Source organism: Xanthobacter sediminis, from assembly GCF_043195015.1.
Lineage (GTDB): Bacteria > Pseudomonadota > Alphaproteobacteria > Rhizobiales > Xanthobacteraceae > Xanthobacter.
Window position 1 is genome coordinate 113643 of the sequence record NZ_JBAFWH010000001.1, and the last position, 115343, is coordinate 228985.

General features: G+C 67.8%; 94 protein-coding genes and 1 pseudogene (2 of these 95 cut by a window edge). 37 read left to right on the forward strand and 58 right to left on the reverse strand.

The features are described 5' to 3' along the window. The 3 genes from V5F61_RS00460 to V5F61_RS00470 form a co-directional block, all read right to left on the reverse strand. A protein-coding gene (locus V5F61_RS00460) for an SDR family NAD(P)-dependent oxidoreductase (protein ID WP_393986908.1) crosses the window boundary here: on the reverse strand, positions 1-1568 show its beginning. 5710 nt of this gene lie to the left of the window's left edge; the window shows 1568 of its 7278 coding nt (coding positions 1-1568); it begins with the start codon at positions 1566-1568; the stop codon falls past the left edge of the window. A 249-nt stretch (positions 1569-1817) separates the two neighbouring features. Further along, a complete protein-coding gene (locus V5F61_RS00465; protein WP_393986909.1) occupies positions 1818-3074 on the reverse strand; it encodes a glycosyltransferase family 4 protein in 1257 nt (418 codons plus the stop codon). Further along, positions 3071-4828, reverse strand: coding sequence for a glycosyltransferase family 2 protein (locus tag V5F61_RS00470; RefSeq protein ID WP_393986910.1), 1758 nt, complete (start codon positions 4826-4828; stop codon positions 3071-3073). The genes V5F61_RS00465 and V5F61_RS00470 overlap by 4 nt, the downstream gene beginning before the upstream one ends. Before the next feature lie 830 nt (positions 4829-5658). On the opposite strand from V5F61_RS00470, the gene V5F61_RS00475 reads away from it, so the two are divergent. The 3 genes from V5F61_RS00475 (at position 5659) to V5F61_RS00485 (ending at position 10489) form a co-directional block, all read left to right on the forward strand. Continuing rightward, a complete protein-coding gene (locus V5F61_RS00475) occupies positions 5659-6528 on the forward strand; it encodes an alpha/beta fold hydrolase (protein ID WP_393986911.1) in 870 nt (289 codons plus the stop codon). Positions 6529-7076: 548 nt separating this feature from the next. Next, complete coding sequence (locus V5F61_RS00480; RefSeq protein ID WP_393986912.1) at positions 7077-9155, forward strand: hypothetical protein; 2079 nt, start codon at positions 7077-7079, stop codon at positions 9153-9155. Positions 9156-9325: 170 nt separating this feature from the next. Continuing rightward, positions 9326-10489, forward strand: a complete 1164-nt coding sequence (locus V5F61_RS00485; protein WP_393986913.1) for an acyltransferase family protein — start codon at positions 9326-9328, stop codon at positions 10487-10489. 39 nt (positions 10490-10528) lie between these two features. Here the strand turns inward: V5F61_RS00485 and V5F61_RS00490 are convergent, their stop codons facing one another. The 8 genes from V5F61_RS00490 to V5F61_RS00525 form a co-directional block, all read right to left on the reverse strand. Continuing rightward, entirely contained in the window at positions 10529-11278 is a 750-nt protein-coding gene (locus V5F61_RS00490; protein ID WP_393986914.1) for a TonB family protein, read from the reverse strand. After that, the gene (locus V5F61_RS00495) at positions 11275-11691 is read right to left on the reverse strand and encodes an ExbD/TolR family protein (protein ID WP_393986915.1); all 417 of its coding nucleotides are present in this window, start codon (positions 11689-11691) and stop codon (positions 11275-11277) included. The genes V5F61_RS00490 and V5F61_RS00495 overlap by 4 nt, the downstream gene beginning before the upstream one ends. Further along, a complete protein-coding gene (exbB, locus tag V5F61_RS00500) occupies positions 11675-12139 on the reverse strand; it encodes a TonB-system energizer ExbB (protein ID WP_393986916.1) in 465 nt (154 codons plus the stop codon). Before exbB ends, V5F61_RS00495 begins: the two co-directional genes overlap by 17 nt. 14 nt (positions 12140-12153) lie before the next feature. Further along, complete coding sequence (locus V5F61_RS00505) at positions 12154-13893, reverse strand: ShlB/FhaC/HecB family hemolysin secretion/activation protein (RefSeq protein WP_393986917.1); 1740 nt, start codon at positions 13891-13893, stop codon at positions 12154-12156. Between the two features lie 68 nt (positions 13894-13961). Then, positions 13962-14534: an invasion associated locus B family protein gene (locus V5F61_RS00510; RefSeq protein ID WP_393986918.1), complete on the reverse strand. Its 573-nt coding sequence runs from the start codon at positions 14532-14534 to the stop codon at positions 13962-13964. A 175-nt stretch (positions 14535-14709) separates the two neighbouring features. Further along, the gene (locus V5F61_RS00515; RefSeq protein ID WP_393986919.1) at positions 14710-21417 is read right to left on the reverse strand and encodes a two-partner secretion domain-containing protein; all 6708 of its coding nucleotides are present in this window, start codon (positions 21415-21417) and stop codon (positions 14710-14712) included. Positions 21418-21794: 377 nt separating this feature from the next. Continuing rightward, positions 21795-22394, reverse strand: a complete 600-nt coding sequence (locus V5F61_RS00520; RefSeq protein ID WP_393986920.1) for a Crp/Fnr family transcriptional regulator — start codon at positions 22392-22394, stop codon at positions 21795-21797. 257 nt (positions 22395-22651) lie between these two features. Then, on the reverse strand, positions 22652-24043 hold the full coding sequence (locus tag V5F61_RS00525; protein ID WP_393986921.1) for an aminotransferase-like domain-containing protein: 1392 nt from the start codon (positions 24041-24043) through the stop codon (positions 22652-22654). A 137-nt stretch (positions 24044-24180) separates the two neighbouring features. On the opposite strand from V5F61_RS00525, the gene V5F61_RS00530 reads away from it, so the two are divergent. Both V5F61_RS00530 and V5F61_RS00535 read left to right on the forward strand, forming a co-directional pair. Then, positions 24181-25038 (forward strand): DMT family transporter, encoded by an 858-nt coding sequence (locus tag V5F61_RS00530; RefSeq protein ID WP_393986922.1) that lies wholly within the window; start codon positions 24181-24183, stop codon positions 25036-25038. A gap of 142 nt (positions 25039-25180) precedes the next feature. Next, entirely contained in the window at positions 25181-25624 is a 444-nt protein-coding gene (locus V5F61_RS00535; protein WP_393986923.1) for a hypothetical protein, read from the forward strand. Positions 25625-25814: 190 nt separating this feature from the next. On the opposite strand, the pseudogene V5F61_RS00540 reads toward V5F61_RS00535, so the two are convergent. Both V5F61_RS00540 and V5F61_RS00545 read right to left on the reverse strand, forming a co-directional pair. Then, positions 25815-26105 (reverse strand): annotated as a pseudogene (locus V5F61_RS00540) (DUF167 family protein); the annotation flags it as partial. A gap of 4 nt (positions 26106-26109) precedes the next feature. Next, positions 26110-26400 carry a YggT family protein gene (locus tag V5F61_RS00545; RefSeq protein WP_393986924.1) on the reverse strand — a complete coding sequence of 97 codons (291 nt, stop codon included), beginning with the start codon at positions 26398-26400 and terminating at the stop codon, positions 26110-26112. 212 nt (positions 26401-26612) lie between these two features. On the opposite strand from V5F61_RS00545, the gene V5F61_RS00550 reads away from it, so the two are divergent. The 4 genes from V5F61_RS00550 (at position 26613) to V5F61_RS00565 (ending at position 30074) form a co-directional block, all read left to right on the forward strand. Next, complete coding sequence (locus V5F61_RS00550) at positions 26613-27563, forward strand: acetyl-CoA carboxylase carboxyltransferase subunit alpha (protein ID WP_393986925.1); 951 nt, start codon at positions 26613-26615, stop codon at positions 27561-27563. A gap of 177 nt (positions 27564-27740) precedes the next feature. Next, positions 27741-29012, forward strand: coding sequence for a hypothetical protein (locus V5F61_RS00555; RefSeq protein WP_393986926.1), 1272 nt, complete (start codon positions 27741-27743; stop codon positions 29010-29012). A gap of 484 nt (positions 29013-29496) precedes the next feature. Next, positions 29497-29934 carry a hypothetical protein gene (locus V5F61_RS00560; RefSeq protein ID WP_393986927.1) on the forward strand — a complete coding sequence of 146 codons (438 nt, stop codon included), beginning with the start codon at positions 29497-29499 and terminating at the stop codon, positions 29932-29934. Beyond that, the gene (locus V5F61_RS00565; protein ID WP_393986928.1) at positions 29910-30074 is read left to right on the forward strand and encodes a hypothetical protein; all 165 of its coding nucleotides are present in this window, start codon (positions 29910-29912) and stop codon (positions 30072-30074) included. Before V5F61_RS00560 ends, V5F61_RS00565 begins: the two co-directional genes overlap by 25 nt. A 719-nt stretch (positions 30075-30793) precedes the next feature. On the opposite strand, the gene secA is transcribed toward V5F61_RS00565, so the two are convergent. Beyond that, on the reverse strand, positions 30794-33571 hold the full coding sequence (gene secA / locus V5F61_RS00570) for a preprotein translocase subunit SecA (protein ID WP_393986929.1): 2778 nt from the start codon (positions 33569-33571) through the stop codon (positions 30794-30796). 417 nt (positions 33572-33988) lie between these two features. On the opposite strand from secA, the gene V5F61_RS00575 reads away from it, so the two are divergent. The 5 genes from V5F61_RS00575 to V5F61_RS00595 all read left to right on the forward strand — a co-directional run bounded on the left by V5F61_RS00575 (position 33989) and on the right by V5F61_RS00595 (position 45623). Next, a complete protein-coding gene (locus V5F61_RS00575; RefSeq protein ID WP_393986930.1) occupies positions 33989-35260 on the forward strand; it encodes an efflux RND transporter periplasmic adaptor subunit in 1272 nt (423 codons plus the stop codon). A 31-nt stretch (positions 35261-35291) separates the two neighbouring features. Further along, positions 35292-38483, forward strand: a complete 3192-nt coding sequence (locus tag V5F61_RS00580) for an efflux RND transporter permease subunit (protein ID WP_393986931.1) — start codon at positions 35292-35294, stop codon at positions 38481-38483. Positions 38484-38637: 154 nt separating this feature from the next. Further along, the gene (locus V5F61_RS00585; RefSeq protein WP_393986932.1) at positions 38638-42012 is read left to right on the forward strand and encodes a transglutaminase family protein; all 3375 of its coding nucleotides are present in this window, start codon (positions 38638-38640) and stop codon (positions 42010-42012) included. A gap of 212 nt (positions 42013-42224) precedes the next feature. Next, entirely contained in the window at positions 42225-44729 is a 2505-nt protein-coding gene (locus V5F61_RS00590) for a circularly permuted type 2 ATP-grasp protein (RefSeq protein ID WP_393986933.1), read from the forward strand. Positions 44730-44738: 9 nt separating this feature from the next. Next, positions 44739-45623 (forward strand): transglutaminase family protein, encoded by an 885-nt coding sequence (locus V5F61_RS00595; protein ID WP_393986934.1) that lies wholly within the window; start codon positions 44739-44741, stop codon positions 45621-45623. A 128-nt stretch (positions 45624-45751) separates the two neighbouring features. On the opposite strand, the gene V5F61_RS00600 is transcribed toward V5F61_RS00595, so the two are convergent. Together V5F61_RS00600 and V5F61_RS00605 are read right to left on the reverse strand one after the other, a co-directional pair. Further along, positions 45752-47380: a methyl-accepting chemotaxis protein gene (locus V5F61_RS00600; RefSeq protein ID WP_393986935.1), complete on the reverse strand. Its 1629-nt coding sequence runs from the start codon at positions 47378-47380 to the stop codon at positions 45752-45754. 155 nt (positions 47381-47535) lie between these two features. After that, entirely contained in the window at positions 47536-48588 is a 1053-nt protein-coding gene (locus V5F61_RS00605; RefSeq protein ID WP_393986936.1) for an NAD(P)-dependent alcohol dehydrogenase, read from the reverse strand. A gap of 224 nt (positions 48589-48812) precedes the next feature. Here V5F61_RS00605 and V5F61_RS00610 point away from each other — a divergent pair, with 224 nt between their 5' ends. After that, a complete protein-coding gene (locus V5F61_RS00610; protein ID WP_393986937.1) occupies positions 48813-49694 on the forward strand; it encodes an AraC family transcriptional regulator in 882 nt (293 codons plus the stop codon). Positions 49695-49817: 123 nt separating this feature from the next. Here V5F61_RS00610 and V5F61_RS00615 read toward each other — a convergent pair whose 3' ends face one another. The 11 genes from V5F61_RS00615 to V5F61_RS00665 form a co-directional block, all read right to left on the reverse strand. Next, positions 49818-50972 (reverse strand): iron-containing alcohol dehydrogenase, encoded by a 1155-nt coding sequence (locus tag V5F61_RS00615; protein WP_393986938.1) that lies wholly within the window; start codon positions 50970-50972, stop codon positions 49818-49820. 51 nt (positions 50973-51023) lie between these two features. Next, positions 51024-52490 carry an NAD-dependent succinate-semialdehyde dehydrogenase gene (locus V5F61_RS00620; RefSeq protein ID WP_393986939.1) on the reverse strand — a complete coding sequence of 489 codons (1467 nt, stop codon included), beginning with the start codon at positions 52488-52490 and terminating at the stop codon, positions 51024-51026. Between the two features lie 138 nt (positions 52491-52628). Next, positions 52629-53786 (reverse strand): iron-containing alcohol dehydrogenase, encoded by a 1158-nt coding sequence (locus V5F61_RS00625; RefSeq protein ID WP_393986940.1) that lies wholly within the window; start codon positions 53784-53786, stop codon positions 52629-52631. Positions 53787-53821: 35 nt separating this feature from the next. Beyond that, entirely contained in the window at positions 53822-54466 is a 645-nt protein-coding gene (locus tag V5F61_RS00630; RefSeq protein WP_393986941.1) for a branched-chain amino acid ABC transporter ATP-binding protein, read from the reverse strand. After that, entirely contained in the window at positions 54463-55248 is a 786-nt protein-coding gene (locus tag V5F61_RS00635) for an ABC transporter ATP-binding protein (RefSeq protein WP_393986942.1), read from the reverse strand. The genes V5F61_RS00630 and V5F61_RS00635 overlap by 4 nt, the downstream gene beginning before the upstream one ends. Further along, the gene (locus V5F61_RS00640) at positions 55245-56240 is read right to left on the reverse strand and encodes a branched-chain amino acid ABC transporter permease (RefSeq protein ID WP_393986943.1); all 996 of its coding nucleotides are present in this window, start codon (positions 56238-56240) and stop codon (positions 55245-55247) included. The genes V5F61_RS00635 and V5F61_RS00640 overlap by 4 nt, the downstream gene beginning before the upstream one ends. A gap of 3 nt (positions 56241-56243) precedes the next feature. After that, entirely contained in the window at positions 56244-57143 is a 900-nt protein-coding gene (locus V5F61_RS00645; protein WP_393986944.1) for a branched-chain amino acid ABC transporter permease, read from the reverse strand. Positions 57144-57292: 149 nt separating this feature from the next. Beyond that, positions 57293-58621 carry an ABC transporter substrate-binding protein gene (locus tag V5F61_RS00650; RefSeq protein WP_393986945.1) on the reverse strand — a complete coding sequence of 443 codons (1329 nt, stop codon included), beginning with the start codon at positions 58619-58621 and terminating at the stop codon, positions 57293-57295. A gap of 29 nt (positions 58622-58650) precedes the next feature. Further along, positions 58651-60000, reverse strand: coding sequence for an ABC transporter substrate-binding protein (locus tag V5F61_RS00655; protein ID WP_393986946.1), 1350 nt, complete (start codon positions 59998-60000; stop codon positions 58651-58653). 307 nt (positions 60001-60307) lie between these two features. Further along, on the reverse strand, positions 60308-61678 hold the full coding sequence (locus V5F61_RS00660) for a sigma-54-dependent transcriptional regulator (protein WP_393986947.1): 1371 nt from the start codon (positions 61676-61678) through the stop codon (positions 60308-60310). A gap of 18 nt (positions 61679-61696) precedes the next feature. Further along, positions 61697-63496, reverse strand: coding sequence for a sensor histidine kinase (locus V5F61_RS00665; protein WP_393986948.1), 1800 nt, complete (start codon positions 63494-63496; stop codon positions 61697-61699). A 203-nt stretch (positions 63497-63699) separates the two neighbouring features. Between V5F61_RS00665 and V5F61_RS00670 the strand changes: the two genes are divergently transcribed. Then, positions 63700-64413 (forward strand): SIMPL domain-containing protein, encoded by a 714-nt coding sequence (locus V5F61_RS00670; RefSeq protein WP_393986949.1) that lies wholly within the window; start codon positions 63700-63702, stop codon positions 64411-64413. A 121-nt stretch (positions 64414-64534) separates the two neighbouring features. Beyond that, entirely contained in the window at positions 64535-66010 is a 1476-nt protein-coding gene (locus V5F61_RS00675) for an NUDIX hydrolase (protein ID WP_393986950.1), read from the forward strand. Between the two features lie 130 nt (positions 66011-66140). On the opposite strand, the gene V5F61_RS00680 is transcribed toward V5F61_RS00675, so the two are convergent. The 31 genes from V5F61_RS00680 to motA all read right to left on the reverse strand — a co-directional run bounded on the left by V5F61_RS00680 (position 66141) and on the right by motA (position 96518). Next, positions 66141-66938: a DUF2189 domain-containing protein gene (locus V5F61_RS00680; RefSeq protein ID WP_393986951.1), complete on the reverse strand. Its 798-nt coding sequence runs from the start codon at positions 66936-66938 to the stop codon at positions 66141-66143. 89 nt (positions 66939-67027) lie between these two features. Continuing rightward, positions 67028-68839 carry a glutaminase A gene (glsA, locus tag V5F61_RS00685; RefSeq protein WP_393986952.1) on the reverse strand — a complete coding sequence of 604 codons (1812 nt, stop codon included), beginning with the start codon at positions 68837-68839 and terminating at the stop codon, positions 67028-67030. Between the two features lie 75 nt (positions 68840-68914). Next, positions 68915-69469: a response regulator transcription factor gene (locus V5F61_RS00690; RefSeq protein ID WP_393986953.1), complete on the reverse strand. Its 555-nt coding sequence runs from the start codon at positions 69467-69469 to the stop codon at positions 68915-68917. Further along, positions 69459-70793, reverse strand: coding sequence for an ATP-binding protein (locus V5F61_RS00695; protein ID WP_393986954.1), 1335 nt, complete (start codon positions 70791-70793; stop codon positions 69459-69461). Before V5F61_RS00695 ends, V5F61_RS00690 begins: the two co-directional genes overlap by 11 nt. A gap of 253 nt (positions 70794-71046) precedes the next feature. Further along, the gene (gene cydX / locus V5F61_RS00700; protein ID WP_393986955.1) at positions 71047-71169 is read right to left on the reverse strand and encodes a cytochrome bd-I oxidase subunit CydX; all 123 of its coding nucleotides are present in this window, start codon (positions 71167-71169) and stop codon (positions 71047-71049) included. 92 nt (positions 71170-71261) lie between these two features. Continuing rightward, positions 71262-72419 carry a cytochrome d ubiquinol oxidase subunit II gene (gene cydB / locus V5F61_RS00705; protein ID WP_393986956.1) on the reverse strand — a complete coding sequence of 386 codons (1158 nt, stop codon included), beginning with the start codon at positions 72417-72419 and terminating at the stop codon, positions 71262-71264. A gap of 4 nt (positions 72420-72423) precedes the next feature. Then, on the reverse strand, positions 72424-74001 hold the full coding sequence (locus V5F61_RS00710) for a cytochrome ubiquinol oxidase subunit I (protein WP_393986957.1): 1578 nt from the start codon (positions 73999-74001) through the stop codon (positions 72424-72426). Between the two features lie 633 nt (positions 74002-74634). Further along, on the reverse strand, positions 74635-75549 hold the full coding sequence (locus V5F61_RS00715) for a lytic transglycosylase domain-containing protein (protein ID WP_393986958.1): 915 nt from the start codon (positions 75547-75549) through the stop codon (positions 74635-74637). Beyond that, the gene (locus V5F61_RS00720; RefSeq protein ID WP_393986959.1) at positions 75497-77155 is read right to left on the reverse strand and encodes a flagellar hook-length control protein FliK; all 1659 of its coding nucleotides are present in this window, start codon (positions 77153-77155) and stop codon (positions 75497-75499) included. Before V5F61_RS00720 ends, V5F61_RS00715 begins: the two co-directional genes overlap by 53 nt. After that, entirely contained in the window at positions 77152-78243 is a 1092-nt protein-coding gene (locus tag V5F61_RS00725) for a chemotaxis protein MotC (RefSeq protein WP_393986960.1), read from the reverse strand. The genes V5F61_RS00720 and V5F61_RS00725 overlap by 4 nt, the downstream gene beginning before the upstream one ends. Before the next feature lie 1064 nt (positions 78244-79307). Further along, on the reverse strand, positions 79308-80450 hold the full coding sequence (locus tag V5F61_RS00730; RefSeq protein ID WP_393986961.1) for a flagellar motor protein MotB: 1143 nt from the start codon (positions 80448-80450) through the stop codon (positions 79308-79310). Next, positions 80443-81159 (reverse strand): hypothetical protein, encoded by a 717-nt coding sequence (locus V5F61_RS00735; protein WP_393986962.1) that lies wholly within the window; start codon positions 81157-81159, stop codon positions 80443-80445. Before V5F61_RS00735 ends, V5F61_RS00730 begins: the two co-directional genes overlap by 8 nt. A gap of 2 nt (positions 81160-81161) precedes the next feature. Continuing rightward, positions 81162-82847, reverse strand: a complete 1686-nt coding sequence (fliF, locus tag V5F61_RS00740; RefSeq protein ID WP_393986963.1) for a flagellar basal-body MS-ring/collar protein FliF — start codon at positions 82845-82847, stop codon at positions 81162-81164. 401 nt (positions 82848-83248) lie between these two features. Continuing rightward, complete coding sequence (locus tag V5F61_RS00745) at positions 83249-84328, reverse strand: flagellin (protein ID WP_393986964.1); 1080 nt, start codon at positions 84326-84328, stop codon at positions 83249-83251. Between the two features lie 256 nt (positions 84329-84584). After that, positions 84585-85376 (reverse strand): flagellar type III secretion system pore protein FliP, encoded by a 792-nt coding sequence (gene fliP, locus V5F61_RS00750; RefSeq protein WP_393987122.1) that lies wholly within the window; start codon positions 85374-85376, stop codon positions 84585-84587. Between the two features lie 62 nt (positions 85377-85438). Beyond that, positions 85439-85933 (reverse strand): flagellar basal body-associated FliL family protein, encoded by a 495-nt coding sequence (locus V5F61_RS00755; protein ID WP_393986965.1) that lies wholly within the window; start codon positions 85931-85933, stop codon positions 85439-85441. 12 nt (positions 85934-85945) lie between these two features. Then, a complete protein-coding gene (locus tag V5F61_RS00760) occupies positions 85946-86665 on the reverse strand; it encodes a flagellar basal body L-ring protein FlgH (RefSeq protein ID WP_393986966.1) in 720 nt (239 codons plus the stop codon). Beyond that, positions 86662-87165 (reverse strand): MotE family protein, encoded by a 504-nt coding sequence (locus V5F61_RS00765; RefSeq protein WP_393986967.1) that lies wholly within the window; start codon positions 87163-87165, stop codon positions 86662-86664. Before V5F61_RS00765 ends, V5F61_RS00760 begins: the two co-directional genes overlap by 4 nt. Before the next feature lie 278 nt (positions 87166-87443). After that, positions 87444-88556: a flagellar basal body P-ring protein FlgI gene (gene flgI / locus V5F61_RS00770; protein WP_393986968.1), complete on the reverse strand. Its 1113-nt coding sequence runs from the start codon at positions 88554-88556 to the stop codon at positions 87444-87446. Further along, a complete protein-coding gene (gene flgA, locus V5F61_RS00775) occupies positions 88553-89128 on the reverse strand; it encodes a flagellar basal body P-ring formation chaperone FlgA (protein ID WP_393986969.1) in 576 nt (191 codons plus the stop codon). The genes flgI and flgA overlap by 4 nt, the downstream gene beginning before the upstream one ends. Further along, positions 89128-89916 carry a flagellar basal-body rod protein FlgG gene (gene flgG / locus V5F61_RS00780; protein WP_393986970.1) on the reverse strand — a complete coding sequence of 263 codons (789 nt, stop codon included), beginning with the start codon at positions 89914-89916 and terminating at the stop codon, positions 89128-89130. Before flgG ends, flgA begins: the two co-directional genes overlap by 1 nt. A gap of 18 nt (positions 89917-89934) precedes the next feature. After that, positions 89935-90276: a flagellar hook-basal body complex protein FliE gene (locus tag V5F61_RS00785; RefSeq protein ID WP_393986971.1), complete on the reverse strand. Its 342-nt coding sequence runs from the start codon at positions 90274-90276 to the stop codon at positions 89935-89937. Then, entirely contained in the window at positions 90276-90701 is a 426-nt protein-coding gene (gene flgC, locus V5F61_RS00790) for a flagellar basal body rod protein FlgC (RefSeq protein ID WP_393986972.1), read from the reverse strand. Before flgC ends, V5F61_RS00785 begins: the two co-directional genes overlap by 1 nt. After that, complete coding sequence (flgB, locus tag V5F61_RS00795; protein ID WP_393986973.1) at positions 90698-91075, reverse strand: flagellar basal body rod protein FlgB; 378 nt, start codon at positions 91073-91075, stop codon at positions 90698-90700. Before flgB ends, flgC begins: the two co-directional genes overlap by 4 nt. A gap of 133 nt (positions 91076-91208) precedes the next feature. Further along, positions 91209-91664: a hypothetical protein gene (locus tag V5F61_RS00800; protein WP_393986974.1), complete on the reverse strand. Its 456-nt coding sequence runs from the start codon at positions 91662-91664 to the stop codon at positions 91209-91211. Beyond that, positions 91651-92727 (reverse strand): flagellar biosynthesis protein FlhB, encoded by a 1077-nt coding sequence (flhB, locus tag V5F61_RS00805; protein WP_393986975.1) that lies wholly within the window; start codon positions 92725-92727, stop codon positions 91651-91653. The genes V5F61_RS00800 and flhB overlap by 14 nt, the downstream gene beginning before the upstream one ends. Before the next feature lie 253 nt (positions 92728-92980). Continuing rightward, positions 92981-94003, reverse strand: coding sequence for a flagellar motor switch protein FliG (locus V5F61_RS00810; protein ID WP_393986976.1), 1023 nt, complete (start codon positions 94001-94003; stop codon positions 92981-92983). A gap of 23 nt (positions 94004-94026) precedes the next feature. Continuing rightward, positions 94027-94386, reverse strand: a complete 360-nt coding sequence (fliN, locus tag V5F61_RS00815; protein ID WP_393986977.1) for a flagellar motor switch protein FliN — start codon at positions 94384-94386, stop codon at positions 94027-94029. A gap of 30 nt (positions 94387-94416) precedes the next feature. Beyond that, positions 94417-94716 (reverse strand): hypothetical protein, encoded by a 300-nt coding sequence (locus tag V5F61_RS00820; RefSeq protein ID WP_393986978.1) that lies wholly within the window; start codon positions 94714-94716, stop codon positions 94417-94419. Continuing rightward, on the reverse strand, positions 94697-95623 hold the full coding sequence (locus tag V5F61_RS00825) for a flagellar motor switch protein FliM (RefSeq protein WP_393986979.1): 927 nt from the start codon (positions 95621-95623) through the stop codon (positions 94697-94699). Before V5F61_RS00825 ends, V5F61_RS00820 begins: the two co-directional genes overlap by 20 nt. Positions 95624-95627: 4 nt before the next feature. Continuing rightward, a complete protein-coding gene (gene motA, locus V5F61_RS00830; protein ID WP_393986980.1) occupies positions 95628-96518 on the reverse strand; it encodes a flagellar motor stator protein MotA in 891 nt (296 codons plus the stop codon). Between the two features lie 198 nt (positions 96519-96716). Here motA and flgF point away from each other — a divergent pair, with 198 nt between their 5' ends. The 20 genes from flgF to V5F61_RS00930 form a co-directional block, all read left to right on the forward strand. Then, positions 96717-97442, forward strand: coding sequence for a flagellar basal-body rod protein FlgF (flgF, locus tag V5F61_RS00835; protein ID WP_393986981.1), 726 nt, complete (start codon positions 96717-96719; stop codon positions 97440-97442). 33 nt (positions 97443-97475) lie between these two features. Then, on the forward strand, positions 97476-98798 hold the full coding sequence (gene fliI / locus V5F61_RS00840) for a flagellar protein export ATPase FliI (RefSeq protein ID WP_393986982.1): 1323 nt from the start codon (positions 97476-97478) through the stop codon (positions 98796-98798). Between the two features lie 87 nt (positions 98799-98885). Beyond that, positions 98886-100082, forward strand: coding sequence for a flagellar hook protein FlgE (locus V5F61_RS00845; protein WP_393986983.1), 1197 nt, complete (start codon positions 98886-98888; stop codon positions 100080-100082). 25 nt (positions 100083-100107) lie between these two features. Further along, a complete protein-coding gene (flgK, locus tag V5F61_RS00850; protein ID WP_393986984.1) occupies positions 100108-101562 on the forward strand; it encodes a flagellar hook-associated protein FlgK in 1455 nt (484 codons plus the stop codon). 5 nt (positions 101563-101567) lie between these two features. After that, positions 101568-102617 carry a flagellar hook-associated family protein gene (locus tag V5F61_RS00855; RefSeq protein WP_393986985.1) on the forward strand — a complete coding sequence of 350 codons (1050 nt, stop codon included), beginning with the start codon at positions 101568-101570 and terminating at the stop codon, positions 102615-102617. A 20-nt stretch (positions 102618-102637) separates the two neighbouring features. Continuing rightward, complete coding sequence (gene flaF, locus V5F61_RS00860; RefSeq protein ID WP_393986986.1) at positions 102638-102985, forward strand: flagellar biosynthesis regulator FlaF; 348 nt, start codon at positions 102638-102640, stop codon at positions 102983-102985. Positions 102986-102993: 8 nt separating this feature from the next. Beyond that, on the forward strand, positions 102994-103401 hold the full coding sequence (gene flbT / locus V5F61_RS00865; RefSeq protein WP_393987123.1) for a flagellar biosynthesis repressor FlbT: 408 nt from the start codon (positions 102994-102996) through the stop codon (positions 103399-103401). A 54-nt stretch (positions 103402-103455) separates the two neighbouring features. Beyond that, positions 103456-103869 carry a flagellar hook assembly protein FlgD gene (flgD, locus tag V5F61_RS00870; RefSeq protein ID WP_393986987.1) on the forward strand — a complete coding sequence of 138 codons (414 nt, stop codon included), beginning with the start codon at positions 103456-103458 and terminating at the stop codon, positions 103867-103869. Further along, positions 103866-104132: a flagellar biosynthesis protein FliQ gene (fliQ, locus tag V5F61_RS00875; RefSeq protein ID WP_393986988.1), complete on the forward strand. Its 267-nt coding sequence runs from the start codon at positions 103866-103868 to the stop codon at positions 104130-104132. Before flgD ends, fliQ begins: the two co-directional genes overlap by 4 nt. A gap of 130 nt (positions 104133-104262) precedes the next feature. Continuing rightward, positions 104263-106347, forward strand: coding sequence for a flagellar biosynthesis protein FlhA (gene flhA, locus V5F61_RS00880; protein ID WP_393986989.1), 2085 nt, complete (start codon positions 104263-104265; stop codon positions 106345-106347). Beyond that, the gene (locus V5F61_RS00885; protein WP_393986990.1) at positions 106344-107099 is read left to right on the forward strand and encodes a flagellar biosynthetic protein FliR; all 756 of its coding nucleotides are present in this window, start codon (positions 106344-106346) and stop codon (positions 107097-107099) included. The genes flhA and V5F61_RS00885 overlap by 4 nt, the downstream gene beginning before the upstream one ends. Before the next feature lie 7 nt (positions 107100-107106). Continuing rightward, the gene (locus tag V5F61_RS00890) at positions 107107-107505 is read left to right on the forward strand and encodes a hypothetical protein (protein WP_393986991.1); all 399 of its coding nucleotides are present in this window, start codon (positions 107107-107109) and stop codon (positions 107503-107505) included. 50 nt (positions 107506-107555) lie between these two features. Beyond that, on the forward strand, positions 107556-108131 hold the full coding sequence (locus V5F61_RS00895) for a rod-binding protein (protein ID WP_393986992.1): 576 nt from the start codon (positions 107556-107558) through the stop codon (positions 108129-108131). Beyond that, on the forward strand, positions 108128-108511 hold the full coding sequence (locus V5F61_RS00900) for a hypothetical protein (RefSeq protein WP_393986993.1): 384 nt from the start codon (positions 108128-108130) through the stop codon (positions 108509-108511). The genes V5F61_RS00895 and V5F61_RS00900 overlap by 4 nt, the downstream gene beginning before the upstream one ends. Next, positions 108508-109002: a hypothetical protein gene (locus tag V5F61_RS00905; protein WP_393986994.1), complete on the forward strand. Its 495-nt coding sequence runs from the start codon at positions 108508-108510 to the stop codon at positions 109000-109002. The genes V5F61_RS00900 and V5F61_RS00905 overlap by 4 nt, the downstream gene beginning before the upstream one ends. 33 nt (positions 109003-109035) lie before the next feature. Then, entirely contained in the window at positions 109036-110712 is a 1677-nt protein-coding gene (locus tag V5F61_RS00910) for a methyl-accepting chemotaxis protein (protein WP_393986995.1), read from the forward strand. A 99-nt stretch (positions 110713-110811) separates the two neighbouring features. Beyond that, positions 110812-113790 carry a hybrid sensor histidine kinase/response regulator gene (locus V5F61_RS00915; protein ID WP_393986996.1) on the forward strand — a complete coding sequence of 993 codons (2979 nt, stop codon included), beginning with the start codon at positions 110812-110814 and terminating at the stop codon, positions 113788-113790. Further along, complete coding sequence (locus tag V5F61_RS00920) at positions 113787-114278, forward strand: chemotaxis protein CheW (protein ID WP_393986997.1); 492 nt, start codon at positions 113787-113789, stop codon at positions 114276-114278. The genes V5F61_RS00915 and V5F61_RS00920 overlap by 4 nt, the downstream gene beginning before the upstream one ends. 178 nt (positions 114279-114456) lie before the next feature. Then, positions 114457-114837, forward strand: a complete 381-nt coding sequence (locus V5F61_RS00925; protein ID WP_393986998.1) for a response regulator — start codon at positions 114457-114459, stop codon at positions 114835-114837. 53 nt (positions 114838-114890) lie between these two features. Continuing rightward, positions 114891-115343: the 5' portion of a protein-glutamate methylesterase/protein-glutamine glutaminase gene (locus V5F61_RS00930; RefSeq protein ID WP_393987124.1), read on the forward strand. It continues 690 nt past the right edge of the window; 453 of the gene's 1143 nt are visible here — the first part of the coding sequence; it begins with the start codon at positions 114891-114893; its stop codon lies off the right edge, out of view.

A 115343-nucleotide genomic window follows, 5' to 3' on the forward strand; every position in this document is an offset into this window, starting at 1 on the left:
GCGGCGACGCCGGCATCGTCCTTTTCTCCGGCCGCGAAGCGGCGCAGGGCGGCGGCCGCAGCGGTGGTGTCCTCCAGCGGCACGGCGAGGCGCTGGTCGAGCAGGTCGCGCTGGTGGCGCACCGCGGCGGCAGTTTCGGCGGGAACGTTCGCGCTGTTCTCGATGCGCTCCGCATGGAGGCCGGCAAGGGCGCGCAGCGCCTCCTGGGAGCGGGCCGAGAGCACGAGCAGCCGGGCCGTCGCGCTCGGGGAGGGCGCCGCCGGCGCCGGCTCCACCGCCCGCAGCACCACATGGGCGTTGGTGCCGCCGAAGCCGTAGTTGCAGATGCCGGCGAACGGGGTGCGCGCGCGGTCGAAGGCCACGTCGGCGATGGCGGGCGCGAGGTTCAGCGCCGCGAAATCCACGCGGGGGTTGAGGCTGTCGAGGTGGATGGTGCGCGGATAGACTTGGTGCTGGAGCGCCAGCGTCGCCTTCATGAGGCCGGCGAGGCCTGACACGCACTCCAGGTGGCCGATGTTGGACTTCACCGAGCCGATGGGCAGCGCGGTGGCGCGCGCCCGACCGAGCGCGGTGCCGATGGCCTCGGCCTCGATGGGATCGCCCACCGGCGTGCCGGTGCCGTGCGCCTCGACGAAGGCGAGGTCGTCCGGGCTGAGACCGAGCGCGCCGTAGGTGTCCTCGATCAGCCGGCGCTGTCCCTCCACGGAAGGCAGCGCGATGCCGGAAGTGCGCCCATCGGAATTGACGCCCGCGCCCGCCACCACGGCGTGGATGCGGTTGCGCGCGGCGAGCGCATCCTCCCGCCGGCGCAGCACCAGCGCGATGGCGCCTTCCGAGCGCACATAGCCGTCGGCCGCGCCGGAAAAGGGACGGCAGCGGCCGGTGGGCGAGAGCATGGACGCGCGCGAGAAGCCCACGAATGGCGCGGGCGAGAGCAGCAGGTTGACGCCAGCCACCACCGCAGTGTCGATCTCCCCCGCCTCCAGCGCGCGCGCCGCCTGCGCCAGCGCGACGAAGGACGACGAGCAGGCGGAATCCACCGTGAAGCTGGGGCCGACCCAGTCGAAGACGTAGGAGAGCCGGTTCGAGATGATGGCCAGGGCGTTCCCGGTCATGAAGTGGCTCTCGACCGACGCGGGATCGCCCGAGGCACTGGACTGGTAGTCCACGTTCGAGGCGCCCACGTAGACGCCGACCGACTGGCGCGCGGTGGCCGAAGCAGGAATGCCGGCATCCTCCAGCGCCCGCCAGACCACCTCGAGCAGAACGCGCTGCTGGGGATCGATCTGCTGTGCTTCGCGCGGCGAGATGCCGAAGGCGACCGGATCGAACGCGAACGGATCCTCAATGTAGCCGCCAGCGAAGGTGTAGGCGAAGCCAGGCTCGGTGCGACGGGGGTGGAGCGCGCGGTCGATCGCCCATCGGCCCTCGGGCAAGTCCCGGACGGCCGAGCGCCCTTCCAGCATCAGGCGCCACAGGGAGGCCGTATTGTCCGCCCCCGGGAGGCGGCATGCGTGGCCAATGATCGCAAGGTCACAAGCAGCAAAAGAAATCAATGTCATGCCCATTTACTGGTGTGAACCAGCGTTATTCAGCCCTTGATATTCCGCGCGGTCGGATATTTTTATTATTTATGTCACTACCGCAGGTTGTCTTCTGCGGTTTCAACATTGCCATCCCTAAAATTCATGTACCGCAACGTCTCCCGACGGTCGAGCCAAAACGTGTTGCAGCGCATTTACGCTGAAAATGAAGGTTCGCCCGCCATCCAGCTCTGCGGAATGATCCGCGCGTCAGGACGCCGATTCGGCGAAGGCTCAGCCGGAGGCCCATTCAAGGTACCGTGTTGCCGCAACTTCCACGGGTATCGGTTCCCTGAGGTTCTGGTGCAGGCGTGCCCAGTCTTCCGGATCGGCCGCAGCGGCCAGGAGCGTCTCGCCCCAGTCGGCCGTATTGCCGACGCCCACGTGCCGGCCGTCGACGCCATCGCGCACGTGCTCGGCCATGCCGCCGATGTTGGAGCACAGCACCGGCCGGCCGTAGCGGAAGGCTTCCTGGATGACCACCGGCGAGTTCTCCCACCAGAGGGAGGGCACCACCACCCAGTCGATGCGCGCCATGCGCCGGGCGAGGTCCTCGCGGTGGTAGGCGCCGGGCCAATGCAGCACGCCTTCTTCCATGAGAGGGCGTCGCAGCGCCTCGATGCGCGTACGGAAGGCTTCCTCCTGCTGGTCGAGATTGGCGCCGTGGATCTCCAGGTGGATCTTCGCGCGCCGGGCCCTGGGCAGGCCCGCCACCGCCGCGAGCAGCACGTCCACCCCCTTGAACGGCGTGACCTGGCCGAAGAAGGCGAAGCGGTTGCGCTGCCCGCCGGTCGGCAGCGCGCGCGGGGGAAGGCGGCCGCCGGCCGGCTGGCCGTTCTCGATGACGGCGATGCGCTCGGCCGGAAGGCCCCATTCCACATAGCGCCGGCGCAGAAAGTCCGAGGGCGCCACGAAGCGGTCCACCACATCGAAATGGCGCCGGATGAAGTGCCGACGCAGCCAGAAATCCTCTTCGCTGCGTTCGGGAAAGCAGGCGACGCAGGCTTGAGGACTTGATCCGAAACACAGCTCGCGCGAGGCGCGCTTCACCATCTGCCCGTCATTGGCGCAGATGGCCTGGAACTCGTGGAGGGTCAGCACGATGCGCGCATCCGGGAGGGTGCGGCGGATCTCGCGCAGCAGCTCCAGTCCCATGTGGGCATAATGATGGACGAACACGATGTCCGGCTTCAGCCGGGCGAGGAAGGCGCGGAACGGCCCCGTCACCGCCTCGCCCCCGGCGGACTGGAACTTGAACCAGTCGCCCATGTCCGTGCGCCACAGATATTCGTCTTCCCGCAACAGGGCGACGAGGCCCGAGCGCGGGCCGCGGTCATAACGGGCAAGCAGCGTCACCCGCCCGGCCGTGCCCGAGCGGCGCAGGGCGCGGAAGAGCTGGTCGGCCGCCACTTCGGCGCCGCCGGTGCTGAATTCCACATGGCCGTGGGCGATGACGAGGATGTTCGCGGGAGGGCGCGCGGTCGCGGTCATGGCTGCCCCTGCGTTCCGTGCCCGGCCTCGCGGTCGAGGGCCGGGCGCCAGCGCTTCTGGTGCAGCCAGGCATTGAACAGCGTCACCCGCGTGCGGAATTCGCCGCTTTCGCCCAGGCCCACCGACTGGCGCTCCAGGTGGGTGAGCGCGATGTCACGCGCCACCCCCACCCGCCGCCCGGCGGCCCGCGCCTTGAGGCACAGATCGGAATCCTCGAAGTCTCCGATGAGATAGTCCTCGCTGAAGCCGCCGAGGCCGAGAAGCTCCTCGCGGCGGCCGATGAGGCAGGCACCGGTGGCGGCGGGCACGTCGGCCACCGCCCCCTCCGTCGCCGGCAGTGGCGCAAGGCCCTTGCCGGGATGGTCGTTCAGATAGACGCCGTAGGCGAGGCTGTAGGTAAAGCCCATGCCGTCGTGCTGCACTCCGCCGTCGGGGAACAGGAGTCGTGTGCCGAGCAGCGCGTGGCCTGGGCTGGCGTCCAGCCGCACGCTCAGTGCCGCGAGCCACCCGGGCCCGAGCGGGATCACATCCGAGTTGAGGAACAGCACCTGGCGGCCGCGCGCCAGGGAGAGTCCGAGGTTGCTGGCGCCGGAAAAGCCGCGGTTGCGCCCGCCCCAGGTCACGGTGAGGGGCACGCCATAGGACGCCCACCAGCGTGGCAGCGTGGCAAGCACCGGCTCGGCGAGGCGGGGGTCGTCCACCACGTAGATGATTTCGCAGCGCTCCCGAATGAAGGCGTCGCCGGCGAATTCCAGCAACTGGTGGTCCACGAAGTCGCTGCGGCCGTAGAGGGGAATGACGAGGGAGACCTCCGGTGCCACCACCTGGGGGCCGGCGTGGCGCACCAGGGGCGGCGGCCCCTCGGCGCCGCGGGCGCAGGCGATCAGCCGGCAGAGCAGGGCGCCGTCGTGGGCCGTGAGGCGCTCCGCCATCCGCTCGTGCGGCACGGGCAGCGAAAATGCCCAGCGCGCATAGCTGACGGGATCGCGCGGCGCTGGTTCGGCGACGCTCTCATCCACCAGGGACAGCCCGTCGCCGCTGCGCGCGAGGAGGCGCGCTGTGCCGAGAGCACCCGCGGGCGGAAGGGCCTGCAGGAAGCCGGCTTCGGCGGCGCCGGCACCGTAGTTACCGGCGAATGCCTCGACGATGTCAGGCCTCATCCAGCGCAGGGCGCCGGCGAGGTCCGTGCAGCGTCCCTCCTCGTCCACCAGGAAGAAATCGGCTGATCCTACGGTCCAGCCCACGCAGAGGCCGCCGGCGCCCGGTGCCGTCCTGAGCCAATCGATCTTGCCGCGCGGGCCGTCCGGAAGGGCCGCGTGGACGCAAGTGGCGGCGAGGGCGCGTATGGCCTGCGGGCTGTCCCTCAACGCCTCGAACAGCACGCCGCGTGCGGGCGCGTACTCACGCGCGATGCGGTCGAGGGAGGGCTCGCGCTGTGCGGGCGGGAATTCCGCCGGCGGCAGGAACCGGCGCGCTCCAGGTCCGGCCAGCGCCTCCAGCCCGGCACCGGCCGGCAGCGGCCCGCGCCAGAGGCAGAGGAAGCCCCTGACCCCATGCGAAAGGGCATAGGTGGCCGCGACGTCCGGCCGCTCGACCTCCACCCGCGCGTGAGGGGGAACAATGGCCCCGCCGGCGACCAGCGCGACCTGCCCCGCGCCGCAGCTCCAACCCGTGATCACCAGCACGTCGCCGTCGATATAGACGCGATCAAGGCCGGCGCCATTGCCTCCGCTGGCCAGCAGCGGCGACCACACAGGCCCGTCCGCCGGAGGGGAGGCGTCGCGCTCGGGGGAATGGGTGAGGGGAGGGGGGGCGGTATACGGTGGGGCGGCTTCGATTCCGGCTGCGGCACGCGGTCGGTGTCCGCTGCGATTCCCAAGCCAAAACATTGCGTTCGCTACCCCCGCAGCCCCGAACTCACCGACATGGGGCAGGCATTCATTAAGATTTGCTGCGGGGAAGGTCAAATAAGTTTGTGGGAGCCGGCATGTCATTTCTTTCAACATGCTTCAGCAACTAAAAGTTATTTTATTGATTTATAATCAACTCATAATTGTGCGTCGTGGCGACCTTCGTTGTGGGCGGACGGGTGTGATGCGCTGTTCGGCGCGCCGGTTTGGCAGGCGCCTTGGCGGGGGAAAGGGCATTGGATTTTCCTGTCACACTATCGACTTCTGCGCTTGCAATAGAGAAACTGCGACCATTGAGGGTGTCCGCCGGCAGCTCCGGTGGCCGCTGTCGCGAGACGAATGACCGTGCCGCCAAAGGCGCGGCGAGAGCCTGGGAGGCCGGCAACATGCATGATGGCGTCGCCGCGCATTCGGGCCGGTCCTTGGCGCCGGCACGGTCCATGGCGTTGGCTGCGGCATCGCGGCAGGCTGCGGACCCCTTGCCGCAGGTGCGTTCGAGTAGCAAGAAACCCACAGGTGCGCGCGGTCGGCTGCCGCGGCACGCCGCTCCCGGCCGAATCTTCGGATACAGGGCGCAGGTGGCGCGGTCCCGTCAGGTGGGGCGTTCTCGCATGTCCGGCCGGATGGGCGCGGCCCTCGGCGCGGTACCCGAACGGTTCTGGTGAGCGATGACTATGGGCAGCTTTCAGGCCGAAGATGGCGCGAGACTGACCTATTCCGACGAGGGCGCGGGCCTGCCGGTGCTGGCGCTCGCCGGCTTCACGCGCACCCGCCGCGACTTCGACTATCTGGCCCGCCACCTTTCCGGCGTGCGGCTGATCCGACTCGACAGCCGCGGCCGGGGCGACTCCGAATGGACCGGCGTGGATACCTATAATGTCGTACAGGAGGCGCGCGACGCCCTGGCGCTGCTCGATCACCTGGGCGTGCCGCGTGCGGCGGTCATCGGCACCTCCCGCGGCGGACTGCTGGGCATGGTGATGGCGGCCACCGCGCCCGAGCGCGTGTGCGGGCTGTGCCTAAACGACGTGGGGCCGGTGCTTGAACGGCCGGGCCTGGAGCGCATTGGCACCTATATCGGCGTCGAACCCGCCGTCTCCACCCTGGAGGAGATCGCCGACCGTATGCCGGCCGCCATGCCGGGCTTCACGCGCGTGCCGGAAATGCGCTGGGAGCAGGAGACCATCCGGCGCTACACGCAGACGAGTAGCGGCGTGGAGCTGCCCTACGATCCGGCATTGCGCGAGGCCTTCCAGAAGGCTCTCGCCGCCGCACCGGCCGATGCCTGGCCCCTGTTCGACGCCTGCCCGCACATTCCGATAGCGCTCATCCGCGGCGCCAACTCCGATGTGCTCAGCTGCGGCGCCGCCGACGCCATGGTGTGCCACCGTCCGGACATGAGCCGGGTCGATGTCCCCAACCGAGGGCACACGCCCTTCCTGGACGAGCCTGAGGCGCTGGAGACGATCCAATCCTGGCTCACCCGCTGTGCCCACGAGGTGGAAAGCCATCCGCAGCCCAACGCGGCGGGCGCCAGCGCCTGAGCGGCGGAGCGGCGCACCGAAGAGTTCGTGTCCCGACCAGGTGAGGCTCACTCTTGCGGAGCCGCGAGGGTGAGGCGGGTCGTCCCCGCAGGACTTGGCGACCGCCGGTCGCGATGCGCCCAGCGACGTCAGAGCCGGCGAGGCTCGCGCCGTCCTCGGCGGCGGAGGGCTTCGGTTCCCGCGACGTTTGCGCCAGACAGCCGGTGAAAACGCCGAGAACGGGTGATGATGCCGTCGAAGCGCCAGCGACCCGAAATCCCCCCGGGCGTCGGCCCTCCCAATCGCCAGTGACGCTACGCTGCAGAGGCGAGGTGCTGAACGCCGCGTGATCTCGGGAAAGCATGAGCTTTCCACATCGAGATTTGCGCGCCGCGCAAAAAATCCGCAATCAAGGGCGGCCGTCTCGGTGCCGCGGGTGCGCTTCACGTTGGGGCGTGTGCACTGCGGCCTCATCTTCGAGTTTCCAGCGCTCCTGCCCATGCCCGCAGGCGGCGTGATCCGCTATGAGGAAAACGCCGGGCAGTCGTTCTGGCTCTCGAGGGGATGCAATGACCTCCAGGTCCAGGCCGTGCGATTTCACGCGTAACCGCATCGAGGCCCGGTTTGCGGCCTTCAACGCCGCATATCTGATTCTGCTGCTGGTTGCCGTTGCGGCTTCGACGATCACCGCATTCGCCTATATGGGTTGGATCGGCGGCGATGCCGATGTGGCGGCACAGGGGCATTTCCTGCCTTCCTTGGCCGTGACGGCAGCTCCGGAGCCTGCCGAGAGATTTACCTTCCTTGTCGTGTCGGTGTTCATATCCGCTCTTGGGTTGCTGACGGCGGCCCTGCGGTGGCCGGCATCGCCCCGGCGCACGACTGCATGTTCCGCATCGCTCAGCGCTTCCATTTATTGCGCGCTGGCTCTGATGGTGTTCTGGGGGCTGTCGGAGTTCGATTTCGGCGAATTGCTCTCGGTGAGCACGGGGGTTCCTTCAGGGCCGGTGATGCTCAAGCTCGCAGCATGTGCCTTTACTGCAGCCGTCTGCCTGGTGGGGGGGGCGGTTTGGCCGCGCGGGTTCCTTCCGCGCCGGGCGGCGGCTCGGAGTATCGCGCTGGCGGTTTTCGTGGTCGCGATGGGCCTTCAGGTCGTGTCCTGGCGCATCGTGTCCGAGGCGTCGATCGAGCCGGATGTCAGATGGTCGATACATGCGGATGCTCTTGTCCACGTCATCTACCAGGTTTCCATGGGAAAGATAATTCTGGTGGACATGCCATCTCAATATGGATTTTATGCTGCATTTGTCGGATATATTTTTAATTTTGCTAAATTTGATATTTTATATATATCTATTATATTTTCAATTATTCAGATAATATCTTTATTTTGTTTGTTTTTTGTATTTAGTAAAAATATTTATAATATATATATATTTATATCATTTTCTGTGTCATTTATATTCTTAACATTTTTGACGTTCTCGTATGTGGGTGGTTTTGGGGATTTTTATTTTCAGTATTGGCCCATAAGGTTTTTCTGGCCTGCGATGTCGGTTCTCTGCTTTTGGTTTTACCAATCCTCTCCCAATTTGAGGCGTGCGGCGCTCGTGTCGCTCGTCGGCGCGGCAGGGGCCGTCTGGAACGCTGACACCGGCCTCATGATCGTCGGCGCTTTCACGAGCTTTCTTTTGGCCAAATGGGTCGTCCTGCGCGCCCGCGGCTGCGCGGGGGACGTTGCCGCGCGCCGTGACCTCCTGAAGGCGCTCGCGCTTCATGGGGCCATCTTCGCCGGTGTGATCGGCACGGGCGTGCTCTACCTGATGTGGCGCAGCGAGCAGGCCATCCATTGGGAATGGCTGTTCCGCTATCAGCGCCTTTTCTATGATTACGGGCTCGCCATGCTGCCCCTGCCGCTCGGTCCCGCCAATCCCTGGATGACTGTGCTGGCGGTCTATCTCCTGGGCGCGTTCAGCGCGATGGCGCGCTGGCGCCGCGCGCCCAGGGCGCGAGGGGCCGATCTCGTCTTTTTTCTCAGTGTGCTCGGCTGGGGACTTTTCGTCTACTACCAGGGACGCTCGCACATCGTGAACCTCATCACCGTGTGCTGGCCGGCGCTTCTGATCGCGACGATCCTCGCCGATCGCGCCACGCGGGCGGTGACGGCGGGAGTGCTCGGCCGCGTCCACCTCATGCTTCCGGTGACCACCCTCGCCGTGCTGTTTTATTGCGCGCTGCCCTTCGTCTCCAATCTCGGCATGTTCTGGCGCGACGCCCGCAATACGCTGCTGCATCCAGGGCGCATCGCGTCCGAACTGGTCGGGGAAGAGCTCGCTTTCATCCGCAGTCACAGCACGCGGGGCGAGGAGTGCCTGGTCCTGAGCCTGAGGCAGGGGCTGTACACCGCGCTCGCAGGTCTGCGCACGCCCACGCAGGGACCGGGGTATGTGGAGATGCTCACCACCGAGGACAGGGACGACTTCCTGCGCCAGCTGCACGCGCGCCGCTTTGGGTGCGTGTTCATTGGCCTCGGCGCGCAGACCGCAATGAATCTCGGCGTGGACATCATGGAGCCGTTCCAGGACTACGAGAAGGTCGCCACCAGCGGGCATGGCACGCTCATCCGCCTGCGCCCGCGGGAGCCGTAGCCGCCCGCGGGCGCAGGTCCGGGGCCACGGTCGCAGGCGCCTGCTTCCCATCTTGGGGAGGGTGGCTACTGCGCCATTTAATTCGTCATTCAACCGCTTGTCATAATCTGCCGCATTCAAATATGGTGCTGGAATTAAAGGACTTTTAAAGCTCTAGGTTGTATTTTCGAATGCGGCGCGTCGCAGAAGCCACCTTTCGCCCCGATCTCCAGGCCCTCAGGGGATTGGCTTGCTGTGCCGTTCTGATCGGCCACGGCTATGTGTTCACCAGCACCCTGAAGGCCGAGTGGCCGGACAGCGCCGGGTGGCAGGTCGGGCGTTTCATGGTTTCGGGGCTGCTCAGCGCGCAGCCCGCGGTGCTGCTGTTCCTCGCTTTGAGCGGATACGTGCTCGGCTGCCAACTGGAGCTGTCGCCGGCGCGTGATGCGCGCTCGTTGATGGCCTATTACGTCAGGCGTGCCTTCCGGCTGCTGCCGCTCATGCTGGTGTCGATCGTCTTCGCCGCAGCCCTCCGGGCGCTCCTCATGGGGCCGCCGCTGTTCCTCCAGGGCGTGTTCATCCCACCCGAAGTGCCATGGTTGCAGACGATCCTGCTGCAGGACTTTCGCCTCAATGCGGTCCTGTGGACGCTCAACGTCGAAATCGGGGCAAGTCTGCTGCTGCCGGCGTTCTATCTTCTGGCATCTCGTGGCAGCGCAGGCTTGAACATCCTCGTCGCGCTGGCGCTGGTGCCACTCATGTGGGTGCAGGAGCCGTTCTTTCTTCAGTTTCTCATCTTCTTTTATGTGGGGCTGCTGGTGCCTTACCTGCCGCGCCTGTCGTTCGTGGATCGAACGCCGGTGGTGGTCCTGTTCGCTCTGCTTTCGCTGGCGGTCATCCAGTGGGCGCCCGATGTGCTGGCCGGCGAGAAAAGAGACTGGTTCTTCATGCGGTGGCAGCGGTGGATGTGGATCGAGCCACTGGCCGTGATGGCGCTGCTCTATTGCATCGTGCACAACAGATCGGCGCTTGGTGCGCTGCTTGAACGGACATTCCTCCGGAAGATCGGCGACATCTCTTTCGGCATCTATCTCCTGCACCTGCCGATCATGATGGGGCTGCTGGCGCTTGCGAAGCATTTCGGCGTCACGCCCGATCTGGCGTCGCTCGGCAGCGCCTACGGATTTTTCTTTGTCATCACGGGGATCACCTTCGTGCTCGCGGTTGGTCTGGCGGTCCCTGCCTACCGGTGGTGCGAGCTTCCGTTCATCGGGATGGGCCGGGACCTTGCCCGCCGCATCGGCCGGCGACCGGTGAGCGCGGGAGCCCTCCCGTACACCGAGCCATCTGCCTGAGCGCCCATGCGTTTGCCGCCCGCCATGCGCGGGCGGTCCTCATTTCCGGCGACCGTAGGTGACGGCAATGGTCACGGATATGGGTCGGGGCGGCGTGCCGAAGGGTGCGCTGGCCGCGACCGTCTTCAATGCGTTTTCGTCGAGCAGGGACTGGCCGGAGCTTTCCGCAATGCGGAGCGAGCCAGCCTGGAGCGTGCCGTCCGTCCCGAGCGCGAAGGCGACCCGTGCCGTGCCTTTCAGCCCTTCGTGTCGTCCCGCAGCGGGGTAAACGAGGCTTTCCTGCACCTTTTTCGTCAGCGCCTGTACATAGCGCCGCAGGCGCTCCGCCTGGTTCTGCTCGATGGCGAGGCTTTGCGCCTGCCGCACTTCCGCGCTGCCGACGATGTTGGCGGCTCCTGCGTCCCCGGCTCGTTCTGTCGCCGGGGTCGCGCTCTCGGTGGGCGCGCTCTGCTGCATCACCTGCTCCGGTGCTGCTGCAGACGGGAGCGGGGCGGCCTGCGTGCCGTCCGGCGTGGCCGGCGTTTCCGGCTGCTCCGGCGCGGGCGGCTGCATGGCCTCCGGTGCCGGCTGCGGCTCCGCGGCGTCTCGCGCGTGCTGGCTTTCGGAGCCACGGGCCTGCTGCTGCACCTGCTGTTCGTTCTGGGTGTCGGCCACGATGCCGTGAAGCTCCAGCACCAGCAACTCCGGCTGCGGCGGAGACTCCTGCTCCAATGTCAGCGTGAAGGGCAGCAGCACCGCGCCGTGAAGCGCCAGGGAAAGCGCGAAGCCGTGGGCCAGCGTGAAGGTCATGGGGCGGCCCCAGGCCTCGTGCTGGAGGCCACACCCTGGGTCTGGATGCCCACCTTGGCGAAGGCGAGCTGTTTCAGGAGGTCCGCCACATCCACGAAGCGCTGGAAGGGGAGGGTGCGGTCGGCGCGGATCAGCAAAGCGGTGTCCTTCGGCAGGGGGCCGAGCCGCTCGCGCAGGGCTGGAAGGTCAAGGGCGGCGCCGTCGAGATGGATGGTGCCGGAGGCGTCGATCTCGATGATGGTCTCGGCCTGCTGCTCCACCTTCATGGGCGAGGCCTGCGGCAGCGCCAGCGGAATGCGGCCGACGGCGATGAAGCTTGCCGTGGTGAGCACCATGGTGAGCAGCACCAGCATGATGTCCACGAACGGGATGACGTTCAGGCTCTCGAAGGGTTTCTCATCCACGGGCGGCATCTCCCGCACGCGCGGCCGCCTCGTGCGCGATCTCCCATTTCAGCATCAGCACCTTGGCCGAGCGCAGCAGCGCATTGTAGGCGACCACCGCGACCAGGGCGACCACGAGCCCCGCCGCCGTCGCCTTCAGCGCCAGGGCGAGGCCGACCATGATCTTGGCGGGGTCCGCCCCCGCCGAAAGGTCCATGGAGGCGAAGGTGAGCATGATGCCCAGCACCGTGCCCAGCAGCCCGATATAGGGCGCGTTGGAGGCGACCGACGCCACCACCACCAGCCGCTTGGTCAGGTCCAGCTCCAGCGCCTTCGCCGATTGGTAGAGGTGGGGCTGCACCGCGCGATAGAAGAAGATCCGCTCCAGCACCACGGCCACCACCACCACGCTGAGTGCCAGCAGCAGCCCGATGACGCCGTAGTCGATGGCTTCCTTCAGCCAGTCCATCTCCATCATGTGCCCTTCCGCCGTCAGAACGTGATGCCGGCCTGCACCAGGCCCACGGTGCCGCGGTCGTAGCCGGCGGCGGCGTCGCCGCCGCCCACGGTCCAGGCGACGTACCCTTTCAGCAGGAAGGCGCGGCCGGGCGCGTATTCATAGGTGCCGTAGTAGCCGAGCCCGATGTCGCCGAGCTGCACGTAGTCGGGCTGGGTGACGGTGTAGCTGCCGTCCTCCAGCGCGACGCCGCCCACGTCGGCATAGGCGCTGACCGCATGGCGCCAGGCGAGGACGTCGGGCAGCGCGTACTTCAGCTCCGGTGTCACCAGCCAGCCGCTGTCGCCGGACAGGCCCTCGTCGTAGGAGCGGACCCCGTAGAAGCCCGTGAGCGAGAATTGCTCGGAGGAATCGAGGTTTCCGGTAAAGGACTTCTGCCCGCGGATGTTGACCGAGAAGGAGAGCTGCTCCGTGAGGCCCACCGTGGCCACGAGCGAGGCCGTGAGCTTGGAGAAGCCGCCCGCCGTGTCCGCCCCCAGCGCGTTGGTGAGCTGCTGCTCGGGATTGGGGAACTCCACGTTGCCGAAGGTGATGGCGACCGCGGCCGAGGTGACGAGCGGCAGGCCGAAGACAGTGGCGTTGGTTTCCCGGTTGAGGCCGACGATGCCCTCGCTGATACGGCGATGGGCGTAGGAAATGTCGAACGTCAGGTCGTCGAGATTCTTGTAGGTGTAGGCGGCCGAACCCCAGATGGAATCCGCGCGCGAGCGCAGGAACGGATAGGCGAGGGTGGCGGAGATGCCGTCGGCGACGCCGGTGGCGTCGAGGTCGGCATAGGCGTTGCCGAGCTCGTAGGTGGTCCGGAAGGCTGCGATTTCCGCCCTGAGGCCGTCGTAGCCGATGGGCAGGGCATAGGCGAGGCGCCCGTTGGCGAGGTCGGTGGACTGGGAGATCATGCCGAATCCGGAGAGCCGGTCGCCGATGCCGAGCGGCGAGTTGAGGTTGAGCCCGGCTGTCGCGCGCCAGCGCCCGGTGTAGGGCGCGCCGAAATTGTCGCCCAGCAGGAAGCCGTCGAGGCGCCGCTCCTCCGGCACCTCGAACAGGAAGTCCGAGCTGCCCGGCGCGCCGCCCGCGCCGATGACGGAGCGCGGCATGTTGGCGCCGTAGAGGTCGGAGATCAGCAGCATCGCCCGCTCGAGGGGCGCCCGCTCGATCAGCTCCCCGGTGGAGACCTTCTGGTGGCCGAGGATGCCGGCGAGATAGTCCTCGCGCACCAGGGAGTCGTTCTTCACCGTCACCGCGCCAAAGCGGCCGGGCAGCAGCTTCATGGTCAAGGTGCCCCTGCGCGCGTCCTGGGCGGGCACATAGACCTTCGCCACCAGGTAGCCGGCCTCGCGGTAGAGGGCGGTGAGCCGGTCCGCCGCCTGGTAGATCTGCGCCAGGGTGAGGTCCTTGCCTTCATAGGCGGCGAGAACCTCCCGCACCTTTTCCGCGCTGACGGAGAGCCCCTCCGTGCCGGCAAGGACGATGTGCCGGATGCGCAGGGTCTGGCGGTCGTCGAACGTGAACTGCGGCTCCGCGAGCTGCGGCAGCACCAGAGGCTGCGAAGGCCGCACCTGGGGCGCGGCCTCCTGCGCCTGCTCGGTGGCGCGCACGGCGGCACCGATGTTGAAGGGAAGCTGCTGGGCGCGGGCCGTGGCGGCGGGGGCCAGCGCCGCCACGGCCACGGTGGTCGCGAAGATGGGACGCAGGGCTGAGGTGAGCGAACAGGCCATGGCGATACCTTGAATTATATCTGAGTGAATATAGCTTTTGGTAACAGGCGCCCCGATCCCGCCCGCGGTCATGAGCCGAGGGCGGCGGCCCGGTCGAAGGCGGCGGGGAGGCCCTTCAGCGAGACGGGAAACGACACCGCCTGCCCGCTGTCGCTCACCGCGCCGACGCTCGCCTCCGCCGCCTTCCGAAGGCTCGCGAGGGCCTTGGCGTCGAGAACGAGGGGCACGAAGCAGCCCTGCGGCAGGCAGGTGCTGAAGCGCAGGGCGGGCGTCAGGTCGGCCTCCCCCACCTTGAGCGTCACGCCCTTGTCGAGGGCGAGGCCGAACGGCAGCACCAGGAGGCCCTCCGCGCCTGCGCCCTTCGGCTGGATCTCCACGCTCAGCACGCGCTGGCGGGTCTTGGGGTCGGTCTGCTGCTGGCCGATGGCACAGCGCTTCACGCCCTGCGGCATGGCACAGACCACCTGCCAGTCTTCGAACGTCTCGCTGAGCGACTGGGCGCCGCCGGGCAGCCCGGCGGCGGTGCTCGCGGGTTTGGGCGCTTGTGCCGTCGCCGGAAGCGCGGCGGGGCCGGTGGCCAGGACCAAGGCGATGATGAGGCCGGGCAGGCTCCGGCCGCCGACGAAGGGAAGCTGCATCATGGTCTCCTTGCGGCTGCTGCGCCGTGAGCCCGCTGGCGGATCCCGGCAGGCTGCTGTTCAGGGATCGGGCGGTGGCGGGTGCCGCGCGCCTGGAGGGGCTCCTCCGGCGCACGGCATCCGCTCGGCGTCTCGTGGCTTTCGCGCGGGGGGCGGCGCCCCCGGGCCCGAATGCCCTTCAATGGGCAGGCGCGGTGGGAGCGGCCGGCGTCGCGCCACCGGAGGCTGGGGCCGGGTCGCCCTGGCGCTCCAGGTCGAACTTCTGCCCATCGACCTCGATGGAGCGGATGCTGGCCCCATAGCCGGCGGGCGCCGCCCCGGGCGCGCGCCGCCGCGATGCGGTGCGGCGATCACGCTCGTTCTCGTTCTGCGGCACCGCCGTTTCGGCCGGGGGCGCGGCGCCCAGGTCGATGTTGTCGTCGATGCTGGCCGGAGCCGGGCTCCAGCCCGCGCCCGGCGCGCCGGAAACCGGGGCCCCCTCCTGGGCGCTGCTGACACCGCTGGTGGCCGACACCGTGGCCGAGCGCATCGCCTGCTGCGCCGCCGCGGAGAGGGGCCTGTTGCCCCTGTCGGGGGTGGGTGCGTTCGGCTGCGCTCCGCCGCCGGAGCTCTCGCCACCGGAGTTGCCGGAGGAGGCGCCGGTGTCGCCACCGGGGGCCCCGTCGGGGGCACTCGCCGCGTTGTCACCGTGGGTGCCGCCGGCATCGGCCGAGGAGGTGGCGCCGGAGCTGCCGCTGGACTCGCCTTGATTGCCGCCGGGATTGGCTGTCTGGGCGTTGTCTCCGGAGTTTCCACCGGAGCTGTCGCCTGCGTTCCCGGCGGAGCCGCCATCGCTGTTTCCGCCGCTCGCGCCCCCTCCCGCGCTGCCGCCGCCGGCGTCCGTGCCCCCGGTTCCGCCGCTGCCGTTGTCGGTGCCGCCGCCGGTACCGCCCCCGTTGCCCCCGTTGCCCCCGCTCCCGCCGTCACCGCCGCCACCGGTCGTGGGCGGGGTGTAGCCCACGGGCCGGCCGCCGTTCATCACGTTGTTCAGGCTCTGCACGGCGGTCGCCGGGCTGGCCTGCTGCTGCGAGGTGATGGTCGCGAAGTCGGCCGCTCCGAGGCCGATCGCGCCGCCGTGGAACTGGGCTGGCGTGAGGTTCGTGCCGTACCTGGCGTTGAAGGCGTCCAGAATGGGCGTGTTGCCGTCCATCCCCATGCCGGTGGGGACGGAATTGCCCAGGCCGTCCCGCGTCAGGCCGGCCGTGTCCGAGTTGAAGTAGTTCATGATCGACATGGCGCCGAGGCTGGATACGGTGCGGCCCGCGAACCCGCCGAGATAATCGGTGTTGCCGGTTACGGATGACACGTGGCCACTGGATGAGGAGAAGAGAACCGAGCCCCAGTTGTTGCCGATGAAGCCGCCCGCATAATTGTCCAGGCTGTAGGGACTGTTGTCGATCAGGGTGACCTTGCCGCTGGAGCTGCTGCCAAAGATGTCGAAGTCGGTCATCAGGGTGCCGACGAAGCCGCCGACCGCGCCGGGGCCCTCGACGTTTCCGGTGGCGTAGGAATCGACGATCCGCCCGGACCCGCGCCCGACGAAGCCGCCGGTCTCCGGGCCATAGCGCAGCCTCGTGGTCAGCGCGGCCGAGACGTCGCCGGTCGCATAGCTGCCGCGGACATAGCCGTAACCCGAACCCAGCAGGCCACCGGCGAAGCTCATGTTTACGGATGTGACTTTCACATCGGAATAGCTGTCGATGATGATTCCGGCGCCGGTGCCGAAAAGGCCGCCCGCGGCAAAGCCATAGGGCGGATTGGTGGTGTTGGTGGTGGCGGCCTGGAGCATGCCGGTCGTGAAGACGTTGCTCACGATACCCGACGATGCGCCGGCCAGTGCTCCCACGCTGCCGTTGGCGTCCGGCACGTTGATCGAGACATCGACCAGCCCCAGGTTGCGCACGCCGGCGCCGTCTACGAGCGGGTAGGCGTAATCCGCCACTGAATTGAACGTCGGCAGAACGTAGGAGCCGCCAATCTCGGCGAACAGGCCGCCCCGGGTGGACCGGAGATTCGTGACGACATGGCCGAAGCCGTCGAAGGACCCGTTGTAGATGCCGGCGAGGGGAGTCCAGTCCGGCACGCCACCCAGGTCGATATCGCTGCCCAGGACATAGTTCGTGTTGGCATTGAGCGACGCGAGGGCGCCGGCGGAGTTGATGACGGTGTAGGTCTTCAGCGTGCCGCCGGTGACGCCCATCCGCACCGATCCGGTGCTGCTGAAGTTGATCTTGCCCACGAAGGTGTCGTTGTCGCTGCCATCGGCGTTCTTTCCACGGGCCATCACCACGCCGTAGATGTCCACCTCCGGCGGTTCGAGCGATATGTTGTGATGCTCGGTGGTCGTGGCGGCCGGCATGTGGGTGCTGTTCTGCCCGTAGGTGGCCGTGAAGCCGCCTTGGCCGGAAACGGTCATGACATTGTTCACGCGCACGTTCGCGGCGGATGCCAGCGTCAGGGTGTGGGCCGACCAGGACACGGCATCGCCGACCACGATGTCGGAAGCGGAGGTGACGCGCGCATCCATGACGCGCAGGATGCTGGACAGGCTCTCGCCCGAGATCACGCCGCCGGAGCCGATGGTGAAGGTGTCGTTCCTGTGCAGGAGCCAGTAGCCGTCCGCGACGGCGCCCGCAGCCGTGGCCCTGATGTCTCCAGGCACGGTGACGATGCCGGCGGTCTCGACGACACCGCCGGTGCCGCCGGCGGAGGATACATCGATCACGCCGCCTGCAGTGACGCCCTTGTCGGGCGTTTCGACCGCGAGGGCGGTGACCGCGCCGCTGGTCGCGTCCCGCGTGAGGGTGATGCCGCTGCCGCCGGCGAGGACGACCCGGCCGCCGCGGGCGGTGATCGCGCCCCGGTTCTCCACGCCGTTGCCGAGCAGGGCGACGTAGCCGGTCCCGTCCGCCACCGTCACGGCGCCGTAGGCCTGGATCGAGCCGGTCGCGGCATTGCCGCCGAAGCGGAAGATGTCCGCGAGGAAGTCGGCGTCGGTGATGTCCTGCGTCGAGGCCACCAGCGCGCCCACGTTCACCTGCGACGTGCCGGTGAAGAGCACGCCTGCGGAATTGACGATGTAGACATGCCCCGGCGCGGTGACGGCGCCGGCGATGATGCTCCGCTCGTTGCCGACCACCCGGTTGAGGGTAATGGACGAGGCGCCGTATTGCTGGTCGAAGGCTACCGTGTAGCCCTGGTTCACGTTGAAGGACTGCCAGTTGATGATGGCCTGGCGCGAGAGCTGGGTGACCGTCATGACGGTGCCCGCCGTGGTGATGCCGGTAATGTTGCCGAACGCCACCGAGGCCCCGGCGGGCAATGGGGAAGAGTAAATCACGGCGGTGCCGCTCGCGCCGGCGAGCGTGTAGTTGGAATTGTCGAGCGAGAGGCCGCCGGGCAGCAGCTCGCTGGTGCCCGGCGCGCTGTCGCGGGCATATGCGGCGCCGGAGAGGTGGACCACATCGCCCGCCGCCAGGTTCGCGACGGTGATCTGCGAGGCGTCGAAGACGGACGAGCCGTCCACCGGCTTCGCTCCCTGCAGCAGCACCGCCCGCGGCGCGATGTCGGCGGTCAGGAACGAGGGGGTGCCCGCGAGCACGTAATTGCTCGCCGCGGCGCCGGAAAGGCCGCCGCCGGTGATGGTGACGGCCTTGCCGGTCCCCGCGTTGGCATCCACGAAATGGCCCGTCGCAAACACGGACACGCTGTCGTCGCCGATCAATCCGGAGACGCCAAAGGCGGTCACGGTCGCCTGTGTGGTGCCGTCATAGACCTTGTCGGCGGCGTCGAAGGCTGCGGTCACTGTTGCCCGCGCGATACTGGCGGTGGTGGTCGTCGCGCCGGTGATTTCATAATTGGCGGCGATGCCCCCGTTGCTTCCGTTGGCGAGAGCGACCGTCAGTGCCACCTGCTTGGCGGTCTGAGCGTTCTTGTCGGCAAACGCGGCATTGGAATAGGTGACCGCGAGGGTCTCGCTGTCCACGAGGCCGATGAGGCCGTCGCCCGGCGCGGTGACCGCGACGATCGCCGCCGTGGTGCCGTCGTAGGTCTTGTCGGCGATGATGCCGGAGGAGGCGAGGGTGAGCTGCCTGCGGGCGACCGCGATGCTGCCGGCCACGGTCGTGTAGGCGCCGGAATCGTGCAGCACGTTGCCGACGCCATAGATGCCGGCATTCAGATAGCCCGACCCCGACAGCAGGGCGGCGGTGGGCACGTAGGTGAAGACCGTGGAAGCGGCATCGCCCCATTGCAGGCCGCTGACGACGACGTTCGCGAGCACGTCCGCCGCGGAGGTGCCATATTGCAGTGATGCGCGCGCGGAAACATAGAGGGGCAGCGTCTTCAGGATCGGATGGCCATCCTGAGAGAGCCCCCAGTGATCGGGATCGAACCCGGCGGGCAATGTGGCGAGCCCGCCCATGGAGGTCGCGGCGACCGCGGTCGATCCGGTACCGTCGGTGGTCACGCCGGAGCGGGTCCTGTCCCAGTAGGAATTGGTGATGGTGCCCGTGTTCGTGATGGTGAACCCGGCCTTGTACGCGGCGACCTGGATGCTCAGCGGGGTCGAGACATAGGCATTGTCGATCAGGCCCGCATTCTCCCCGGCGAAACCTGCGCCCCGCCGGCTCGAAATCTTGTTGCCGCCCACATAGGCATAGGAAATGCTGCCCGTGCTGGAATTGGAGCCGACAAAGCCGCCGGCGGTGGCGGAGCCGCTGAACTTTGCACTCGAATAGAGATAAACTGGCCCGTTAACGTCCTCGGACGTGACGTATGCGTTCGAGATATCGCCACTGTTCAGGCCGGCAAAGCCGCCGACCCAGCTGATATTGGCCGATGTCCCGGTTACATATGTATTTGCGCTGCCGCGCACGTAGCTGTTTCTTATGGTCCCCTCGTTGGTGCCGACAAGGCCGCCCGCGATTGAGTTCGCATACACGGTGGCCGCGGCATAGCTGTTGAGGATCGTGCCGGTGTTGCGGCCGACCAGCCCGCCGACACTGGTGCCGATCGCGCCACTGAGCGCGCCCGAGGAGCCGCCCCCAAAGCTGTTGACAATCGAGCCGGCGTTGTTGCCGGTGAGGATGCCGATATTGGTGAAGTCATCGACGAAGCTGAAGACGGTATTGATGACGCCGACGTTGCTCACCGCCGCGTCCGCCCCCACATAGCCGAACACACCCTGCTTGAGGTTGGTGAAGTTCATCACCCGGTGGCCGAGGCCGTTGAGGACGCCCGTGAAGGCCGCGGTGTCGGTCGCGCCGATGGGACCGGTCCAGTTGGCGAGAGTCTGGCCGGAGATATCACCGCCGAGGACGTAATGGCCGGCGAGATCGTCCCTGATCGCGTTGAGCCCGGCGATATCGTTGATGACCGCGTGGGCCTGCCCGTTCAGCGTCACGCTGCCGGTGCCCGTGAAATCGATCCGCCCGGCGAAGGTGCCTTCCCGGTCGACCACGCCGAACGACGTGTAGAGGCCAAAGGGCGTGCCGTCGGCATTGCTTCCGCTTGCGGGGGCGGCCGTGGGTGTGCCGCTCGCATCGAGGATGTGGCCGTAATTACCGGCGAAGCTGGCCGTTCCGCCCGCCGTCATCACGGCGTTGACGTAGATGTTGTGGGTGGCGTTCAGAGTGAGCGTGTTGGCCGACCAGCTCACCGCGTCGTTCACCGTGATGTTGCCGTCGGTGCCCGAGCCCTGGGTCGAGGCGATGGTGACATTGCTGGAGGCGAGCTGGCTGGTGAGCGTGGCGCCGGTGATGTCGCCGCCGGCGCCGACGGTGAAGCCGTCGGGGTCGATCAGCCAGGTGCCGGTCGCGCCGCGGGCCGCCGCGGTGGTGATCTCGGTGGTGGCGTCGATGCTCACCTTGTCGCCGCTGGTCTCGATGAAGCCTCCGTCGCCGCCGTTCGGGGCGGAGGCGTCCAGCTTGCCCTTGATGTCGGCCTTGCCGCCCTCCGCCTTGATCTTGATGGATCCCTTGCTGTAGCCCTTGCCCGGCGCCGCGCCGCCGGTGAGCGCGGCCATGGTGCGGGCCTGCACGATGCCGGAATTGTTCACCTGCGAGGAGAGCACCGCGTCGGCCGCGCGGGCGGTCATGACCACCTTGCCGCCATCGGCCTTGATGACCTGCCTGTTCTCCACCAGGGCGTCCATCACGCCCTTGTCGATGGTGACATCGAACAGGGAATTGCCTTCGAAGTTCAGCGTGATCTTCGAGCCGGCGGTGAGCGCCACCGTGCCGAGGGTGGCGGTGATGACGCCCTCGTTCGAGACGCTCTTGCCCATCAGCGAGATGTAGCCGCCGTCCTTCGCGGTGAGCGCGCCCCTGTTGACCACCGATTTCGTCGATGCGCCGGAGAAGACGTAGTTTCCGGAGATGAAATCCTCGTTCGAGATGTCGAGGGTCGAGGCCACGAGGCCGCCCACGTTCACCTGGGAGGTGGAGGTGAAGAGGATGCCGTTCGAATTGACGAGGAAGACCTGCCCGTTTGCGTTGATGGCGCCCTGAATAACCGAAGCTTCGTTTCCGATGACGCGATTGAGCGTCACCGCGCTGGCATCCGGTTGGTGGAAGTTCACGGTCTCCTGCCGCCCTACGGAGAACGACTGCCAGCTGATGATGGCCTTGGCGGACGACTGGTCGATGCTGGTGACCGCGCCGCCCTGCGAGATGGAGGCGGTGCCGGAGATCACCCGCCCGCCCTCGGGGCCTGCCGCCACCGGCTTCTGGAAGACAAGCAGCGCGGCGAGGGCGGTGGTCGCCGCGAGTGCCCGCCGGAAGGTCCGCCCATCAGGAGCGATGCGGCGTGTCGCCCGCAGGATCGCCAGCGGAAGGGGGCTCACCATGCGTGTCCGGCGGGTCCGGCGCTTCACCGCGCGTGCCTTCGGCCATCCCAATGACGACATGCAATCCTCCAGGCAAAATTCGAGTGCTCGCCGGGTGGGTGGCCCAGGCGCTATATTCAAATGAGCATATCTGATGGTTGTACCGCGGTGCCGCACGGTCATGCTATGATTATGGTCATAGGAACCGCGATCTTCCGTGAATTTTCAGAATTTGTTGTGCAGGGCTGGTTTCGCGCGGGCTTCACGCCGCGGCGGAAGGGCTCGCGCGCGCGGGATGGCGCACCGGAAGCATCTCGTGGGAAGCATTGCGTGATGTCTTCAGGCGAGCAGCGATATCCGCCGAGCGAGCACCGCGCATGTCGCGTCGCTGGGAGCGTTCAGTCGGTGCGCAGCAGAACAATGGTGGTGCCGGCGCGCTCGATCTCGCCGTCTTCGGCCATGCGGGCGAGGGTGCGGTAGAGCACCTCGTGGGTGAGTCCCAGCTCGGCCGCCAGCTCCTTCAGGGTTCCCGCGAGCTTCACGCTCCGCCCGTCCTGACCGAGGTTGAGGATGAGAAAATGGCGGATGCGGTCGCGCGCGGAGTGCATGCTCAGCCGCTCCACCAAAGTCCGTGCGGTCATGAGCTGGCGCGCGAGCATGGCGGTGTAGGCCGCCGCGAAATGGGGGTTGCGCTCGAACTCCGGCAGCAGCAGTCCCTTGGGATACAGCCGCACGGTGGAGCGGGTGACCGCCGTCGCTTCGCAATGATAAATCTTGCACAGGATTGAGGCTTCCGCCAACGGGTCGCCCGCGCGCGCCACATAAAGCACCGCCTCGTGACCCGAGGCGTGGGTGCGAGCGAGGCGCACGCGCCCGTTCAGCACCTCGAACACGCCTACGGTGGGGCTGCCCTGGGCGAAAAGGGTCTGTCCCGCCTCGATCGTCTGGACGGTGCTTGCGTCCCTGATGGCGCGGGGCAGGCATTCCTCAAGAGTCATCGCTCGGGTCCTCGCCTCGGTCTGCGGCGTGGGGGACGTCCGTGCCACGTTTCCCGAAGGCACGGCGGGCGGGTGGCGCGCGGGGCGACGCGAAGAACGTCCGCCCCCTGGTGCGTATCGCCCTTGGCGATGGCGCCCGTTTTCGACGGTCGAGGAGCGTTCTGGCCGTTATGTCCGAATGGATACTAAGCATGCCCTGACGCCTCGCCAAGACCTGAACCGCAAAATGGTGGCGGTACCAGGCTGGCGGCTGCCCCTCAGCGCAGCGCTTGGCGCAGGATGCGCAAGGCTTCGGCGTTCATCTGCGCCACATTGAAGCGCATGAGATCATGTGCCGACTGGGCGACGCTGAAGACGTTGCCGGGTGCGAGCACCATGCGCTCGCGCAGCGCCGCCTTCGCCACCTCCGCCGCATTGCGCCCGTCCGGCAGGCGGCACCACAGGTAGAACCCGCCGCGCGGCAGCGTCCAGGGCGTGATGCCCAGGCCGGCGAGATCGGCGAGGACCTCCCGGCGGCGTCTGGCAAGGCGGCTGCGCAGGCCGGCCACATGCTTGCGGTAGCCGCCGTCCGCGAGCACGCCGCGGACGATCTCCGCCGCCACCGGGCTCGGTCCGCCGAAGCAGGTGGCCACCTGGAGGTCCACCAGGGCCTCGATCCAGTCCGGCCGGGCGATGACGTAGCCGCAGCGGACCGAGGCCGAGACGGTCTTGGAGAAGCTACCGATGCGGATGACGCGCTTAAGGCCATCGAGGGCCGCGAGGCGCGGGGAGGGCTCCGGCTCGAACGCGGCGAAGATGTCGTCCTCGACGATGACGAGGTCGTGCGCCGCCGCCGCGATCAGCAGCCGGTGGGCGACCTGCGGGGAAAGGGTGGCGCCCGTCGGGTTGTGGAGGGCGCAATTGGTGATGTAGAGGCGCGGGCGGTGGCGCGCCAGCACCTCGCCGAAGGCGTCGATGTCCGGTCCCGATGGCGTGAATGGGACGCTGACGATGCCCACACCGTGGGCGCGCAGCAGGGCCTGGAAATTGAAATAGCAGGGGTCATCGAGAAGAACGGTGTCGCCGGGGCGCAGCAGCAGGCGACAGACGAGATCGACGGCCTGGGTGCCCGAGGCCGTGAGCAGGACCTGCTCCGGCCCCGCCTCGATCCCCTCCTCGGCGCAGCGGCGCGCCAGGAGCTGGCGCAGGGCCAGCGGCCCCCGCGGCGCGCCATAGACCGTGAGCACCGTCTCGTCGGCCTTGGCGAGGCCTCGGATGGCCCGGCGGATGGCAGCATTGGGCATCCATTCCGGCGGCAGCCAGCCGCACCCCGGACGCAGCGCTTCGGGCCCGGAATCGAGTGACTGCCGCGCCACCCATAGCGGATCGACCGCCCGGTCGAGCGCCGGCCCGGCTTCCGCGAGCGCCGGCGCCGTGCCGGTCCACTGGCCCGGCGCATGGCTCGCAACGAAGAAGCCGGAGCCGGGGCGCGAGCGCACGAGCCCTTCCGCAGCCAGCCGCTCGTAAGCCTCCACGACGGTGGAGGGCGAAACCTCCAGCTCTCGCGCCAGCCGGCGGATGGAGGGCAGCTTCTCGCCCTCCGCCAGCGCACGGCGGGCCATTCCGCCGCGAATGGTGGCTATCACCCGTTCTGTGCGCGTCGCCGTCATGCGTGGGTGATCGCCTCCATCCGGCTGGCTACAACCGTATTGATCCATCGGCCGAACTGTTCGGCTCCACCGTATGGTTCCGTTCCTGTCGCGGCAAGCCCGCCCGACCTATGGCAGGGGCGAGCGCGGAGGCGGTCATGCGGCATATGGAAGGGTGGGGCAGCGGCCTCGCCGGGGTCATCATCTTCAGCGGTTCGCTACCGGCGACGCGGGTCGCCGTGGCCGGCTTCACGCCGTTGTTCCTCACCTCGGCGCGGGCGGTCATCGCGGGGCTGCTCGGCGCAGCGCTGCTGCTGGCGTTGCGTCAGAGACGCCCGGCCGGGGCGGATCTGGCCTCGCTCGCGATGGTGGCGTTCGGGGTGGTGCTCGGCTTTCCGCTTCTTACGGCCCTGGCGCTGCGGCACATCACCTCCGCGCAGTCGATCATCTTCATCGGCCTGCTGCCGCTCGCCACCGCCATCTTCGCCGTCATCCGGGCCGGGGAGCGCCCGCGGCCCGCTTTCTGGCTGTTCTCTGCGGCCGGGGCGGCGGCGGTCGCCGGCTTCGCGCTCGCGGGCGGCGGGGTGGTGGCGCCGGCGGGGGCGCTGCTCATGGTGGGCGCCATCGCCGTCTGCGGCCTCGGCTATGCGGAGGGCGCCCGGCTCTCGCGACGGCTCGGCGGGTGGCAGGTCATCTCCTGGGCGCTGGTGGTGGCGCTGCCGCCCATGGCCATCCTGGCCTTGTGGAGCGCGCCATTCGCCTGGAGCGGCATTAATGGGGCGGCCTGGATCGGGCTCGCCTATGTCTCCGTGTTCAGCATGCTGGTGGGCTTCGTGTTCTGGTATCGGGGCCTCGCGCTGGGCGGCATCGCCGCGGTGGGCCAGCTTCAGCTGTTGCAGCCCTTCTTCGGGCTGGCGCTCGCCGCGCTTCTCCTGGGTGAGCCGGTGAGCGGTGCCATGATCGCGGTTGCCCTTGTGGTGGTGCTCTGCGTCGCCGGGGCGAAGCGCTTCGGTTGAGCGCGGCACACGGTGGGGATGCGCGGCCGGACGGACTCGACCCGGAAACGTCACGCGCGCATGCTTGTATATGGGTGGCCCGGTCGATATGGCCGGACCATGAACGGGGTCCTGGCGTTCGCCGGGGCGGGGGAGAGTTTTTATGGCGGGAATGATGGATGGGCTGCGGCATGGGGCGGCCGCGGCCATGAGCGCGGTGTGGCTGGGCCTTGCCATCGGAGGCTTCTCCCTGGCCGGCCCTGCCGCGGCGCAGAACGATCCGCTGGCGCCGCCGCCGGATCTCGCCGCCGCCGGCGTGCCCGTGCCGGTGGATTCCACCGCGATTCTCGGCAACAACCAGCCGCCGTCCGAGATGATGGCGATCCCCGCTCCGCCCAGCACCTGCGCCGGCCTCGCGGCGGCGGTGCGGCAGGAGGGCTCGGTGCTTGTGCCGACGGGCGACGGCAATGCCCGGCGCTACGTGATCGACGACCGCTATTGCGCCGAGGGCGAGGTGACCAAGCCGGCGTGGCTCTCCATGCCCGACAATCCCCGCTGCTTCGTGGGCTACACCTGCGGCATGGCGAACAACGACGGCGGCAAGTGAGGAGGGGCCGGGGAGGGGGCTCCTCTTCCCCGGCCGCTTCGGCCGGCCTGTCGCGAGGTGGCACTCCGGGGAATTTCCTGGCAACGCCTCAGCGTCGGCGGCGCGGCGACGGGGCCTCGTCCCGGCGCGGCGCCTCCGTGGCCGGCGCCTCTGTGGCGGGCACCTGCGCGCCCTCCGGCACAGCCTTGGCGAGGGCGGCCGCCAGCGCGGCGGGCTCGCCCTCCACGCGGAAGGTCTTCAGCCGGGCCGTGGCGCCGGCCGTGAGCACGACGCGGGAGGCGGGAACCCCCAGGGCCTGGGCGATGACGCGCGCCACCGCCGCGGTGGCGGCGCCGTCCTCCGGCGCCGCGCGCACCCGCACCTTCAGCACGCTGCGGCCGTCGGACAGCATGGCGACTCCGTCCAGCGCGTCGCGCCCGCCCTTCGGGGTGGCGCGCACGTGAAGCTCGATGCCGTCGCTGACAGGGCGAAAGATGCTCAATGCGTCAGAACACGTTGGGGTAGATGTAGAGCCCGATCACCCGCTGGATGAAGAAGATGATGAGGATCAGGATCATCGGCGAGAGATCGATGCCGCCAAGGCTCGGGATCACCGAGCGGATGGGCGCGAGCACCGGCTCGGTGATGCGGAAGAGGAAGTCGCCGACATTGTGGACGAACTTGTTGTACGGGTTCACCACGTTGAAGGCGACGAGCCAGGACAGGACGGCGGCCGCGATCAGCAGCCACACGTAGAGGTTCAGGACGATCAGGATGACGTCGAGCAGCGCGCGCATGGCGATGGAGGTCCCTCGGCAATGTGGAGGCAAGCAATAGCCTCTCCGCGGGGGCTCGAACAAGGCCGTTGCGCGGTGCGGGATGTCACGCCCCCGTCAGGCGCGCGGCGATCCCCCGCAATGTCCCGCCCTTGACTTGGAGCCCCCGCGCGGGCAGCTTCCCGCCGCATCGGAGGGGCTAAGATCAGCCCTTTCCAACCCCACGGACAAGCATGCGCAGCTATCTGGACTTCGAGAAGCCGGTCGCCGAACTCGAGGCCAAGGTGGAAGAGCTGAGGGCGCTGTCGGCTTCCAACGGCGTCGCCATCAGCGATGAGGTGCAGCGGCTCGAGGCCAAGGCCCACGATGCGCTCGTCGCCCTCTATGCCAATCTTTCCCCCTGGCAGAAGACCCTCGTCGCCCGCCACCCCCTGCGGCCGCATTTCGCGGCCTTCGCGGAGCGGCTGTTCGAGGAGTTCACGCCGCTCGCGGGTGACCGCAAGTTCGGCGAGGACGAGGCCATCATCGGCGGTTTCGCCCGCTTCCGGGGCGAGAGCGTCTGCGTGCTGGGCCACGAGAAGGGCTCCACCACCGAGACCCGCATCCGTCACAATTTCGGCATGGCCCGCCCCGAGGGCTACCGCAAGGCGGTGCGCCTGATGGAGCTGGCCGACAGCTTCGGCATCCCCGTGATCTCGCTGGTGGATACTGCCGGCGCCTATCCGGGCATCGGCGCCGAGGAGCGCGGGCAGGCCGAGGCCATCGCCCGCTCCACGGATGCCTGCCTCGCCCTTTCGGTGCCCAGCGTCTCGCTCATCATCGGCGAGGGCGGCTCGGGCGGCGCCATCGCGCTCGCCACGGCGAACCGGGTGCTGATGATGGAGCACGCCATCTACAGCGTGATCTCGCCGGAAGGCGCGGCCTCCATCCTGTGGCGCGACACCGCCAAGGCCCAGGAAGCGGCCACCAACATGAAGATCACGGCGCAGGACCTGCTGAAGTTCGGCGTCATCGATTCGATCGTGAAGGAGCCCGTGGGCGGCGCCCATCGTGATGCCGACGCGGCCATCGCCGCCGCGGGCGACGCCATCGCCGATGCGCTCGGCTCCCTGGCGGAGCTCGACGGGCCCGGGCTGCGCCGGGCGCGGCGGGAGAAGTTCCTGGCCATCGGCCGCGGCCTCTGAGCTGCGGGCGGCACCGGGAACCATCTCATCTTGGCCGCAATTGGCTCATTTCCTGAGAGGGAGCACGAGCCTTGCCGCGGGGCGTGGGGTCACGCCGCCAGTGCGTTAGGGTTTCGTTAGGGGGCAGGGGCTGAAGATGGCGGTTGCGCTATCCGGACAGGTATCAGGAGTTCCGCGTTGAACCGTCCGAAGACGACAGTCTCGTCGCGCGTCCGCATGGCGGCGTTGGCCGCCACCGCCGCGCTCGCCCTTTCCGCCTGCAACCAGACCGACGAGGTCTCGCGCAAGGCGAACATGCCCCTTACGCCGCAGATGCTCTCGCTCATCAGCGAGAAGAACATGGCGCCGTCCACCCCCATCCTGGTGCGGATCTTCAAGGAAGAGGCCGAGCTCGAGGTGTGGAAGGAGACGTCTTCCGGCAACTACGCGTTGCTGAAGACCTATCCCATCTGCCGCTGGTCGGGCGAGCTCGGCCCCAAGGTCAAGATGGGTGACCGGCAGGCGCCCGAGGGCTTCTATGCCATCGCTCCGGGGCAGATGAACCCGAATTCCAGCTATTATCTCTCGTTCAACCTGGGCTTCCCCAACGCCTTCGACAAGGCCTACGGGCGCACCGGCGAGTTCCTGATGGTGCACGGCGATTGCTCCTCCGCCGGCTGCTATGCCATGACGGACGAGCAGATCTCCGAGATCTTCTCGCTGGCGCGGGAGAGCTTCGCGGGTGGCCAGCGCACCTTCCAGGTGCAGGCCTATCCCTTCCGCATGACGCCGAAGAACCTCGCGCGCCACCGCACCAACCCGAACATGGCCTTCTGGCGCAACCTGAAGCAGGGCTACGACCATTTCGAGGTCACCCGCCAGGAGCCCAAGGTGAGCGTGTGCGGGCGGCAATATGTGTTCGATGCGCAGCCGGCACCCGGCACTCGCTTCGACGCTGATGGCGCCTGTCCGCCCTACCAGGTGGCCCCCAATATCGCCAACGCGGTGGCCGCCAAGACCCGCGCCGACGACGCGCAGGTGGCCGCCCTTTCCCAGAGTGCACCCGTGGCGCCGGTCAAGACGGGCGCCGACGGCGGCATGCACCCCGTGTTCCTGGCCGAAATCAAGCGCAAGCAGGGCGACAATTCCTACGCCTTCGCGCCGCAGGCGCCGGGCACCATTCCCGAGACCACCCGCCCGCCGCGCCTGGATGAGAGCGTGGCCCTGAGCAGCCTCGGCCCCTCCGCCGATCCGGCCTCGGCGCCTGCCGCTACCCCCACGGCAGCGGCGACAGCCCCGTCGCCGGCCGCGCCGCTGCCGCCTGCCGCGCCGGCGGACAAGCCCCAGGCCTCGGCCTCGCCGCTGCCGAAGCCTTCGCTGGTGGCGGCGGGCCGCCCCGCCAATGTGGGCGCTTCGGACACGCTGACCGGCGCCGCCGACGTGGTGGCCACCCAGACCTTCACACGCTAAGGGCCTGCGCGGCATCGCGCGCCTGCCGTGTCTTCCGTTCCTCTGCGAGGATATGGGGACGGCGCGAAAAGCGTGGCCTCGTGGGCTGACGATGGAAGCCGACATCCTGGCCGGCATGCCCTCGCCGTGGCAGCCACTGCTTCAGGGTTTGAGCGCGACTGGGCGCGCGGGAACGCCGCCGTGGCGCGTGTTCCGCCTCAGCCACACTCGCGCCAGCGCAGGGGCCCCGGCGGGTGTGCGCGAGGATCTCCGGCACGTACGTGCATACACGGGGCCGGCAGCTGCGCAGGGGTTGCGCCTCAGCCTGACGGGGCCTTTTTTTGTCGTGTGAAGTTCCTGTGGCGTCGTCGCCTGTTCGCACTCCCCCCGTTATCTTGCCGGCGGCCGGTATCGAAGCACGCTGCTTGGATGCCGCGCCGGAGCGGGGGCATATGCTCCGTCGTGGTCCTGGCCGGCCGGAACAGGAAACTGGGAGACACAGACAATGGCATTCAAGAAAATGGCGGGGCGCCTCTCGCTGATCGCCGGCGCCGCCGTTCTCGGTGCGGTGTCCGCTTTCGCGCAGCCGATCGTCGGTGAGGGTGCCGTCGACGTGAGCCAGGTCAAGGTCTCCGTGATCGCGGTGGATGCCGATACCCGTCAGGTCGTCCTCAAGGGGCCGGAAGGCAACATCTTCACCGTGAAGGTTGGGCCGGCCATCAAGAAGTTCGACGAGATCGCCGTCGGCGACACCGTGACCATCACCGAGACCGATGCGGTCATCATTGACATCGCCAAGCCCGAGGCGGGCGTCGGCGTCGGCATCCAGGTGTCGCAGGCGGTGGCGACCGATCCGACAGCGCCAAGCCGGCGGGCGCGGTGGTGGACACCATCCGCCTCACCGGCGAGATCGTGCGCATGGACCCCGACGACGCCACGCTGACCCTGAAGGGGCCGGAAGGCCGCCTCTATGTGGTCCAGGCGAAGAAGCCGGAGCACAAGGAGAAGGTGAAGGGCGTGAAGGTCGGTGACCTCGTGCAGGTGACCTTCAACCAGTCCGTTGCCATCGCGGTGACCAGGTAAGGTCGAGGGTTTCCGCCCGGCGCCGGCTTCTCGGCCGGTGCCGGGCCTCCCGCCGTCGCGGGCCTGCCGTGTGCGGGCTTCGTTTCGGCCGGGCCAGCCTTTGGATCAAGGTGCTTTCAGTGGGCCGGCTCGGCCGCACCGGATACCTGACGGGCCGTTCGCGTGCCTCGCGATCAGCGCCTTATGCCGCGAACCTCCGCTCTTCGGCCGGCCAGAAGGGCTTTGTTCAAGCGCTACACAGGCTTGAACGACGGCCCATGAGGCAAGCGCGCGGGCATTGGGTATTCGCCGGGCCATTTTGACTGCCGCATGCTGTGGTCCGGTCGCACCCGTCTCTCGACGCCGTTGCTCTCCGCCACGCGTGCGGGCCGCTGTCCTGCGGCGTATTTAACGGTCGCCGGCAGTCAGGGCGCGCGCATTTGATGTCCACGCTTCTTCGGCGCGACATTGGCGGGCCGAAGCGCTTCCACGCGCAGGGGCTTAGGTGCGCGTGACAGAGGCCGCGCGAACGCTGCCGCATCCGAACGGTCGGGTAAGAGCGCGCGATGGCGATGCGGGAGGCCCGCTTTCGGTTGCCGGATCTGGGCGCGTCCTTTGAAAGCGCCTTCACCGAACGCGCCCTGGAGCGCTCGCGTCGATAACGCGGAGGGCATAGGGCGCCGCCGGCGCGTGCCTCAAAGTGTGGGGGCCGGCGCGCGCCGCATCGGGCGCGCGGTGCCTCAGTCGAAGCGGCCGTGGCAGTGCTTGAACTTCTTGCCGGAGCCGCAGGGGCACACCTCGTTGCGACCCACCTTCCCCCATGTGGAGGGGTCCTTCGGATCGCGCTCGGCCACGGCAATGTCTCCGCCGAGCGGCGGCAGCGGGCGGGAGCCGATGGCGGCAGCAGCCTCGGCAATCTCGTCCTCGCCCGTCAGCGGATCGGCGTGGTGCGCCTCCATCATCGGCAGCTCTTCCACCGGCGGCTGGGTAACGATCTCCACCCGCATGAGCTGGGCCGTGACCACCTCGCGCAGGCGGTTCAGCATGGTGGAGAAGAGGTTGAAGGCCTCGGACTTGTACTCGTTCAGCGGGTCGCGCTGGGCGTAGCCGCGCAGGCCCACCACCTGGCGCAGGTGGTCGAGCATGGCGATGTGCTCGCGCCACAGGTGATCGAGGGTCTGGAGAAGAATGGACTTCTCCACGTAGCGCATCAGCTCCGGCCCGTAGGTGGCGGCCTTGGCGGCCATCGATTCGTCGGCGGTGCGGATGATGCGCTCGGTCACCTCGGGGCCGGCGATGCCCTCTTCCTTGGCCCATTCCTCCACCGGCAGGTCGAGGTTCAGGGCTTCGAGCAGGGCCTGGTGCAGGCCGTTGGTGTCCCACTGCTCGGGATAGGCGTTCTCGGGGATGAACTTGGCCACGGTGTCGGTGATGAGGGCATGGCGCATGTCCTCCACCGTTCCGGCCACGTCCTCGTCATTCATCAGCTCCAGGCGCTGCTCGAACACCACCTTGCGCTGGTCGTTCAGAACGTCGTCATACTTCAGGACGTTCTTGCGCATGTCGTAGTTGCGGGCTTCCACCTTCTGCTGGGCCTTTTCCAGCGCCCGGTTGATCCAGGGGTGGATGATGGCCTCGCCTTCCTTCAGGCCGAGCTTCTGCAGCATGCTGTCGAGCCGGTCCGACCCGAAGATGCGCATCAGGTCGTCTTCCAGGGAGAGGAAGAACTTGGAGTGGCCGGGGTCGCCCTGGCGTCCGGAACGGCCGCGAAGCTGGTTGTCGATGCGCCGGCTCTCGTGGCGCTCGGTGCCGAGTACGAACAGGCCGCCGGCGGCGAGCGCCTTCTTCTTCAGTTCCTCCACCTCGGCCTTGATGCGGGCGGTGGCGGCGTCGCGCTCCGGACCTTCCGGGATGTCGCGCAGCTCGTTCTCCACGCGCATCTCGGCCGAGCCGCCGAGCTTGATGTCGGTGCCGCGCCCCGCCATGTTGGTGGCGATGGTGATGGCCCCCGGCACGCCCGCCTGGGAGACGATGTAGGCCTCCTGCTCGTGGTAGCGGGCGTTCAGCACGGAGAAGACCTTGCCCGAGGTGTCGATGCGGGTGAGGGCGGCGGGGTCGGAATAGTCCTTCTGGTGAAGACCCGCCTTCTTGAGCAGGTCGGCCAGCAGCTCCGACTTCTCGATGGAGGTGGTGCCCACCAGCACCGGCTGGCCGCGCTCGCCGCAATCCTTGATGAGCTCGATGATGGCGTCATACTTCTCGCGCGCGGTGCGGTAGACCTCGTCGTCATCATCGGCGCGGGCGATGGGCAGGTTGGTGGGGATCTCCACCACGTCGAGCTTGTAGATGTCGCCGAACTCGGCCGCCTCGGTGGAGGCGGTGCCGGTCATGCCGGCCAGCTTCTCGTAAAGGCGGAAGTAGTTCTGGAAGGTGATGGAGGCGAGCGTCTGGTTCTCGGGCTGGACCTGGACGTGCTCCTTGGCCTCCAGCGCCTGGTGCAGGCCTTCCGAATAGCGCCGGCCGGGCATCATGCGGCCGGTGAACTCGTCGATGATGACCACCTCGCCGTTGCGGACGATATAGTCCTTGTCGCGCTGGAACAGCGCGTGGGCGCGCAGGGCCTGGTTCACGTGGTGGACCACCGAGACATTCTCGATGTCGTAGAGGCTCTCGGACTTGAGCAGCCCGGCCTCCATCAGCATCTGCTCCATCTTTTCCATGCCGTTCTCGGTCATGGTGACGGTGCGCTGCTTCTCGTCCACCTCGAAATCATCCTTGGCGAGGCGGGGGATGTAGGTGTCGATGGTGTTGTAGAAGTCGGAACGGTCGTCGAGCGGGCCGGAAATGATGAGCGGCGTGCGGGCCTCGTCGATGAGGATGGAATCCACCTCGTCCACGATGGCGAAGAAGTGCGGGCGCTGCACCATCTGCGCGCGCTCGTACTTCATGTTGTCGCGCAGGTAGTCGAAGCCCAGCTCGTTGTTGGTGGCGTAGGTGACGTCGCAGTGGTAGGCGGCGTGGCGCTCGGCGTCGTCGAGGCCGTGGACGATGACGCCGGTGGTGAGGCCCAGGAAGCCGTAGAGCTTGGTGAGCGATTCCGCGTCGCGCTTGGCGAGGTAGTCGTTCACGGTCACCACGTGGACGCCCTTGCCGGCCAGGGCGTTGAGGTAGACCGGCAGCGTGGCCATGAGGGTCTTGCCCTCGCCGGTCTTCATCTCGGCGATGCCGCCCTGGTGCAGCACCATGCCGCCGATGAGCTGCACGTCGAACGGGCGCATCCCCAGCACACGCTTGGCGGCCTCCCGCGCGGTGGCGAAGGCGGGCACCAGGATGTCGTCGAGTGTCTTGCCGGCGGCGATCTGCTGGCGGAACTCCTCCGTGCGGGCGCGCAGGGCGTCGTCGGAGAGGGCTTCGAGCTCTTTTTCCAGGGCGTTGATGGCCTGGACCCGGGGTCGGTACCCCTTCACCCGGCGATCGTTTGCGGAGCCGAAGAGCTTGCGGGCAAGTCCACCTAACATGGTTGTTCTCTGTTCCGATCCGTCGGGTCTTGAAGGAGGGCGGAGACGGGCCGCCGGACCCTCCGGGAAATGGTGCGCCTTTGGACACCCCCAATGGGGCGCCAGCAAGTCGGACGGGGTCTTCGGCGGGCGCTGCGACGATGCGCGCAGCCGCCGCCCCTCCGCCTTTCGGCGGGTAGCATGCCACGCGGACACTTATGAACGGGTCGGGGCAATGTCAATGCGAGGCGGCCCGCGCTGGCCGTGGCCGCACCGTAACGCCGGCCCGGCGCCGCGGAGGACATCGGGATGACGCGCCGCGGCGCGATCGGAGTGTTAAGTAAGATGGTAGGGTCACAGAAGCGTCCAAATCCTCGCATGGACACGTCATCGGTCGGCGCCTAGTATCCCGCGCAGTTGCGCAATGGGGGATTTCGCATGGTGGGGGGTATCCGGGCGGCCGCATTTCTGCGGCGCACAGGTTTGGTGTGCAGCGCGGCCTTCCTTCTCGCGGCATGCGAGGAAAAGAACACCTACGTGCCCCCGCCGCCCCCGACGGTGACGGTGGCCGAGGTGACGCAGCAGCCCGTGACCACGTTTCTGGAGCTCACCGGCAACACTGCCTCCATCAATTCCGTGGACCTGAACGCGCGCGTTCAGGGCTTCCTGACCTCCATCAACTATGCGGACGGCCAAGTGGTGAAGAAGGGCGATCTGCTCTTCGTCATCGAGCAGGACGTCTACAAGGCCGACGTTGACCAGGCCAAGGCGACGCTGGCCGCCAAGCAGGCCGCGCAGGTGCAGGCCGAGGCCGAGTTCAACCGGCAGAATCAGCTCGCCAAGCAGGACTTCGCCTCCCAGGCCGTCCTCGACCAGGCGCGCGCCAAGCGCGACGCAGCCGTGGCCGACGTGCAGAACGCGCAGGCGTCCCTGGAACTGGCGCAGATTAACCTCGGCTACACCGAGGTGCGCGCCCCCTTCGACGGGGTGGTGACCGCTCATCTTCAGGACGTGGGCGCGCTGGTGGGCTATTCCGGCCCCACCAAGCTCGCCACCATCGTGGAGGTGAACCCCATCTATGTCTGGTTCTCCCTGAGCGAGCAGCAGGTGCTCAACATCAAGGAGGGGATGGCCAAGGCGGGGCACAAGATGATGACCCTGCGCGAAAATCCCAGCGCCATCCCGGTCGAGATCGGGCTGCAGACGGAAACCGGCTTCCCGCACCAGGGCAAGCTCGACTACATCGCGCCCCAGGTCGATCCGAACCTCGGCACGCTGACGGTGCGCGGCATCTTCGACAATTCGAATCTCTCGCTCCTGCCGGGCCTGTTCGCCCGCGTGCGACTGCCGCTGGGCATGCCGGTTCCCACGCTGCTGGTGCCGGATTCGATCATCAGCCAGAATCAGCTCGGGCCCTACGTGCTCACGGTGGATGCGGCGGGCAAGGTCTCGCAGACCCAGATCCGGCAGGGCCAGCTCCAGCCGAACGGCCTGCGGGCAGTGGAAGGCGGCCTGAAGCTGGGCGACCGCGTCATCGTCAACGGCATCCAGCGCGCGGTGCCGGGGTCCAAGGTCACGGTGGAGATGGGCAAGATCACCGCTCCGGTGCAGCCCACCCCGGTCGAAGGCGCGAGCCCCGCGACCCAGGCCGCTCCCGCGGCGCCGGCCGGCGCCGCACCGGCGGCCCAGCCCGCAGCTCCGAAGAACTGATCCGCCCCTCGAACGCCAGGACGCGGCACCCATGATCTCGCGCTTTTTCATCGAGAGGCCGGTTCTTTCGAACGTGCTGGCCCTGGTCTTCGTGCTGATCGGCCTCGTGTCGCTCATCCGTCTGCCAGTGGCACAGTATCCGAACATCGTGCCGCCCACGGTGTCGGTCACCACCAGCTATCCGGGCGCTTCGGCCAAGACGCTCATCGATACCGTCGCCCTGCCCATCGAGCAGCAGGTGAACGGCGTCGAGGGCATGCTCTACATGCAGTCCTGGTCGGCGTCCGACGGCACCTACACACTGGTCGTCACCTTCGCCATCGGCACCGATCCGAACATGGCGCAGGTGCTGGTGCAGAACCGCGTCAACATCGCCCTCTCCTCGCTGCCGCAGGCGGTGCAGGCGCAGGGCGTGACCATCCTGCAGAAGGGCACCTCCATCATGGAGTTCGTGACCCTCATCTCGCCGGATGGCCGCTATGATGGGCTGTATCTCAACAATTACGGCATCATCAACATCCAGAACGAGCTGGCGCGCGTGGATGGCGTCGCCAACGTCACCATCTTCGGCACCGGCACCTACGCGCTGCGCGTGTGGATGGACCCGGACAAGATGCAGGCCTTTGGCCTCACGCCCAGCGACGTCTCCAACTCCATTCAGAAGCAGAGCCAGCTCGTTACTCCCGGCCAGCTCGGCATTCCGCCGGCCCCCTCCACCGCCGCCTTCCAGTACACGGTGAATGTGAAGGGCCGCCTCAACGACGCGGCGGACTACGAGGACATCGTCGTCAAGGTGGACAACCAGGACGGCGGGCGCATCGTCCGCCTGCGCGACGTGGCGCGCGTCGAGCTGGGCGCGCAGAGCTATTCGCGCGATTTCACGCAGGACGGCAAGCCCGCCGCCGGCATCGCCATCTTCCAGCTCCCTGCGGCCAATGCGCTCGACGTGTCGAATCGCGTCGCCGCCAAGATGGAGGAGCTGAAGAAGGACTTCCCCGAAGGGCTGGAATACTCCATCCCCTTCAACACCACCTGGTTCGTCACCGCCTCCATCAGCGAGGTCTATAAGACCCTCTACGAGGCGGCGCTCCTGGTTCTGGTGGTGATCCTCATGTTCCTCCAGGACTGGCGGGCGACGCTGGTGCCGGCGACCACGGTGCCGGTGACCATCATCGGCGCCTTTGCCGCCATGGATGCCATGGGCTTCACCATCAACATCTCGACCCTGTTCGCCATCATCCTGGCCATCGGCATCGTGGTGGACGATGCCATTGTGATCGTGGAGGGCGTGTCCCGCCACATCGAGGAGGGCATGGATGGCCAGCCCGCCGCCGAGAAGGCCATGGACGAGCTGTTCGGCCCGGTGATCGGCATCACCCTGGTGCTGATGTCGGTGTTCCTGCCGGCATCCTTCATACCGGGTCTGTCGGGGCAGATGTTCAAGCAGTTCGCGCTGGTCATCGCCGCCACCGCCTTCATCTCGGCCATCAATGCCGCCACGCTGAAGCCGACGCAGTGCGCCTTGTGGCTGCGCAAGCCGGTGCCGCCGGAGAAGCGCAACTTCATCTTCCGCGGCTTCAACGCCATCTACGGCAAGGCCGAGCACTGGTACGCGGGGCTCATGTCCCGCATGGTGCACCATTCCAAGCTCATGGTGATCATCGCGTTCGGCCTGATCGGGGTGGCGGGTTACGGCATCACCAAGGTGCCCACCTCCTTCCTGCCCATTGAGGACCAGGGCTACTTCCTGGTTGCGGTGCAGTTGCCGGAGGGCGCCAACCTGAACCGCACCAAGGTGGTGATGGGCGAGGTTTCCGAGAGGGTGCGCAAGGTGCCGGGCGTGCAGACCGCGCTCGCCATCTCCGGCATCTCGGTCATGGACAATTCCGCCACCCTCGCCAACGCCGGCGTCATCTACGTGACGCTGACGCCTTGGGACGAGCGCTATTCCGGCAAGGTGAAGGGCGAGGATCTGCTCTCGCTCTACCAGAACCTGAATAAGGCGGTGGCCGATGTGCAGGAGGCGCAGGTGCTGATCCTGGTGCCGCCGGCCATCCAGGGCATCGGCAACGCCGCGGGCTTCACCATGCAGCCGCAGCTGCGCAACGGCAATTTCGACTACCAGCTCCTCGCTCAGATCACCGATTCCCTCGTGGAGAAGGCGGGCGCGCAGTCGGCGCTGCAGCATGTCGCGACCTCCTTCCGGGTCGGTGCGCCGCAGCTGGAGGTGACCGTGAACCGCACCATGGCGGAGACCCTGGGCGTGACCGTGGGCCAGGTGTTCGAGACCATCTCGTCCTATCTCGGCTCTACTTACGTCAACCAGATCACCCGCTTCGGCAACACGTTCCAGGTCTATGTTCAGGCGGACGCGAAGTATCGCATCACCCCAGCCGACCTGCTGGCCCTGAAGGTGCGTACGCCGAGCGGCAAGATGGTGCCCCTCGGCTCCATGGTGGAGGTGAAGACCGTTCAGGGTCCGCCCCTGATCTCGCTCTACAATCTCTATCCCTCGTCCACCATCGTCGGCTCCAATGCCGCCGGCTTCTCGTCCGGCCAGGCGATGCAGCTCATGGAGCAGATCGCGGCCTCCACCATGCCTCCGGGCACGGGCTTCGAATGGACGGCCATGTCCTACCAGGAGAAGGCGGTCGGCAATCAGATCTACTACGTGTTCGGGCTTGCGGTGCTGCTGGTCTACTTCGTGCTGGCGGGGCAGTATGAAAGCTGGATCCAGCCCATGTCGGTGATCCTGGCGGTGCCGCTCGCGCTGCTCGGCACGGTGGGCGCGCTTCTTGGGCTCGGGGTGTCCAACAACCTCTATACCCAGATTGGCCTCGTGCTGCTCATCGCGCTCGCGGCCAAGAACGCGATCCTGATCGTGGAATACGCCCGCGAGAAACGAGCGGAGGGCATGGAGATCATGGATGCGGCGGTGGAGGCGGCACGTCTGCGCTTCCGCCCCATCCTCATGACGTCCTTCGCCTTCATCCTCGGCGTGCTGCCGCTGGTGTTCGCCACGGGCGCGGGCGCCAACTCCAGAAAGTCCATCGGCATCGCCGTGGTGTCGGGCATGCTGGCGTCGACCTGCCTCGCGGTGCTGTTCGTGCCGTCCTTCTTCACCGTGCTGCAGCGCTTCGAGGAGCGGGGTAAAAAGAAGAAGAACGCGCCCCAGCGGCCGCCCGAAGAGCCGGCCCCGCCCACCGAACCCGCATCTGCCTGAGATCGGGTCCGAACTTATGCGCAACGCGGCGGCAACTGCCTCAAATGGAGGCGGTTGCCGCCGTAAAGTCGCGCTTCCGCCTCCGCACAGCCTTGTCTAACCTTGTCCCATTCACCCGAGGGCCCAACCGGCCCGCAGGACCAGGTGCTTCTTCATGTCCATCCTCGCGAGCCTGCATCACGTCACGAGCTATCGCTACGAGCGCCCCGTCGCGCTCGGCCCGCAGGTCGTGCGCCTGCGGCCGGCGCCCCATAGCCGAACCGAGATTCCCGCTTACGCGCTGAAGATTTCGCCTGCCGAGCATTTCATCAACTGGCAGCAGGACCCGTTCGGCAATTGGCTGGCGCGCATCGTCTTCCCGGAGAAGATCGAGGAATTCAAGGTCGAGGTGGACCTGCTCGCCAAGCTCGACGTGATCAACCCGTTCGATTTCTTCGTCGAGGATTATGCGGAAAACTTCCCCTTCACCTACGCGCCGGAGCTGAAGGCGGAGCTGGCGCCATACCTCGAGCTGGAGCACGAGGGGGCGCTGTTCGATTCCTTCCTGGCCACAGTGCCGCGCGAGAAGAAGCGCATCGTCGACTTCCTGGTGGAGCTGAACCAGCGGCTGCAGACCGAGATCGGCTATGTCATCCGCATGGAACCGGGCGTCCAGACCCCCGACGAGACGCTGTCGCGGAAGCTGGGCTCCTGCCGCGACACTGGCTGGCTCCTGGTGCAGATGCTGCGCCACCTCGGTCTCGCCGCGCGCTTCGTCTCCGGCTACCTGATTCAGCTGAAGCCCGACGTGAAGTCCCTCGACGGCCCCTCGGGCACCGACGTGGACTTCACCGACCTGCACGCGTGGTGCGAGGTCTACGTGCCCGGCGCCGGCTGGATCGGCCTCGATCCCACCTCGGGCCTGCTGTGCGGCGAGGGGCACATTCCGCTGGCGGCCACCCCGCACTACCGCTCGGCTGCGCCGATCTCCGGCTATCTCATGGAGAAGGCCGAGACCGAGTTCGGCTTTGACATGAGCGTGACCCGTGTGGCCGAGGCGCCGCGCGTCACCTACCCCTTCTCGGACGAGACCTGGGCTGCCCTCGACGCCCTCGGCCGCAAGGTGGATGCCGACCTTGCCGCGGGCGACGTGCGCCTCACCATGGGCGGCGAGCCCACCTTCGTCTCCATCGACGACTATCAGGCGGCGGAGTGGAACACCGAGGCGCTCGGCCCGCAGAAGCGCGTGCGCGCGGATGATCTCATCCGCCGCCTGCGCAAGCGTTTTTCCTCAGAGGGCGTGCTGCACTACGGCCAGGGCAAGTGGTATCCGGGCGAGACGCTGCCGCGTTGGTCGTTCGACCTGTTCTGGCGCAAGGACGGCCAGCCCATGTGGCGGCGCGAGGATCTGATCGCCGACGAATCCACCGATTACGGCGTGGGTCCGGCCGACGCCGAGCGCTTCGCCAAGCTCCTCGCCGAGAAGCTGAAGGTGGACACCGCGTTCGTCCAGCCGTGCTTCGAGGACAACATCTACTTCATGTGGAAGGAGCAGTGCCTTCCCGAGAACATCGCGCCCGGCGATCCGCGCATGGCGGATGAGGTGGAGCGGCGCATGCTGGCTCGCACCTTCAACCAGGGCCTCGCGAACCCCACCGGCTCGGTGCTGCCGCTGCGGCGCGTCTGGACCGCGGAGGGGCCGGCCTGGGCCTCCGAGCGCTGGACCTTCCGTCGCGAGTTCCTGTTCCTGATCCCCGGCGAAAGCCCCATGGGCTATCGCCTGCCGCTGGATTCGCTTCACTATCTTGCGCCGACGCGCTATCCGCACACCGCGCCCATGGACCCCTTCGAGCCGCGCGGCCCGCTGCCGGATGCGGCGGAGCTGTCTGACCGCTATCGCGGCGCAGGTACCGACGGGCGTGAGCGCTATTCGGTGGCGCCGCGCACCTCGGCCTATGGCGTGGGAGAGCGCGCGCAGGCGCTGGTGCAGGAATATCTGCTGAAGCACGACCAGCAGATCTCCGCGATCGACACCCGGACCGCGCTGTGCGTTGAGCCGCGCGGCGGGCGCCTGTGCGTGTTCATGCCGCCGGTCGATGCGCTGGAAGATTATGTAGACCTCATCGCCGCCATCGAGCAGGTGGCGATCGAGCTCAACGCGCCCGTCCACCTCGAGGGCTATCCCCCGCCCTTCGACTACCGGCTGAACCTCATCCGCCTCTCGCCGGACCCCGGCGTGCTGGAGGTGAACATCCACCCCTCGTCCTCGTGGGAGGGCTGCGTGGATGTCACCCGCATCCTCTATGAGGAGGCGCGCCTTGCCCGGCTCGGCACCGAGAAGTTCATGGTGGACGGGCGCCACACCGGCACCGGCGGCGGCAACCACGTGGTGGTCGGCGGCGCCATGCCGGCCGACAGCCCCTTCCTGCGCCGGCCGGACCTGCTCAAGAGCCTGCTGCTTTATTGGCAGCGCCATCCCTCGCTGTCCTACATGTTCTCGGGCCTCTTCATCGGCCCGACCTCCCAGCACCCGCGCATCGACGAGGCGCGGCACGACAGCCTCTATGAATTCGAGATCGCGCTCTCGAAGATCCCGCTGCCCGGCGGCGAGCTGCCGCCGCCGCCGTGGCTGGTGGACCGGCTGCTGCGCAACATCCTCGTGGATGTGACGGGTAATACCCACCGCACCGAGATCTCCATCGACAAGTTCTACGCGCCGGATGGCCCCACCGGCCGGCTGGGCCTGGTGGAGTTCCGCTGCTTCGAGATGCCGCCGGACTGGCGCATGAGCCTTGCCCAGCAGCTGCTGCTGCGCGCGCTCATCTCCCGCCTGTGGCGCGCGCCCATCCAGGGCAACTGCGCCCGCTGGGGCACCATCCTCAACGACCGCTTCATGCTGCCCCATTACGTGTGGCAGGATTTCGCGGACGTGCTGGAGGATCTCGGCGACCACGGCTACGTCTTCGATCCCGAGTGGTTCAAGGCGCAGTACGAGTTCCGCTTCCCGGCCTTCGGCCAGGTGCAGCGCGCTGGCGTGGACCTGGAGGTCCGCCAGGCGCTGGAGTGCTGGCACGTGCTGGGCGAGGAGGGCGTGATCGGGGGCACCGCGCGCTACGTGGACAGCTCGGTGGAGCGCTTGCAGGTGAAGGTGGAGGGCTTCAACCCCGCCCGCCATATCGTCACCTGCAACGGCCGGCGGGTGCCGCTGGCGCCCACAGGGCGCAACGGCACCTTCGTGGCCGGGGTGCGCTACAAGGCGTGGCAACCCTGGTCGGGGCTCCACCCGACCATTCCGGTGCACTCGCCGCTCACGTTCGATGTGGTGGACACCTGGAGCCAGCGCTCGCGGGGCGGCTGCGTCTACTATGTGTCCCATCCGGGCGGGCGCAACTATGACACCTTCCCGGTCAATTCCTACGAGGCGGAGGCCCGCCGGCTCGCCCGCTTCCAGGATTACGGGCATACGCCGGGTGTCACGCACGTTCCGGCCGAGACGGCGCCGGACGAGTTCCCGACCACGCTGGACCTGCGCCGGCCGATCGGGGTTTGACGCGGCGCCGGCTGCGGAAAACGCTTGTTTCACGAGCAGGGGCGGCGGTCTGCCGCCCCTGTTCGTGTCGGTACCTGCAGCGGCGGTGCCTGCTGGCGCGCTTTCAAGGGCGCCTTGCCTTGGAGGGGCCTTGGCGCGGATGATGCTTCGCGTGCAGGGTCTGGCATAATCGTAAACCCGGCCGCAGGGCGGCCGTGGGGAAAGGGTTCTTCGTGTCGGGGGCGGAACAGCGCAGCGAGGTTTTCGAGAAAGCTGCGGCGGAGAGCCTGCTCGGCGGCTACCGGACCCTGCCGGGCGTCCGCGACGAGATGCTGGACGCGGAGGGCCGCCCGCGCGCCCATTGGGTGCCATTCCTCGCCGCCCTCGCGCAGATGGGGCCGGAGGAACTGCGCCGCCGCTTCGGCTCCGCCGACCGCTACCTGCGGGATTCGGGCGTCTTCTACCGGGTCTATGACGACGCCGGCGGCGGCGAGCGGCCGTGGTCTCTCAGCCATGTGCCGCTGCTGATCGAGCAGTCAGACTGGACCGCACTTTCCGCCGGCCTCATCCAGCGCGCGGAATTGCTGGAAGCGGTGCTTCAGGATCTTTACGGCCCTGCGCGCCTCGTCAGCGACGGGGACCTGCCGGCGGCGGTGGTGGCGGGCAGCGACGAGTTCCTACGGCCGCTGGTGGGTGTGAAGCCCTATGGCGGCCGCTATCTGCGGCTGTACGCTGCGGATGTGGGCCGGGGTCCGGACGGGCGCTGGTGGGTGCTGGCCGATCGCGCCCAGGCGCCCTCGGGCACCGGCTACGCGCTGGAGAACCGCCTGGCGATGACACGGGCGCTGCCGGATGTCTCGCGTGCATTGCGCATGCAGCGTGTGGCGAGCTTTTTCCAGGCGCTGCGCACCTCGCTGATGAAACTCGACCGGACCGGCGAAGGCCGCATCGGCCTGCTCACGCCCGGCCCCTTGAACGAGACCTATTTCGAGCACGCCCTGCTTGCCCGCTATCTCGGCTTCCTGCTGGTGGAGGGCGAGGATCTCTCCGTGCGCGGAGACCGGCTGCATGTGCGCACGGTGGCGGGCCTCAAGCCCATCGACGTGCTGTTGCGGCGCCTCGATGCCGATTTCGCCGACCCGCTGGAGCTGAATGCGCGCTCACGCCTCGGCGTGCCCGGCCTCGTGCAGGCGCTGCGGGAAGGGGGTGTCGCCTTCGCCAATGCGCTGGGTAGCGGCCTCGTGGAGGTGCCGGCGCTGCTCGCCTTCCTGCCGCGCATCGCCATGCGGGTGCTGGGCGCTCCTCTGAAGCTGCCCCACGTGGGCACCTGGTGGTGCGGGCAGGATGCCGAGCGCGCGCAGGTGATGGAGCATCTGGACGAGCTGGTGGTCGGCTCTGCGTTCGGGCGGCCGGTGCCCGTGCTGCCTTCCGGCGGCTCGGTGCTGGGGGCGGACCTCGGCGCGGCGGACCGCCGCCGCCTCTCGACCCTGCTGGCGCGGCGCGGGGTGGAACTGGTGGGGCAGGACATCGCGCGCCTGTCCACCACCCCGGTGTGGACCGGCGACCGGCTGACGCCGCGCCCCTTCATGTTGCGCGTGTTCCTCGCCGCTACCGACAACGGCTGGGTGGTGATGCCCGGCGGCTTCTGTCGCATCTCCTCCACGCCCGATGCGCGGGCCATCTCGCTGCAGAAGGGCGACCGCTCGGCCGACGTTTGGGTGCTCGCAGACCATGCGGTATCGGAGGCGACTTTGCTGCCGAGCCCGGACAACGTGAAGGTGCGCCGTTCTTCCGGCACCCTGCCGAGCCGGGCGGCGGACAACCTGTTCTGGCTCGGCCGCTACGTGGAGCGGGCCGAGGCGACGCTGCGCCTCTCGCGCGTGCTGGTGGGCCGGCTCGCGGAGAGCGCTGATACCGGCGTGAGCCCGCTGGTTTCCCGGCTGCTCGGCCTGCTGGGGGCCTGGGGTGCCATGCCGCGTGATCTCGCGCGGGCCACGCCCGCCCGCTACGCGGTGGCCGTTCTCACCCGCCGCGACGTGCCCGGCGCACTGCCCCAGCTGGTTCTGGCGGCGCGGGCGGCGGCCTCCGTCATCCGCGATCGCTTCTCGCCCGATGCCTGGAAGGCGCTGGTGGATCTCGAAGCCTGCGTGCTCGCTCCCATCAATGCCGCGCCCTCGGAGGCCGATGCCCACGAACGGGCGGATACGGCGCTGCGCATCATCGCCGCCTTCGCGGGCCTCGCCAGCGAGAACATGAACCGGCTCACCGGCTGGCGCTTCCTGGAGCTGGGGCGGCGCACGGAACGGGCCATCAGCACCCTGCGCTTCGCCCGCACCTTCGGCGAGAGCGGGGCGCCCGGCTCTCTCGATGCGCTGCTCCAGGTGGCGGACAGCCAGATCACCTATCGCAGCCGCTATGTGATGATGGAGGCGCGCGGGCCGGTGCTGGACCTCGTGCTGCTCGATCCCGACAACCCGCGCTCCGTGGCGTTCCAGGTGGACCGCATGGCGGAGCACCTGCGGGTGCTGCCCGGCCGCGACCATGATGCGCCGCCGCCTTTGTGGGAGCGCCTGGTGGCGCGCATGCGGGCGGAGTTGGCCGCCGCTACGGCCGAGAGCTTCGACGCGGCATGGTTCGACGACAGGGAGAAGAACCTGATGCAGCTGTCGGACGAGATCGCCGCCCACTATTTCCTTCAGGGCCATTCGCCCGAAATGACCATGACCCTGGCGATGTGAGGCGGCGGCATGCTCTACGACATCCGCCAGACCACTTCTTATACTTATGCCGTTCCGGTGCGGGTGGCGCGTCAGGTGCTGCGCATGACGCCTGTGGACCGGCTCGGCCACCAGCATGTCATCGCCCATGTGCTCGACCTCTCGCCGGAGGCGGCGGAGCTGGAGCGGGGCACCGACTTCTTCGGCAACGGGCTCACCTGGCTCACCCTCGACCAGCCCCACGACCGGCTGCAGATCTCCACCCGCAGCCGGGTGGACGTGAGCGCCACGCCGCTGCCCGACCCCTCCGCGACACTGAGCGTGGACGATGTACGCGCCATGGCGGCCGGCGCTTTCGATCTCGGCGCGCGCTCGCCGGTGCACGGGCTGTTTCCCAGCCGCGCCATCCCGGTCGAGGCCGCCATCACGGAATGGGCGGGCCTGAGCTGCCCCGGCGATCGGCCGATCCTGGCGGCGGCCCTGGAGCTGATGCAGCGCATCAAGGACGATTTCACCTACGAGCCCGGCTCCACCATGGTCACGACGCCTCCCCACGAGGCGTTCATGGCGCGGCGCGGGGTGTGCCAGGATTTCGCGCAGGTGATGATCGCCGGTCTGCGGGGGCTCGGCCTGCCGGCGCGCTACGTCTCCGGCTATCTGCGCACGGTGCCGCCGGAAGGCGAGCCGCGCCTCGAAGGGGCGGACGCCACCCATGCCTGGGTGGAGATCTGGTGCGGCCTGGACGTGGGCTGGATCGGGCTCGACCCCACCAACGCCATCCCCGCCGGTGACGACCACATCATCCTGGCCGTGGGCCGCGACTATGCCGATGTGGCGCCCGTGGACGGCGTGATCGTCTCCTCGGGCGACCACATGCTGGCGGTGGGCGTGGACGTGATCCCGGTGGAGCGGTAGGGCGCGGGCGGGTCTCATCCGCCCGCGGAAGGGACCCCTGCAAGCGGGCCCAGTTCGCTCGAAATGCATTCACATCGTCAGTTGGAGCGCTTCCCGTGAGCCGATGCGAACGGGAAGCGCTCCAACACTTATTGCAGGGTGGCCGGCGCCTCGGTCTTCGCGGCCGCCTGGGCGGTGATCTCGTGGGCCTGCAGGCCGGCGGCGAGCTCGTCCAGGATGCGCTGCACCTCGTGGCTCGCCGTATTGAGCGTGGTCAGGGCCTCAAGGGCCTCGCCGGGCCGGTTCTCCTCATGCAGGCGCAGCGCCAGCTGGGCCGCGGCATGCACCTGCCGGTGCGGTTCCACCAGGGCCGCGAAGGCCGGCAGGCGGCGGATGGCGGGAATGTCCACCCGCTCGTACCACTTGCCGAGGCGGCAGTTGTGGTGGTCCGGCACCTCGTGGACATGCCACTGCGACCGGCCCATCAGCACGTCCACCACCCGCTTCTTGAACAGGACGTGGTCGATCTTCGCCATCTCGCACAGGGCGAGTGGGGAATCGGCATTGAACCAGTCGCGGGCGGAGCTGGAGAAACGGTCGTTGCTGTTCTGCAGGCTGGTGGCCATGCGCATCAGCATCTTCTCGTTCTCGGTGGAGAGATCAGCGCTCTGGCACACCCGCGCGCCGATCTCCTCGCTGGCGATCTTCTGCTGGGAGAGCACGGTGGCGATGGCGTCCATGCTACGGGCCACGGTGTTCACCGTGCCGTCGATGTCGGTGACGGCGGCGGAGACCTGCTCGATGTCCTCGATGCTGGCGCCCACCGCTTCCTCCGAGCGGGCCATGGCCTCGCCCATGCGGGTGATGACCGCGCGCATGCCGTCGACGCGCTTGCCGATTTCCTCGGTGGCGGCGCCTGTCTGGTTGGCGAGGGCCTTCACTTCCTGCGCGACGATGGCGAAGCCCTTGCCGGCGTCGCCCGCGCGGGCCGCCTCGATGGTGGCGTTCAGGGCCAGCAGGTTGGTCTGCTTGGCGATGGTGTCGATCACCTTCAGCACGTCGGCGATCCGGTCGAACGCGGCGACGAGCTCGGTGGAGCGCTTGCGCGTCTCCTCGGTCGCATCGCTGATGGCGACGGTGGTCGTGCGCAGGCTGTCCACCGCCTGCGTGGCGCGGCTGGAGGCGCGGCTTGCGCCCTGGGCGTCGTTCAGCGCATCGTTGCTGGAGCGGGAGATGTCCTCGATGCTGGTCACCAGCTCGCTGACCGCCGAGGCGACGCTCTGCGAGCCCTCGGTCGCGCGATGGGTGTTGCGCGTGAGGTAGGCCAGTTCGATGGACACCTCGTTCACGTTGGCGACGGTGCCGGCGAGGTTCTTCAGGTTCCTGAGGTCGCGCTGGTGCGCCTCGTCGATGATCTGCCGGGAGAGGGCGCGCACCGCGACCGTGCTTTCAACCGCCGCCACGGCGGAGGCGAAGCGGCGGCCCACGCTCTTGAGCGAGGCGGCGCGGCCGGGCAGAAATACATGCCGCGACAGGCGCAGGCAGGTGCCTTCCATGGCGGCGTCCAGCGCGTCCAGCAGCACCTGCGCGGGCATGCCGCCGTCCAGCAGGCGGTTCACGGCCGCGTTGGTGGGAGCGTCGTAGAGATCGGTGACCGCCTGGCCGACCTGCAGCGCAAGGTTCGGCTCCAGACCCGCCGTCGCCGCTGCGATCGCGGCGGCAATCTCGGGCGCCTCCTCGTGGGCGGGGGCGTAGGAGGAATGGGACACGGCAGACACGAGGCGCTCCTCTTATCGTTCAGTTGGTCCCGCTGCCGCGGTCCGAATGGCGAATCGCGGCAGCGGGACGAGCTTTCGTGTCCCCTTATTATTCCGAAGGGCTGTCTTAAAACTCTCCGGTATTTCCCTAGCTGGCTCTCCAAAGCGCCAGGGGTTCAGAGCGTCGCCATGTCGATGACGAAGCGATACTTCACGTCGCTCTTGAGCATGCGCGCGAAGGCGGCCTCGATGTCGCCCATGGCGATCATCTCCACGTCTGCGGTGATGCCGCGCTCGGCGCAGAAGTCGAGCATCTCCTGGGTTTCCGCGATACCGCCGATGAGCGAGCCGCCGATGGAGCGGCGGGCGAAGATGAGGTTCGCGACCGACGGCGAGGGGTGGGGCGAGGACGGCACGCCCACCAGCGTCATGGCCCCGTCGCGCTTCAGCAGGACGGTGAAGGCGTCGAGGTCGTGCGGCGCGGCCACGGTGTTCAGGATGAAGTCGAAGCTGCGGGCGTGGGCCTTCATCTCGTCCGGGTTGCGGGAGACCACCACCTCGTGGGCCCCGAGGTCGCGCGCCGCCTGCACCTTGGAGGGCGAGGTGGTGAAGGCCACCACATGGGCGCCCAGGGCGCGGGCGAGCTTCACGCCCATGTGGCCGAGGCCGCCGATGCCGACGATGCCCACCTTCTTGCCAGGCCCGGCCTTCCAGTGGCGCAGCGGCGACCATGTGGTGATGCCGGCGCACAGCAGCGGCGCGGCGGCCGCGAGATCGGCGGCGCCGTGGGTGATCCGCAGCACGAAGTGCTCGTCCACCGTGACCGCGCCGGAATAGCCGCCGTAGGTGTTCTCGCCGGAGCCGTCGAGCCAGCCGCCATAGGTCTGCTGGAAGCCGTGGGGCCCTTCGCAATACTGCTCCAGGCCATCGTCGCAGGAGAAGCAGTGGCGGCAGCTGCCCACCAGGCAGCCCACGCCCACCGTGTCACCCACCTTGAACTTGCTCACCTTACCGCCGATGGCGGTGACGCGGCCGACGATCTCGTGGCCGGGCACCATGGGATAGCGCATGCCCGGCCACTCGCCGCGGGCGGCGTGGAGGTCGGAATGGCAGACACCGCAATAGAGGATCTCGATGGCCACGTCCTTCGGGCCGGGGGCGGCGCGCTCGATGGTGACGGGGGCGAGGGGGGCGGAGGCGAACTGGGCGGCGAAGGCTTTCATTTGCACGGCATGGTCCTTTGCGGCAGGCGTGACCTGCTTGGCCTCGGGCGCCGGGCGGCGCCGTTCGGCGGTGGCCCTGGGGGGCAGGCCGGAATGCGCTGCAATGTGCCGCGCGGGGCCGCGCCTCACTATCGCGATGATGCCAATCTTTTGCACGATCCTGCCAATGTGCGTCGCCCGGGCTTTCCGCGCCGCGCGCGCCATGCGAGGAGGGCGAAGGAGGTCCGGCGATGCGCGAGCTTCTCGAAACCATGTGCGGCATCGTGGAGCGGCATGTGCCTGGCGAGCGGCAGGAAACCCCGATCGAGGGGCTTGCCCTCTATAGGATGCGCACCAGCCGCCATCCCCTGCACGCGTTTTATTACCCACGGCTTTGCATCATTCTGCACGGCAGCAAGAGCGTGAGCCTGGGGGAGGACGCCTTCCAGGTCGATCCCGCCACCTTCTTCCTGGTGGCGGCGGACCTGCCGGTGTCCTCGCGGGTGTTCGTCGCCGCGGACGGGCGGCCGCACATGGCGCTCACGCTCGATCTCGACCGCTCGCTGCTGGCGCAGGTGCTGGCGCGACTGCCGGAGCGGACCGGCGCGGCCGAGCCGTCGGCGGGCCTCGTCACCGCGCCCATGCGGCCGGAGCTGCTGGAGCCCCTGGCGCGCCTCCTGGCCCTGCTCGATCGCCCGCAGGAGGCGGATTTCCTCCTCCCGCTGATCCTCCAGGAGGTCTATTTCCGGCTGCTGCTGGGCCCGCTGGGCGACACGCTGGCGCAATATGCGCTGGGCGGCTCGCGGCTTTCGCAGATCGGTCGGGCCACGGACTGGATCAAGTCCAACTTCGCCGGGCCCATGAGCATCGAGGCGCTGGCGGAGCTGGCGGGCATGAGCGTCACCTCGTTCCACCGGCATTTCAAGGGCATCACGCGCATGACTCCGCTGGAGTATCGCATGCAGATCCGCCTGCAGGAGGCACGGCGCCTGCTGCTCACGCAGCGGCTGACGGCGGGCGCGGCGGGGCTGGCGGTGGGCTATGACAGCCAGTCGCAGTTCAGCCGTGATTACAAGCGCATGTTCGGCGCGCCGCCGGCCAGCGACACCGCGCGCCTCGTCGCCGCCCCGTGAGGCGGCGCGGGCCCGGCGTGGTAAGGCCGGGCCCGCTCTTCCCTGGCCGACGCCTCTGCTCAATTCCGCTCGGCATTCGAGCAAGGCCCGCTCGGCGCCGGTCGAGGACCGGCGCCGATGGCGTCAATACACGCTCTCGTAGATGCGCTCGATGTCGGCGCGGGTCATGTCGCGGGCGTTGCAGGCGATCAACCGGCGGATGCCGGTGTCGACCTCCTCCGCCATGGACGGGATGGCGTCCCTCGGCACGCCCAGCTCGCGCATGCGGATCTCAAGGCCCATGGCCGGAACCAGGGTCTCGATATCGGCCACCAGGGCCTCGGCCGCCTCGGCGTCGGAGGCGAAGGCGCGGCCCGGCAGGGTCTGGCGGGCGAGCTCGGCATAGAGCGGCATCGCCACCGGCAGGTTGAAGCGCATGATGGGCGCCATGACGATGGCGTTGGAGTGGCCGTGGGGCACGTGGTAGCGCGCGCCCAGCGGATAGGCGAGGGCATGGATGGCCGCCACCGAGGCGTTCACGAACGCCATGCCCGCCAGCAGCGAGCCCTGGAGCATGGCGGCGCGGGCCTCCACGTTCCTGCCGTCCTTCACCACCGTGCGGATGTTGGCGGAGAGCAGCTGCAGCGCCTTCACGGCCAGCGCGTCGGCCAGCAGGTTCTTGGCGGTGCGGCTGGTGAAGGCCTCGATGGCATGCACCATGGCGTCGAGGCCGGTGGCGGCGGTGATGCGCGGCGGCAGGCCGAGGGTCAGCTCGGGGTCCAGCAGCGCCACGTCAGGCAGGAGCTGCGGGGCGTAGATGGCCTTCTTGCGTCCTTCCGCGTCCGTCACCACAGAGACCCAGGTGACCTCCGAGCCGGTGCCGGCGGTGGTGGGCACCTGGATCAGGGGCGCGCGGGTGCCCTTGGCGAGGTTGGTGCCGTACATCTCCGCGATGGGCTGGTCGCTCTTGATCATGAGCGCCACCAGCTTCGCGGTATCGAGGGAGGACCCGCCGCCGATGCCGATGACGCCGTCGGCTGCGAACGCTTTCGCCCGCTCCACGGCCGCGAGCACCACGGAGACCGGCGGGTCTGCCGCCACGTCGGAGAAGATATCCACGGCGATGCCGGCCTCGGCCAGAGACGCCTTGGCGGTGTCGGAAAAGCCCAGGGTGACGATGCCGGGATCGCACACGATGAGCACGCGGGTGGAGCCCAGCTCCTGCATGAGGGCGCCGAGGCGCTTCAGGCCGCCGGCCTCGCTGACGATGCGGCGCACGCTTCTGAACGTATAGTTCATGGCACTATCCAGATCTTGGAATGTTGTCGGAACGTGAAGAGAACGCGCGCGTCAGCGGATGCCGCCCAGGCACATGTACTTGATCTCCACGAAGTCATCGACGCCGTACTTGGAGCCTTCCCGGCCGATGCCGGATTCCTTGATGCCGCCGAAGGGCGCCACCTCGGTGGAGATGATGCCCTCGTTGATGCCGAGGATGCCGTATTCCAGCGCCTCCGCCACGCGCCAGATGCGGCCGATGTCGCGGGCATAGAAATAGGCGGCGAGGCCATACTGGGTGTCGTTGGCCATGCGGATGGCCTCGTCCTCGGTCTCGAACTTGAACAGAGGCGCCACGGGGCCGAAGATCTCCTCCGAGAACAGCTCCATGTCCTGGGAGACCTCGGTGAGGATGGTGGGCTCGTAGAAATTGCCGCCCAGCGCGTGGGGCTTGCCGCCCGCCAGCACCTTTGCGCCCTTCTCCACGGCGTCCTTCACCAGCCGGTCCACCTTGGCGAAGCCCTTCTGGTTGATGAGCGGGCCGGTGGTGACGCCGGCCTCGAAGCCCTGACCCACCTTCATGGCCGACACCGCCGCCGCCAGCTTCTCGGCGAAGGCGTCGTAGACGCCCGCCTGGACGATGATGCGGTTGGCGCACACGCAGGTCTGCCCCGCGTTGCGGTACTTGGACATCATGGCCCCGGCCACCGCCGCGTCGAGGTCGGCGTCGTCAAAAACGATGAAGGGCGCGTTGCCGCCCAGCTCCAGGCTCACCTTCTTCACCGTGCCGGCGCACTGGGACATGAGCAGCTTGCCCACCGGCGTGGAGCCGGTGAAGGAGAGCTTGCGCACGATGGGGTTGGCGGTCATCTCGCCGCCCACGGCCGCGCCCTGCTGGGCCGTCACCACATTGAACACGCCGGCCGGAATGCCCGCCCGCTCGGCCAGCTCCGCCAGGGCAAGGGCGGACAAGGGCGTGTCCTCGCCCGGCTTCACCACGGCGGTGCAGCCGGCGGCGAGCGCGGGCGCCACCTTGCGGGTGATCATGGCGTTGGGGAAGTTCCAGGGGGTGATGGCCGCCACCACGCCGATGGGCTGCTTGATGACCATGATGCGCTTGTCGGCGCCGTGGCTCGGGATCACATCGCCGTAGATGCGCTTGCCCTCTTCGGCGAACCACTCGATGAAGGAGGCGCCGTAGGCCACTTCGCCGCGCGCTTCCGCGAGCGGCTTGCCCTGCTCGGCGGTCATGATCTTCGCCAGGTCGTCCTGGGCCGCCATGATCAGCTCGAACCACTTGCGCAGGATGACCGCGCGCTCCTTGGCGGTCTTGGCGCGCCAGGCGGGCAGCGCCTTGTCCGCGGCCTCGATGGCGCGGCGGGTCTCGGCGGCGCCCATGTCCGGCACCTGGGCCAGGGTGGCGCCGTCGGCCGGGTCGGTCACGGCGAAGGTCCTGGCGCTGTCGGCGGCGGCCCAGGTGCCGTCGATATAGGCCTTGTCGCGCAGCAGCGCGGTGTCGGTGAGGGTGGGAAGGGCCATGGCGGGAAGCCTCCTCGGCAGATCGGCTTGAATTTGCAGCGGTGGCGGCGGGCTTTGCCGCCACCCGTGTCTTGCGCGTGTCGCGCGGTGCACGAGCGAAACTGAACCGGCGCCGGTCGAAGACCGGGGCCGGTGGTCTCAGAGCACCGACTGGTAGATGGCGAAGGCGTCGGCCTGGGTCACGGGGCGCGGATTGTTCATCAGCAGCCGCTCCACCTTCATGGCGTCCACTGCGAGGCGCTCCAGGTCGTCTTCGCTCACGCCCACGTCGGCGAGGCGCTGGGCGAAGGGCATGCGCGCCACCATCTCCTGCATGAAGGCGATGAAGGCATCGGCCGCCGCGTATTCAGTGCCGAAGCTGCGGCCCGGCAGCACCACGCCCGCCAGCTCCGCGTAGAGAGCGGTCGCGGCCGGCTTGTTGAAGTGCAGCACCGGGGTGAGCACCAGCGCGTTGGAAAGGCCATGCGGCACGTGGAAGTGCCCGCCCAGCGGATAGGCGAGGGCGTGCACCGCCGCCACCGGCGCATTGGCGAAGGCCATGCCCGCGAGCATGGAGCCCTGCAGCATGGCGGAGCGCGCCTCCACGTCCTTCCCGTCGGCGATCACGCGGTCCATGTTGGCCGCGAGCAGGCTCAGGGCCTTGATGGCGAGGGCGTCGGAGACGGCGTTCTTCTTGTGCTTGCTGGTGAAGGCCTCGATGGCGTGCACCATGGCGTCGATGCCGGTGGCGGCGGTGACCGCCGGCGGCAGGCCGGTGGTAAGGCTCGCGTCGAGCACCGCGATGTCCGGGTAGAGCAGGGGGCTCACCACGCCCTTCTTCTCGTGGGTCGGGGTGGTGACGATGGAGATGGGCGTCACCTCCGATCCCGTGCCGGCGGTGGTGGGCACCTGGATCAGCGGCAGGCGCGGCCCGCGGGCGAGGCCGATGCCGTAGATGTCGCGCAGGGCCTGGGGCGCACCCAGCAGCAGCGCCACCAGCTTCGCCGTGTCCATGGAGCTGCCGCCGCCGATGCCGATGATGACGTCGGCCCCCGCGATCCGCGCGGCGTCCACGGTGGCGAGAACCACTGTTTCGGGCGGGTCGGCCTGCACGTCGGTGAAGACCTCCACCGGCTGGCCGGCGGCGGCGAATGCCTCCAGCACCGGGGCGATCACGCCGGACTTCACGAGCCCGGCGTCGGTGACGATCATCGGCTTGCTCGCGCCGAGCTCGGCGCCGAGCGCCGGCAGGCGGGCGGCGCCGCCGATTTCCTGGATCACGTAGGGGGTGGTTTCGAAGGAGAAGTTCAGGGTCATCGCAATCGCCATGGAAACGAGGGCAGGGGAGGGGGTCAGCTTGCGGTGACCACCCCGCGCTCGATGTTGAACACCTGATCGACCAGATCGGACGAATGGGTGGCGTCGGATTCCGAGAGCAGCACGCACATGCCTTCGCTGCGCAGCTTGCCGATCACCTCCGTGAGGCGGCGCGAGAGCACCGGCGCCACGCCCTCGAAGGGCTCGTCGAGCAGCAGCAGCCGCCGGCCCGGCATGAGCGCGCGGCCGAGCGCCACCAGCTTCTGCTGGCCGCCCGAGAGCTGGAGCGCCTTGCGGTCGCGGTACTGCGCGATCTCGGGCATGAGGGAGTAGATCCATTCGAGGCGCGCGGGGGCATCCTTCAGCTTGTTGGCCCAGGCCGGCATCAGGATGTTCTCTTCCACCGTCAGGGTGGGGATGAGGCGGCGGTCCTCCGGCAGGTAGCTGATGCCCATGGGCGCGCGGCAGTGGGCCTCCTTGTCGCCGATGGAGGCGCCGTCGAACACGATCTTCCCCGCGATGGCGGTGAGCCCCATGATGGAGCGGATGAGCGTGGTCTTGCCGGCGCCGTTGCGGCCGATGAGACCCACCATCTTGCCCGAGGGGATCTCCATGCTCACCTCCCGCAGGATCGGGATGCCGGCGATGGACACGTCGAGGTTGGAGATGGCGAGCGTCATGCCACGGAACTCCCCTGCTGGGCGGCGGGCTTGTGGTCGGAATGGCCGGTGACGAGTTCGCGCACGCGGGCGTCGGCGAGCACGGCGTCCGGCGGACCGTCAGCGATGATCTCGCCGCTGTAGAAGGCGAGGATGCGCGACACGTAGCGGCGCACCACCTCCATGTCGTGCTCCACGAACAGCACGGTGAGGCCGTGATGGCGCACCGCCGCCATCACAGTGTCCATGAGGTCGCCCTTCTCGTCCACGCTGACGCCGGAGGTGGGCTCGTCGAGCAGCAGCATCTTCGGGTTGCCGATCATCGCCATGGCGATGTCGATGAGCTTGCGCGAGCCCTGGGGCACGGCCGTGACGCGGGCGTCGCGATACGCCGCCACCTTGAACTCGGCCAGGATCTCCTCGGCCTTGGCGATGCGCGCCTTGGTGTGGAGCGGCTTCAGGAACGAGGGGTGCGGGCTCTCGGCCGCGGCGAGCGCGATCACGAGGTTGTCGAGCACCGTCAGCTCCGGGAAGAGCTGCGCCACCTGGAACGAGCGGGCAAGGCCCGCGCGGGTGATGGCGCGCGGGGCGAGGCCCAGGATGGCGTTGCCATCCATGAAGATCTCGCCCGAGGTGGGCGGCAGGTAGCCGGTGACCATGTTGATGAAGGTGGTCTTGCCGGCCCCGTTGGCGCCGATGACGCCCACGATCTCGCCCTTCTCGATCTTGACGTCGAGGTCCTTGGCGGCGGTGACTGCCCCGAAGGACTTGTTCAGCTTGCGGGTTTCGAGGATGGCGGTCATGCGCGGACGCCTCCGGTGCGGGCGTTCGTGGGAGAGGAGGCCGCGGGCACGGGGGCCTCGGCGCGGCGGGTGAAGAGGCTCCACAGGCCCTTGGGCAGGAACACCACGATGCCGAGCAGGGTGAAGCCCAGGATCATCTGCCAGGCGTTGGGCAGGAACTCGATGGCGTAGGTGCGCACCAGGGCGAACACGATGGCCGCCAGGAACGGGGCGAACACGCTGCCCGTGCCGCCCAGGAGGGCGATGAACACGAACTCGCCGGAGGTGGTCCAATAGGCCATGTCCGGGTCCACGTGGCCGGTGGCCAGCGCGGTCAGGCCGCCGCCCAGCGCCGACACAGCGGCTGCGGCCACGTAGTTGGCGTAGTTGATCCAGCGCGGGGACAGGCCGAGATATTCCACCCGCACCTCGTTCTCGCGGATCGCCTCGCAGGTCATGCCCACGGCCGAGCGGTAGTAGCGGTGGAGGAAGAAGGCCACGCCCGCCGCCGCGACGACGGTGAGGACGAACACCACGTGGGTCGCCTGCTCGCCGCCGGAGATGGTCTGGCCGAGGAGGGTCCAGTTGTTGACGTTGAAGCCGTCGGTGGAGCCCAGCTCCTGGCTCTTCACCAGCACTCCGTAGAGGATCATGGAGAAGGCCAGCGACAGCATGGCGAAGAAGATCTCGCGGTAGCGCGTCATCAGCAGGCCGAGCACCATGGCGAGCACCACCGCCGCCGCCACGCCCACCGCCAGCAGCACGAGGCCGGCGGAGACGCCCAGGAACTGGCCGCCCATGCCCACCGCATAGCCGCCGACGCAATAGAAGAGGCCCTGCCCGAAGGAGACGAGGCCTGCCTTCATCTGCATCACCACGCCCTGCACCACGAGTGCCTTGGCGAGGGCCATGGTGAGCAGGAAGATCAGCCAGCCGGGCGCGAGCAGCGTGCCGCCCGCGAGCAGGACGACCGCAAGGCCGATCAATGCGATTTCAGTCTTGTCGAGGCGCATGGGTCAGATCTTTCTTGCGAGCGTGCGGCCGAACAGGCCCTGGGGCCGGATGGCCAGCACCAGGGACATGACGCCGTAGATCACGAACAGCTCGAACTGCGGGGCGAAGTGCACTGCGGCGGCGCGGGAAAGGCCGAGCAGCAGGGCGCCCACGGCCGCGCCCTCGATGGAGCCCATGCCGCCGACCACCACCACCGCGAAGGCGAGCACGATGACTTCCACGCCGATGCCGGGCACCACCGAGATGGAGGGCGCGGTCAGCGCGCCGGCGAGGGCGCCGAGCGTGGTGCCGATGAGGAAGGTGAGGGTGAACATGCGCCGCACGTTCACGCCCATGGCGCGGGCCACCTCCCGGTCGTGGATCACGGCGCGCAGGATCTTGCCGAGGTTGGTGCGCTCCAGCCACGCCCACAGGGCAAGGCCCACCGCCACCGCGATGGAGATCAGCACCAGGTCGTAGTTCGACACCTTGAGCCCGGCGATGGTGGAGCGCCCGAGCGCGGTGTAGGGCTGGTAGGCGAAATAGGGGTTCACGCCCCACACCAGCTTCATCGCGTCTTCGAGGATGAGCAGCAGGGCGTAGGTGATGATGACCATCAGGATCTCATCGCGCCCGTACATGAACTGCAGCAGGCCGCGTTCCACCAGCGTGCCCACCACGAGGCCGGCGACGATGGCGCTGCCGATGAGCAGCAGGAAGCTCACGCCGGCCGAGCCGGTGCCGTCGGCGAAGTACCAGCCGATGGCGGAGGCGGCCGCATAGGCGCCGATGGCGTAGAACGAGCCATGGGCCATGTTGAGAATGCGCATGACGCCATAGATCACCGTCAGGCCGGCGGCGACCAGGAACAGCCAGGACGCATAGATGGTGCCGTCGATCAATACGGCGAGAAAGCTCATCATAGGACCGCATCCGTCTTTGGGGCGAGGGAGCCGGCGGGGTTGCCGCCGGCTCCAGGGGCTCGGGATCGAGGCCGGTCAGGAGATCCCGAGCTGTCGCGGCTTCTCGAGTTGCAGGCTTCTCAGTTGCCTGTTCGTCAGTTGCCGATTGCTCAGTTGCACTTGGCGCCGGGGAAGCCGGCCTTGATCCACGCGTCGGAGGTGGTGCCGTCCGGCGGGGTCACGCAGTCGCCCGAGAAGGTGATGACGTTCTCGATGACCGCCTTGCCGGTCTTCGGGTCGTACTTGTAGGTGCCGTAGGAGATGGGCTGCACGGCCTGGTGGCCGTCGGCGCGGTCCATCTTCACGGTGCCGCTGACGGACTCGAAGGTGGAGCCCTTGAAGGCCGCCGCGATGGCGTCGGTGGCGGGGAGGGTGCCGTCGCCCTTGCCGGCCTTCTCGGCCGCCGCCTTCAGGCCCAGGATGGCCTGCGCCATCTTGGTGGCCGGGTAGGTGGGGGCCATGTCGTAGGCGGCGGTGTAGGCCTTCACGAACCAGTCGTTCAGCTCGTTCTTCGGGGCGAAGGCGCCGAACGGGCCGCGGGCGCCGATGATGGTGCCGTTGGGGGCCTGGTCCTTGAAGCGGTCGATGGCGGACTCGCCGCAGGTGAGCACCAGCGTGGCGTCGTCCAGCAGGCCGCGGGCGTTGGCCTGGAGCACGAAGGCCTCCATGTCGCCACCCCAGAAGGAGGAGTGCACCACTTCCGGCTTCTTCACCGAGAGCGCCGAGATCTCAGCGCCGTACTGGCCCTGGAACACCTTCGGCATCTGGTTCTCGACCACCTTGGTCTTCGGCATGGTCTGCGCGAGGGCGAGGGTGAAGTCGTGCCAGCTGTCCTGGCCCCAGGCGTAGTTCTGCTGGATGCCGGCGATCTTGGTGACGTCGGGCTTGGTGGCCGCGAGGTAGCGGGCCGCGCCGATGTTATCCACGGCCGCGTCGAGGCCGGTGCGGAAGGAATACTTCGGGTTCGCGTCCTCGACGAACAGGCGCGAGGTGCCGCAATCGTAGAACACCGTGAGGGCCTTCAGCTCCTCCGCCACGGGGGCGATGGCGAGGCAGTCGCCGGAGGAGATGTAGCCGACCACGGCGTCCACCTTCTGGCGCTGCACGAGGTTGCGGAACTCCTCCACCTGCTTGGTGGCGCCGCCGGCCTCGTCGATGATGACGGCTTCGATCTCGGCGCCGTTGATGCCCTTGGTGTTGTAGGGGGCGGGCAGGGTGCCCTTGTTGAGGCCTTCCACCAGCACCTTGGCGGCGTTGGCGGAGGGAATGCCGAACGGGCCGGCCGCCGGGCCCGACAGGAAGGTGACGACGCCGACGCGGAACTTGCCGTTCTCCGCCGCGGCCGCCGGGCCCGCCAGCATGGTGGTGGCGAGGGCCGCGGCGGCGACGCCGGCCGCGATGCGGCCGTGCTTGCGGGGGGTGGATCCGTTTGTCTTCACTTGACGTTCTCCCTTTTTGAATGTGCTCGTCATTGAGTGGGGTTGGCCGCGGCGCGGCGGGCGCGCACAAGTTCCGGCGGCTGGCGCAGGTCCTCGGCGGAATAGGCGCGGATGTTGCCCAGCATGGCCTTGGCGGGGGGGAAGCGGTCGTTGGGCACCGGAGTGCCCACCGCCTGGGCCTGAAGGATCTGGTGGGTTTCCGGATCGATGAGCGAGCCGTAGCCCTCCGGGTCCTCCGGCAGCTGGAGGCGCATGCCTTCAAGCGCGGCGATGAGGGCCTTGTCGTCGTCGGCGTTGCCCACCTGCGCCACCGCCTTCGCGATGGCGACTATGCCGGTGTATGCACCCTCCGCCGCATAAGTGGGGTAGCGCCCGGTCATGGCCCGGAATTCGCTCACGAAGCGGCGGTTCTCCGGGGTGTCCGGCCAGTTGTTGTTGTGGCGGGCGGAGAGGATGAGGCCGGGCGGGGGATTGGCGCCGAGCTGCACCAGCACGTCGTAATTGGCGCCGGTGTCGAAATTGGCGACCCGCATCTGGGAGAACAGGTCCACCGCCTGCGCCTGCTTCAGGAAGGCGAGGAAATCGCCGCCCCACAGGGCCGTGACCACGATGTCCGGCTTCAGCTCCTTCAGCGCCTGGATGTAGGCGGAGTAGTCGGGCTCGTAGAGCTTGGGCCACAGCTCCGCGACCACCTCATACTTCATCCCCAGGCTGTCCATGGCGGCGAGCAGGTCGTCGCGGGAGACGTGGCCGTATTCGTAGTCGGGGTTCAGGATGGCGATGCGCTGCCAGGGCTGGGCCGCGCGGATGTCGCGCAGGTAGCGCGCGCCGGCCGCGTTGGAGGTCCAGCTGTCGTTGGAAACGCGGAAGTAATGGGCGTGCCCCGCCTCGGTGGTGAGGCGCGAGGAGGCGTGATCGGTGCCGACCAGGATGGTGGAGCGCCGCCGCGCCAGATCGCTCACCACCTGGGCGACGCCCGAGGAGACCATGCCGCACAGGAAGCGCGCGTGGTCCTTGTCGATGAAGTCCTCCGCCAGACGCAGGCCGTAGGAGGCCTTGGAGAGGTCGTCGTCCACTATGACCCTGAGGCGCGGGCCGGGCTTGCCGGTCACGCGGCCCTCGGCGATGTCGCGCAGGGCGAGGCGGATGCCCTGGATGCTGTCGGTGCCGTAGATGGTGGCCCGGCCGCTCATGGGATAGAGGCAGCCCACCACCGCGTCGGCATCCTCCTCGGAGGCGCCGAGGGTCACGCGCTCGGCGCGCACGGCAAGGCTCGTCGCCGCGAGCACGCAGCCAGCCAAAGCGATGCGTTTCAAGAGCTGGCGCAGGCGTCCGCGCGCATGGCGGCACGCCTGCAGGCACACCTTCCGTGTCTCCACGGCATCCTCCTCCCTTGCGAGCGCTCGCTCGCTTCATTCTTGTTGGACAGGGATCAGCAAGGCCCGTGCCAGTGCCCAGGGCCGGCTGTCATCCTTGCGGAGTCAGTAGTTTTTTGCAGGGGTGATGAGCGGTGAGCGCGCAGCTGAGCGGAAAGCGCTCCCCTGAGCGGCGCTCATGAGCGGAAAGCGCTCATGCCAAAGCGGCCCCCTGAGCCCGGCTCATGGCGCTTTGGCCAGGCCCGCGCGGCGTTCGAGCGAACCCGCCTCGCACCGGTCGAAAACCGGGGCCAATGACCGCGCGATGCGCTCAGAGGCCGAGGCGCTGGAGCCTGCGCTTCAGGGCGTGGCGGGAGATGCCGAGGGTTTCCGCCGCCCGCCCCTTATGGCCGCTGGCGCGGCCCAGCGCTTCCAGCAGCAGCTGGCGCTCCGCCTGATCCATATGGTCGCCGATGGTGCCGGCACTCGCGCTGGCGCCGCCGGCTTCCGCGTCGGGGACGAGGGGGGCGGTGCCCCCGCGCAGCTCCTGGGGCAGGAGATCGGGCGAGATGACCCGGCCGGGATAGAGGATGGTCAGGCGCTCGATAAGGTTCTTCAGCTCGCGCACGTTGCCGGGCCAGGGGTGGGCTTCGAGGAGAGCTGCCGTCTCGGGCGCGAGGGAGATGGGGGCGCAGCCCTCCTGGTGGGCGTAGCGGGCGGCGAAGTGGTCCGCCAGCACCAGAGCGTCGCCGGCACGCTCGCGCAGGGCCGGCACCGCCACGTTGATGACATTGAGGCGATAGTAGAGGTCCTCGCGGAACTGCCCCTCGCGCACCAGCGCGGCGAGGTCCCGGTTGGTGGCCGCCACCACCCGCACGTTGCCGGCATGAACGCTGGAGGCGCCCACCGGTCGGTAGGTGCCGTCCTCCAGGAAGTGCAGCAGCTTGGCCTGCAGCGCCAGCGGCACCTCGCCGATCTCGTCGAGGAACAGCGTGCCCCCCTCGGCCACGGCGACGAGGCCGGTGCGCTTCTGGTGGGCGCCGGTGTAGGCGCCCTTCTCGGCGCCGAACAGCTCGGCCTCGATGAGCTGCTCCGGCAGGGCGGCGCAGTTCACCTCCACGAACGGCTGGTCGGCGCGGCGGCTGCCGGCATGGATGGCCCGCGCCACCAGCGCCTTGCCGGTGCCTGACTCCCCGTGGATCAAAATGCGCGAGGTGCTGCTGCCGGCCACGCGCTCCACCGCGTCGCGAAGGGCGGCCATGGCGGGGCTCGCGCCGATGAGGCTGGCGGTGGAGAGCTGGCGGCTGCGGTGGTACTCGATCTCCCCGGCCATCCGCTGCCGGTCGAGCGCCTGGCGGATGCAGTGGATGAGGTCGTCGAGCTCGAACGGCTTGGTCAGGTAGTCCACCGCCCCGGCCTTCACCGCCTGCACCGCGGCGCGGGTGTCCCCGTGGGCGGAGATCATGATGACCGGCAGGTCGGGGGAGAGCGCCTTCATGCGCGCGAGGGTCTCCATGCCGTCCACCTCCGGCATGCGCAGGTCCACGAGGGCGAGGTCGATGGGGGCGGCCCGGAGCGCGGCGAGGGCGGCGGCGCAGGAATTGACGCCGGTGGGCTTCATTCCCTCTTTCTTCAGCGCATAGACCAGGGACCGCACGAAAGGGGCTTCGTCGTCCACCACCAGTATGGATGCCGTCTGCATGGCCGGATGGGTCCTCCCTCAGGCCCCTTCGTGGATCGGGTCATCCGCCGGAAAACTCAGGCAGATCAAGGTGCCGACCCCGAGGGTGCTCTCGATTTTCATGGTGCCTTCATTGGCCTCCACCATCTGCTGGGAGATGGTGAGGCCGAGCCCGGAACCGGTGGGCTTGGTGGTGAAGAACGGATCGGTGACGCGGCTGATATCCTCCTGTGCGATGCCGTGGCCGTCGTCCGCGATCTCGATGATGGTGCGCGCGCCCTCGCGGCGCGAGCGGAAGGTGACGGTGCCGCCCCGCACGCACGCCTGCAGGGCGTTGAGGCCGAGATTCACCAGGATCTGCTGCATGTGATCCTCGTCGGCCAGCAGTCGGGCGCTGGAATCCCCGGTGGAGGCGAGGTGCACGCCGCGTTCCGCCGCCACCGGCTTCAGCAGGGTGGCGGTGCGGCGCAGCATCTCGCGCACGGCGAGGGGGCCGCGGGCCGCGGGGTGGGGGCGGCCGTAGGTGAGCAGGTCGTTCACCACCCGGTTCAGGCGGTCCACCTCGGCCTCCAGGTCGATGAGCAGCTCGCGCCGGTCGGCGTCGGGCTCGTCGCGGCTCAGGCTCTGCACGGTGGTCTTCATGGTGGCGAGGGGGTTGCGCACCTCATGGGCGACGCCGGTGGCGAACTGGCCGAGCACCGCCATTTTCTCGGTGCGCACGGTGCGGTCGATCATGTCCTTCACACGCTCGGCCATGGTGTTGAAGGCGGAGGAGAGGGCATTGATCTCGTCGGCCTGGCGGGTGAGGGGCAGGCGGTAGGTGAGGTTGCCGCTCGCCACCGCGTTCGCGCCCTCCACCAGCAGGTCCACGCGCCGCCGCATGCGCAGGCCCAGGTGCACGAACAGCGCCACCACCACCGTCATGATGAGCCCGCCGCCCACATAGAGCCAGCCGCGCGCCGAGCGCAGGGAGTTCAGCACGTCAGGTGAGCGGTGGTCGCGCATCAGCCGCCAGCCGGGCAGCACCTCGGGGCCCGGCGTCAGGTCCCGCACATCCTCGATGGGGCGGCCGGTGGCGTCCAGGATGGCGCCCGAGGGGGTGGAGAGCAGCATGCGCACGATGGCGCTGGTGTTGGACTTGTCGAGCTGCTCGGTCATGGAGGCGAGGCGCACGTGCAGCGCCACCGTGCCGCCGGGGCCGTTGCCGCTCTCGCGCATGGGGCGGCGCAGCAGGATCCAGCCGGCCCGGCCGGGCTCGGGCAGTGCGGGGCCGATGATCTCCACCCCCTCCTTCACCACCACCGGCAGGCCGGCGATGGACCAGCCCTTGCTGGTCCAGTACGGCGGGCCGGAGGCTGCTTGGCCGGCCACCGCATACCGCAGCTGGTCCTTGGCGTCGAAAAAGAGGATGCCGTAGAGGTCCGGCACGTCCGCCTCCAGCCGCAGCAGGGCGGCGATGTCGGCGGTGGCCGGCGCCTCGGGGGCGGCGAGAAAGGCGTTGAGGCCTGGGTAATTGGAGATCTTGGTGAGCTGGTACTGCATGGTCTCCAGGAAGGCGGCCATGCGGTTCGCGGTGGCGGCCTCCTGCGCCGACTGGCGCTCGCCCACCAGGGTCGTCTCCAGGTCCTTGGTGAAGCGATCATAGAGCGCACCGACGCTCACCAGCGCCACTGCGAAGATGGTCACCGTCACCACCACGTAGCGGCCGACCACGCTGGACAGGCGCAGGTTCCGCCAGCGCGGCAGGCTGCGGCCGCTGCCGGGGAAGCCTGGCGCCGCGGCGGGAGGGCTGCCCTCTGCGGTGCCTGCGGGCGTGCGGATGGGATCTTCGCGTTCCAAGATGCGCGCACCTAACCACAGGTGCGGGCGCAACCGGAAGCATTGAAGTATGGAGGTGCGCCGCGCGCCGTCGCAACCGGCGCTGGATGCAAGCCGGGCACCTTGGCCGTGGGTAACCTGCGGCCCGCCGCAATGGCGCCGTGTTCGCGCGGTGGTGTCCTTGCGTCCGCGGCAGGCGCGGACGGCTCCGTTCGAGGTTCAGGATGCGCTCATCCCTTCATGCCGCCGCCGCTTTCGCCTTCGCCGGCCTTTCCGCTTTCGCCGCGCCGGCGGCGATGGCGGCCGCAATCACTGTGGTGGGTGAGGCGAAGGTTTCGGCCGTGCCCGATTCCGCCCTTCTGTCCACCGGCGTGGTCACCGCCGGCAAGACCGCCGACGAGGCTCTGGCGGCGAACTCCAAGGCGGTGAGCGCCTTGATCGACACCATCAAGGCGGCGGGCGTGGAGCAGCGTGACATCGCGACCTCCCAGTTCTCGCTCCAGCCGCAGTATGCGCCGGTGCAGGGCGGGCAGAGGGAGGCGCCGCGGCTGATCGGCTTCGAGGTGCGCAACGCGGTGCGCATCACCGTGCGCGACCTCAATGCCCTCGGTCCCCTGCTTGACAAGATGGTGCAGGCCGGCGCCAACCAGGCCTCGGGCCTCTCCTTCACGCTCTCCAACCAGGCCAAGCTGGCGCAGGACGCGCGCGTGGCGGCGGTGAAGGACGCCATGGAGCAGGCCAATGTGGTGGCCGGCGCGGCGGGCCTCCGGCTCGTGCGCATCGTCTCCGTCACGCCCGATGCCGACATCGGAGGCCCCATCATGCCGGCGCCGGTGATGATGAGGGCCGATGCCGCGCGCATGGCGGTGCCGGTGGAGGCGGGGGAGATCGAGGTGCGCGGGCGCGCCACCATCGTCTATGACGCCGAGCCGCAATGAGCGGGCGGTGATGCCTTCCTCTCCGGCGCGGCTGTGGTAGACCAGCGCCGGAATCGATCTCGGCTCCGGGGCGCGGCCCTTACCCGCCCCGGAGCCTTGCGGGAGCCGAGGCGGATCGCTCATGCCTGTGTCTGGCAACGGGTACCCGGGGCGCCGGGTGCAATATGCGGCATTGCCTTATCGCGTGCGCGCCAACGGCGAGGTGCAGCTGCGCCTCATCACCTCGCGCGAGACGCGGCGCTGGGTGATCCCCAAGGGCTGGCCCATGAAGGGCCTCTCCCCCGCCAAGACGGCGGCGCGGGAGGCCTATGAGGAGGCCGGCCTCATGGGCTCCATCGCCCGCGAGGCCATCGGCATCTACACCTACGAGAAGAACCTCGGCATCCGCTCGGTGCTGTGCGATGTCATGGTGTTTCCGCTCAAGGTGAAGCGGCTCCTCAGTAAATGGCCGGAGCGCGCGCAGCGCTACGGCTTCTGGTTCTCCATCGACACCGCTGCCGCTGCCGTACAGGAAGAGGACCTCAAGGCGCTGATCCTGTCCTTCGGCGATCTGATGGCCGCCCGCCTCGCCGCCAAGATTGCGAAGGCCAAGGCTGCCAAAGGGGAAGCTTCGGAGGCGCGGGAGGCCGAGGCCGTGCAGGCGCCGGTCGGAAAGAAGAAGGGCGAGGCCAAGCGCGCCGGGAAGTCCAGGGAGAAGGGCAAGGCCGCGCTTTCGCCGGCCGACGCTCCCGCTGCGCCCGACATGGCCCCGGAGGTCCCTCCGGTCGCTGCCGGCAAGCGCGCCGCGAAGGCCGCCTCCAAGGGCGCTTTGAAGAGCGCTTCCAAGGCTTCGGGGAAAGGCGACGGTGTGAGTGGCGCTGTCGGTGCCGCGGAGGTGGCGCCGGCCGCTGCTTCCTTGAAGGCTCCGAAGGGCAAGGCATCCAAGGCCAAGTCGAAAGCGAAGCTCAAGGCCGTCGCCGAGGCTTCGCCTGAGATCGAGCTTGAATCCGTCGCGACCATCGCACCCCAGGCCGGGCCTGTGGCCCCCGCGCCCGGCGCGAGCCGCGCGGGGGCCCGCACATCGCCGACGTCGGCTGCGACACGAGGTGGCCGCAAGGCGACGGAGCCGGCGGTGCCCCCCGCATCGGGCGCAAAGCCGGCAGCGCGCGTCGGCGCGAAGGCGGTCTCGCCCAAGGCGGTATCCTCCAAGACAGCATCCCCCAAGGTGGCCGCGCCGAAATCTACGGTGTCCAAGGCGCCCGTCGCCAAGGTCGCGACGCCCAAGCCCGCCGCGCCCAAGGTCACGGCGCCCAAGGTCACGGGGCCCAGGGCTCCGGCTCCGAAGGCATCGGCCACCAAGGCTGTGGCCCCGAAGTCGCCGGTCTCGAAGCCGGCCGCGCGGCGCGGGGCTGGCACGGCGCCGGCCAAGGCAGCGCCTGTGTCGGCGGGAGTGGCACCGGCTCCCGCGGTGCCCGAGGTGCCGCTCGCCGGCCTTGCCAAGAGGCTGCCCAAGAAGCCCGCCCGCGGCCCCAGACGGGCTTCCCCACCGGCCAAGCCGGGTGCTCCCGCCGGCTCCAGCCCCACCCCTCGCACTCCGGGCCGGCCCGACAAGCGCTGACGGCGTGCCCTCTCACCCGGGGAAGGCTTTCACCCCGCGCGGCGCTCCAGGTCCGGCCCGCGGAGGGTTGGGGCGACGCGCGGAGCGCACGCCTCCGGTATTTGCCTCACGAACGGGCTGCCGGCGCGGCCTATGCCTGGGGCGGCAGCACGGTGCTGCGGTAGAGATGCCAGGTGGCGTGGCCCAGCACCGGCAGGGCCACGACGAGCCCGAGGAAGGCCGGGAGCGAGGCGACCACCAGGGTCGCCACCACCACGGCGCCCCAGGCGATCATGGGGCCGGGGCTCAGCAGCACCGCCTGCACCGAGGTGATCATGGCGGTCACCACGTCGAGGTCGCGCTCCATCAGCAGCGGGAACGAGACCACCGTCAGCGAGAACACGGCCAGCGCCAGTGCCGCGCCCACCACGTGCCCCACCGCCAGGAAGGCGAGGCCGTCGCCGGTGGTGGTGAGCACCACCAGGAAGTCGTGCAGGGTGGCGAACGAGGCGAAGCCCAGGAACAGGGCGAGCAGCAGCCGCACCTGGTACATCCACACGATGAAGGCGAAGATGCACACGAACGCCATCCAGCTCATCTCGCGCTTGCGCTGCTCGAACATGGTGTGCAGCACGCGGCGCCAGCTCGGCGTTTCGCCCGCCTCCAGCTCACGGCTGACCTCGTAGAGCGCCGAGGCCACGAACGGCCCGATGAGTACGGAGCCCGCCATCAGCGGGTAGGCGAGGTATCCGCGCCCGAGCGCGAACACGGCGGATAAAAGCGCGATGCCGCCGGCCGCATAGATGCCGCCGAACACCAGCCCGAAGGCGGGCGCGCGGCGGAAATCGGCGAGGCCGGCGCGCAGGGCCGCGGCGACATCGGAGAACGTGACGGGGCGCAGGCGCGGGGCGGGCGTCGCCGCCGCCCCCTTATCGAAGACGTCCGACATGATTGCCTCCCTCCACAACACTTCTTCTTTTGCAGGAAGTGTGAGATCGGGCGGGGAGCTTGTAAAGGGCCGCCGCGCGCGGAGCTTTCTCAGCCGGTCAGCATCTCGATGCGTGCGGTGGCGCGGCGGATGCGGCCCGCGAGCAGCAGCGCGAGATTGCGGATGATGCGCTCGGCCACGCGGGGGTGGGTCTCCTGGAAGCGGCGGAACTCGTCCATGGAGAGCTCCATGCAGATGGCTTCGCCGTCGGCGCGCACGCTCGCGGCGCGCGGCTGGTCGATGAGGGCGAGCTCGCCGAAGGCCATGCCGGGAATGAGCGTGTCCACGCGTTCGCCGTTGCGGTCGCGCGCGCTCACCACGCCGCGCAGCAGGAAGTGGACCTTGTTGGGCGGCTCGTCGATGGCCATGATCTCGCTGCCGGCGGCGTGGACCTTGCGAGTGCACAGCCGCGCCAGCTCGGCGACATCCTGCGCGGCGAGGCCGGAGAGCAGGCCCTGGCGGGCGAGGTCGGAATCCGCCCCGCGCTCGGGGAAGCCGCCGCGACGGAAGATGATCTGATCCTCCGCCCATTCCACTGCCGCCTCATAGGTGGCGAAGATGCGCACCCGCGCGCCCTCGCCCTTCAGCGTCCAGGCCCGCGGGGCCACCGGCGCGCCGGCGTCCACCCCGGCCAGCACGGTGGTGGTGCCGGCCGGCAGCTGCTCCTGCAGCATGTCCAGGAGCAGCGTCATGGCCGCATCGGTGATGGTGGTAACTCGGTGCAGGTTGAGGATGAGGAACTCTGGCATGCCGGCCGGGTCGGCCAGGCGGCGGCTCACATAATCCATGCTGGCGAAGGAGAGGCGGCCCGCCAGCTCCAGCACGCGGATGGCTCCCGGCCGCGCGGCCAGGATCTCTTCCTCCCGCGACTGGCGGCCGGGCTTGGCCGGCACGGTGCGGAAGTCGTAGTCCGCGAGCACGCAGGCGCGCACGTCGTCCCGCCGCGAGAGCATGTGCAGGTCGAACGTCTCGGCCATCATCTCGCAGGTCTTGATGCCGCGCACGCTGTTGCCGTGGGCATCGAGCCGCGGCGAGAAGGTTCCGAGCCCGAGCTGGGCCGGCAGCGCCGCCAGGATGCCACCGCCGACCCCGCTCTTGGCCGGCACGCCCACCCGGTAGATCCACTCGCCGGCGAAGTCGTACATGCCGGAGGAGCTCATCACCGCCAGGGTGCGGGCGATGGCGTAGGGAGAGGCCACGCTCTCGCCCGTCACCGGGTTGACCCCGTGGTTGGCGAAGGTGGCGCCCATCACCGCCAGGTCGCGGGCGGTGACCAGCAGGGAGCACTGGCGGAAATAGACGTCGAGCACCTCGTCCACATTGCCGCGCAGGCCGCCGTAGTTGCGCAGCAGGTAGGCGATGGCGCGGTTGCGGTCGCCGGTGGCGCGCTCGGAGAGGAACACAGCCTCGTCCACCTCCAGCGCGCGCCCGGCGAACCGGCCCAGGGTGGCGGCGATGAGCGGAAAGGCCTCCGCCCCCACGGCATCGGCGATGAGGCCGCTGCAGGCGATGGCGCCGGCGTTCACCATGGCGTTGAAGGGGCGGTTCTCGGCGGTGAGGCGGATGGAGTTGAACGCCTCGCCCGAAGGCTCGACATCGATGGCCGCTTCCACCTGCGCCGCCCCCAGGGTGTCGAGCGCGAGGGCGAACACCACCGCCTTGGAAATGGACTGGATGGTGAAGGGGACCTGCGTGTCCCCCGTCTCGTAGACATGCCCGTCGATGGTGGCGAGGGCGATGCCGAACTGGTCCGGGTCCGCCTTCGCGAGCTCCGGGATGTAGCTCGGCACCTCGCCCTCGCGGAGGGGGGCGAGGGTTTCGCGGGTGCGGGCGAGGAATTTGAGCAGGGGAGTCTGGAGCACGGCGATCCGGGGCGGTGGGACACGGGAGCACCGCGGAGCCTAAGCCTCTCCCCTCGCTCAGGTCCAGCACCTTGCTCAGGTCACCTGCCGCTTGGCGAGCTTGCGGGCGAGGGTGCGGCGGTGCATGCCCAGGCGGCGGGCGGTTTCGGAGACGTTGAAGCCGGTTTCCGCGAGCGTCTCGTGGATGCGCTCCCATTCCAAGGTCTTGAGGGAGCTTTGCCGCGCCCCCAGGGCGACCCCCGGATCACCCTCCGCCCGCCCGAAGGCGGCCTCGATGTCGTCGGCGTTGGAGGGCTTGGCCAGATAGTGGCAGGCGCCGAGCTTGATGGCTTCCACCGCCGTGGCGATGCTGGCGAAGCCGGTGAGCACCACGATCCGCATCTCGTTGTCGAGCGCGTGCAGGCGCCGGACGCAATCGAGCCCCGAGGCGCCGGAGACACCGGAGAGCTTCAGGTCCACGACCGCGAAGCTGGGGCGGAACTCCGCCAGCATGGGGTCGAGATCCTCCGGCCGCGGGCACACACGCACCGCATAGCCCCGCCGCTCCAGCGAGCGCTGCAGGGCGCGGGCGAAGGCCGCGTCGTCCTCCACCACCAGCAGGTTCTTGGGGGCATCGGCCTCAGGCGGCATCGGGCACCTCGCCGTCTCCCGCGGGCGGCACCGCCAGCGCGCGCACGGGCAGCCGCAGCTCCACGCGGGCGCCGCCCTCGGGCCGGTTGCTCGCGGCGATGGCGCCGCCGAGCTTGCGCAGCACGTTGACCGCCAGGAACAGGCCGAGCCCGCGCCCCGGCCCCGCCTTGCTCGACTGGTAGGGCGTGCCGAAATGGGCGAGCGCCGCCTCGGTGAAGCCGGGCCCGTCGTCGGTGACGCGCACCACCAGCGCCTCGCCTTCCAGCGCCGCCTCGACGCCCACCTGGGCGCGGGCCGCCTCCAGCGCATTGTCGAACACGTTGAAGAGGGCCTGCTCGATCACGCTGTCGCTGGCGATCTCCACCCGTGCCGCCACGGCGTTGCGGTAGTCCAGCGCGTTCGGGCGGCGGCTGTCGCGCCAGCGCTCCACCAGCTCGTCCATGAAGGCGGAAAGGGTGGAGCGGCGGGCGCGCTCGCCCCGCGTCTCGCCGGCGGCGATGAGGATATGGGACACGATGGTCTTGCAGCGGGCGAGGGCGGCCTGCATCTCGTCCAGCTCCTCGGCCAGCTCCGCGTCGTCGCGGAAGCGCGGCATGCGCCGCCAGTCGCTGAGGATCACCGCCAGGGTGGAGAGGGGCGTGCCCAGCTCATGCGCGGCGCCGGAGGCGAGCAGGCCCATGCGCACCACGTGCTCCTCCTCCGCCGCGCGCTGGCGCAGCTCGGCGAGGCGCGCGTCGCGCCGGCGCAAATTGCCGTTGATGCGGGTGACGAACAGCACCACCAGCGCCGAAGCCAGCAAAAAGCACAGGAACATGCCCTGGGTGTGCAGGTCGGTAGCCGGCAAATGGTGGCTGAACCCCGGCATGTCCAGCGGCTGGTAGAACCGCATCAGCCCCACGAAGCACGCACTCGACACGCCGACGATGACCCAGGTGGCCAGCGGCGAGAGCAGCACCGCCCCCAGGATGACCTGGAGCAGGTAGAGCGAGATGAAGGGATTGGTGGCGCCCCCGCTCAGGTAGAGCTGGATGGTGAGGGCCGCGACATCCGCCAGCAGCTCGGCGCACAGCTCCGTGTCGCTCACCGGGCGCGCCGAGGCGCAGCGGCGGATGCTGACGAGGTTGAGGCCCATGAGCAGCAGGATCACGAGGCCCATCTGGGCGACGGGCAGGGTGATCCCGAGCCACAGGTGCACCACCGCGATGGCGAACACCTGCCCGGCCACCGCGACCCAGCGCAGGGCGATGAGCAGCCGCAGGTTGCGGCAGCTCGCCTCCGCATCGGTGATCGGGTCGGTCATGGCATCGCCGGCGCGGTCGGTCATGGCCGGTGCTCCTTCGGGCGGGCGGGCGCCGTCGCCGGGCGCGCGCAGGGGAAAGGCCGGCGGGGGCCGGGGCCGGGCGTGGGCGGGATGCGCGAGACCATGGCGGCGAATATCGTGGTGGAAGGGCAGGGGCGGGGTCAAGCCGGGTGGGGCGGCCCTTCGGCGGCATCGCGTGGGCGCCGCCCATGCGCAATGGCGGCGCCGCCGGCCGAAGCCGTCGTGCCGCCATCGCGAGTCCTCGCGCGGCGTGCCGTCAGGCCTTGCGGCCCTTGGCCTCGGCACGGGCGCGATCGTCGATCAGCTCGTACCACATGGCGTTGAGCACGGCGAAGGCGGCGGCCAGGGGCAGGCCGAGCAGCCAGGCGAAATACCACATTGCATTTTTCCTTTCCCAAGGCGTCTTCGCGCGGGGGAATGCCTTCCGCAGGCGGAAGACGCGTCGGATTCAAGCTCTGGAGCGGCCGCCCCTTAATAGGCGTGGCCGGAACCATCGGTGATGGAGCGCTCCTCCACCTTTCCCCACAGCACCCGGTAGACGAAGCTCGTGTAGGCGACGACCAGGGGCACGAACACCAGCGCCACCACCAGCATGATGAACAGCGTCATGTGGCTGGAGGAGGAGTCCCACACGGTGAGGCTGGAGCGCGGGTCCACGGTAGAGGGCAGGATGATGGGGAACATGGAGAGCCCCACCGTCGAGATGATGCCGAAGATGGACAGCGCGCTCATGAGCAGCGCGCCGACCTCGGACCGCGCGCGGAACAGCACGAAGGCGAGCGCCGCCCCGGCGATGCCCAGCGCCGGCCCCGCCATCATCCACGGATGGGCCGCATAGTTGGCGAACCAGATGCGCGGGGCCACTTCCACCGTCTTGGCCAGGGGGTTCGAGGGGCCGTCGACCACGAACGCGCTGGTGATGCGGTAGCCGTCGATGCCGGCATAGAGCCACACGCCGCCGAGCACGAACAGGGCGATGGTGACGAGGGCGGCCACGGAGCCGGCGGCGCGGGCGCGCGCGGCCACCGGCCCCTCGGTCTTCAGCACCAGCCATGCGGCGCCGTGCATGACCAGCATGGCGACCGAGACGAGCCCGGCGAGGATGCCGTAGGGGTTCAGCAGCTCGAACAGCGTGGTACCGTCATAGAAGATGCGCAGCTCGCCGTTGAAGTGGAAGGGCACGCCCTGGAGCACGTTGCCCACCGCCACGCCCATCACCAGCGCCGGCACGAAGCCGCCGATGAACAGCGCCCAGTCCCACGCCGCGCGCCACGCCGCGCTCTCCCGCTTCGAGCGATACTTGAAGCCCACGGGCCGCAGGATCAGCGCGAACAGGATCGTGAACATGGCGAGGTAGAAGCCGGAGAAGGACACCGCATAGAGCGCCGGCCAGGCGGCGAAGATGGCGCCGCCGCCGAGGATCAGCCACACTTGGTTGCCTTCCCAGACCGGCCCCACCGCGTTGATGACCACCCGCCGCTCGGTATTCGTCCGCGCGACGAAGGGCAGGAGCATTCCGGTGCCGAGGTCGAACCCGTCCATCAGCGCGAAGCCGATGAGCAGCACGCCGAGCAGCAGCCACCAGATGACGCGGAGCGTGTCGTAGTCGATGAGAGTGTGAAGGACCATGGGATTACTCCGCACCGGCGAAGGCATGGGGGATGAGCACGGCTTCCGGCGCCTCGTCCGGCTCCGGCCCCTTGCGGATGGCGCGGACCATCAGGCTCATCTCGATGATGAACAGCACGGTGTAGATGGTCACGAAGCCGGCGAGGGTCGCGAGCACCGTGGAGGCGCCGAGGCTGGAGACACCGGCCACCGTGGGCAGCACGCCCTCGATGTTCCAGGGCTGGCGCCCCACCTCGGCCACCACCCAGCCGAGCTCCGCCGCGAGCCAGGGCAGCGGGATCGCCACCACCGCGAGCTTCAGCAGCAGCGGGTAGCGGTCCAGCATCCGGCGGGCGGAGAGCACGAAGAAGGTGCCGAGGAACAGGATGAAGAAGAAGCCGAGCCCCACCATGATGCGGAACGACCAGAACAGGGTGGGAACGCTCGGCACCGTGTCCCAGGCCGCCTGCTTGATCTGTTCGGCGGTGGCCTGGCGCGGATCGTCCACGTAGCGCTTCAGCAGCAGTGCGTAGCCGAGGTCGTGGCCGTGCTCCTCGAACACCTGCTTGGCGGCGGGCGGGATGGCGGCGGTGCCGCCGGCGGCGCGGATCGCCTGCAGGGCGTCGAACGCCTTGATGCCGTTCTGGATGCGGCCCTCGGCGCGGACCACCAGCTCCTCGATGCCGGGGATCTGCGTGTCGAGCGAGCGGGTGGCGATGAGGCCCAGCGCCCACGGAACGCGCACCGCGAAATGGGTCTCGCGGTCATTCTGGCTCGGGAAGCCGAACAGGGTGAAGGCGGCGGGCGCCGGCTCCGTCTCCCACATGGCCTCGATGGCCGCGAGCTTCATCTTCTGGTGCTCGGTGGCGAGGTAGCCGCTCTCGTCACCCAGCACCACCACCGAGAGGGAGGCGGCGAGGCCGAAGGAGGCGGCCACCGTCATGGAGCGCTTGGCGAGGTCCGTGTGCCGGCCCTTCAGTAGGTACCAGGCGGAGACGCCGAGCACGAAGATGGACGCGGTGACATAGCCCGCCGAGACAGTATGCACGAACTTGGCCTGGGCCACCGGGTTCATCACCACGTCGAAGAAGTTCGCCACCTCCATGCGCATGGTCTGCGGATTGAAGACCGCGCCCACGGGGTTCTGCATCCAGCCGTTGGCGACCAGGATCCACAGCGCCGACAGGTTGGAGCCGATGGCCACGCACCAGGTGGCGGCGAGGTGGCCGACCTTGGAGAGCTTGTCCCAGCCGAAGAAGAACAGGCCGACGAAGGTCGCCTCCAGGAAGAAGGCCATCAGCCCCTCGATGGCCAGCGGCGCACCGAAGATGTCTCCCACGTAGAGGGAGTAATAGCTCCAGTTCATGCCGAACTGGAACTCCATCACGAGGCCGGTGGCGACGCCGACCACGAAATTGATGCCGAACAGCGTGCCCCAGAACTTCGTCATCTGCCGCCAGATGGTGCGGCCGGTCATGACGTAGACGGTCTCCATGATGGCGAGCAGCACGGAAAGGCCGAGGGTGAGGGGCACGAACAGGAAATGGTAGAGCGCGGTCGTCGCGAACTGGAGCCGCGACAGGTCGAGTACATCGAGGGTCATGAGGTCTATCGGGCGAATCCCGCCTCCTTGCGGTGCCAGGCGCGCCGGGCGACGACGCGGGAAAGGGCGAAAGGATGCCGCTTCGGGCCTCCGCTCGCCGTGTGGATCGCCGCCGCGCGCGGCCCGTGGGCGCGGCGCTGCGCGCGGGGCCGGCCGCTGAGGCGGCGGGGAAGGGTCGCGTGGGGCGTATGGTCGGGCGCGATGTCCGGGACCGGGATGTCCGGCGCATGATTGAAGCGAACCATGGCGCGTTCTCGCGCCGCATCATGTGGCGGGGCGAGTGGACAAACTGTCCAAGGCCGGCCGGGCGCACCCGGCTGGCGCGCGACGGGGCGCGATGCGAACGGCCGCGTTTCAAGAGCATTTTCAAGCGAGGTGGATACCGGCTCGCGTGAAGAAAATGCGTAGCCTCAATGACCTGGAGCCATTGCCGCGAACCGATGCGCGCGGAAATCGTTCCGGATGTTCGCAAGGGGCCGCCGCCACCGATGGCGTATTCCGGACGAAACGCCGCGCTTGTCGCGCGGCTGTCGTGCGGGCCTCGGAAGGCGGACCGCGGGTCGCCTGCCTCCGGCCGCAGAGCCGGTGCCGGCAGGGCCTCAGCGGGCGGGAAGCCCCGGCGGGTTCATGCCATCAGTGAAGGGAGGTGGCGCTGATGGCCGCCGGGGATGGGGGCGCGGGGGGCTGGACAGCCGGGGCGGGTGCGGGCTCCGCAGGCGTGGGGTCCTCGGCCCCCATTCGCGCGGGGGCGATCAGGGCGGGTGCCACGTCCTGGCCGGCAGCGGCTTCCGCCTGGGCGCCCGGGGCGGGCTGCGTGGTCGCGGCCGGCGCCGGAGGCGGGTTGTCGCAGAAGGACTTGGCGCTGCCGGTCCACTCACCTACCCCCGCCTCCACGAGGTTCTTCATTACCCGGCAGACATAGCGGTGCTGGCCGACGGTGTTCTTCGGGCCGGCATTGTAGCGGGCGAGGGCCATGGTCCAGCTTCCGTGCCGCTTCTTCAGCTCCTGGAGGAAGCGGGCCGCCTGCTCCACGTTGAGGCGCGGGTTGAAGATCTCCTCCAGGGAGTTGAACTCGTCCTTGTGCCAGTAATAGTTCACCTGCATGCAGCCGATGTCGATGAGCTGCACGCCGCGCCCATAAGCCTCCCGGAACAGCTTCAGTGCGTCCTGGAGATTGTTGGAGATGTAGTCCTTGCCCTCGATATAGAGCGTATAGGGCTGAAGGAACCCGGCATAGCCGCTCTCGGTGAGGCCCACCGCATAGAGGATTTCCAGGGGGACATTGTATTTCTTCGAGGCGCGGGCCAGCTCGCGCTCGCAGATGTTCGGCGGCCCGCCCTTGCGGACGGCCTTCTGGGGCTTCGCCGCCGGTGCGCCCGCGGCCTTGCCGGCATCCTTCGGGGCGTCCTTCGGCGCCTGCGGGGGCGCGGCCTTCGCAGGCGGCGGGACCTCCCGCATGGGGATGGTGCCGAAGGGCGTGGTGGCGCCGGCGACCTCAGTCGTCAGCAGAGTCAGAAGAATGCCGAGAGCGAGATTGCGCATCGTCATTTTGATTGCCCCTGCCTGAATTTCCTTCATTTCTCCCCTGTTCGCGACGTTGCTGGCCGTCCTGCTCCCCGCTGGAGCCCGAGGACTGCGGCGCCGACCATGCCGGCCGCACTGAGGCTTCCACCGGGCTGGCGATGGATTTCACGATGTCGAGATTGTCCACCTTGGTGCCGCTGCGCTCGATGATGCGCACCAGGGCGTCATGGTCCTGGGCGAGCATCTGCGCGGTGGCGGCCTCGCTGGCGCGCACCCGCACTTCCAGGCCGTTGGCGGTAAGGCGCATCTGGATTGTCACCCGGCCGAGGCTCTCGGGCGTCACCGTCATTTCAAGGATGCGCACGGGCCCCTGGGTGGTGGTCTGCGGCCCGGCGGGCTCGCCGCTGCGCATGCGCGCGGCTTCCTCGGTAATGGCGCGGCTCACCTGGGCAGCGGTCGTGAAGGGCAGGCTGGTGAGGCCGGAAAGGCCGTTTGCGGCCGTGGTGGCGGAGGCGCCCGCCGCACCGGCCGTGGTGGCGCCGGCCTGAGCCGACTTCTCACCAACGGCGGCCTTGCCGCTGCCGGAGGCCTTCGCTTCAGTCTCCGCCTGCGCCTGTGCGAACTCCTCGGCGGCGGCAGCGCGCGTGGAGGCCTTCATGTCTGCCGTCGCGGCGGCATGCTGCTGGTTCAGGTCGAGGACCGGCGCGAAATGGGTCTCGCGCCGGGTCACGCTCACCTTGATGTGGTTGACCTGATCGTCGCCCTCACCTGATGCCGGCCGGGCATCGGCGGCGCCATCGGTGCTCTGGCTGCTGCCGGAGGGCTGTTCGCTGTCGCCGCCCTGCGCCTTGCCTCTGGCCGCGGTCTGCTGGAGCTGGGGCAGGGCCGCGCCCGCAAGGCTCGCCAGCGCGGTCGTTGTCGCGCCCGATGCGTCTACGGTCGCGGTGGGCTGGGGCTCGGCCGCAACCGCGGCCTTGGGGCCCTTCCCCTTGTCGGGGCGGTCAGTCCCTTGCTGGTCGGAAGCAAGGCTGTCCGTCCGCCGCGTCCCATCGGTGCGCTCGGCGCCGTCCGCCTGTGGATCGGCGTTGTCCGTTTGTGCGCTGGCGTCCCGCGTGTCCTTGGCCGCGCGCGTGTCGGGTGCCATCCGCACTTTCATCTGTTCGGCGGTCGAAGCAGGCGTGCCAGTGTCCGACGCATCCGGCGCCGTCTCGTCCTGCGCCGCAGCCTCGGTTGCCGGCGGAAGCGTGGCTGCGGATTGCTGCTCGCCGCGTCCTTTTACGGCCTTGCCCTGCGCCGTGGGGTTTCGTGCTGCGGCTTCCGCGTCCGCGGCGCCCTGCTGCTCCGCGCCTTGCTCCGCGGAGGTGGCCACGGTCTCCTCGCCGTTGTCCCAGCGTTGCAGCAGGCGGCCGAAGGCGGCGGCATCGCGCGCGGAGATGCTCTTGCCGCTCTTTTCCTCGGCCTTTCCGTCTTCTCCGGCGGTCTTGGCCTCTTCGGCGGATTGCTGGGCCACGTCCGAGAAGATGTCGTCGAACTGGCCGGCGCCGGCACGCGCCTTCCCGTGATCGGAACCGCCGATGGCGGAGCCGGTGGTGGCCGCCGAGGTGAAGGAGGTGTCGATGGAAGTGGTCATCGGGGCGCGGCCTTCAGTAGCGCGTCGATCTTGGTCAGGGCCTCGCGGGCGCGAGACACGGCCGGCGACGTCTTGATCTCATCGGGAGCAGCGGCGACCGGTGCCGGGCCCCGCCGGTCGGGAGGGGGCACTTGGTCTGCCTGGCGCAGGGTATTGGCGGTGGCGAGGGCGGCATCTACCAGCGCCGTGTCGGAGGCATCGAGGCGGTTGCGGTCCACCCTCTTCAACGCGTCGGATGCCGCCTGGAAGCGATCGGGCATCACCGCCTGGGCGGCGCTGAGATATACCTGCGCCCTCTCCGCGTCGCGGCTGGCGGTCGCGGCGAGTTCGCGGGCGCGCTGGGCGGCGCCGGCCGCGAGGGCGGTCTTGCCCTCCATCAGCGCCGCTCGCGCCACCAGCAAATACATCTCGCGCTTGCCCTCGTCGTCGAGCACGGCAAGCAGATCCTTCAAGCGGTCCAGTCCCTCCGCGCCATCGGCATTCTGCATGTGGGCCATGGCGCTGGCGAACCGCTGGCGGAAATTGTCCGCGTAGGCCGAGCGGTTGAAGCGATAGAGATAGTGCCGCGAGAGGCGCTCGAAGCCGGCCATGTCGCCGGCCTGGGCCGCGACCAGAATCTCGCGGCGCAGAGCAGCTTCCTCCACCAGGGTGCCCGGCGCCAGCAGGCGGGCGAGGTCCAGCAGCTCGGAGGCCTTGCGGGGGTCCTGGCGCACGGTCAGCGTCGCCTGGGCGAGAGCGATCTGCGCCCCGAGCATATTGGGCAGCTTGCGCGCGTCCACCTCGCCCAGCTCGCGCAGGGCAGCGTCCTCGCGTCCCTCCACATAGAGCAGGGTGCCGAGCAGAAGCTTCTCGTCGATGGCGGGTCGCGGCTCACGCGTGATGATGGCGCGCAGCACCGAGGGCGAGCCGCCGCTGAGGAAATAGCTCACCAGCGCGCGGGCGTTGGCGGGGTCCTGCCAGAGGGAGGAATCGGCCGCGGCGAACGTCTGGTCCATCTCCGCGATGAGGGCCCGCTGTGTCGAGACACCTTCCAGGGAACCCGCGGCGATACTGTCCTGAAGGCGCTGGAGCCGGTGCACCATCTGCACCGGCTGGAGTCCACCGCTCTCGGCGGCCGGCGCGGCCGCCTGCGCGCGCGGGGCAGGCGGGGCGCTGGGGACCTCTGGAGCGACCGTGGTCTGCGGCGTCGACAGGGGTGGCGCCGGCGCGGCGACCGCCGATGCGGATGCCGCCGGGCTGGGTGCCGCGGCAGGGGTCTTTTCACCCGCGACAACGGGGCGCTCCGGACCCGGCGCATCGGCCACCGGGGCAGCGGCGGGCGCCGCAGGCACTGGCACCGTCTGTGGCGCGGGAACCTGTGCCACAGGGGCGGGAACGGGCTCCGGGCTTGCCGCTGCGGGCGGTCCATCGGGCGGGGGGGCTGCCTCGCTCTGCGTGCGCACGACAGGGGGCTCAGCGGCGGGGGGGGTGGGACCGGTCGCGGCTGCGGGAGCCGGCGGGGTGATCACCACCGGAACGGGCACGGGGACCGGCACCGGCGCAGCTGTTGCGATGTCAGGCGGGGCCATCGGCCTGCTCGGTGCGATCGGCCGGGCTGCCACCGGAGGCGGCACGGCAGCTGGTGTGTCCGCGCGCGGAGGCAGGGGACGCGAAGCCGCCGGCGGCGGAGGCGCCGCAGCGGCGGTTGCCGGCGGCTCCATGGCGGGACGGCGCGGCGGCAGTGGCACGCTCGCCTGCGGTGCCTCACCCGCCGCGGGCTGCGCGCTGGCGGGCCGCGGCGCGGGGCGATTGGTGGCCGCAGGCGGCTCGGGCGGCAGCGCGGCGGGGCGGGGCAGCGCCGGCGGCCGCGGCCGGGCAGCGGGCTGAGTCTCCGCCGCCGGCGCGGGCTGCGCGTTAGCGGGGCGCTGCGCGGGGCGATTGGCCGCCGCTGGCGGCTCGGACTGTGGTGGCATCACCGCCGGGGGCGGCGGGTTTGGCGGGCGCGGCCGGGCCGTGGGCTGAGCGTCCGCCGGCGCCTGCTGTTCCGCAGGCACATCCCCTCCCACGCGCATGCCGAGCCAGGGGTCTCCAGCCTGCGCGCGTGCGGCCGGAGCCGTCAGGCTCAAAGCCAGCAGCGACGCCAGCAACACGGCGGGAAGGGACGGCCCTCGCTTCATGATGCGGGCGCCCGCAGCAGGATCTCGATGCGCCGGTTCTGCGGCGCGTTAGGATCGTCCCCATTCTTCAGGTCGCGATCCGCCACACCTTCGATCTTGACGACGCGCTTCTCGTCGAAGCCGCCGCGCACGAGCATGTAGAGCGCCATGTGCGCGCGAGCAGAGGACAGCCGCCAGTTGTCGTAGGTCTCGGAGCGGAAGGGACGCCCATCCGTATGGCCGCGGATGGTCACCTGTCCCGGCCGCTTTTGCAGGGCGTGGGCGATCTGCTCCATGGCGCGTACCAGACGCCCGTCGGGAATGGCCGAGCCTACGGGGAACATGGAGTAGTCGATGTCGTCGGTCAGGTCGATCACGAGCCCTTCGGGCGTGGCTTTCACGCTGAGGTTGGGGGCGTGTGGGCCATTGACCGCACCGGCAAGGGTGCTCTTCAGCTCGCCCTCGAGAGCGTTGGCGGCATTGTCCTTCGCTGCGGCCTGCTGGGCGGCCTTGTCGCCGCCACGGGCGGCGCCGGCGTCCTTGGCATCGGGCCCCGTACCGGTGCGACCGGCGGCGGCCGCAGCCTGCCGCGCTGCTTCGGCCTGCTGCGCGCGCGTCTGCTGGGCGGCGGCGGAGGCCTTCCAGTAGGTGGGGTCGAACGGATCGCGCGTGACGTCGCCGGCGCCAGTGCCCGGCGAGCCCAAGTTTCCGGAGGCGGGCGGCGGTGGGCCGCCCACGCTCGGGTCTGAATCGTGGGCGAGCTGCTTGAGCACCGCGTAAGGGTCCTGAAAGGCCGCGCGTTCCTTGTCACCCTGCTGCCGGTCGTCGCCGGCGCCGGTGTCGTGGCCCACGCTGTTCTTCAAAGCGGAGGGCTGCTTGCCCTCGGCCGAGGTGCCCTTGTCCGAATCGTCCTTGGGATCGTTGACGCCCTTCACATCGCTGATGCTGGCGGCGAGGTCCACCGGGTTGAAGTAGTTCGCGATCGCCTTGCGCGTCTCGCTGTCGGTGACGTTGATGAGCCACATGATGAGGAAGAAGGCCATCATCGCGGTCATGAAGTCGGCGTGCGCCACCTTCCACGCGGTGTTGTGGTGCTCGTGCTCCTCTTCCTCGTGACGCTTGATGATGATGAGCTCACCATGGTCCTTCTTGTCAGCCATGGGCGCCGGCCTCCTCGGCCTGAGCCTGAGCCGTGGCGAGCCGCTGAACCCAGGCGCCGAGACGGGTCTCGATGAGGGTGTCGGCGCAGGTCACCTCGATCTCCGCACCCGGCCCGGGGTTGAAGGTGACACCTTCCGGATCGCCCAGGCGATCCTTCAGGACCGCAAGCAGGTCTGCCGGACCGCGCACCGTGATGACGGGCAGGGGGCTGTCCGGGAGCGTCGGCTGACTGATGAGCGCGGCGATGGCGTGCCGTGCGTCATCCAGCGCCCGCGCCCGCATCGCCTCGCTGGCGAAGGGGGTGAGAATGCGCCCCAGCACGTCGCAGATCCGCGTCTCCATGGCCTGGAATGCTTCACCCATGGCGGCCGCCATGCGGTCGCCCTCCGCCTCCGCCCATTCCGCGCGGGCGGTGGCGAGACGATCTCGCAGCGTGGCTTCGAAGCGCTCGGCATCCTCCTGCCGGGCAGCTTCGCTCGCGGCCAGCTCCGCCCTCGCCTTGGTCACCGCCTCGCGAACGGCCTGCGAGACGGCGAGGCCGACTTCTTCCTGGGTGAAGGTGGGTGGCGGGGGAGCGGCAGCCTGAGCCGCGCCCTGGAGCAGGGCCTCGGCACCCGAGCGCGCCCGATGCCCTTGTCCGTCGCGGCCCGCAGACCGCTGCCCGCCGTCCGGAGTGAAATGAGGCAGGTAGCGTGACAGCGTCTGCATGGTCAGGACCGGGCCTCCTGGTGCAGCCACTGCCGCAGGATGGCAACCGCCTGATCCTCGTCATACTCGACGATCTGTTCGAGACGCTTCTGCGGCGAGCGATTCTTGCGGCTGGTGAGGTCGCCGATAAGGTTGACGGGCTCGTCGGCGCCCGCCTCGAGCGCCGGAGCGGTCGGCGGCGCCGCGATGGCCGGCGTGCCGCCGGGGCCGGTCACCGCGGGCACAGACTCTGCCGCGAGCATGGCGGTCTCGATGTCGGCCACCTCCTGCTCCACCTCGTCGTGGGGGCGGGAGAGGATGGCGCGCACGGCGGGCCGCAGGCCGAACCAGATGAGAAGGGCGGCCACGGCCAGGATGGTGAGGGCGTTGATCATCGTTCCCGCCTGCCGCAGCAGCAGCTCGGTCCAGGGAAGGGGCGGCACCGGCTCCAGAGCGTGGCCGCCATCGGCGAAATTCACCGCTGCAACCTTCAGCTTGTCGCCGCGATCTTTGTCGTAGCCGGCCGCAGAAGCGACGAGCTGCTCGACTTCGTAGATCTGCTGTTCCACCGGGATCGCCTCGCCGTTGGGGCCGGCCGGCGGCGCAAGGCGATCACGATTGACCAGCACGGCGATGGAGAGGCCCTTCACCACATAGGCGTCGCGGACGGTCTGGACGGTACGGCTGGAGACCTCGAAGTTCGTCAGTTCCTCGCGGCGCGAAGAGCTCTCGTTCGCGTCGGTGGTGGGCTGGGTCGTCGGCTGGTTGTTCGGAATGTTCTGCTGCACCGTGGTGGTGGGCTGCTTGGTGCGGTTCTGGCTCTCGCCCAGCTCCTTCACCACGCGAACCGAGCGCTCCACGCGGGATTGCGGATCGAAGATGGTCTCCTGGGTCGTCACGCGGTCGGTGTCCAGGCGGGACGACACGCTCACCTCGAAATTGCCCATGCCGAGATAAGGCGTGAGGGTGCGGCGGATCTTTTCCTCTGTCTCGCGGTTCACCTGCTGCTGCAATGCGGCCTTGCGGCCGGTTGCGGCATTGGCTCCGTCTTCGGGGGAGGAAAGCACCGCGCCTTCGGTGTTGAGAACGGTGACGTCGTCGAGACGGAGCCCAGGGACGGCCGCCGCCACCAGGCGTCGAATGGCCTGAGCGGTGGACGCATCCTCTGCATTCTCGGTGCGGATCACCACCGAGGCCGACGCCTGCTGCTGATCCCGACGGAAGGCGGCGCGGTCGGGAAGCACGATATGCACGCGCGCGGCCTTGATTCCCTTCATGGTCTGGATGGTACGGGCGAGCTCGCCCTCGAGCGCGCGTACCCGCGTCACTTCCTGCATGAAGGAGGTGAGGCCAAAGGAGCGGACGTCGTTGAACAGTTCGTAGCCCGTATTGCCGCTCTGCGGCAGGCCCTTCACGGCCAGCAGCATGCGCGCCTTGGCGGTGTCGGCGTGGCTGACCATCACCGTGGTGCCGTCCGCGTTCACGTCGAATGGAATGCTCGCGTCCTTCAGGGCGCTGCCGATGCGGTTCACGTCCTCGCGCGTGAGATTGGCATAGAGCGGCTCGCGCTCCGGCTGGCCGAGGTAGTAGACGCCCACCGCGATGGTGCCCACGACCGTGAGGCCGATGACGCCCAAGGCGATCAGCCGGCGCGCGCCGAGGTCGCGCAGGTTCTGCCACAGGAGTTCGAGCTGCTTCTGGCCGATCATCCGCCGATCTCGTCCACTTCCGCTCCCGTCCCGCGCGGGGCTCCGGCGCGACGGCATATCTGAGGATCGTGCACGCGAAGCCCGGAGGCTCCGACCATGCGCCGAGCATCAATGTCGGTTGTCAAACTTGCCTGGGCGTTGCAGGGCTGCGCGATAACAGCGGCGACACCAGCGCTGGCCGCCAACCGACTGAACTTCTGCTGATAATGCGCCTGGCGTGCCCGCTGCGGCCCGCCCGGAAATCGGCTGCGCCGAAAAGAAAAAGGCCGCGCTCGAAACGAGGCGCGGCCATAAAAAACCATTCGGGGGATTGAATGGCAGGTATCCAGATTGCCCCAAAAGGAGCTCCGGAATTTATGAAGCTGCCGCGCCCAGGAGGGTTGGGCGCGGCGGCCTTCACATCAGCGGAAGAGCTGCAGCACGTTGGAAGACGAGCTGTTCGCGATGGAGAGCGACTGGATCGCCAGCGACTGCTGGGTCTGCAGGGCCTTCAGGCGGGTCGACTCTTCTTCCATGTCCGCATCCACCAGCGTGCCGATCGAGGACTTGTTGAGGTCGATCAGGCTGTTGGCGAAGTTCTGCTGAGACTGCAGACGAGACTGGTTGGCACCGAGGGTCGCGCCACCGGCGGTCACCGCCGAAATGGTCGAGTCCACCACCTTCAGGTAGGCCTGGATCAGGTCGGTGTCATTGTCCGTCAGAGACGAGATGTCCAGATCCATCAGGGACTTGCCGGAGACCGTGGTGGTTCCGGTGCCGCCCGTCTGGGTGTAGGTCACGTCGTACTGGGTATCCATGAAGCCACGGACGTTCGCGCCAGCGCCCACCGCCACAGTCACGGCGTTCTGGCCGGAAGTGGTGTTGGCGGCGATCGCAGCATTGCTGACGATCGTACCGACCTTCGAGGTGATGGTCGAGGTCGAGCCACCACCAGCGGTGTTGGCGTCGAACAGACGGAACTCACCGGTGTCGATCGTGGTCGTGGTCACGCTCACCGTGTCGCCGCTGCGCGAGAAGGACGCGAGCAGAGACTTGTTCTCAGTGAAGCTGGTGGTGTCGCTGGAGTCCACCGACAGCCAGTTGTCGCCGGCCGAGCCCGAGATGGAGCTGGTGGCGGCGGTCTGGATGTTGGTGAGAGCGGCAGAGATGTTCTTCTGCAGGGCGCCACGGTCGGCGTTCGCAGAAAGAGCAGAGGCCAGGGCGGTCTTGATGGTGTTGAGGTCGGTGATGACCTGGGAAACACCCTTCGAGGCCGTCGTCACCGCATTGCTGTCCAGGGCCATCGCTTCCGTCACGCCCTTGAGCGCGCTGTTGTCGGAAGTGAGGGTCGTGGCGATCGTCCAGTAGCTGGCGCTGTCAGACGCGTCGTTGATCTTCTTGCCGGTCGAGACGCGGTTATTGGTCGTCTCGAGGTCGCTGTTGATCGAACGCAGGGTCTGAAGGGCGACCGTAGCGGAGTTGTTGGTGATGATGCTGGTCATAGTAAAATGTCCCTCTTCAGGTACTGACGAAGATTTAGGGGGACATGCCGGGTTTTCACCGGAATGACAGGGCGGCATCATGCCTTTGAGGTTGGATCTCAGAGATCGTTGGTCCGCAGGAGCAAACCACTCAACCTGTCATGATTGAAAGCTAGCACGCGAAGCTTGCGCGAAGCAAGCTTCGCCGGTGCCTCGGAACAAAAATGCCGCGCCCTGGAAAGGCGCGGCAAGGGCCACGACCGGCTTGGCGGCGCGTTCAGAAGAAAGACCGCACGAGCCCGCTCACCAGCAGGTTCCAGCCGTCGATAAGAATGAAAAACAGGATCTTGAATGGCAGAGAGATGACGGAAGGCGGCATCATCATCATGCCCATGGACATCACCAGCGTGGCCACGACCAGATCGATGACAAGAAACGGCAGCACGATGAGGAAGCCGATCTCGAAGCCACGGCGCAGTTCGGAAATCACGAAGGCGGGAATGAGGATGCGCATGGAGACCTTTTGCGGGTCGGTCCCCACGCCGGGCGCGGCGCCACCGTTCACGGGCGCCGGCGCCGGCGTGATGATGTTCTGGCGCACGGCGATATCAGAGAATAGCTGCAGGTCCTTGCCGCGCACATGATCAAGCATGAAGTCGCGGAACGGGTCCGAGATCTTCTCCAGGGCCTCCTGCTCAGTGATGCGATTCTCGGTGAGCGGAACCACCCCTTCCTGCCAAGCGCGGTCGAAAGTGGGTGCCATAACGTAGAAGGTCATGAACAGGGAGAGGGAGATCAGCACCAGATTCGCTGGGGTGGAGGGAAGTCCAAGTCCCGAGCGCAGGAAGGAAAAGGCGATGATGAAGCGGGTGAAGCTGGTCAGCATGATCAGCAGCCCAGGCGCCACCGACAGCACAGTGAGCAGCGCCACCATCTGGATGATGCGCGCAGCCGTGCCGCCGCTGTATTCGGGCAGGAGCTGATCAAGGCTCGGGAGCGCATTGCCGGATGACGCCTGGGCGAGAGCCGGCGCGCTCCAGATGACGAGCGGAAGCGCCAGAAGCGCCATGATGCCGAGGGCGGCGAGCGTCCCCTTTCGCCGTGGCCCGCCGTACGCCGGCTGCCGCACGTTCACTGCACCACCAGGGTCACGAGCACGAGCTCGTTGATCTTGCCCTGGGAGCGGATGTTCGCCCGGTCGTTGAGGTCCTCTCGCACGTGCTGCAGCGCACTCGGGCCCTCCAGCTGGCTGAGCGACAGAGAGCGCATGTAGGCCATGATGTCCTCGCGCACCTCCGCTGCCGTCACGTCGGGATTGGCGAGAGCACCGTTCTTGAAGACCAGCGCGGCTTCCACGCGTACGAAGGTGGAGGAGGGCGCCGCGAGGTTCACCACCACGGGCTTCAATTCCTTGAGGGTGAGGTCGCCGGTGTAGTGCAGCGCACCCGCATCTTTGCTGCCCGGCTGGGAGGTCATGCGCGCGCTGACCGACGCCTCGACGGTGTTTCCGAGCAGGAAGCCGATGCCCGCACCGGTGACGGCTGCGATCAGCGTCAACACGGCAAGCGCAATCAGGAGACCGCGCTTGCCGGACGGCGGGTTGGCGTCATTGTCCTCATCGGCCATGGAAAGCGGTCCTCACCAGGGCGCGACGACGTCGTAGATACGCTGACCCCAGGCCGGTTGCTGCACGTCCATCTGCCGGCCGCGGCCGCCGTAGGAAATGCGGGCCTCGGCGATCTTGTCGTAGGGAATGACGTTTCCGGAGGAGACGTCGAGCGGGTTCACGATGCCGGCGATGTTCAGCACGCGAACCTCGTAATTCACCTTGATCTCTTGCGAGCCGCTGATGATGAGGTTGCCGTCGGGCAGAACTTCGGTCACCACCGCCGCGATGCTGAGGCGCAGCTTCTCGGACCGGTCGATGGTGCCTTTGCCCTTGGTTTCCGTGTCGGAATTGACGTTGAAATTGCCGTTGGCGGAGCCTGCGTTCACGCCGCGTCCAAAACCGGAAAGGCTGAGGCCGGTATCGAAGTTGAGATCACTGTTCGACTTGCGCGAGCGATCGGTCGCATTGTCGAACTGCGCCTTGTCGTCGAGGGCGATGGACACGCGGATCACGTCGCCGACCTTCGAGGCACGCAGGTCGCGGTAGAGGCTGCCGGAGCGGTTCTGATCCCAGGTGGAGCGGAAGCTGCGGACGGGGGCCTGCTGGAACGTCACCGGCACCGGCTCGCGGTTGGTCTCGAGCCCGGAGCCAAGCGGGCTCAGGGTGGGGCCGGTGATGAGGTTGTCATGGTCGGTCTGGCAGCCGGCCACGAGAAGCGCGGTGCCGATGGTCAATGCGAGGCGTCTCATCCGGGCCGGCCTTCCTGCGCGCGGCGCGACAGGCCGACCAGGGTGGAAGTGAGGCGCGCGGCGCGCGCGGGCTCGAACTCATTCAGGATGGCGCTCGCCACCCGCGGATTCAGCTTGGACAGCAGGGCAGCCGCCATGTCCTCGTTCATCGCCGCCATCTGCGCGGCGGCAGCGTCAGGACGCATCTGGGAAATCACCGCCACTAGCGATTCGTCAGCTTTTTTCAGGAACGCCTCGCGGCGCTGGAGCCAGTCCTGATACTCGGCGCGCTTCGCCTCGAGCTGGGCGATGCGCGCCTCGATCTCCTTTTCCATCGTCGCCAGCGCTTCCTTCTGCCGCGCGAAGCGGGCGTCGGCGGCGGCATCGGCGATGTTGCGGCAATACTGGGAGGCCTGATCGTCGCGCGCGCCCTGCGCAGGGGCCGCCTGCTGCGCGCCTTGGGGCTGCGCACTTTGGGCCTGGGCCTCGCCGGGGTTGGCGGCGCCGAGCAGGGCGGCCAAGGCGAGAAGGGGCGCACCTCGCCCCGCGACCCGCGCCGCACGCCGGCTCACGGCGGCGCCCGAACGGCGGGCCGCCACGGCCGTGAACAGGGTGGGCAGCGTGAGGTTCATCATGCACTCCCTCCGTGGTGAGAGCGCCGCTTCGCCGGCGCGGCAGAGCAGCGGATGACTCAGGTTCTAGAAAGACTGACTTGCGCGACGCTGACCTATGGGCCGCCGATCCGCTTCGGCGAGGGTCAGGCCGCGCGGGCCGCGGCGCCGGAGCACATCACGGTTTGTTACTGGAACACCAGCTCCGCCTGCAGGGCGCCGGATGTCTTCACCGCCTGGAGGATGGAGATGATGTCCGTGGGCTTCAGCCCGAATCGGTTCAGGCCGTTGACCAAAGACTGCAGGGAGGTGCCGCGGACGATGCCGATCGGGCCGCCGCTTTCCTCGGCCGCAATGTCGGTGCGCGGCACCACCACTGTCTCGCCGAAGCTGTAGGGCATGGGCTGGGACACCTCGGGCGTCTCGGTGACCTGCACCGTGAGATTGCCCTGGGTGACCGCGAAGGTTGAAATCTGCACATTGCGGCCGATCACCACGGTGCCCGTGCGCTGGTCCACCACCACGCGTGCCGGCGTGTCCGGCTCCACCTGAAGCTCGCCGACCTCCGCGAGGAAGCGCGCCGGGTTCACGCCCGAGGGGCGCTGCACCAGCACCGTGCGCAGGTCCACTTCACGCGCGAGACGCTTGCCGTAGCGGGCCTGGGTATAGGCGTTGATCACGTCGGCCATGGCGGCGGCGGTGCGGAAATCGGGATTGGTGAGATCGAGGTAGAATTCGGGCAGCTCGCTGAGGCGGCCGGGCACCTGCTTTTCCACCAGCGCGCCGTTGGCGATGCGGCCGGCGGTGGGCACGCCCTGGCTCAGGGTTTCAGCCTGGCCGGTGATCTGAATACCCGAGACCAGCTGGCCCTGCGCCACAGCGTAGACGATGCCATCCGCGCCGTTGAGGGGAGTCACGAGCAGGGTACCACCGCGGAGCGATGTGGCGTCGCCAAGCGAGGCGATGGTGACGTCAATGCGGCTGCCGACCGCCGCGAACGCCGGCAGGTTGGCGGTGACAGCCACAGCCGCCACGTTCTTCGCGCGCAGTGCGATGCCCTGGACGTTGATGCCCATGCGGTCGAGCATGGATTGCATGGCCTGCTCGGTGAAGGGTGAGTTGCGCAGGGTATCGCCGCTTCCCTGCAGGCCGATCACGAGGCCGTATCCCACCAGCAGGTTGTCGCGCACGCCCTGGACCGAGGAGATGTCCTTGATGCGCGTCATCGCGGCAGCAGGCAGCGTGCCGATGCCGCATAGGCCGACGAGGATGAGAACGGCGAAGCGCAGGAGGCTGGTCATCTCATCTTGATCCTGACGGAGCCGTCGGCCTGAACCTCGCCGACGATGATCTGGCCGCTGTCCATGTTCTTGAGGCGGACAATGGCGCCGGCAGAGCCCGATTCGAGGGGGATGGCATAGCCGGAGATCAGCAGGCCGCCCTCCCTCATCACCACACGCGCGGTGACACCCTTTGTCACCATGACCGCGTCGGTGACGGCGCTCATGGGAATGGGCACACCGGCCGGCAGCACCCGCCGCGCCACCTTGCCCGCCACCGCCTCGGCGCGAGGGGCGTACATGCCGCTCTCGATCACGTTGCGCGGCGCCGGCCGCTCTGTGAGCACGGCCGTGTTCAGCGCATCGCCCGGATAGAGGGTGACATTCGGCACGGGCAGGGTGAGGTTGAGATCCGCAGGGGCCTCCGGCACAGGCGCCTTGGCCGGCGCGGGGGCGGTGTGCTCCACGGGCGCGCGCTCCGCCTCCGCCTGGGCCGCGAGCGCGGAGATGCTCTGCGCTCGGGCGGGCAAGGCGCCGAGCGAAAGCGCCAGCGCAAGGCCGAGGCAGGCGAGAAGAGCGAGCCGCCCACGCATCAGCGCAGGCCCGTGGAGACGATCTTCGACATTTCGTCGGCCGCCTGGATCACCTTGGAGTTCATCTCGTAGGCGCGCTGCGCCTGGATGAGGTTGGTGATTTCCTTCACCGGGTCCACGTTCGAGCTTTCGAGGTAGCCCTGGACGATGGCGCCGAAGCCCACGTCGCCCGCTACACCTTCCACCGGCTGACCGGAGGCGGGCGTCTCGCGATAGAGGTTGTCGCCCAACGGCTCTAGACCCGCGTCATTGGCGAAGGTGGCGAGCTGGAGCTGGCCGAGAAGCTGCGGCGCGGTCTGGTTGGAGATCTGCGCGTAGACTTGGCCGGATTCGTTGATGACGATGGAGCTGGCGTTGGTGGGGAGCGTCATGGCCGGATTGACGGTATAGCCATTGGCGGTCACCAGCTGGCCGGTGGCGCTGCGGTTGAAGCTGCCCGCACGGGTGTAGAGCGTCTCGCCGGTCGGGCTCGTGATCTCGAACCAGCCGTGCCCGTTGATGGCCACGTCGAGCGGGTTGGAGGTCTGGGACAGCTCGCCCTGCATGTGCAGGTTCCGGATGCCGATGGTGCGCACGCCGAGGCCGACCAGCGCGCCTTCCGGCACCGGTTCAGCACCGTCCTGGTTCGGCACGCCACGGGCGCGCTCGGCCTGGTAGAGCAGGTCGGTGAATTCCGCGCGGGCGCGCTTGAAGCCGGTGGTGGAGATGTTCGCGATATTGTTGGCGATCACCTCGACGTTGGTCTGCTGGGCCGACATGCCGGTGGCGGCGATGGCTAGGGCTCTCATGATGGCTCCCCCGAGTCGTCAGATGGTCATGCGGCTGATTTCTTGATAGGCGGCGACCACCTTGTCGCGCACCGAGATCGCGGTCTGCAGGGTCTGCTCCGCGTTCATCACCGCCTCCACCACCTGCTGCACGGAAGCGCGGCCGTTGATGCCGGAGATGGAGGTCGCCTCGCCGGCCTTCAGCGTGTCCACCGCGTCCGAGGACATGCGGGCGAGCATGCTGGAGAAATCGGTGGGTTCCACATTCTGCGCTCCGGCGACAGCGCCGGTCTGCGTGGTCTCCATCCGCGTATTGGTGCGGCTCAGCGAAAGGCCTGAAGTCGAAGTGCTCGTCGTGGAAAGGTTGAGGGAATTGATCATCACGACGTCCTCAGAAGGTCGATGGTCATGGCCACCATGGACCGGGCTTGCTTGATCATCTGGAGGTTGGCCTCGTAGCTGCGGCTCGCCTCACGCATGTCGGCCATCTCGACGAGAGGATTCACATTGGGCTTCAGCACCCAGCCCTTCTCGTCAGCGGCGGGATTTCCAGGCTCGTATTCCGTGCGGAACGGTGCTTTGTCGACACCCGTGTTCCTCACTTTCACGCGAGAGGAGCCGAGGGCGCGGTCAAGTTCTGCCGAGAACTGGACGGTCTTGCGCGAATAGGGCTGCTCGCCGGGCGTAGAGCCCGTGGAGTTCGCGTTCGCGAGATTCTCCGCGACGATCCGCATGCGGGTCGACTGGGCTTCGAGCCCGGAGCTGGCGATGCGCGTGACCGCCTTCAGGGGATCGATGGTGTTCATTTCAGGCTCGTCAGAATCATGCGGTTGAAGGATTTGACGATGCTGGTGTCGAGCGTATAGGCGCTGTTCACCTCGTTAGCCTTCAGCATTTCCTGCTCGATGCTCACGGAATTGCCGGAAGCATTGATGCCCCAGCCGTCCTTGGCATCGCGGGTGCGGGTCGTCACCTCCGCCGCAGGGGTGCTGAGATGGCTCTCAGACGTGCGCGCCATGTTGAGGCTGGTCTGGTTCATCACGGCGTCGAACGCGGCGGTGTCCACCGCCTTGTAGCCGGGGGTATTTGCATTCGCGATGTTGCCGGCGATGGCCGTCTGGCGCACGGACGCCCACTGCGAATGACGAGATGCGAGGCCGAACAAGTAGAGAGGCTGCATGGCGATCTCCGCGGAACGACTCCCGGTGCGATCAACGTTGATAATCTCCGCGGCACCCCTAAGCGGGGCGAGTACCGCGAATTCTTCTTCTCCTTCTACAGAGCGAGGCTTGCTTGAGGCTGATGGGAACCGCCTACGGTGCGGCTCGGGAATCCTCGAGCGCGGCACGCAGCAGCTCGATGCCCTCGTCGTGGCTGGCGTGGGGCACCCGAAAGTCGATGCTGTCGATGGAAACCCCCACCGATGTCGCGTCGAATACCAGCTTGAAATAGACCGACAGGGTCGTGTGGTGGAACTCGAGGTCCATGCTCACGGTCGGCGGGCGCCCCCAGTCGGAATGGGTGAGGGCATGGCGGCCGTAGCGCAGGGCGCCCGGCTTCAGCGTGCGCTCTGCCGAGGACGCCACGATGTCCTCGATGTTGTTGGCCTGGCCGGCATTGATGTAGCCGATGAGCAGGCCCGCCTCGGTGAAGAACAGCTCGGCAACGACCCCCCGCAGTGCCATGGCCAGCACGCACTCGAAGGCCTGCGCCTCCAGTTCGGGGCGGGTGTTCAGGGCCAGGATGTGTTGGCAGCTATTTGGAACCATTGGGGCGCTTCGAATAAATGAAGTGAAGAACCTGGGCTACCGGGCGGTAGAACTCACGCGGGATCCACTGATCGACTTCGACTGCATCATACATGGCACGGGCCAGCGCCCGGTCCTCGACGACCGGAATGGCGTGCTGCTGTGCGATCTCCCTGATCTTCAGGGCCACGAGGTCGAGCCCCTTCGCCACCACGAAGGGGGCGCCGCCGAGATCGCGATCATACTTCAGTGCAATGGCGTAATGGGTCGGATTGGCGATGACAACCGTTGCTTTCGGCACGGCTCCCATCATCCGCTGGCGGGCGCGCTGCCGCTGGATGGAGCGCATGCGCGCCTTCACCATCGGATCGCCTTCCGACTGCTTGACCTCGTCCTTCACTTCCTGCTTGGTCATGCGCAGCTCGGCCTTCCAGTGAAAGCGCGACCAGACCAAGTCGGCGCCCACGAGGACGATGGTGGCTACGCACACCGCCGACACCAGCCGCATGGCCAGCTCCAGCACCGCGGAGGGCAGCCGCAGCGGGTCCGTCAGCATGGCGTCCACCACCCGGTGCTCTTCCCAATAGAGCACCAGCCCCGCCACGAATCCCACCGCCAGCAGCTTGAACAGAGACTTGCCGAAATCGATCTGCCCCTGGATGCCCATCAGCCGCTTGAAACCGGAGGCGGGCGAAACCCGATCCCACTTTGGCGAGATGCGTTCCAGCACCAGTGACGGCACGTTCTGGAACGCCGACGCCACGATACCGGCGATGGCGAGGATGATGATCATCGGCGTCAGGAAGCGTCCGGCGACCAACAGCGTGTCCCAAAGCAGCTCTATGGCATCGCTGCCGTGCTCGAGGCGGAAGCCGCCGGGATCGTCGATCAGGCGCGCCAGATCCTCCGTGAGCAGGCGGCTGGGCGCGGCCACGAAGAAGGCGAGGCAGGCGAGAATACCGAGCAGCGAGGCGAACAGCGTCGCCTCGCGGGAGAAGGGAACATTGCCCTTCTCCACGGCATCGGAGATCTTCTTCTCCGATGCCTCCTCGGTTTTACTCTCCTTGTCCTGGTCCTCTGCCATGACCCCCCATCCCGCCGACGCGCTGGCGCGTCTTCTTCTGAACTAGAGCGCGTTCACGCGCAGGCGATACCGCTTCGCGTGAAAAGACCGCGTTTCTGGAAAACCCCGGAGCGCATTCTGCGCGCCGGTACGCGTGGATCCTCCCCCTGGACAACCAGATGCGCCGCGCAGCTCCGTGTTCCGGCCGGTGCCCAAGGACACCCCGCGGCAGTCCCTGAAGGGGCGGGCGGATGCGCGCCCCCTCGAAAATAGGTCAGCGTACGTAGGAATCCTCGTCGCTGTCGCTGTTGAGCTCGATCTCGCCGCGCCCGGCCATGTCGAGGGCGAGATCGGTGATGGTGCGCCGCGCCTCGGTGACCTCGCGCGCCGGAACCGGCTCGCCGCTTGCCATTTCCTGCTCCACCATGCGCCGGATACGGCCGCCGAGAGATTGAAGGATCATCTCGCGGAAGTCCGGATCGGTGCCCTTCAGCGCCAGCACCAGCTTGTCGGTGGGCACCTGGTCGAACAGCGAGGTGCGGGCACGCGGGGTGAGCTTGATGATGTCGTCGAAGGTGAAGAGGAGCCCCTTCAGGATCTCCGCCGACTTCGGCCGTGTGGAGGCGAGGCTGGTGAGCACCGTCTCCATGTCGTCGCGGTCCATCTTGTTGATGATGTCGGCCATGCGGGCGTGCGGGTCGGCGCCGGCGTTGCGCGAGAAGTTCATCATGAAATCCTCGTACACCGTCCGCTCGATCACCTGCATGGTGGCATCGACGATGGGCTTGAAGGTGAGCATGCGGCGCAGGATGCCGTTGCGCCGCTCCTCGGGCAGGAAGCTCAGCACCTTGGCGGCGCAGGCGGGCCGCACCTTCGAAAGCATCAGCGCCGCCGTCTGCGGATGTTCCTTAGCGATGTAGGAGGCGAGGATGCTCTCCGACACTGTCGAGATGCGCTCCCAGATGGAGTGGTTCGCCGTGCCGAGCAGCTCGGCCATAATGTCGGCGATCTGCTCCGGTGGCAGCACGCCCGTGAGCAGCCGCTCCACGTCGGACGCCGTGCCGATGAGGCTGGCGCCACTGGCGAACTGCGTCGCGAAATCCTCGACGACGGCTTCGATCTGCGCCGGGTTGACCGACTTCAGCTGCGCCATCGACCGGGTGATGAGCTTGATCTCGTCAGGGTCGAAATGCTTCAGCAGACGGTTCGCCGTCGGCGGGCCCATGGTCATGAGCACCGCGGCGACCTTCTCGGTCCCGTGCAGGGGGCGCGACTTGCCCTGGTTCGGCGTCGCCATCGGCGTGTCTCCGTCAGGCTTCGTCAGGCTTCGTCATTGCCGCCAGGGCCGACGATCTCTGTCAGGGAAACGCCGAAGCGCGAGCTGTCGTCCTCCACCACCATTACCTCGCCGCGCGCGATGATGCGGCCGTTCACCACCACGTCCACGGGCTCGCCCACCCGGTGGTCGAGGGGCACGACCGCACCGCGGCCCAGCTTCAGCAGGCTCGCAACCGGCATGCTGGCCGAGCCGAGAACCACCTGCAGCTGAACGGGAATGCGCTTCACGGCCTCAAGGCCGCGGGTGCTGCCGAGGGTCTCATCCCCTTCGGCCGCGCCCTGGGCGGGGGAAAGGAGCGCTTCGTCGAGGGCGGCGTCAGTCTTGTTATCGGAGTCGGGCATGGCGTCCTCTGGAGCAGGAGGAAAGGGATATCAGCGCTGCTGCATCTTGGTGTCACCGGCGTCGCCCGTGCGGGCGTCGAGCTCGGCGATGACGCCATGGGCATCATCGATGCGCTTGGCCAACTGGGAGAGCACTTCGCGCCCGTCGGTGCTGAAGGTCTGCAGCGAGTCGCGGGCGGCCGTGAGCGCCTGCGCGGCATCCGCCAGCGCGCGGCCATAGTCGGCGTTCAGCCGGTCGAGACGCGACAGGCGGCGATAGAGGGTCACCACGCAGACGGTGGTGGCGAGCAGCGCGGCGAGCAGGAGGATATCAACGGGGGAGGATATCATCGATGAAGTCCTGATTCTGGCTGATCTGTTCCTCGACGCGGACGACATAAGCGCCGTCCGCCTGGCCGAGGCGGCACCAGAAAAGAGGCTGGGCCGCGCTTTCGAGCTTCACCCGACTCGATGGCGTGGCGTTCAGCTTGATGACCTGCCCGACCTTGAACTCCGCGACCTCGCCGAGGGTCACCTCGCGCTCCTCCAGGATGGCGCGCAGCTTGACCTCGGTGCGGTTGATCTCCTGGCGGATCTTCTGCGCCCACTGGGGATCGCGGTTGCTGGATTCGGTCACGGTGGTGTGGGCCAGCGCGCGGCGCAGCGGCGTCAGCGCCGACTGTGGGATGATGACGAACATCTCGCCGCCGCGGTTGAGGGCTTGAAGCAGGAACTTCGCCACCACGGCGAGGTTGTTGCGCCGGCCGATCACCGCGAAGTCCATGCGCGTTTCCTGGCGCTCGAACTGGAACGAGGTATCGCTGACCAGCGCGAACGAGGCCCGCAGCGCCTTCGCCATCTGCTCGAACAGCAGCTGGGCCACGCGGCCCTCGATGTTGGTGAAGCTGCGCTCGTCTTCCACCGGCGGCTCGGAGCCATCGGAGCCGAACAGCACCTCGACCATGGTGAAGATGAAGTCGCGGTCGAAGCCGACGATGAGCTGGCTGTCCCACGAGGGCGCGCGGAAAATGCCGGCGATGGCCATGCCCTCGTAGGCTTCCAGCACTTCGCCGATGCGGCCGTTCTCGATGCTGAGGAACGAATAATAGGCCTGGGAGGCCGCGAACTGGCGCAGCCCGTCCGCGCAGGCGGTGGCCATGCGGTCGAACAGGACATGCAGCATGGGCAGGCGGTCGAGCGAGAGCCCGGCCGCGTCCAGCAGCATGTCGCGAATATCTTGGTGCTTGTGGCTATGCATGGGATCAAGCGGCCTGCTGCACGGGAGCGCCGGAGCCCGCCGGCGACGAATGGATGGCCTCGCTCTCCACCTCGTCGATGGTGGGGCGCTCGGCCGCCGCGATGGTCTTGCGGCCATGCTCCAGGGCGATGGGCGGGAGCGCGCCGTTCATGAAGGCGATCAGCGTCTGCTTGACGATGATGAAGGGCTGGCACTGCTTCTCGCGCGTGGTCTTAATCTTGGCGGCGAGCGGCCCGATGATGGCATACGAGGAATAGATGCCGAGGAAGGTGCCGATGAGGGCCGAGCCGATGTAATGGCCGAGCACCTCCGGCGACTGGTCGATCGCGCCCATGGCCTTCACGATGCCGAGCACCGCCGCGCAGATGCCGAGCGCCGGAAGCGCCTCGGCCACCGTGCCCATGGCGCTGGAGGGCTTGGTCTTGTGCTTCCTGATGGTGGAGATCTCCTGCTCCATCAGGCCCTCGATCTCATGGGACTTTGCGTTGCCGATGAGGATCAGGCGCGCGTAGTCGCAGATGTACTGCGTCAGTTCCTTGTCCTTCAGGATGGTGGGGAACTGCCCGAACAGCGGGGAGTTCTGCGGATCGTCGATGTGCGCCTCCACCTCGTTGCGAGGCTTCTGCCGCATGTCGCGCATCAGCGCATAGAGCAGGCTGAGGAGGGCGAGGAAATCCTTGCGCTTGGGCGCCACCCCGGTGGCCGCCTGCATGATCGCCGCCCCGGTGTCCTTGATGACCGGCAGGGGGTTCGCGATGATGAAAGTGGAGAACGCGATGCCGCCGATGATCAGGTATTCGAACGGCTGCCACACCACGCTCATGTGGCCGCCCATGGCCACGAAGCCCCCGAACGTGGCGCCGAGGCCGAGAATGATTCCGATGATGACCACCAAGGCGCCGTCCTCCGTCCGGGGAGAGGGGTATCCTCACTCAATTAGGTCAGCAGGATTGCGCGAGGCTGAAGTCGGCGCCGGGTCACAGGTGTGAGAGCGGCCGGGGCGGGGCAGGCTCGCGCAAGCCTCGGCTGTGCATAGTTTGCCTAGCGGAGGCGTATCCCCGCCAATCCCCACCGGACAAGCTCGGGAGCTGACGTGTCGTCGAATCTCTACGTGGCCCTGTCGGCGCAAATGGCTGCGGACAAGCGTCTCGCTACCGTGGCCAACAATCTTGCCAACATGAACACGCCGGGGTACCGGGCCGAGCAGGTGCGCTTTGCGGAATTGCTCTCGCAGACGACCGCGGACAAGACCTCCTACGTGTCCGAGGGCGAGACCTTCACCTCCCTGCGGCCCGGCGCGATCTCGCAGACGGGCAACCCGCTGGACCTCGCGGTCGACGGTGGCGGCTGGTTCGCGGTGCGGACCGATGCCGGGGTTGGCTACACACGCGACGGCCGGCTGCGCATGACCGCCGATGGCGCCCTGCAGACCATGAGCGGGCGCGCCATGCTCGATGCCGGCGGCGCGCCGCTGATGGTCGATCCCAACGGCGGCGCGGTGCGGGTGGGGGCGGATGGTTCCATCTACCAGAATGGGCAGGTGGCCGGGCGAGTCGGCATCTATTCCATGCCCACGGGCGCCAACCTGACGCGCTATGACGGCTCCACCATGACCACCGACATGCCGCCGGCCCTGATCCAGGACTTCACCCGCAACAAGGTGCTCCAGGGCTATGTGGAGGGTGCCAACGTGGATCCGGTGATGGAGATGACCCGTCTCATTACCTTGCAGCGCGCTTTCGAGCAGGCGGCCAATGCCGTCTCCCAGAACGAGGATCTCACCACCAGCGCCATCAGGCAGCTGGGTCCGTCGAGCTGATTTGGCGCGGCGTCTTGCATGGGGCACCGAGGCATGAACGCGCTTGAGCAGCTTGCTGCTGCAGTGGAGGCGGGGCGGGAGGAGTGCCCGCCCGTGCGCGTGGGTGGCGTGGTGCGCCAGGTAACGCCGACTCATTTCGAGGTGTCCGGCCTTTCCCACGTGCTGCGGCTGGGAGAGCGCGTTGGGGTCGAGAGCGATGGCGCGATGCGGCTCGGCGAGGTGGTGCGCATCGACGGCTCGGCGGCCGTGGTGAAGCCATACGACGGCAATATGCAGGTGGGGCTGGGCGAGCGGGCCTATCGCGTGGGTCCGCTCATGCTTTACCCCAGTGCGCAATGGCGCGGACGTGTCATGAACGCGCTCGGCCAGCCGCTGGATGGGCGCGGGCCTTTGCCGCGCGGGCCGCAGGCCATGCCGCTGGATCGGGATCCGCCGCCGGCGATGGCGCGGGCGCGGGTGGAGAAGCCGCTGCGCACCGGAGTGCGCGCCGTGGATATCTTCACGCCCCTGTGCCAGGGCCAGCGCATGGGCATCTTCGCCGGCTCCGGCGTCGGCAAATCCACTCTGCTCTCCATGCTGGCGGGCTGCACCGGTTTCGATACGGTGGTGGTGGCGCTGGTGGGCGAGCGCGGGCGCGAGGTGCGCGAGTTCCTCGAAGGCCCCCTGGCGCCCAACAAGGATCGCTCGGTCGTGGTGGTCTCCACCTCCGACGAGAGCCCGATGATGCGGCGCATGGCGCCACAGGCGGCGCTGGCGGTGGCCGAGCATTTTCGCGATGCCGGCGAAAGCGTGCTGCTGATCGTCGATTCGGTAACTCGCTATGCCCATGCCGCGCGCGACGTGGCGCTGGCGGCGGGCGAGCCAGCGGTGGCCCGCGGCTATGCGCCGAGCGTGTTTTCCACCCTGCCAAAGCTGCTGGAGCGGGCCGGGCCGGGTGAGGAGGGTACTGGCTCCATCACTGGCGTGTTCTCGGTGCTGGTGGATGGCGACGACCACAACGACCCGGTGGCCGATGCTATCCGCGGCACCCTTGATGGCCACATCGTGCTCGACCGGGCGATTGCAGACCAGGGGCGTTTCCCTGCCATCAACGTTTTGCGCTCCATCTCGCGCCTGTCGGGCCTGGTCTGGAACGAGGGCGAGCAGGAACTGGTGCGGCGGCTGCGGGCCATGATTGCCCGCTTCGAGGACACGCGCGACCTGAGGCTCATGGGTGGCTACCAGGCCGGCAGCGACCCGGATCTGGACCAGTCCATCGCGGCCGTGCCCCGCATCTACGATGCGCTGCGGCAGGGGCCGGGCGGGCAGCCGAGCCGCGACCCGTTCGCAGATCTGGCCGCGGCGCTGCGGGCATGATTCCGGCAGCCTCGCACAAGCCATTTCGAGTCAAATGTCTCAACATGGGTCGCCTGACGCGGCCGCTGCCCTCGGGAGCCTAGCGAAATGAGCCTTTACGGTATGATGCGCACCAGCGTGTCCGGCATGGGCGCGCAGTCGAATCTCCTCAGCACGGTCGGCGACAACATCGCCAACGCGAGCACAACCGGCTACAAGGCGGCCGACGCCGAGTTCTCCTCGGTCATGCTCCAGTCGCAGGCTGGCAGCGGCGATTACCAGTCCGGCTCGGTGAAGACCACGGTTCGCTATGCCATCGACGCGCGGGGCGCGCTCGACTACGTGGGCAAGAGCAACACCGACCTCGCCATCCAGGGCAACGGCTTCTTCCTGGTCACGGATACCTCGGGCCAGATCGCCATGACGCGTGCTGGCGACTTCCGGAAGGACGCGTCCACGGGCAATCTGGTGAACGGGGCGGGCTACACCCTCATGGGCTATCCGGTGCCGAGCACCGGTGCTGGCGGTACCGCCGCGCTCGTGCCGGTGAACATCAACAACGCGACCGTCACCGCCGCGGCGACCACGACCGGCGTGTTCTCCGCCAACCTGCCGATTTCGGCCACCAGCACCACCGACCCCTATGTGGTGTCGAAGACTGTCTATGACGCGGTCGGCTCGGAGCGGACGGTCAACCTTTCCTTCCAGAAGACGGCCAACACCGGCGAGTGGACGGTGACCGTGAGTGGCGACGTGACCACGACCACCGCCACCCTTCAGTTCGACAGCTCCGGTAATCTGACCACCACTCCGGCGACGCTGTCGATTCCTGTGGTGAATTCGCAGGACCCGACCGTCACCACGACCATGTCGCTCGACCTGTCTGGCATGACGCAGAAGGACATGGGCTTCACGATTCTCACGAATACGGAGGACGGCACCCCGGCCTCGGTGCTCTCTGACGTGTCCATCGATACCGATGGCACCGTCTATGCGGTGAACGCCAATGGCGACAAGTTCGCGATCTTCACCATCCCGCTCGGCTATGTCTCGAGCCCGAACAACCTTACGCCGCTCACCGGCAACGCCTACACCACCAACACCAAGTCCGGCGCCCTGCAGATCGCCAGTGCGGAGGAGAACGGGCAGGGGTCGGTGATTTCTGGCGCGACCGAGAATTCGACCGTGGACACCGCCAACGAGCTGACCACCATGATCGTGGCGCAGCGCGACTATACGGCGAACTCCAAGGTGTTCCAGACTGGCGCTGAGCTTCTCGATGTGCTCATGAACCTCAAGCGTTGATCGAAGAAGTTTTCGGGGGTCCGTCATGAGCTTGAGCACCGCCTTCAATACCGCCCGGACGTCGCTCCAGACGACGTCCACGCGGCTGTCGGTGTCGGCGACCAACATCGCCGCGGCGGACAACACTTCCGCGTCCAGGAAGATCGCTGTCGTCACGACCGCGAGCGACGGCAGCACGCGGGTGGTGAACATCACGCGGGCCTCCGATTCTGCTTTGTTCGACCGGATGCTGTCGTCGACCTCGTCGAGCGCCCAGCTTTCGGCCATCAACGACGGCCTCACGGCGTTGCACGAGACCGTTGGCGATACGCAGAGCGAATCGTCGCCGGCGGCTCTTCTTGGCGCCTTCTCCACCGCGCTGTCGGCCTCGGCGAATGCGCCTGACGATCAGGCGCTCGCCGGTGCTGCGGTGAGCGCGGCGCAGGATCTCGCGCAGTCCCTCAATGACGCGACGGTCACCGTTCAGCAGGTGCGTGCGGATGCCGACACCGGCATCGCCACCTCGGTCGCCCACGTGAACGAGCTGCTGACGAAGTTCCAGGTTGCAAACGATGCCGTGGTGAAGGGCACCGCCACCGGCGCGGATGTGACCGGCTCCCTCGACGAGCGCGATGCCATCCTCGCGCAGCTGTCGCAGGAGATGGGGATCTCTACCCTCACCCGCGCCAACAACGACGTAGCCATCTATACCGACAGCGGCGTCACTCTGTTCGACAAGTCGGCGCGGACGGTGAGCTTCTCGGCCACGCCCTCATTCGACCCCTCGACCTCCGGCAATGCGGTCTACGTGGACGGTGTCGCGGTGGCGGGGCCCGGCGCCAGCACCTCGATGGCGCTGAAGTCGGGTGCCATCGTCGGTTATGCCACGCTGCGCGACGACGTCGCCGTCACCTATCAGTCCCAGCTCGATGCGGTGGCGGAGGGGCTTGTCGACGCCTTCAAGGAAACGGACCAGACCGGCGGCGGCCAGCCGGCGCTGAATGGCCTTTTCACCGTGGTGACTGGCGCCAGCACCGGTTCCGGTGTCGCCGGGCGCATCATGGTGAACGCGGCAGCCATCCCCAGCGAAGGGGGGTCGGTGTTTGCGCTGCGCGACGGCGGTATGAACGGCGCTGCTTACGTCTACAACACCAATTCCGAGGCCAGCTACGCCACACGCCTGAGCAGCCTCGTGAGCAATCTGGCCGCACCGCGAACCTACGCGGCGAGCACACAGCTTCAGAGTGACACGTCCCTCGCGGCTTTCGCATCGGGTTCCGTGAGTTGGCTTGAAGGCCAGCGTTCGGCGACCTCTACCAAGCTTGATGCGCAGAGCGCGGTTCTTTCGCAGACTTCGACCGCCCTTTCGTCGGCCACCGGTGTCAACCTCGACAACGAGTATGCGCTTCAACTCGAATTGGAGCGTAGCTACACTGCGTCGTCGAAGCTGATCGGCGTGGTGGACAATCTCTATAATCAGTTGTTCAGTGTGATTGGGTGACGCCGATGAAGAGCTCCTACATCTCCACCTTGTCCTGGACGACGAGCGCGCTGAGCACCATGTCGCGTCTTCAGGGCGAGATTTCGAAGACCACGACGGAAGTTGCCACCGGCCGCCACGCGGACGTGGGGCTGACTCTCGGCCTCAAGACGGGTCAAAGCGTTTCGCTCTACGCCACAAAGGCAGCCATCGAGGCGCAGCAGAAGAGCAACACCTTCTCCTCCACCGTCGTGAAGGGGTCGCAGACGGTGCTGTCGCAGGTGCTGACCAACAGCAACAGCTTTTTGCAGGATCTCATTACCGCTACGTCTTCAAGCGGAGACACGAAGAGCGTGGCTTCGCAGGCGGAAGGTGCTCTGTCGACTTTGATCGATAATTTGAATACATCCGATGGTCAGCGGTACCTGTTCGCGGGTACGAACAGCTCAGTCGCGCCGATGGTGTCGTACGATAGCGGGCCGGAGGCGGCGGTTAAGTCGGCTTTCGCCACCGCGTTCGGCCTGAATCCGACTGATCCTGCCTCGGATCCCGCCGTCGCCAACATCACAGCCGATCAGATGAATACGTTCCTGGATGGGGCATTCGCGGATCTGTTCGCGGATCCCGCATGGGGCGCGACGTGGTCGAATGCCTCCGATCAGCCGCTGACCAGTCAGGTGTCCACCACCCAGCGGGCGAACATTTCCACGACGACGAACACCGATGCCGTCCGCAACCTCACCATGGCGCTTACCATGGTGTCGAAGCTAGGGCTGACCGGCATGGCAGCGGAGACGCAGCAGGCGGTCATCGGCAAGGCAACTACCCTGACCGGCGCGGCGATATCTCAGATCACCGCAGAGAGCGCCAGCCTGGGTGTTACGCAGAGTCGTATTTCCCAGTCGAATGAAGTGCTTTCGAGCGCGAATACGCTCGTGGAGTCGAAGATTACCTCGCTGGAAGGTGTCGATACAGCCGAGGCCAAGACCAGGCTCGACAATATGACGACGCAGCTGCAGATGTCTTATTCAACAACCGCGAAGCTGATGCAGCTGTCCCTTCTCAATTACGTTTGATCCCACGCAAGAGGGTCGCCATGTACAAATTTGCTTATGCGGAAATCCTCGACGAGGCCGGAACCGCTGGACGAGACCGCGAACGCATGGCGTTCGATCAGGCGATCGACATGGTGCTTCAGGCGAAGGCCGGCACGCCAAACGCGCCGGAACTGCGCTCAGCTCTGCTCGACATGCAGAAGCTTTGGCGCTTCTTCATCGCCGATCTCGCGGATTCCCAGAACGAGTTGCCGCAGGCGTTGAGGGTTAATCTCGCGTCACTCGGTCTCTGGATTATTCAGGAGGCGGATCGGATCCTTGTTGATCCGTCGAGGGACGTTTCCCTTCTGATCGATGTCAACCGCACCATCAGGGACGGGCTGAAATGAACAAGCCGATGCATATCTCGTTGAAGGCCGGCGAGCGGATCTATCTCAATGGCGCAGTGTTCTGTGCGGACCGCAAGGTCACGCTGGAGCTTCTGAATGACGCGGTGTTCCTCATGGAAGGCCATGTGATGCAGGAGCAGGACACGACGACGCCGCTGCGGCAGCTCTACTATATCGTTCAGTCCGTGCTGATGAGTCCTGTGAGCGCGGAGGAGGCTCGGCGTCTGGCAGTGAACCACCTCACGGCGGTGATGCTCGCTTATTCCAATCAAGAGATGCTGGCGCACCTGAAAGCGGTGGATGGGCTCCTTCGCGAAGACCGCTGCTTTGAGGTTCTGCGTCAGCTGCGCCAGCTGTTCGAGCTGGAAGATGCCATCATCGGCGGGGCGGCCACGGCGCAATACGAAGTGGCCTGAGATGATCCCGCGCGATCTTCATCGTTCACATGCAGCGGTGGGAAGGATGTCGCTATGACCACTGTCTCGAGCACCACCAGCACGACGAGCACTTCCTCCACGACGGGTTCGTCGTCGGCGGCGTCTGCGACAACGGTGGACTATAACGCCTTTCTGAAGCTTCTCGTGGCGCAGCTTCAGAACCAGGACCCGACGAATCCCATGGATTCGACGGCTTATCTGTCGCAGCTTGCCTCCTTTTCGCAGGTGGAGCAGCAGATCACGACCAACAGCAAGCTTGACGCGATGTTCACAGCTTCGGCCTTGCAGACGGCGGATTCGGCCATCGGCAAGACCCTCACTTCAGCCGACGGGACTGTGTCGGGGACTGTGTCCTCGGTGCAGATCACCAGTGACGGGGTGGTGGCGACGCTAAGCAGCGGCAAGACCGTGACCATCGAGTCCGGCGTGAAGCTGAGCGGATCGTGAACGAAGCGGACGCGCTTGACCTCGTCAATAGTGCCATCTGGACGGTGCTGGTTGCCGCCGGGCCGTCCGTGGCGGTTGCGATGGCGGTCGGGCTGTTCGTGGCGCTGTTCCAGGCATTGACGCAAATCCAGGAAATGACGTTGACGTTCATTCCGAAGATTTTGGCGGTGTTGGCGGTGGCGGCGCTCACGGCGTCTTTCATGGGGTCGCACATCATGGCCTTCACCGAGGAGGTCTATGCGCGTATCGCGACCGGCTACTAGCGGTTAGGGCTTTGGTCCGGATCGCTCGTAGGCTGGGTTTTGCGTTTGATTTTTCTTCGCCGGCGCGAACAGGTGCTTATCTCGCGCAAGGGTGTTCCAGAGGCCCCGGTGCCGGGCGGAGCTTGATCGCATGGCCGATATCCCCGCTTCAAATGCTACGGAGGTCCGGTCTCGTCGCGATATCGGGTTTGCCATGGGGATCGTGGCGATCCTCGGCGTGCTGTTCCTGCCGATTCCGCCGGTGCTCATCGACATCGGCCTCGCCATGTCGATCGCGCTGTCCGTGCTTATTCTCATGGTTGCGCTGTGGATCACGAAGCCGCTGGAATTCTCGGCTTTCCCTACGGTTCTGCTGATCGCGACGATGCTGCGTCTCGGCCTTGGTGTGGCCACTACGCGCCTCATTCTGTCCCATGGCAGTGACGGCGTGCACGCGGCGGGGAATATCATCGCGGGCTTCTCTCAGCTTGTCATGAGCGGTGACTTCGTCATCGGCATCGTGGTGTTCACCATCCTCATCACGGTGAACTTCCTCGTCATCACCAAGGGCGCGACCCGTATCGCCGAGGTGGGCGCGCGCTTCACCCTCGATGCCATCCCCGGCAAGCAGATGGCCATCGACGCCGACCTCAACGCAGGCCTCATCGACGACCGGGAGGCCCAGCGCCGTCGCGCTGAACTGGAAGAGGAAAGCGCCTTCTTCGGCTCCATGGACGGCGCATCGAAGTTCGTGCGCGGTGAGGCGGTGGCGAGCCTCATCATCATCGCCGTCAACATCTTCGGTGGCATCATCATCGGCGTCACGCGCCATGGCATGCCCATCGGGGATGCGGCCAACATTTTCACGCGCCTGTCCGTTGGCGACGGCCTCGTGGCGCAGATTCCGGCACTGATCGTCTCGCTCTCGGCGGGCCTGCTGGTGTCGAAGGGGGGCACGCGCGGGCGCGCAGAGGCGGCGGTGCTCGGCCAGCTCGGGGCTTATCCTCGCGCGCTGTTCGTGGCGGCGGGCCTCATGTTCTGCATGGCGGTGGTGCCCGGCCTGCCACTGCTGCCGTTCGCGCTGCTGGGCGGCATCATGGCTTTCGTGGGCTATTCCATCCCGAAGCAGCTTGCCAAGAAGCAGGCCATCGAGGCGGAGAAGGCGGAGGCGGAGCGCCAGCAAAAGGAGCGGGAGGCGCGCGAATCCGTGAAGGAGAGCCTGCGTACCCCGGAGATCGAGGTATGCGTGGGCAAGCAGCTCGCCGGCCAGGTGCTGCGCACGCCAACCGAGCTCACCAACCGCATCGGCAAGATGCGGCGCAAGTTTGCGGTACGCTACGGCTTCGTGGTGCCGGAGATCCGCATGAGCGAGAGCCTCCAGGTATCCACCAAGGGCTACCAGATCAAGATCCACGGCACGGTGGTGGCGGCGCAGGAGATGCGCATCGGCGAATCCCTGGTGGTGGTGGGCGACGGGCCAAAACCCGACGTGCCGGGCGAGGAGGTGCGCGAGCCGGCCTTCGGCATGAAGGCCGTGTGGGTCGCGGAGGCTTATGGTGCGGAGGTGAAGCGCGAGGGTTTCACGCCGGTGGACAACCTTACGGTCATCCTCACCCATTTGTCGGAGGTGATCGCCAACAACCTGCCGCAGCTTCTCTCCTACAAGGACATGCGTGGGCTGCTGGACCGGCTCGACCCGGAGTACAAGAAGCTCATCGATGACATCTGCCCCTCGCAGATCTCGTCTTCCGGCCTGCAGGCGGTGTTGAAGCTTTTGTTGGCGGAGCGCGTTTCCATCCGCAATCTCAACCTCATCCTGGAAGCGATCGCGGAGATCGTGCCCCATGCACGGCGATCCGAGCAGGTGGCCGAGCATGTGCGCATGCGCATGGCGCAACAGATCTGCGGCGACCTTTCGGAGAACGGCGTGCTGAGCGTGTTGCGCCTCGGCAGCAAGTGGGATCTCGCTTTCCACCAGAGCCTCAAGCGCGATGCCAAGGGCGAGGTGGTGGAGTTCGACATCGACCCGCGGCTGGTGGAACAGTTCGGAGCCGAGGCGGGCACAGCCATTCGGGAGCGTATGAAGGCCGGCGGCTCCTTCGTGCTCGTGACGGCTCCGGATGCGCGGCCCTATGTGCGCATGATCGTGGAACGCATGTTCCCGGCGCTGCCGGTTCTGTCGCATGTCGAGATCGCACGCGGCGTTGAGATCAAGTCGCTCGGAACCATCTCGTGAATGAGGCAGCGAGCCTCGCGGTGCTCGTCGCCGTGCTGGTTTTCTGCCGTATCGGCGCCTGCCTCATGATGCTGCCCGGCATCAGCGGCCGCAACATGCCCTCCCAGGTGCGCCTTTTCCTGGCGGTCGCGCTCAGTCTGGCGTTCGTGCCGGTGATGTACGGCACGGTCGCGCCCAGGGTAGCGCATGCCACGGTGGCAGGGCTTCTTGCGGCCATCTGCGCGGAGCTGCTCATGGGCGCGTTGCTGGGTTTCCTGGTGCGCATCTACATCGCGGCGTTGGAGACGCTGATGAACTTCGTTGCACAGGCGGTAGGTGTGGCGGGCATCGCGGGCATGTCGGTGGATGATGGCAACTCGCTGCCCTCGCTCGCAACGTTTTTCACGTTCTGCGCTGTCGCCCTCTTTTTTATCTCCGACCTGCACCTCGATCTGGTGCGGGGGTTGCTCGAAAGCTATCGTCGGCTGCCGCCTGGCGAGCTGTTCAGTTTCGGCGTGGCACTGGCCAACGTGGTGGACCAGTTCACGCAGAGCTTCGTGGTGGCGCTTCGCATCGCCAGCCCGTTCGTGCTCTATTCAGTCGGGATCAACATCGCGATCGGGCTCGTTAACAAGTTTACGCCGCAGATTGCGGTTTACTTCATCGCCACGCCCTTCCTCACGGCCGCTGGGCTGTTCCTGCTGTACATGACCGTATCGCAGCTGCTCACGCTGTTCATGATGGCATTCGGCACATGGCTGCGCTCGCAGTGAGGTGAACATGCAGGAGCGTCTGAAGAAGGCCGAGCGGATCCGTGCAGTGCGCGAGCAGCTCCAGCGCGCGGCGGAGTGGCGGCTGGCGGCGGTCACGCGCGAGCGTGAGTCGCTTGAGGAACAGCGCCGCTCGCTGCTGGCGACCCTTGCCGACGACCTGTTCGGCCCCCTGCTGCTGGAGCATACGGTGCGGCACCTGAACCGTGTGGCGGTCCAGGTCGACCAGGTGGAGGCTGCCCGGCAGGCGCAGGAGCAGCGGGTGAAGGAGGAAGCGCTGGCCGTGAAGCGCGCCGAGCACATGGAGGAGAATGCCCGCCGCGACGCCCATGCCGCGGAGGAACGCAGTCTCACCGCCGAGATCGCCGAGACGAGCGCGCTGCGGCCGCGGGATGCAAGCTTCACATAAGCATAGGGCTTCAGCATTAAGCAGTTCACGGTTTTACGGGAGCGGCCGTCATGGGTATCAGCCCGCCCACCGATCTTGTCGTCGATGTCATGAAGAACGCGGACACCTCGCGGGTCCGTCAGGTCGTGAACAAGCTGCAGGCATTGTCTGCCGGCGGTGCGGCCGAGTTCAGCGCGACAATGGTGAAGACGGGGACCTCGGGCGCGTCCTCGAATGCCGGTGTGGCAGACAAGGCTGACGGTGCCTCGCTGACCGACGACGAGCAGGCGCGCGCGCGCGCCCTCTCCATGATCCCTGCTGGCGTCGCCTTTTCCGGAACCAGCCTGACGACGCTGCGCAATGCCCACGCGCTCAGCGGCCGTTCCGTGGATCAGTTCGCGACCGCTCAGCCGCAGGCGGCGGCGCTGAAGAAGTTCGAGGGGATGGTGCTCTCCAAGTTCCTCGACACGATGATGCCCGCCACCAGCAGTGTGTTCGGCAAGGGCACCGCCGGATCGACTTGGAAGACCATGCTGACCGAGAAGATGGGAGAGGCCATCGCCAATGGCGGAGGCATCGGCATCGCTGCCAACCTCGCCCGCGCCGCCGCCCGCAGGTCCGGCGGAACGACCGGGGAGGGGTCATGAGCGTTTCCTCCCGCGATGCGGTAAGCCCCGCGATCGCTACTCTGCTGAGTGCCATTGATCACTTGGAAGAAACCCTCGACGAGGAGATTTCCGCATTCGAGGCACATGCGCCGTTTGATCTTGCGGAAGTCAATCGCCGCAAGAGTCGGTGTCTTTTGGAGCTCAGCCGTGCCGCTCGCGCCGTGCCGCCGGGCGGGGATCCTGAGCTTGCAGCCCGCGTGGTGGGCCTGAAAAAAAAGCTGGAACGCAACAGCTATCTCCTGTCCGTCCAGCTTTCGGCGGCACAAGAGGTCGCGGCCATTCTCGATCGCGCCATGCGCGAGGCGGAGTCTGACGGCACCTATTCCGCGGCCTTCGGCTACGGAGAGAAGCGGACATGATTCGCTTCATCATCATCGGCGTGTGGGTGTGTGTGGTGGCGCTGGCTTCGACCTATGCGGCGGCCTACTGGGTGACGGGCACAGAGCATGGCAAGGCGGATGAGTCCTATCTCTCCGGGCTCGAATATCGACGTCTCCCGGTGATCACGGTGCCGATGGTGATCGATGGCCAGGTCAAGGGCTATGTGCTTGCGAAATTGGTGTTTACGGCCGACGCCACCCTCTTGCGCAAGATGGCCGTGGATCCGAGCATCTTCGCGGTGAACGCGGCGTTTCAGGACATTTATGTGAATGGTCGCATCGAGAGTGGCAAGATGTCCAAGTACAACCTGCCGGAGATGTTGGAGCGCATCCGGCAGGCGACCAACGCGCGGCTGAACGGGGATGTGGTGCGCGAGGTGTTGGTGGACTCCCTGAATTATGTCGACAAGACTGACCTGCGCAGCGGCCCGCCGCCAGGCGCGGCGGATGGGGAGCGTCAGCGCAAATAGTATGCAGACATAAAATAAAAGGGGCGGGGGCAGATGAAGATCGCTGGGAAGATCCATTCCATCGTCGCGGTGCTGGGCGTGACGGCGGTGGCCATTTGCGTGGTGTCGATCATCGGGGTGCTGGCGGTGTCCAACGTCGCCGAGCGGCTTGATGCCGTGTGGCAGCGGGCGTTCCTGACGGAACGGCTCAGCAAGGATGTGGCTATGGCGACCGTGAACGTTCGCGGAACTTATATCGCCAAGTCCGACGCGGACATGCGCGTGGCCGTGAACGAGGCCGAAAAGACGTTTGCCCAGCTCAGCAATGACCTCAATGCCCTGAGGGGCGCCACGCCGCCCGAAGCCATCGGGGAAGTGCAGAAGCTTGGCGACGACATTCAGGCGTTCGTGGACCTCTGCCGGAGCATCATGCGTACGGTGCAGGCCGAGGGCCCGCAGGCGGCTGCCACCGCAGGCGGCGGCCTGGCCGCCAACGTTGCCGTTCGCACCGCGCTCCAGAAGAGTCTCGAGCGCGTGACATCGACGGTGCGCAACCAGCTCGAGCCGCTGCGCGAGGAGCAGGCGCAAACCCGCCGCTGGACGCTCACCATGCTGCTCGCCTTCACGGTGGTGGGGCTGCTGGCGGGCGTGGGCGTCGCCCTCTATATCGGCACGCTGAAGCTCAGCCGCCCGATTCAGCAGGTGTCGACCGCGATCCAGAACCTCGCTGCCGGCGACCTCGACGTCGCCCTCGCGCAGAAGCGCTCCAAGGACGAGATCGGCGATCTCTGGAATTCCACCGAGCGTCTGCGCGACGAGCTGCGCGCAGCCGAGGCCCTGCGAGGCGAGCAGCAGGTGGCCGCCGTCCGCTCCGGCGAGGAGAAACGGGCCACCATGCATCGGCTGGCTGAGGAGTTCGATCGCGCCGTGACCGGTGTCGTCCGCACGGTGTCAGACGCGGTGGGCGTGCTGGAGCGCAACGCGGGTTCCATGCGTGATTCGGCGGAGGAGACCTCTCGCCAGTCCACAGTTGTGGCCGCCGCCGCGGAGCAGGCCACCAGCAATGTGCAGACCGCAGCCTCGGCCGCTGAGGAACTTGCGGCTTCCGTGCGGGAGATTTCCAGCCAGGTGACTACCTCGGCCAAGGTGGCCCGCGAGGCGACCTCTCAGGCCAACGGCACGGTGGAAGTTGTGCGCGGGCTTGCCACCAGCGCCGGGCGCATTGGCCAGGTGGTGAACCTCATCACCGACATTGCCTCGCAGACCAACCTGCTCGCACTCAACGCCACCATCGAGGCGGCGCGGGCGGGGGATGCCGGCCGCGGCTTCGCCGTGGTGGCCCAGGAGGTCAAGAGCCTCGCGGAGCAGACCTCCAAGGCGACCGAGGAAATTTCCGGCCAGATCGGCGAGGTCCAGCGCGCCACCGATGAAGTAGTCCACGCCATCGAGGCGATCAGCGGCACCATCCGCAAGATCGATGAGATCTCGAACGCCATTGCTGCGGCCATCGAGGAGCAGGGCACGGCGACCGGCGAGATCGCGCAGAACGTGCATCAGGCAGCCCAGGGCACGCAGGAGGTTTCCGCGTCCATTTCCGGCGTGAGCAATGCGGCGGCGGATACGGGACGCGCTTCGGGCGACATCGTTAACGCGGCAAGCGACCTCTCGTCTCAGGCGACGCATTTGCGCAGTCAGGTCACGGCCTTTATCGAGAGAGTGCGCGCCGCCTGATCGGCGCGGATCTAGGGAATATGGCCCGCGCCGCGGGGGGCGGCGCGGGAAACCGGCAAAGAGCGGGCAGGCGCGACCTGTCTTCCCGGAGTTGAGGCGATGGACGACCTGTTGCAGGAGTTCCTGACGGAGACGAATGAAAGTCTCGACGTGGCCGACGTGGAGCTGGTCAAGTTCGAGCAGGATCCGAACAATGCGGAAATCCTGAACAACATCTTCCGCCTGGTGCACACCATCAAGGGCACCTGCGGCTTCATCGGCCTCTCGCGCCTTGCCACCCTGGCCCACGCCGCCGAAACCTTGATGGGCAAGTTTCGCGACGGCCGCCCGGTGACCTCCGAGGCGGTGAGCCTCGTGCTGGCCACCATCGATCGCATCAAGTGGATGCTGGGCGCCATCGAGGAGGCCAACGGACAGGAGCCGGAGGGCAATGACGCCGATCTGATCGGCGAACTCGAGGCCATGGCCAGCGCCGAAGTGCTTCCTCCGGAGCCGGAACCCGAGCCGGAGCCGCCGGTGTCGGTGGTGGAGGCCGCGCCCCAGCAGCTGGAGCGAGAGCTGCTTCCGGGCGAAATCTCCCTCGACGAGCTGGAGCGTCTCTTCCAGGAGACGAAGGTCGAGGTGCCGGTGCGTGGCAAGGACAAGACGAAGAAGGCGGCGTCCAAGCCGGCTGCTTCCGCGAAGTCCACCACAACCGCTAAGGCCGAGGCGTCCAAAGCCGACGCGTCGAAGGCCGAGGAAGCCCCGTCCGAGCCGGCGAAGTCTGAGGCCCCGAAAGCTGAAGGTGCGAAGTCTTCCGCGGGCAAGCCGGCGGGAGCCGATGCGGGCGGGTCTCAGCCGAAGGCGGAGGGTTCGGGCGCCGCACCCGTTGCTCCGTCCGGGACGGCCTCGGTGCCCGCGCCGGTCTCGGCGTCGGGCGCGGTCGCCGTGAAGGAGGCCCATCCGCCGGCCGCCCCTCAGGGTGCAGTGCCCCGCCCCAGCGGCGTGCCCACCGGGGCCGAGGAGGCGCATGCCTCCGCCCTTTCCGCCCAGACCATTCGCGTCAGCGTCGGCGTGCTGGAACAGCTCATGACCATGGTGTCGGAGCTGGTGCTGACCCGGAACCAGCTGATGGAGATCGCCCGGCGCGAGGGTGATTCGGAATACAAGGTTTCTCTGCAGCGCCTCTCTAACGTCACCGGCGAGCTGCAGGACGCCGTGATGCGCGCGCGTATGCAGCCCATCGGCAATGCGTGGCAGAAGCTGCCGCGTATCGTGCGCGACCTCGGCCAGGAGCTGGGCAAGCATATCGAACTGGAGCTGGTGGGCGCGGACACCGAGCTCGACCGGCAGGTGCTTGACCAGATCAAGGACCCGCTCACCCACATGGTGCGCAATTCTGCGGACCATGGCCTGGAGAGCGCCGAGGAGCGCCGCGCCGCCGGCAAGTCCGAGAAGGGCACGATCCGTCTGTCCGCCTATCACGAAGGCGGGCACGTGATCGTGGAGATCGCGGACGATGGGCGCGGCCTCAACGTGGCGCGCATCAAGTCCAAGATCGTGGAGAAGCGCCTGGCCACGGAGGCCGAGGTCGCGAAGATGACGGACGTTCAGGCGTTCCGCTACATCTTCCAGGCCGGCTTCTCCACTGCGGAGAAGGTGACGAGCGTGTCCGGCCGCGGCGTCGGCATGGATGTGGTGCGCACCAACATCGAGGCCATCGGCGGCACCATCGAGGTCCATTCCAAGGTTGGGCAGGGCTCCGCCTTCGTCATCAAGATCCCGCTGACGCTGGCTATCGTGCCCGCCCTCATCGTGCGCGCGGCGGAGGAACGCTTTGCCTTGCCGCAGAGCGCCGTGGTGGAGCTGGTGCGGGTGCAGCCCGGCACCGATCACGCCGTGACCTGGTTCAACGACGTGCCGGTGCTATGCCTGCGCGACAAGCTGCTGCCGATCGTCGCCCTGGGCTCGCTGCTCGGCCTTGCGACCGACGGCGACAGCAAGCGGAACGACCAGTGGACCGACGCCCTGATCGTGGTGCTGCGCGTGGGCGGTGAAACCTTCGGCGTGGTGGTGGATGCGGTCTCCCACACGGAGGAGATCGTGGTGAAGCCCATGTCCACCATCCTGCGGCAGGTGCCCATGGTTTCCGGCTGCACCATCCTGGGTGACGGACGTGTGATCATGATCGTCGACCCGGCGGGCCTTGCCCAGGGCGCGGCCGCCCGCGGCGCGGAGACGTCCGAGATGGAGCTCAAGGCGACCGAGGAAACCCACCACAAGGCGGTGGAGGAGCGCACGTCGCTGCTGCTGTTCCGCGCCGGCTCGCGCGAGCCGAAGGCGGTGCCGCTGGGCCTCGTCACCCGCATCGAGGAACTGGATGTGGCGGGCATCGAGCGGGTGAAGGGCTATCCGGTCATCCAGTATCGCGGTGCGCTCATCCCTGTGCTCTATGCCAACGAGGAAGTGGGACGCGTGAAGAGCGGCACCCAGCCCATGCTGGTGTTCTCGGCGGACGGCCGGGTCATGGGCCTCCTGGTGGACGAGATCGTGGACATCGTGGAGACGCCGCTCGACATGGAGCTCTCGCCTTCCGGCATGCCGGAGGTGCTGGGGGCGGCCGTGGTCGCCGGCCAGGCCACCGAAATCCTCGACGTGGGCTTCTACATCAATGTGGCCTTCGGCGAGCGGTTCGAGCAGCTCACGCGGGCAACCACCCGTCCGAAGCTGCTGCTGGTGGACGACAGCGCGTTCCACCGCGACCTGCTGGCGCCGGTGCTGAAGGGCAACGGCTACGATGTCACCACCTGCAGCTCGGCGCGCGAGGCGCTCGACCGCCTCAGCGACGAGCAGGATTTCGACGCCATCGTCAGCGACCTGGAGCTGCCGGACATGGACGGCTTCGCCCTGGCCGCCGCGGTGCGCGACGACCCGCGCAACCGCGACCTGCCCATCATCGCGGTCAGCGCGGCCCGCGACCGGGACACCATCGAGCGGGGGCGCGCGGCGGGCTTCACCGATTATGTCGCGCGCTATGACCGTGCCGGCCTCATCGAGGCCCTGAAGGAATTCGCCGGACGACAGGGAGCCGCCGCATGAGCGAGCATGTTCCAGCCCTGGTCGGTGCCTCCGTGGGCACCCATCAGCAGTACGTCACGGTCCGGATCGCCTCGCAGCTGTTCGGACTCCCCATCCAGATGGTGCACGAGGTGTTTGCGCCAGACGCCATCACCCGTGTTCCGTTGACGCCGCCCGCCATTGCCGGGGTGCTCAATCTGCGCGGGCGCATCGTCACCATGCTGAACATGCGTTCCCTGCTCGGCCTGCCGGCGGCGGAGGGCAAGGGCATGGCCGTGGGCATCGAGCACGACGGCGAGGCCTTCGGCCTGATGATCGACAATGTGGGCGAGGTGCTGGGGCTGGACTCCGCCAAGCGCGAGCCAAACCCCTCCAACCTCGATGCGCGCTGGGCGGCAGTCGCCGCTGGCGTCCACCGCCTTTCGGGTGAACTGATGCTGATCCTGAACGTCGATTCCGTGCTGCGCGGCGCGGGCACCGTGCGGCCGGCCCTGGCGGCCAGCTACTGACGTGACGGGCGGCCCCGCGTTGTGCCCGGCGAGGGGCGCGCGTGGGCCGGAGGAGTTGGTAATAATTGTCTGTCTTCGGTTTCGGTCCAGCCCGCGGGGGTGATCCCTGCGGGCCGCCGCGTGCTCCCGCCGGCGGGTGGGGGCGCTCTCGCTCGAAGACGCTCGGGGAGCTTCACGCATGAAGACCTGTCTCGTGGTGGATGATTCCGGCCTCGTGCGAAAGATCGCGCGGCGAATCCTGGAACGTCTCGGGTTCCAGGTGGAGGAGGCGGTGGACGGCCAGAATGCCATCGACACCTGCGCCAAGGCGATGCCGGACGTCATCCTGCTCGACTGGGAAATGCCCGTGGTCAGTGGGATCCAATTCCTGCGCATGCTCCGGGCGCGCGAAGGTGGGGATATCCCGAAGGTGATCTTCTGCACCAGCCTGAACGACATGGCCCATATCGCCGAGGCCCTGGAGGCCGGGGCGGACGAATACATCATGAAGCCGTTCGACGACGACATCCTGCATGAGAAGCTGGAAGCGGTGGGGATGGCGGAGAAGGATCTTCTGTGACTCCCGCTTCTTCTGCTCCCGAAACACCGTCCTCCGGCCCGACCATCCGGGTCATGGTGGTGGATGATTCCGTGTTCGTGCGGGGCATCGTCTCGCGCTGGCTCGCGGAGGATCCCACGCTCGAAGTGGTGGCGACCCATGCCAACGGGCGTCGCGCGGTCGATGACCTCGAGCGCTCCCGTCCCGATGTGGTCATCCTCGACCTCGAGATGCCCGAGATGGACGGGCTCACCGCCCTTCCGCTGATTCTGAAGCAGCGACCCGGAACCATGGTGGTGGTGGCTTCCACCCTCACGCGGCGGGGAGCGGAGGTGAGTCTGAAGGCGCTGACCCTGGGTGCCGCGGACTACCTGCCGAAGCCCGAGGCCGGTGCCGGCATGTTCAATGCTGACGACTTCAAGCGCGAGCTTCTCGCCAAAGTCCGCAGCCTTGGGACGAAGGCTCTGCGCAGGCGCGGCGCGAGCGATACGGCGCGGGCCACGGCGGCATCTGCGCCGCGGCCGGTG

Bases quoted from the DNA above. Each gene is read 5' to 3' on its own strand.
- V5F61_RS00465 (WP_393986909.1), bottom strand. From the start codon at position 3,074: ATGACCGCGACCGCGCGCCCTCCCGCGAACATCCTCGTCATCGCCCAC.
- V5F61_RS00475 (WP_393986911.1), top strand. From the start codon at position 5,659: ATGGGCAGCTTTCAGGCCGAAGATGGCGCGAGACTGACCTATTCCGAC.
- V5F61_RS00480 (WP_393986912.1), top strand. From the start codon at position 7,077: ATGACCTCCAGGTCCAGGCCGTGCGATTTCACGCGTAACCGCATCGAG.
- V5F61_RS00485 (WP_393986913.1), top strand. From the start codon at position 9,326: ATGCGGCGCGTCGCAGAAGCCACCTTTCGCCCCGATCTCCAGGCCCTC.
- V5F61_RS00490 (WP_393986914.1), bottom strand. From the start codon at position 11,278: ATGACCTTCACGCTGGCCCACGGCTTCGCGCTTTCCCTGGCGCTTCAC.
- V5F61_RS00495 (WP_393986915.1), bottom strand. From the start codon at position 11,691: ATGCCGCCCGTGGATGAGAAACCCTTCGAGAGCCTGAACGTCATCCCG.
- exbB (WP_393986916.1), bottom strand. From the start codon at position 12,139: ATGATGGAGATGGACTGGCTGAAGGAAGCCATCGACTACGGCGTCATC.
- V5F61_RS00505 (WP_393986917.1), bottom strand. From the start codon at position 13,893: ATGGCCTGTTCGCTCACCTCAGCCCTGCGTCCCATCTTCGCGACCACC.
- V5F61_RS00510 (WP_393986918.1), bottom strand. From the start codon at position 14,534: ATGATGCAGCTTCCCTTCGTCGGCGGCCGGAGCCTGCCCGGCCTCATC.
- V5F61_RS00515 (WP_393986919.1), bottom strand. From the start codon at position 21,417: ATGGTGAGCCCCCTTCCGCTGGCGATCCTGCGGGCGACACGCCGCATC.
- V5F61_RS00520 (WP_393986920.1), bottom strand. From the start codon at position 22,394: ATGACTCTTGAGGAATGCCTGCCCCGCGCCATCAGGGACGCAAGCACC.
- V5F61_RS00525 (WP_393986921.1), bottom strand. From the start codon at position 24,043: ATGACGGCGACGCGCACAGAACGGGTGATAGCCACCATTCGCGGCGGA.
- V5F61_RS00530 (WP_393986922.1), top strand. From the start codon at position 24,181: ATGCGGCATATGGAAGGGTGGGGCAGCGGCCTCGCCGGGGTCATCATC.
- V5F61_RS00535 (WP_393986923.1), top strand. From the start codon at position 25,181: ATGGCGGGAATGATGGATGGGCTGCGGCATGGGGCGGCCGCGGCCATG.
- V5F61_RS00545 (WP_393986924.1), bottom strand. From the start codon at position 26,400: ATGCGCGCGCTGCTCGACGTCATCCTGATCGTCCTGAACCTCTACGTG.
- V5F61_RS00550 (WP_393986925.1), top strand. From the start codon at position 26,613: ATGCGCAGCTATCTGGACTTCGAGAAGCCGGTCGCCGAACTCGAGGCC.
- V5F61_RS00560 (WP_393986927.1), top strand. From the start codon at position 29,497: ATGGCATTCAAGAAAATGGCGGGGCGCCTCTCGCTGATCGCCGGCGCC.
- V5F61_RS00565 (WP_393986928.1), top strand. From the start codon at position 29,910: ATGGACCCCGACGACGCCACGCTGACCCTGAAGGGGCCGGAAGGCCGC.
- secA (WP_393986929.1), bottom strand. From the start codon at position 33,571: ATGTTAGGTGGACTTGCCCGCAAGCTCTTCGGCTCCGCAAACGATCGC.
- V5F61_RS00575 (WP_393986930.1), top strand. From the start codon at position 33,989: ATGGTGGGGGGTATCCGGGCGGCCGCATTTCTGCGGCGCACAGGTTTG.
- V5F61_RS00580 (WP_393986931.1), top strand. From the start codon at position 35,292: ATGATCTCGCGCTTTTTCATCGAGAGGCCGGTTCTTTCGAACGTGCTG.
- V5F61_RS00585 (WP_393986932.1), top strand. From the start codon at position 38,638: ATGTCCATCCTCGCGAGCCTGCATCACGTCACGAGCTATCGCTACGAG.
- V5F61_RS00595 (WP_393986934.1), top strand. From the start codon at position 44,739: ATGCTCTACGACATCCGCCAGACCACTTCTTATACTTATGCCGTTCCG.
- V5F61_RS00610 (WP_393986937.1), top strand. From the start codon at position 48,813: ATGCGCGAGCTTCTCGAAACCATGTGCGGCATCGTGGAGCGGCATGTG.
- V5F61_RS00615 (WP_393986938.1), bottom strand. From the start codon at position 50,972: ATGAACTATACGTTCAGAAGCGTGCGCCGCATCGTCAGCGAGGCCGGC.
- V5F61_RS00620 (WP_393986939.1), bottom strand. From the start codon at position 52,490: ATGGCCCTTCCCACCCTCACCGACACCGCGCTGCTGCGCGACAAGGCC.
- V5F61_RS00625 (WP_393986940.1), bottom strand. From the start codon at position 53,786: ATGACCCTGAACTTCTCCTTCGAAACCACCCCCTACGTGATCCAGGAA.
- V5F61_RS00630 (WP_393986941.1), bottom strand. From the start codon at position 54,466: ATGACGCTCGCCATCTCCAACCTCGACGTGTCCATCGCCGGCATCCCG.
- V5F61_RS00635 (WP_393986942.1), bottom strand. From the start codon at position 55,248: ATGACCGCCATCCTCGAAACCCGCAAGCTGAACAAGTCCTTCGGGGCA.
- V5F61_RS00640 (WP_393986943.1), bottom strand. From the start codon at position 56,240: ATGCGCCTCGACAAGACTGAAATCGCATTGATCGGCCTTGCGGTCGTC.
- V5F61_RS00645 (WP_393986944.1), bottom strand. From the start codon at position 57,143: ATGATGAGCTTTCTCGCCGTATTGATCGACGGCACCATCTATGCGTCC.
- V5F61_RS00660 (WP_393986947.1), bottom strand. From the start codon at position 61,678: ATGCAGACGGCATCCATACTGGTGGTGGACGACGAAGCCCCTTTCGTG.
- V5F61_RS00670 (WP_393986949.1), top strand. From the start codon at position 63,700: ATGCGCTCATCCCTTCATGCCGCCGCCGCTTTCGCCTTCGCCGGCCTT.
- V5F61_RS00675 (WP_393986950.1), top strand. From the start codon at position 64,535: ATGCCTGTGTCTGGCAACGGGTACCCGGGGCGCCGGGTGCAATATGCG.
- V5F61_RS00680 (WP_393986951.1), bottom strand. From the start codon at position 66,938: ATGTCGGACGTCTTCGATAAGGGGGCGGCGGCGACGCCCGCCCCGCGC.
- V5F61_RS00690 (WP_393986953.1), bottom strand. From the start codon at position 69,469: ATGCCGCCTGAGGCCGATGCCCCCAAGAACCTGCTGGTGGTGGAGGAC.
- V5F61_RS00695 (WP_393986954.1), bottom strand. From the start codon at position 70,793: ATGACCGACCGCGCCGGCGATGCCATGACCGACCCGATCACCGATGCG.
- cydX (WP_393986955.1), bottom strand. From the start codon at position 71,169: ATGTGGTATTTCGCCTGGCTGCTCGGCCTGCCCCTGGCCGCCGCCTTC.
- cydB (WP_393986956.1), bottom strand. From the start codon at position 72,419: ATGGTCCTTCACACTCTCATCGACTACGACACGCTCCGCGTCATCTGG.
- V5F61_RS00710 (WP_393986957.1), bottom strand. From the start codon at position 74,001: ATGACCCTCGATGTACTCGACCTGTCGCGGCTCCAGTTCGCGACGACC.
- V5F61_RS00715 (WP_393986958.1), bottom strand. From the start codon at position 75,549: ATGACGATGCGCAATCTCGCTCTCGGCATTCTTCTGACTCTGCTGACG.
- V5F61_RS00720 (WP_393986959.1), bottom strand. From the start codon at position 77,155: ATGACCACTTCCATCGACACCTCCTTCACCTCGGCGGCCACCACCGGC.
- V5F61_RS00730 (WP_393986961.1), bottom strand. From the start codon at position 80,450: ATGGCTGACAAGAAGGACCATGGTGAGCTCATCATCATCAAGCGTCAC.
- V5F61_RS00735 (WP_393986962.1), bottom strand. From the start codon at position 81,159: ATGCAGACGCTGTCACGCTACCTGCCTCATTTCACTCCGGACGGCGGG.
- fliF (WP_393986963.1), bottom strand. From the start codon at position 82,847: ATGATCGGCCAGAAGCAGCTCGAACTCCTGTGGCAGAACCTGCGCGAC.
- V5F61_RS00745 (WP_393986964.1), bottom strand. From the start codon at position 84,328: ATGACCAGCATCATCACCAACAACTCCGCTACGGTCGCCCTTCAGACC.
- fliP (WP_393987122.1), bottom strand. From the start codon at position 85,376: ATGGCGCTTCTGGCGCTTCCGCTCGTCATCTGGAGCGCGCCGGCTCTC.
- V5F61_RS00755 (WP_393986965.1), bottom strand. From the start codon at position 85,933: ATGGCCGATGAGGACAATGACGCCAACCCGCCGTCCGGCAAGCGCGGT.
- V5F61_RS00760 (WP_393986966.1), bottom strand. From the start codon at position 86,665: ATGAGACGCCTCGCATTGACCATCGGCACCGCGCTTCTCGTGGCCGGC.
- flgI (WP_393986968.1), bottom strand. From the start codon at position 88,556: ATGACCAGCCTCCTGCGCTTCGCCGTTCTCATCCTCGTCGGCCTATGC.
- flgA (WP_393986969.1), bottom strand. From the start codon at position 89,128: ATGCGTGGGCGGCTCGCTCTTCTCGCCTGCCTCGGCCTTGCGCTGGCG.
- flgG (WP_393986970.1), bottom strand. From the start codon at position 89,916: ATGAGAGCCCTAGCCATCGCCGCCACCGGCATGTCGGCCCAGCAGACC.
- V5F61_RS00785 (WP_393986971.1), bottom strand. From the start codon at position 90,276: ATGATCAATTCCCTCAACCTTTCCACGACGAGCACTTCGACTTCAGGC.
- flgC (WP_393986972.1), bottom strand. From the start codon at position 90,701: ATGAACACCATCGATCCCCTGAAGGCGGTCACGCGCATCGCCAGCTCC.
- flgB (WP_393986973.1), bottom strand. From the start codon at position 91,075: ATGCAGCCTCTCTACTTGTTCGGCCTCGCATCTCGTCATTCGCAGTGG.
- V5F61_RS00800 (WP_393986974.1), bottom strand. From the start codon at position 91,664: ATGGTTCCAAATAGCTGCCAACACATCCTGGCCCTGAACACCCGCCCC.
- flhB (WP_393986975.1), bottom strand. From the start codon at position 92,727: ATGGCAGAGGACCAGGACAAGGAGAGTAAAACCGAGGAGGCATCGGAG.
- V5F61_RS00810 (WP_393986976.1), bottom strand. From the start codon at position 94,003: ATGGCGACGCCGAACCAGGGCAAGTCGCGCCCCCTGCACGGGACCGAG.
- fliN (WP_393986977.1), bottom strand. From the start codon at position 94,386: ATGCCCGACTCCGATAACAAGACTGACGCCGCCCTCGACGAAGCGCTC.
- V5F61_RS00820 (WP_393986978.1), bottom strand. From the start codon at position 94,716: ATGATATCCTCCCCCGTTGATATCCTCCTGCTCGCCGCGCTGCTCGCC.
- V5F61_RS00825 (WP_393986979.1), bottom strand. From the start codon at position 95,623: ATGCATAGCCACAAGCACCAAGATATTCGCGACATGCTGCTGGACGCG.
- fliI (WP_393986982.1), top strand. From the start codon at position 97,476: ATGAACGCGCTTGAGCAGCTTGCTGCTGCAGTGGAGGCGGGGCGGGAG.
- V5F61_RS00845 (WP_393986983.1), top strand. From the start codon at position 98,886: ATGAGCCTTTACGGTATGATGCGCACCAGCGTGTCCGGCATGGGCGCG.
- flgK (WP_393986984.1), top strand. From the start codon at position 100,108: ATGAGCTTGAGCACCGCCTTCAATACCGCCCGGACGTCGCTCCAGACG.
- V5F61_RS00855 (WP_393986985.1), top strand. From the start codon at position 101,568: ATGAAGAGCTCCTACATCTCCACCTTGTCCTGGACGACGAGCGCGCTG.
- flaF (WP_393986986.1), top strand. From the start codon at position 102,638: ATGTACAAATTTGCTTATGCGGAAATCCTCGACGAGGCCGGAACCGCT.
- flbT (WP_393987123.1), top strand. From the start codon at position 102,994: ATGCATATCTCGTTGAAGGCCGGCGAGCGGATCTATCTCAATGGCGCA.
- flgD (WP_393986987.1), top strand. From the start codon at position 103,456: ATGACCACTGTCTCGAGCACCACCAGCACGACGAGCACTTCCTCCACG.
- flhA (WP_393986989.1), top strand. From the start codon at position 104,263: ATGGCCGATATCCCCGCTTCAAATGCTACGGAGGTCCGGTCTCGTCGC.
- V5F61_RS00890 (WP_393986991.1), top strand. From the start codon at position 107,107: ATGCAGGAGCGTCTGAAGAAGGCCGAGCGGATCCGTGCAGTGCGCGAG.
- V5F61_RS00895 (WP_393986992.1), top strand. From the start codon at position 107,556: ATGGGTATCAGCCCGCCCACCGATCTTGTCGTCGATGTCATGAAGAAC.
- V5F61_RS00900 (WP_393986993.1), top strand. From the start codon at position 108,128: ATGAGCGTTTCCTCCCGCGATGCGGTAAGCCCCGCGATCGCTACTCTG.
- V5F61_RS00905 (WP_393986994.1), top strand. From the start codon at position 108,508: ATGATTCGCTTCATCATCATCGGCGTGTGGGTGTGTGTGGTGGCGCTG.
- V5F61_RS00910 (WP_393986995.1), top strand. From the start codon at position 109,036: ATGAAGATCGCTGGGAAGATCCATTCCATCGTCGCGGTGCTGGGCGTG.
- V5F61_RS00915 (WP_393986996.1), top strand. From the start codon at position 110,812: ATGGACGACCTGTTGCAGGAGTTCCTGACGGAGACGAATGAAAGTCTC.
- V5F61_RS00920 (WP_393986997.1), top strand. From the start codon at position 113,787: ATGAGCGAGCATGTTCCAGCCCTGGTCGGTGCCTCCGTGGGCACCCAT.
- V5F61_RS00925 (WP_393986998.1), top strand. From the start codon at position 114,457: ATGAAGACCTGTCTCGTGGTGGATGATTCCGGCCTCGTGCGAAAGATC.